This is a genomic window from Geodermatophilus sp. SYSU D00814, assembly GCF_054050055.1.
The window spans coordinates 114834-218948 of record NZ_JBJGYP010000004.1 but is presented as its reverse complement, the minus strand read 5'-3'; the positions used below and the strand labels follow the sequence as shown (position 1 = coordinate 218948).

Here is a 104115-nt window from a genome sequence, read left to right as displayed (position 1 = left end):
TCTGGCGGGGGTGCCCACGGTCTACGTGCTGGTGGGGCTCATCCACTACTAGTTATTGCCCGCGTGCGCCTTAGCGGGGTGGGCCCGGACTCCTCTGGGTGGCGGGGCCCCCGGAGCGGCTACCCGCCCTCGCGCAGCCCCCAGGGGGAGCCGTAGTCGGTCAGCAGGTCGAGGAAGGGCACCGCGTCGAACGCCTCCGGGCCGAGCACCCCGCTGCCCCGCCACCGGCCCGTGGCCAGCAGCTCGAGGGCGACGACGGGGTTGACGGCGGTCTGCCAGACCACCGCCTGGGACCCGTACTCGGCCATCGACCAGGCGTTGTCCACCACGTGGTACAGGTACACCTGCCGCGGGCGCCCGTCGGTGCCCGTGCCCGACACCCAGAGGCCCGCGCAGGTCCGGCCGGTCATCAGCTCACCGAGCGTGGCGGGGTCGGGCAGGGCCGCGGCGACCAGGTCGCGCGGGGCGACCTCGACGTCGCCGACGCGGACCGGCGTCGTGGAGTCCAGGCCGGTGGTGTGCAGCGCCTTGAGGACGCCGATGAACTCGCTGCCGAGGCCGTACTTGAAGGTGACCCGGCGGGCGTCGACCCAGCGCGGCATGAGGAGCACCTCCTCGTGCTCCACGTTGACGCACTCCACCGGGCCGATGCCCTCGGGGAAGTCGAAGACCTCCGGCTCGCTGAAGGGCTCGGTGGTGTACCAGCCCCGGTCCCGCTCCCACACGACCGGCGGGTTGAGGCACTCCTCGATGGTGGTCCAGATGCTGAACGACGGCGCGAACGCGTGGCCCCGCACGGTCAGGTCCGCCCCGTCGCGCACCCCGAGCTCGTCGATCTCGGTGAACAGGTGGTCGGCGGCGTAGCGGGCGAACACGTCGGACAGCCCGGGCTCCACGCCCATGCCCACGAGGGCCAGCCGCCCGGCCGCCTCCCACTCGGCGGCGAGGGCGAACTGCTCGTCGCCGAGCTTGACCCCGGCCTGCTCGTACGGCCGCTCGGGGTGCGGGCGCGACAGCGACATCGCCATGTCCAGGTAGTCGACGCCGGCCGCGAGCGACGCGCGGAACAGCGGCATGACGAACCGCGGGTCGGTCGCGTTGAGCAGCACGTCGCAGCCGTGCTCGGCGAGCAGGGCCCGGACGGCGTCCTCGTCGGCGGCGTCGACCCGGGCGGCGGCGAGGCGGGGGTCCCCGGTCGCGGCCACCGCCTTCTCGGCGCGGGCCGGGTCGAAGTCGGCGACGACGAGGCGTTCCACGAACTCGCGGCGCGCCGCGATGGCCGTCACCGCGCTGCCGACACCGCCGGCGCCGACCAGCAGGATGCGCATGTCCACCTCCACGGGAGGCGGCCACCCTAGCGACGAGTTCCGCAGCGAGGACAGGTCTGCGAACGCCGAACCCTTGTCCAACGGGCCATCTGCTGCCATAACCGTCGCATGAAGCCGGATCCAGCCGAGCCCGCGGTCCGCCCGGGGGACGAGGCGACCCTCCGCCCGGGCGCCATCGGGTTCCTCGACGCCCTCGTGATCGGCCTGGCCTCCACCTCGCCGGCCTACTCGCTGGCGGCCATCATCGGCGCACTGGTGGCCCTCACCGGGGTGCACGCCCCCGGCGTGCTGCTGGCCTCCTTCGTGCCGATGCTGCTCATCGCCTCGGCCTTCGCCGCGCTCAACCGGGTCGACCCCGACTGCGGGACGACGTTCTCCTGGGTCACCCGGGCCATGGGGCCGTGGGCCGGGTGGATCGGCGGCTGGGCCATCACGATGACCGGCGTCCTGATCATCGGGTCGCTGGCCAACGTCGGCGTCGTCTTCACGCTCCGGACGCTGAACCTCGACTCGCTGGCCGAGAACACCGCCGTCGTCCTCGTGCTCACCGTCGCGCTGATCCTGCTGATGACCTGGATCTGCGTGCTCGGCACCGAGCTGTCGGCCCGGCTGCAGAACGCGCTGATCCTCGCCCAGACCGCCGCGCTGCTGGTGTTCGCCGCGGTCGCGATCTACCGCGGGGTGAGCGGCGACAGCCCGCTGGGCGGGCTGGACCCCAGCTGGGACTGGCTGAACCCCTTCGGCGCGGGCGGCGCGGCGCTCTCCGGCGGGCTGCTGCTCGGCGTGTTCGCCTACTGGGGCTGGGAGTCGGCGGTGAACCTCACCGAGGAGACCCGCGACTCCACCTCCACGCCCGGCCGCGCCGCGATCGTGTCCACCCTCGTCCTGCTGGTCACCTACGTCGCCGTCGCGATCGCGGTGCTCGCCTTCGCCGGCACCGACTACCTCGCCGACAACGCCGACGAGGAGGAGGCGATCTTCGCCCTGCTGTCCACCGAGGTCATGGGCGGCTGGGACTGGGTGGTCCTGCTGGCGGTGGCCACCGCGGCGATCGCGTCGACCCAGACGACGATCCTCCCGGCGTCGCGCACCGGTCTGTCCATGGCGCGGCGGCACGCGCTGCCCCGCCGGTTCGGGCACATCTCGCCGCGCCACCGCACCCCCGACGTCTCCACCTGGTGGGTCGGCGTCATCGCCAGCGTCTGGTTCGTCGTGGTGAGCCTGGTCAGCGAGAACGCGCTGTTCGACTCGATCACCGCGCTGTCGCTGCTGATCGCCTTCTACTACGCGCTCACCGGCATCGCCTGCGCCGTCTACCACCGCCGGCAGCTGACCCGCAGCGTGTCGGCGTTCCTGCTCATCGGGCTCGGCCCGCTGGTGGGGGCGGGGCTGCTCGTCTGGCTGCTGGTGCTGTCGATCCGCGATCTCGCCGACCCGGCGAACTCCTACACCGGCCAGGCGTGGCTGGGCGTGGGGCCGCCGCTGGTGATCGGCGTCGGGATCTTCCTCGTCGGTCTGGTGCTGATGCTCGTCTGGCGGACCCGGGACGGCCGGTACTGGCAGGAGCGGCCCGGGATCGCCGGGGAGCGCATCGACGTCGACGAGGACCTGCGGTGAGCATCGTGCTGGGCTACGACGAGTCGCCGGGGTCGCAGCCGGCGCTGGCCACGGCGATCTCGCTGGCCGCCCGCTTCGAGGAGCCGCTGGTCCTCGTGTACGGCGTCGAGCCGCCCGGGGGGATGGGGGAGGAGTTCCAGGCCCACCAGCGCGCGCTCACCGAGATCGGCCGCACCGCGGTCGCGCACGCCGTCGAGGAGGCGCGGGCGGCCGGCGTCGCGACGGTGGTCGAGGTGCTGTCCCAGAAGCCGGCCCAGGCGCTGGTGGAGGCCGCGCACCGGCACGACGGCCGGTTCATCGTCGTCGGCACCCGCGGGGAGAGCCCGCTGCGCGGCGCCTTCCTCGGGTCGGTGTCGCACAAGCTGCTGCACCTGTCCGACCGCCCGGTGCTCTGCGTGCCCGTGAGGGGAGACGCGGCATAGGAAGCTCTCCGCACGTCCTGGGCCCCGGGACGTGCGGAGAGCTTCCATTGCCTCGGCGATCAGAGCTTGGCCCAGGCCTCGGTGAGCACGCTGCGGAGGACCTGCTCCATCTCGTCGAACTCGGCCTGGCCGCAGATCAGCGGCGGCGCGAGCTGGACCACCGGGTCGCCGCGGTCGTCGGCGCGGCAGTACAGGCCCGCCTCGAACAGCGCGCCGGAGAGGAACCCGCGCAGCAGCCGCTCGGACTCCGCGGCGTCGAAGGTCTCCTTCGTCGCCTTGTCCTTGACCAGCTCGATGCCGTAGAAGTACCCGTCGCCGCGGACGTCGCCGACGATCGGCAGGTCCAGCAGCTTCTCGAGCGTGGCGCGGAAGGCACCCTCGGAGGCGAGCACCCGCTGCCCGAGCTGCTCCTCCTCCATCAGGTCGAGGTTGGCCAGGGCCACCGCGCAGCTGACCGGGTGCCCGCCGAAGGTGTAGCCGTGCGGGAGCGACGCGGTGTCGCGGAGGAAGGGCTCGACGACGCGGCCGGAGGCGATCATCGCGCCGATCGGGGAGTAGCCCGAGGTCATGCCCTTGGCGCAGGTGATCATGTCCGGCACGAAGCCGGCCTTCTCGCAGGCGAAGGTGGTACCGAGCCGGCCGAAGGCGCAGATCACCTCGTCGCTGACCAGCAGCACGTCGTGCCGGTCGCAGATCTCGCGGACCCGCGCGAAGTAGCCCGGCGGCGGCGGGAAGCAGCCGCCGGCGTTCTGCACCGGCTCGAGGAACACCGCCGCCACGGTGTCGGGGCCCTCGAGGAGGATCGCCTGCTCGATCTGGTCGGCCGCCCACCGCCCGAACGCCTCGGGGTCGTCGCCGAACAGCGGCGCCCGGTAGATGTTGGTGTTGGGCACCCGGATGCTGCCGGGGACCAGCGGCTCGAAGGGCGTCTTGAGCGCGGGGATGCCGGTGATGGACAGCGCCCCGTGCGTGGTCCCGTGGTAGGCGACCGCCCGGCTGACCACCTTGGTCTTCTGCGGCCGGCCGGTCAGCTTGAAGTACTGCTTGGCCACCTTCCACGCCGTCTCCACGGCCTCGCTGCCGCCGGTGGTGAAGAAGACCCGGTCCAGGTCGCCGGGGGCGGCGGCGGCCAGCCGCCGGGAGAGCTCGATCGCCGTCGGGTGGGCGTAGGACCACAGCGGGAAGAACGCCAGCTGCTCGGCCTGCCGCGCGGCGGCCTCGGCCAGCACCCGGCGCCCGTGGCCGGCCTGGACGACGAACAGCCCGGACAGCCCGTCGAGGTAGCTGCGGCCGCGGTCGTCGAAGATCCGGGCGCCCTCGCCGCGGACGATCACCGGCGGCGGGGTGTCGCGGTAGGCGCCCATGCGGGAGAAGTGCAGCCACAGGTGGGCGGTGTCGTCCGCGGCGGTGGGCCGTCCGGACGGGGTGAAGTCCTGCTCCGTGGTGGTCATGGCAACGGATCCCGTCGTCGGAGGACGTCCTGGGTGCCCGGATCGTAGCGGCGCACCCGGCCCGGCGGCACCGTCCCGGTGTGCCAGGACGGCGCCCTCGCGCCGCGGCGGTGGACGGATCGGCCGTCCCGGGACGGGGGAGTCGTCGGGCACGCTCGCAGCACCCGCTCCGTCCCCGAGGAGGACCCATGACCACCCCGTACTGGATCGCCGGGCGCCCCGCCCACGGCAGCGAGGTGCTCGAGGTCCGCTCGCCGCACGACGGGTCCGTGGCCGGCCGGACCACCACCGCCACCCCCGACGACGTCGAGACCGCGGTCGCCGAGGCCGCGCGGGTGCGCCGCGAGCTCGCCGCCACCCCCGCGCACGTGCGGGCCGCCGCCCTCGACACCGTCTCCCGCCGCCTCGCCGAGCGCGCCGAGGAGGTCGCCGCGCTGATCACCGCCGAGTCGGGCAAGCCGCTGAAGTGGGCGCGCCTGGAGGTCGCGCGGGCGGTGTCGACCTTCCGCTGGGGCGCCGAGGAGGCCCGCCGCTGGTCGGGCACGCTGCAGCGGCTGGACACCGACCCGGCCGCCACCGGCCGCATGGCCCTGGTGCGACGCGTGCCCCGCGGCCCGGTGCTCGGCATCGCGCCGTTCAACTTCCCGCTCAACCTGGTCGCCCACAAGGTCGCCCCGGCCATCGCCGTCGGCGCGCCGATCGTGCTCAAGCCCGCCCCGGCCACCCCGCTGACCGCGCTGCTGCTCGGGGAGCTGCTCGCCGAGACCGAGCTGCCCTCGGGCTCCTGGTCGGTGCTGCCGGTGCCCAACGAGGTCGCCGCCGACCTGGTGCGCGACCCGCGCCTGCCGGTCGTGTCCTTCACCGGCTCGGTGCCCGTGGGCTGGGCGATCCGCGAGTCCGCGCCGCGCAAGCACGTCACCCTCGAGCTGGGCGGCAACGCGGCCGCCGTCGTCGGCCCGGACCAGGACGACGAGAAGTCGCTGTCGTGGGCGGCGTCGCGGATCGCGACCTTCGCCATGTACCAGGGCGGGCAGTCCTGCATCTCCGTGCAGCGGGTGTTCGCCCACCGCGCGGTCGCCGAGGCGCTGACCACGCGGGTCGTGGAGGCGGTGCAGCGGCTGGCCACCGGCGACCCCACCGACCCGGCCACCGACGTCGGCCCGCTCATCGACGAGGCCGCCGCCCGCCGGGTGGAGAGCTGGGTCGACGAGGCCGTCGCCGCGGGCGCCCGGGTGCTCACCGGCGGCGCGCGCGAGGGCGCCACGTACGCGCCGACCGTGCTCAGCGACGTCCCGGCGACGGCGAAGCTGGCCTGCGAGGAGGTCTTCGGCCCGGTCGTCGTGATCGACGCCGTCGACTCCCTCGACGAGGCGTTCGACCGCGTGAACGACAGCCGCTTCGGGCTGCAGGCCGGCGTCTTCACCCGCGACCTGCAGGTCGCCTTCCGCGCCGCGCAGGTGCTCGACGTCGGCGGCGTCGTCGTCGGCGACGTGCCGAGCTTCCGCGCCGACCAGATGCCCTACGGCGGGGTGAAGGACTCCGGCACCGGGCGCGAGGGCGTGCACGCGGCCATGGAGGACCTCACCGAGGAGCGCGTGCTGGTGCTCACCGGCATCGACGTCTGACCCCCCGGACGCCCCGAGGCCCCGGTCCCCCTCGCGGGGGCCGGGGCCTCGTCGTGTCGCCTCCTCAGGCGGCGGCCGCGACCAGCCGGTGCAGCTCGCCGACCACCACGGTCAGCACCGGCACCACCGGGTCGGGTGCGGCCAGCGCGGCGTCGCGGACGGCGGCGAACCGGGCGACGGCGGCGGCGTGCCGCGCGGCGAAGACGGTGGCGTCGCCGCCCGCCGTCGTCACCGCCGCGCGGGTCAGCGCGACCCGGCAGGCGTCGAGCTGGTCGCGCAGGGCGCTCTTGGCCGACAGCACCCAGGAGGAGTCCGCGGGCTCGTCGACCACCCGGTCGCGCACCGCCGGCAGGCCGAGGAGCTCGCCCAGCCGCACGTGCGCGTCGGCCACCGCGGTCACGGGCCGGCCGGTGTCCCCGGCGAGCTCCACCAGCTCGAGGACGTCGCCGGCGCAGCGCAGCGCGGCCAGCCCCTCGGCCAGCTCGGTGGGTGCGCCGGCCGCGAGCAGGTCGTCCCGCAGCGCGCGGGCCCGCTCGGCCTCCGACCCGGGCCGGGCGAGCCAGCCCGCCGGGTCGAGCGCGGCGACCAGCCGGGTCAGCCGGGGGACGGCGGCCGACAGCTCCGCCGGTTCCGGCCGGCGCCGCAGCAGCCGGTCGGCGGCGTGCTCGGTGGCCCGCTGCAGCTCCGGCAGGGCCAGCCGCTCGACGGCCAGCGGCACGTCGGCGTCGACCAGCGCCCAGAGCCGGTCCAGGCCGAGGACGGCCTCGGCCGCGGCGAAGGCGCGCGCGGCCACCGCGGTCCCGACGCCGTGGCGCTCCTCCAGCCGCAGCAGGAAGCCCGGGCCGACCCGGTTGACCAGGACGTTGGCCAGCTGCGTGGCGGTGATCTCGCGGGCCAGCGGGTGCGCGGCGACGCGGTCGGGCCAGCGCTCGCGGACCGCACGCGGGAAGTAGGCGTGCAGCACCCCGGCCAGGGCCGGGTCGTCGGGCAGGTCGCCGGCCAGCAGCTCCTCGCGGACGAGGTTCTTGGAGTAGGCCAGCAGCACCGCGGCCTCCGGGCGGGTCAGCCCGCACCCGGCCTGCCGCAGCCGCTCGACCTCCGCCTCCGAGGGCAGCCGCTCCAGCTCCCGGTCCAGCCCCGCCTGCTCCTCCAGGTCGCGGATCAGCCGCGCGTGCCGGTCGAGGAGGAACGGCGCCTGGTCGGCGCAGACCGACAGGGCGCGGGCCTGCAGCGCGTTGTCGGCCAGCACGGCGTCGGCCACCTCGCCGGTGAGCTCCCGCAGCAGCGCGTCGCGCTCGGCGACGGTCAGCTCGCCGTCGCGGACGGCGCCGCGCAGCAGGATCTTGAGGTTGACCTCGCGGTCGGAGGTGTCCACGCCGGCGGAGTTGTCGATGAAGTCGGCGTTGACCCGGATGCCGGCCCGCGCGGCCTCGACCCGCGCCCGCTGGGTGAGCCCGAGGTTGCCGCCCTCGCCCACGACCCGGCAGCGCAGCTCCCCGGCGGTCACCCGCACCGCGTCGTTGGCGCGGTCGCCCACCTCGGCGTCGGTCTCGCCGTCGGCGCGCACGTACGTGCCGATCCCGCCGTTCCACAGCAGGTCCACCGGCGCCCGCAGCACCGCCCGCACCAGCTCGGCCGGGGGCAGCTCGGTCGCCGTCGTCCCGAGCCGCGCGCGGACCTGCGGGCTCAGCGGCACCGACTTGGCGTCGCGCCGGAACACGCCGCCGCCGGGGGAGAGGACGGCGGGCTCGTAGTCGGCCCAGGACGACCCGGGCAGCGCGGCCAGTCGCCGGCGCTCGGCGAACGAGGTCGCCGCGTCCGGATCGGGGTCGAGGAACACGTGCCGGTGGTCGAACGCGGCCACCAGCCGCAGCCGCTCCGACAGCAGCATCCCGTTGCCGAACACGTCGCCGGACATGTCGCCGACACCGACGACGGTCACCGGGTCGGTGTCGGGGTCGGTGCCCAGCTCGCGCAGGTGCCGGCGGACCGACACCCACGCGCCGCGGGCGGTGATGCCCATGGCCTTGTGGTCGTAGCCGGTCGACCCGCCCGAGGCGAACGCGTCACCGAGCCAGAAGCCGCGCCGCACCGCGATCTCGTTGGCCAGGTCGGAGAAGGCCGCCGTCCCCTTGTCGGCGGCCAGCACCAGGTAGGGGTCGGGCCCGTCGTGGACCACCGTCCGGGCGGGGTGGACCACGCCGTCCTCGGTCCGGTCGTCGGTGACGTCGAGCAGCCCCTCGACGAAGCAGCGGTAGGCCGCGGCCACCTCCCGGCCGACGGCGGCGCGGTCGAGGCCGCGCAGGTCGCGGCGGACGACGAAGGCGCCCTTGGCCCCGGCCGGCACGATGACGGCGTTCTTGACCAGCTGGGCCTTGAGCAGGCCGAGCACCTCGGTGCGGAAGTCCTCGGGGCGCTCGGACCACCGGACGCCGCCGCGGGCCACGGCGGCGCCGCGCAGGTGCAGGCCCTCCATGGTCGGGGAGCACACGAAGGTCTCCACCCACGGCCGCGGCGCCGGCAGGGAGCCCAGCCGCGACGAGTCGATCTTCAGCGCCAGTTGCGGCCGCGGCCGGCCGTCGGCGTCGCGCTGGAAGGCGTTGGTGCGCAGCACCGCGGCGAGGACGTCGCGCAGGCCGCGCAGGATGCGGTCCTGGTCGAGGCTGGTGGTCGCCGCCAGCAGCGCGTCGAGGTCGGCGGCCGCCCGCTGCTCGGCGGCGGGGTCGCGGGAGTCGGGGTCGTGCCGGGCGGTGAAGTGCCGCAGCAGCGCCCGGGCGACCTCCGGGGCGGCGAGCACGGTCTCCTCGACGTACCCGCGCGAGAGCCCCGTGCCGGCCTGGGCCAGGTAGCGGCAGGCGGCCCGCAGGACCGCGACGTCGCGCACCGGCACGCCGGCGAGGACGGTCAGCCGCGACAGCCCGTCGAGCTCGGTCTCCCCGGCCCAGGCCGCCGCCAGCGCCTGCTCCAGCGCCGGCAGCGCGGTGTCGGGGGAGGCGGACTCCGGCAGCACCAGCTCCAGCCGGGAGGGGGCGACGCCGTCGGCGCCGGGCAGCGCGACGGCGTCGGCGACCCGGACGCCGAGCCGCTCGAAGACGGGGACGACGTCGGCCAGCAGTGGGCGCTGCCCGGGCCACCCGGCCACGGCGACGACCCTGCCGCCGGACCCGGTGCCCGGGTCCGGCTGCAGGGTGACGCGCCGCGCCGGCCGCAGGGCGGTCGGCGCCGCCATCAGCCGGCGTGCGCGGCGAAGGCCGCGTCGAGGACGTCGAGGCCCTCGCCGAGCAGGTCCTGGCCGATGACCAGGGGCGGCAGGAAGCGCAGCACGTTGCCGAAGGTGCCGGCGGTCAGGACGACGACGCCCTCGGCGTGGCAGGCGCGGGCGACCCGGCCGGTCAGCTCGGGGTCGGGCTCGGTGGTGCCCGGCTTCACGATCTCGACGGCGATCATGGCGCCCCGGCCGCGGACGTCGCCGATGGCCGGCGTGCGCTCCTGCAGCGCGCGCAGGCGGGGGAGCATGGTGTCCCCGATGGCGCGCGCGGCGCCGGGCAGGTCCTGCGCGCGCATGGTCTCGATGGAGGCCAGCGCGGCGGCGCAGGCCACCGGGTTGCCGCCGTAGGTGCCCCCGAGCCCGCCGGTGTGCACGGCGTCCATGATCTCGGCGCGGCCGGTCACCGCGGCCAGCGGCAGGCCGCCGGCCATGCCCTTGGCGAGGGTCACCAGGTCGGGGACGACGCCCTCGTGCTCGGAGGCGAACCAGTCGCCGGTGCGGCAGAAGCCGGTCTGCACCTCGTCGGCGACGAACACCGCACCCGAGGCGCGGCACCAGTCGGCCAGCGCCGGCAGGAAGCCGGGGGCCGGGACGACGAAGCCGCCCTCGCCCTGGATCGGCTCGATGAGCACCGCGGCGACGTTGGCCGCGCCCACCTGCGCCTCGATCTGGGCGATGGCGCGGGCGGCGGCCTCGGCGCCGGTCAGGCCGGGCTCGTCACGGAACGGGTAGGACATGGGCACCCGGTAGACCTCGGGCGCGAACGGGCCGAAGCGGTGCTTGTACGGCATGTTCTTCGCCGTCAGCGCCATCGTGAGGTTGGTGCGGCCGTGGTAGGCGTGGTCGAAGACGACGACGGCCTGCCGGCCGGTGGCGTGCCGGGCGATCTTGACGGCGTTCTCGACGGCCTCGGAGCCGGTGTTGAACAGCGCCGAGCGCTTCTCGTGGTCGCCGGGGGTGACGCGGGCGAGCTCCTCGCAGACGGCGACGTAGCCCTCGTAGGGCGTGACCATGAAGCAGGTGTGGGTGAAGGCGGCCACCTGCTCCTGCACCGCCGCCACCACCCGCGGGGCGGCGTTGCCGACGTTGACCACGGCGATGCCCGAGCCGAGGTCGATGAGCGAGTTGCCGTCGACGTCGACGACCACGCCGCCGCCGGCGCGCTCGACGAAGACCGGCAGGGTGGTGCCGACGCCGGCCGAGACGGTGGCCGACCGGCGGGCCATGAGCTCCGCCGACCGGGGGCCGGGGACCGGGGTGACCAGCCGCCGCTCCTGGGGCAGCGTGGTGGTGGGCTCGAGCAGGTCGGTCACGGGTGCTCCTCGACGTCGCGGGCGGGCCGGTGCCTCCGGCGGGGGAGGCTCCCTGCTCGAGTGTGGGACGCCCGCCACACCGGCGGTACCGTCCAGACCGGCGCGTGGGCCACGCGCGGATGTCCACTTCGTCGCCGGGAGCTGCCGTGCCGGTCACCGTCGCCGACCTGGTCGCCGACCCGGCGCTCGGCCTGGTGCTGCACACCCCGGGCGGCGGGGTCGACCGGCCGGTGTCCTGGGTCCACGTCAGCGAGCTGGCCGACCCGACGCCGTTCCTCGAGGGCGGGGAGCTGCTGCTGACCACCGGCCTGGCGCTGCGCGGCGAGCCGGTGGAGGCGTACGTGTCGCGGCTGGCCGCGGCCGGCGTCGTCGGGCTGGGCCTGGGCACCGGGCTCGGGGTCGACGCCGTCCCGGCCGACCTGGTCGCCGCCGCCGAGCGCGCCGGGCTGGCGCTGCTGGAGGTGCCGCACCGGACGCCGTTCATCGCGCTGTCCCGCAGCGTGTCGGCCGCGCTGGCCGCCGACGAGTACGCCGCGGTGGCCCGGGCGGCGACCGCGCAGCAGGAGCTCACCCGCGCGGCGCTGGCCCCCGGCTCCCCGGCACCGCTGCTGCAGCGCCTCGCCCGGCAGGTGGGCGGCTGGGTGCTGCTGCTCGACACCGCCGGGACCGTGCTCGAGGCGGTGCCGGCGGCGGCCGCCGGCCGCGCGGAGGCGCTGCGGCCGGAGGTGGACCGGCTGCGGTCGGTGCGCGCGCCGGCGAGCGCGGCGCTGACCGGGCCGGGGGAGACGGTGCTGCTGCAGTCGCTGGGCAACGAGCGGCGCACCCGCGGTTTCCTCGCCGTCGGCCGGCCCGGCCCCGTCCACGCCGCCGACCGGCACGTGGTCAACGCCGCCGTCGGCCTGCTCACCCTGCGGCTGGAGCAGTCCCGCGGCCTCGACAGCGCCATGGCGGCGCTGCGCGCGGCGCTGCTGCGGATGCTGCTGGCCGGCGAGGAGGCCGCCGTCGGCGAGGCGGTCGCGGCGCTGGGGGAGCGGCTGCCGGCCGAGCCGCTGCGGGTGCACGTGGTCCTCGGCGAGGTCGGTCAGCGGGCGGCCGCCGTCGACGTCGCCGCCGACGCCGCGGCCGCGACCGGCTCGCCGTCGTTCTCCGCCGAGCTCGACGGCGACGCCCTGGTGCTGCTGGTCGCCTCCGACGGGCCGCTGCCGGAGCGGCTGGCGCGGCTGCCCGAGCGGGTGCCGCAGACGGCGGTCGGCGTGTCCGGTCCGGTGCCGTGGAGCCGGCTGGCCGACGGCGTGCGCCAGGCCCGGCAGGCGGCCGAGCACAGCCGGGCGCGCGGCGGCGGGGTGGCCACGTTCGCCGAGCTCGCCGGCCGCGGGCTGCCCGCCCTGCTCGACCCGGCGGCCACCCGCGCCTTCGCCGACGCGCTGCTCGCGCCGCTGGTCGCGGCCGACCGCGCCGGCGCCGGTGACCTGGTCGACTCGCTGCGGGCGTGGCTGGCCCACCACGGGCAGTGGGAGCCGGCCGCGGCGGCCCTCGGCGTCCACCGGCACACGCTGCGCAAGCGGATGACGCGGGCCGGGGACCTGCTCGGCCGCGACCTCGACGAGCCCGGCACCCGCGCCGAGCTGTGGCTGGCCCTGCACCCGCCCGCGTGAGCGCGCTCCTCCTGACCCGGACGGGTGGCGCGCCGGTGGGGGACGCCCCTCCCCGTCGCTAGGCTGCAGGCACAGCAGCGGCCGGGAGGGGGCGGTGGCGATCCGGGAGCGTGAGTTCGTCCTGGACGACGTCTCCAGGGCGATCATCGAGCAGCTCCAGCAGGACGGCCGGCGACCCTACGCCCGGGTCGCGCACGCCGTCGGGCTGTCCGAGGCCGCCGTCCGCCAGCGCGTGCAGCGGCTCCTCGACGCCGGGGTCATGCAGGTGGTGGCCGTGACCGACCCGCTGCAGGTGGGGTTCTCCCGCCAGGCGATGGTGACGGTGCGGACCGCCGGTGACCCCCGCGAGGTCGGCGACGCGATCGCCGCGCTGACCGAGGTCATCTACGTGGTGGTCACCGCCGGTCCCGCCGACCTGCTCGTCGAGGTGGTGGCCGAGGACGACGACCAGCTGCTCGGCACGGTGGCCCGCATCCGGGCGATCGAGGGCGTGACGTCCACCGAGACCCACCTCTACCTGGGCCTGCGCAAGCAGACCTACGCCTGGGGCACCCGCCGTCCCGACCTGCCGCCGACGGCCGCCGGGATCTGAGCCGGCACCTGCCTCGGCCGGGCGCGCAGCGGGACGTCGGTACCCACCGCCCAGCGCACCAGCCCCAGCGCGACCCCGAGGCCGGCCAGCAGCAGCAGCGCCGGCGGCGCCCACGCAGCCGGGTCCACCGCCGTGGCGGCGGGCCCGCCGTGGTGACCCGGACCGGCCAGGAGCAGGTGGGCCGGCATCAGCGCCGCCGCCGTGACGTGTCCCGCCCACGCCGCCGCGCCCGGGCGGCGCCACAGGTGCGCCGCGCACGCCAGGCAGGCCAGCGCGAGGGCCAGCGACAGCGCCCCGTGTCGGCCGGGCCCGAGCAGCGGCAGGTGCAGCAGCGCGGCCGCCGTCGCCACACCGGCCGCCGTGGCGGCCAGCAGCTGCGGACCCGCGGCGCGGGGCGCAGCTGCCGGCCACTCAGCAGCGGGGTCCTTCCTCAGTGGCAGTGCCCCGCGGTGGACGGCGGCACGTCCAGGGCCGGGTTGCGGTCGAAGAAGCCGACCGGCTTGAGCTCGAAGGACACCACGTCGACCGGCATGACCGGCCAGTCCTCGGGCCGCGGCACGTGGTGGATGCCGAACACGTGCCACAGCACCACGTCGGTGTCCTCCAGCGGGCGGTCGGCCTCCTGCCAGACCGGCAGCCCGGCGTCCCGGCGGCTCTGGTTGCAGAACTCGCCGGCCGGCCAGCGCTCCTCCTCGTCGAAGCGGCTGACCCACACCGGGTGGTCGATGACCTGGGCCCGCTGCCGGAACGGCGCGCTGGGGTCGGCCAGGGCCGGCAGCGGCGAGTTGGCGTACAGCTTGTAGCCCGGGGCGGTCCCGAGCCGGTTGGGCCGGGTGCGGTTGACCACCTTGACCGACCGCTGGCTGGCGAAGTCGACGTCGACGCGGCCCTCGGCCTCCGAGCGCACCGGCCGGCTGCGGGTGACCACCGCCAGGCCGTAGGGGTTGTCGTCGGAGACCGGCAGCGCCTCGCTCTCGGTGACGACGACGGTGTTGTCCGGGCCGTCGACCTCCATGTCGAGCCGGGCGACGATGAAGTGCTGGTGGATCGGTGCGTAGGTGCGCTCGTCGACGACGGTGCCGTACGCCGGCGGGGTGCCCTCGTAGGCGCTGGTCACCATGATCCCGGTGGCGCGGACCTCGCACTGCACCGTGCCGTCCTGGTAGAAGCGCCAGTAGGTCAGGTACTCGTAGTTGGCCACCGTCGCGTGGAACGAGACGACCATCCGCCGCGAGCGCCGCACCTCCGACCCCGCCTGCTCGTCGACGTGCTTCCACAGCACGCCGTCGTCCTCCTCGTGCAGGCAGATGGCGTTCTCGATGGTGTAGGGCTCGCCGCGGCTGTCGCTGAGGACGGCGTCGACGTAGGTGATCTCGCCGAGGCAGTCGCAGCCGAGCTTCAGCGACGTGGTCATGTAGCCCAGGCCCCACTCGCCGATGTCGAAGGCGGTGCGCCGGTGGTGGTCGGGGCTGGGGTCGCGGTAGGGCACGACCATCTCGGCGAAGGACATCCGGTGCGCGATCGGGCGGCCGTCGTAGGCGACCCGGTGGATCACCAGGCCCTCGCGGTGGTTGAAGCCCAGCCGCATCGACCACTTCTGCCAGCGCAGCTCGGAGCCGTCGAGCGCGAAGGAGACGCCCTCGGGCTGGGTGATCTCCAGCGGCCGGACGTCGGTGCGCTGCTGCAGGCCGGGCACCAGCGCGGGCAGGTACTCGCCCATGACGGCGGGCTGCGCCGGCGGCGGGGTGTCCTCGATCTGCAGCAGCTCCATCGTGTTGAGGTCGACGACGAAGTGCAGCCCCATCACCGGGTTGGCGTAGGGGTTGGCGTCCGGGGCCGAGCGCCGCCACACGTCGGTCCAGCCGACCCGGCGGTCCTGCAGCCCCTGCGGGATGAGCGAGTGGCCGTAGGCCCAGGTGTCGATGAGCACCAGGTCGAGGTCGGTGATGCCGCGCTTGGCCAGCGCCGCCACGACGTCGGGGTGCCGGATGAGCACCTCGTGCGCCTCGTGCCACTCGTCGAGGGTCATGTTGGCCTGCTGGCCGGGCACCGCCTCCCACGAGACGACGGCGTCGTCGGTGAGCGAGACGACGGCCTTGTACGGCGTCCCCTCATCGCGGCTCCACACGGTGACACGGGCCTCGCGCCGGACCGGGTCGCCGGGGGTGAACGCGCGGACGACGTCCTTGGCCGGCTCCCTGAGCTCGATCGAGGCGAACCGCCAGCGCTCGTCGACCCCCTTGTCGCGGCGGAGGACGGCCGCGGCCGCGCGGAACTCGTCGGTGGTCAGCGGGTCGAGCGGGTGAGCGGTCATGCCTGGGTCTCCGGGGTCGGGTCGGGGCGGTCGGCGAGGAGGGGGAGGGCGGGGTCCCAGCGGGTGCCGTCGCGGGCGTCGCGGCGGCGGCGGGCGATGGCCGAGAGGGCCTCGAGCACCACCCGGTTGGCGAGGGCGGCGGTGACGTCGGCGTGGTCGTAGGGCGGGCTGACCTCGACGACGTCGACCCCGACCACCGGCAGCTCGAGGCAGAGCCGGCGGACGGCGTCGAGCAGTTGCCGCGCGGTCAGCCCGCCGGGCTCGGGGGTGCCGGTGCCCGGCGCGTGCCCGGGGTCGCAGACGTCGATGTCGACGGAGAGGAAGACGCCGTCGCACTCGTCGGTGGCGATGGCGGAGGCCTCGGTGAGGCACGCGTCCAGCCCGCGGTGCCCGATCTCGGTCATCTCGTAGGAGCGCATCCGCCGCTGCGCCATCCAGTCGAGGGTCTCCGGCGGCGGCCAGTAACCGCGCAGCCCGACCTGCAGGAACCGGTCGCCGCGCAGCGCGCCGGACTCGATCAGCCGGCGCATGGGCTGGCCGTGGCCCCACAGCGAGCCGAACTCGATGTCGCCGGTGTCGGCGTGCGCGTCGAAGTGGATCATCGAGACCCGGCCGTGGCCGAGGACGTTGGCGACGCCCTTGGCGTCGGCGAAGGCGATCGAGTGGTCCCCGCCGAGCACGACCGGGATCGCGCCGGCGCGGGCGACCCTCTCGACGGCGGCCTCCAGCGCCGGCAGGGCCGTCTCGATGTCGCCGGAGTACATCTCGACGTCGCCGGCGTCGAGCACCCGCAGGTCGCGCAGGCCGTCGGTGCGCAGCGCCAGGCTGGGCCGGGAGCCGTCGTGCGGCAGGTAGTCGGTCATCCGGATGGCCTGCGGGCCGAAGCGGGTGCCGGGCCGGTGCGACGTCCCCCCGTCGAAGGGCGCCCCGAGGACGACGACGTCGGCGCCGTCGTACGTGGCGGGGTCGTCGAGATCACACCGCTCGACGCCGAGGTAGGTGATGTCGGGCCCGTACTGGGCGCCATAGCGCGTCATCGCGTCGAGTCCGATCCTTCGTGCGGCCGGTGTGCCCGCAGGGTACGGGTCCATCCTGACGACGGGATCCGCGCTGTCAAGGGCCCCGGACGACGGAATCCGGAATCTGGCGCTCGCCCGGCCGCTCGTTGCCGCGGTCGGGCGGGGGGTCGCGGCCGTCGGGCCGGATCGCCGCGGAAAGCGTGCGTCCGGCGTTCGGAGGCGCGCGAAACGGTGGCCGGGCGCGCCTCCGACGCGGGGATCCGCGGGACGGGAGGCGCCGGACTGTCGACGCACCGCCCCGCCGGTGTACGGGGCGGAGTCTTCCGCTCCCGCGACGGCCGCCTGATCGTCTCCGCTGTGACCCGCCGCACACGCCGGGTCTGCCTGTGCGCCGGCTCGGCGCGACGAGGAGGACGTGCATGACTCTGGACCAGCGGTCGGCGACCGGGCCGGCGGACCTGAGGGCCAAGGGCCTGTCGAAGAACTCGGTCGGCCTGCTCGCCAGCGTCGTCCTCGGCATCTCCAGCATCGCGCCGGTCTACGCGCTCACCGCGACGCTGGGCCCGACGGTGACCGAGGTCGGCCTGCAGATGCCGGCCGTCTTCCTCGTCGGCTTCATCCCCATGCTGCTGGTGGCCTACGGCTACCGGGAGCTCAACCGGGTCGCGCCGGACTGCGGCACCTCGTTCACCTGGGCCACCAAGGCGTTCAACCCCTACGTCGGCTGGCTGGCCGGCTGGGGGGCGCTGCTGGCGACGGTCATCGTGCTGTCCAACCTCGCCGGGGTCGCCGTCTCCTTCTTCTACCTGCTGCTCGGTGAGATCACCGGCTCCGAGAGCGTCGGCGCGCTCGGTGACAACCGGCTGGTCAACGTGGTGACCTGCGTGGTGTTCGTGGCGCTGGCCACCTGGATCACCTACCGCGGGGTCGAGGCGACCAAGCGGCTGCAGTACACGCTGGTCGGCTTCCAGATGGCCGTGCTGCTGCTGTTCGTGGTGCTGGCGCTGGTCAAGTCCGGCTCGGCGCCGGGCGGCATCCCGTTCGAGTTCTCCTGGCTGGACCCGACCGCGGTCTCCTCGTTCAGCGCCTTCACCGCGGGGCTGTCGCTGTCGCTGTTCATCTACTGGGGCTGGGACACCTGCCTGACGGTCAACGAGGAGACGACCGGCTCGGCGCGCACGCCCGGGCGGGCGGCGCTGCTGACCATCGTCGTCATCGTGCTCACGTACCTGACCGCGGCCATCGCGGTGCAGATGTACGCCGGCATCGGCACCGAGGGCACGGGGCTGGGCAACCCCGACACCGGTGACAACGTCTTCGCCGCCCTCGCCGGTCCGGTGCTCGGCCCGGGGCTGGCGTTCCTGCTCTTCCTCGCGGTGGTGGCGAGCTCGGCGTCGTCGCTGCAGACCACGTTCCTCCCGCCGACGCGCACCCTGCTGGCGATGGCCACCTACGGCGCGCTGCCCAAGGGCCTGGCCGAGGTGCACCCGCGCTACCGGGGCCCGTCGACGGCCACGCTGGTCGCCGGCGTCGCGACCGCGCTGTTCTACGTGGGGATGACGCTCATCAGCGAGAACGTGCTCATCGACACGATCTACGCGCTCGGGCTGATGATCTGCTTCTACTACGGGCTGACCGCCTACGCCTGCGTCTGGTACTTCCGCCACGAGCTGCGGCGCAGCGTGAAGGACCTGTGGATCAAGGGCATCGTGCCCCTGCTCGGGGCCCTGATGCTGACGGCGGTGTTCGTCCAGACCGCGATCGACACCCTCGACCCCGCCTACGGCAGCGGCTCGTCGGTGTTCGGGCTGGGCAGCGTGTTCGTCATCGGCATCGGCCTGCTCGTGCTCGGCGCGGTGCTCATGCTGGTGTGGCGCTCGCGGCACCCGGAGTTCTTCCGCGGCCAGACGCTGCAGCAGGACACCCCGTCGCTCGTCTTCGACGACTGAGGTAGGCCCGTCCTCTGGTTGATCATCGGACGTGTGCACGGTCGCGCGGCGTGTCGTCGCGTGTCCCGTGCACACGTCCGATGGTCACGAGGGGACCGCGCCCGGGCGCCACCCGCGGCCGAGCAGGGCCGCACGCGACCGCTCGACGACGACGGCCGGTCCGCCCAGGTGACGGGCCGCGAAGCGCAGCACCAGCCACCCGCCGGCGCCCATGAGCGAGTAGCGGTCGACGTCGCGGCCGAACTGCCCGGCCTCGGCGTGCTGGCGACCCTCGTACTCGACCGCGATGCGATGGCGCTCCCAGCCCAGGTCGGCGTGGGCCACGACCCGCCCCGTCCGGTCGGTGATCGGCAGCTGCACCTGCGGTGCGGGCAGGTCGCTCGTCGCGAGCCAGTAGCGCAGCAGGCTCTCCGGGCGGGACATCGCGCGGGCGTCGAGCAGGTCCGCGCAGGCGCGGGCGCGGACCACGCCCCGGACGCGGTCGGCGCGAGCGAGGCGGGCGCGCAGTGACGCATCGGTGAGGTGTCCGGCGCGGAGCATCGCGTCACCCACCGCGACGAGCTCGGCCGGCGGCAGCCGGGGGGCCAGGTCGAGGAGGGTCTGCGCGCCCGAGGTGACGCGTAGACCCTCGTGCACCACCACGTCGTCCCCGGTCAGCCGGCGGACCGCGACGGCGAGGCCGCGCCGCTGCGGCAGCACCGGACGTGGACGCAGGACCACCTGGACCTCAGGTGGAGGGTCAGTGTGCGCGCCGAGCAGGGTGGCGCCGGTCTCCAGCCCGAAGGCTGCGTCGGACGGGAGCAGTCGCACCCAGGCCCGGCAGCGCACGGCCAGCGAGGACGGTTCCGCGCGGGACAGGTACAGGCTCCGCGTGAGCAGCTCGCCGCCTTCGGCGATCTGTCGTCGCGTGGCCCCTCGCCGCCGCGCGTCCGTCCACGTCCAGCTCGACCCGAGGTCCAGGTTCTCCATGCGGCCACCGTCGGGCCGCGGCGGCGTCCGACGGGTGCCGTGCGGCCGGCTGTGGACGGGCTCCCCGGCTGTGCACGACGGCGCCTCCGGCAGTGATCACCGGATGCGTGCACGGCGGTGCGGCGTGTCCCGCGCGGTGTCGTGCACGCACCCGATGATCAACGCGCACGCAGCAGGGCGCTCAGCCGTCCAGGCGGGCCAGCTGCTCGGGGGTGAGCCGCAGGTCGGCGGCGGCCGCGGAGTCGCGGATCGACGACGCCCGCGACGCCCCCGGGATGGGCACCACGACGTCGGCCTGCGCGAGGTGCCAGGCCAGCGTCACCCGGTACACCGACACGCCCAGCTCCTCGGCGACCTCGGCGAACTGCGGCGCCGCCGACCCCAGCGACCCCGCCGACGACACGCCGCCGAACGGGCTCCACGGGATGAACGCCAGCCCGTGCCCGGCGCAGTGCGCGATCTCGCCGGCCGAGTGCCGCCACCCCGGCGAGAACTGGTTCTGCACCGCCACCAGCGCCGGGCCCACGATCGAGCGGGCGACGTCGATCTGGGCGACGTCGGCGTTGGAGATGCCCACCATCTGCACCAGGCCGTCGTCGGCGAGCTGGCGCAGCCCGCCCATCGACTCCTCCCACGGCGTCGCGGGGTCGGGCCGGTGGAACTGGTAGAGCCCGATCGCCTCGACGCCGAGCCGCCGCAGCGACGCCTCGCACGCCCGCCGCAGGTAGCCCGGGGACCCGTCGAGCTCCCAGTCGGTGCCGCGGCGGGTGTGCCCGCCCTTGGTGGCCACGAGCACGTCGTCCGCGCCCGGGCCGTAGGAGGCCAGGGCCTCGGCCACGAGGGACTCGTTGTGCCCGAACTCCGACTCGTCGAGGGCGTAGGCGTCGGCGGTGTCGACCAGCGTCACGCCCGCGTCGAGCGCGGCGTGCACGGTGGCGACGGCGTCCTCGCGGGAGGGGCGGTCGGTCCGGGTGGACAGGGGCATCGCCCCGAGCCCGACGGCGCTGACGGTGCGGTCTCCGATGTGTCGCTGCTGCACGGGGCTGTCGTGCCCCGCGGGTAGCGTCACTACCCGTGACGTCGCTGTTCGACGAGCCGGCGGAGGAGAGCGGCGCCCCCGACCCCGGTGCGCCGCTGGCGGTGCGCATGCGGCCGCGCTCGCTCGACGAGGTCGTCGGCCAGTCGCACCTGCTCGGCCCGCGCGCGCCGCTGCGGCGGCTGGTGGAGGCCGACGAGCCCATGTCGCTGGTCCTCTACGGCCCGCCGGGCACCGGCAAGACCACCCTGGCGCACGTCATCTCCCTGGCCACCAAGCGCCAGTTCGTGCAGCTGTCGGCCCTCGACGCCGGCGTCAAGGAGGTCCGCGCGGTCATCTCCGGCGCCAAGCGGGAGCTCACCTACGCCGGCCGGCGCACCGTGCTGTTCATCGACGAGGTGCACCGCTTCTCCAAGACCCAGCAGGACTCCCTGCTCTCGGCGGTCGAGGACCGCATCGTCAGCCTGATCGCGGCCACCACGGAGAACCCGTTCTTCTCGGTCGTCAGCCCGCTCCTGTCCCGCAGCCTCGTGCTCGCCCTGCAGCCGCTGTCCGACGACGACGTCCGCGCGCTGCTGCACCGCGCCCTCACCAGCGAGCGCGGGCTGGGCGGCGCGGTGACGCTGAGCGCCGAGGCCGAGGAGCACCTGGTCCGCGTCGCGGGCGGCGACGGGCGCAAGGCGCTCACCGCGCTGGAGTCCGGGGCCGGCGCCGCGCGGTCGGCGGGCGCGAGCGAGATCGACCTCGCCACGCTGGAGACCGCCGTCGCGCAGGCCGCCGTCCGCTACGACCGGCAGGGCGACGCGCACTACGACGTCGCCAGCGCGCTGATCAAGTCCATCCGTGGCAGCGACGTCGACGCCGCCCTGCACTACCTGGCGCGCATGGTCGTGGCGGGGGAGGACCCGCGGTTCATCGCCCGCCGGCTGGTCATCGCCGCCAGCGAGGACATCGGCATGGCCGACCCGACGGCGCTGCAGACCGCCGTCGCCGCGGCCGAGGCGGTCGCCTTCATCGGCATGCCCGAGGGCCACTTCCCGCTCGCGCACGCCGTCGTCCACCTGGCCACCGCGCCGAAGTCCAACGCGGTCACCGTGGCCATCGGCGAGTCGGTCGCCGACGTGCGGGCGGGGCTGGCCGGGCCGGTGCCCCCCGGGCTGCGCGACGCGCACTACGCCGGCGCGAAGCAGCTCGGCCACGGGAAGACCTACGTCTACCCGCACGACGCGCCCGAGGGCATCGTGCCGCAGCAGTACCCGCCCGACGCGCTGGTCGGGCGCGACTACTACCGGCCCACCAGCCGCGGCGCGGAGAGCGCCATCGGCGCGCGGCTGGCCAAGCTCCGGGCCATCCTCCGGCGTACCCGCTGACCGCCGGGGGCCGCGACTACTGTGGCCACGCCGGGCGTTGCCGACCACGCCGGCCGCCGACGCGAGAAGAGGAGACGCCGCGTGTCCGCAGGAGAGTGGGCCGGACTGATCGCCGCCCTGGCGCTGGTGCTGCTGGTGGCGTTGCTCGCCGTCCCGCTGCTCAAGCTCGGGCGCACGCTGGACGAGACGACGCTGACCATCCGCCAGGTGCGCGAGCAGAGCCAGCCGATCCTCGGCCAGGCCCAGACCACCATCGCCCAGGTCAACAGCAACCTCGAGCGGGTCGACGACATCACCGGCAACGCGGCCAACGTGTCGAGCAACGTCGCCGCGCTGACCAGCGTCGTCGCCGCCACCGTCGGCAGCCCGCTGATCAAGGTCGCCGCGTTCAGCTACGGCGTGCGCAGCGCCACCCGCAAGCGCCGGGAGGGCCAGGCGATCGCCGAGGCCGCCGCCCGCGACAAGGCCGACCGCCGCGCGCGGCGCGCCGCCCGGCGGGCCGCCTGATGCGCCGGCTGTTCTGGCTCGCGATGGGCGTCACGATCGGCGCCCTCGTCGTCCGCAAGCTCTCCCGCGCGGCCGAGAAGCTCACGCCCCAGGGCGTGGCCGGGGCCCTGGCCGAGAGCCTGCGCGAGCTCGCCGAGGCCATCGGCGACTTCGGCGCCGACGTGCGCGCCGCGGCCGCCGCGCGCGAGGAGGAGCTGCGCGCCGGCACCGGCCTCGACGCGCCGCTGCCCGACCGCGACCAGGCCCAGCTGCCCACGCTGCCGGCGCGGCGCGGCGCACACGCGGCCGACCGCTGAGCAGCTCCCACCCCGCGGGGGACGTCCCCGCCGCCACACCCCTGTCGCCAGAGACCGAGTAGGCCATGCAGACCGCCGAGATCCGCCGCCGCTTCCTGCACCACTTCGAGCAGCGCGGCCACACCGTCGTCCCCAGCGCCTCGCTGGTGTCGCCCGACCCCTCGCTGCTGTTCACCGTCGCCGGCATGGTGCCGTTCATCCCGTACCTGACCGGCCGGGAGCCCGCGCCGTTCCCGCGGGCCACCAGCGTGCAGAAGTGCGTGCGCACCCTCGACATCGAGGAGGTGGGCAAGACCACCCGCCACGGCACGTTCTTCCAGATGAACGGCAACTTCTCCTTCGGCGACTACTTCAAGGAGGGCGCCGTCCAGCACGCCTGGGACCTGGTCACCGGGCGGGTCGAGGACGGCGGGCTCGGCTTCGACCCCGACCGCATCTGGGTCACCGTCTACCTCGACGACGACGAGGCCGCCGACGCCTGGCACCGCATCGCCGGGCTGCCGCTCGAGCGCATCCAGCGGCTGGGCAAGAAGGACAACTACTGGCACACCGGTGCCGACGGCCCCGGTGGCCCGTGCTCGGAGATCTACTTCGACCGCGGTCCGGAGTACGGCCCGGACGGCGGCCCGCTGGTCGACACCGCCGGCGACCGGTTCCTGGAGATCTGGAACCTCGTCTTCATGCAGTACGAGCTCACCGACGTCCGGAGCAAGGAGGACTTCCGGGTCCTCGGCGAGCTGCCGAAGAAGAACATCGACACCGGCATGGGCCTGGAGCGGGTGGCCTACCTGCTGCAGGGCGTCGACAACATGTACGAGATCGACGAGGTCGCGCCGGTGCTGCGCCGCGCCGCCGACCTCGCCGGGGTCACCTACGGCAAGGACCACGACGCCGACGTGCGGCTGCGGGTGGTCGCCGACCACGTCCGCAGCGGGCTGATGCTCATCGGCGACGGGGTCACGCCGGGCAACGAGGGCCGCGGCTACATCCTGCGCCGGCTGCTGCGCCGCGCCGTGCGCTCGATGCGGCTGCTCGGCGTCGACGCCGCCACCCTGCCCGAGCTGCTGCCGGTCTCCCGCGACGCGATGGGCGCGAGCTACCCGGAGGTCGTCGCCGACTTCGACCGGATCAGCGCCGTCGCCTACGCCGAGGAGGAGGCGTTCCGGCGCACCCTCACCTCCGGCACCGCGCTGTTCGACACCGCCGTGGCGCAGGCCAAGGCCGCCGGCACGCCGTCGCTGTCGGGGGAGCAGGCGTTCTCGCTGCACGACACCTACGGCTTCCCGATCGACGTCACCCTCGAGATGGCCGCCGAGCAGGGCGTGACCGTCGACGAGGCGGGCTTCCGCGCGCTCATGCAGCAGCAGCGCGACCGGGCCCGCGCCGACGCCCGCGCCAAGCGCACCGGCTCGGTCGACGTCCTCGCCTACCGCCGGCTGCTCGCCGAGCACGGCCCCACCGACTGGCGGGCCTACGACACCCTGCGCACCGACTCGCGCGTCCTCGGCGTGGTCGGCGACCTGGGCGAGGACGACGCGCCCGCCGCGCCGGCCGGGCCGGGGGAGGTCACCCGCGTCGTCCTGGACCGCACACCCTTCTACGCCGAGTCCGGCGGCCAGGTGGCCGACGCCGGCACCCTGAGCTGGGACGGCGGCCGCGCCGAGGTGCTCGACGTGCAGCGCCCGGTCAAGGGCCTGGTCGTGCACCAGGTGCGGGTGCTCGAGGGCCAGCTCGCCGAGGGCGCCGAGCTGACCGCCGAGGTCGACCGCGAGTGGCGGCTGTCGGCCTGCCAGGCGCACTCGGGCACGCACGTGGTGCACGCCGCGCTGCGCCAGGTGCTCGGCCCGCAGGCGCTGCAGTCCGGGTCCTACAACCGCCCCGGCTACCTGCGGCTGGACTTCGCCTGGCAGGGGGCGCTCACCCTGCAGCAGCGGCACGACATCGAGGACGTCGCCAACGCCGCCGTGCGCGCCGACCACCGGGTGCGCGCCGAGTACATGACGCTGCCCGAGGCCCAGGCCATCGGCGCGCTGGCGCTGTTCGGCGAGACCTACGGCGAGCAGGTGCGCGTCGTGGAGATCGGCGGGCCCTGGTCGCGCGAGCTCTGCGGTGGCACGCACGTCACCGGCAGCGCGCAGATCGGCACGCTGGCGCTGACCGGCGAGTCCTCGGTCGGGTCGGGCGCGCGCCGCGTCGAGGCCGTCGTCGGCCTCGAGGGCTTCCGCTACCTCGCCCGCGAGCGCGACCTCGTCCGCCAGCTCGGCGAGCTGCTCAAGGCGCCCACCGACGGCCTCACCGACCGGGTCGGCGGCATCCTGGCGCGGCTGCGCGACGCCGAGCGGGAGATCGCCGAGCTGCGCGCCCAGCAGAACCGGGCCGCGGCCGGGCAGTTGGCCGCCGACGCGCGCGACGTCGGCGGGGTCGCCGTCGTCACCGCCGCGCCGGCCGGGCTCTCCGGCGGCGACCTGCGCACGCTGGCGCTCGACGTCCGCGCGCGCCTCGGGGAGCGCCCGGGTGTCGTCTTGCTCGCCTCGGAGGCCGGGGGCAAGGTGGCTCTCGTCGCCGCGCTCACCCCGGCCGCGCAGGAGCGCGGCCTGTCGGCCAACGACGTGCTGCGCGCCGCGGCGGCCCCGGTCGGAGGCCGGGGTGGCGGGAAGGCCGACGTCGCCCAGGGGGGCGGCACGGACCCGGGCGGCATCCCCGCCGCCCTCCAGGCCGGCGAACAGGCGGTCGAGACCGCCGCAGGGAGGTGACCGGAGTGCCCCAGCAGCGCCCCGACGAGACCGGCGACGTGGGGGAGCGGCGCGTCCAGGGCCGCCCGGCGGTGCCGCCGTCGCGGCCCCGGCAGGCGCCACCCCGACAGCAGCCGCCGCAGCCGGTGCACCACCGCACCGAGCAGATCGACCTGCGCGCCGGGTTCCCGCCGGTCCGCAACGAGACCACCGAGATCGACCTGTCGCAGGGGCTGCCGCTGCCCCCGCGCCGTCCCCGGCAGGGCCGCCGGCTCGGTCTCGACGTCGGCACGGTGCGGGTCGGCGTCGCGCTGTCGGACCCCACCGGCACGCTGGCCAGCCCGCTGGAGACCGTCGAGCGCCGCCGGGACGGGGGCGACCTGGACCGGATCGCCGCGCTGGTCGCCGAACACGAGGTGACAGAGGTGATCGTGGGGGAGCCGAGGCACCTGTCGGGTGCGTCGGGCGCCTCCGCGCGGGAAGCGCGTGCCTACTCTCGGTCACTCGCCGGGCGCATCGGCAGCGTGCCCGTGCACCTCGTCGACGAGAGGCTCTCCACCGTGACCGCAGCCAGTTCCCTGCGGGCGAACGGGCTCGACAGCCGCGCCCAGCGCCCCGTGATCGACCAGGCCGCCGCCGTGGTCATCCTCCAGGCCTATCTCGACTCCCAGCGGGAGCGCTCGTGACGGGTCCGGTCCCGCCGTACGGGGGGCGGGGCCGGCACGCGGGACCCGACGTCCTCCCCTCGGGCACCTGGCAGGGCAACCGGCCGGTCGACCTGCCCCGGACCGCGCAGCTGCCGGTGGGCCCGGTCCCGACCGGACCCGGCGCCGCCGGCTCCCGGTGGGCCGGGCCGGTGCTCAGCGGCCGGCACTCCGACCCCGGCGACGACGACCGCGACGACGACCGCACCGGGCCGCTGCCCGGCGGTGCGCCCGAGCCGCCCGCGACCGGCCTGCCGCCGCGCCCCAAGAGCGCCTGGTCGCGGATGGCCGACCGGGACGGTGCCGACGGGGGCGTCACCGACCCCGACGCCACCGTGGCCGCCTACCGCACCGACCCCGACCCGCACGAGGACGACGAGGCCACCGGCGGCCTGGAGGTCCTCGGCGCCGGCGGCCGCGACCCCGGTCGCCGGGGACGCCGCGGCCGGCGCGCCGCCGCGGAGGACGAGCACCACGACGACGTCCACACCGATCTGCACCACCACGACGACGACCACACCGACGAGCACCCCGTCCTCGGCTCGGGCCGCGCGACCCGCTCGGGGAGGCGCCGCCGCAGCCCGCTGGCCAACCTGCTCGCGCTGCTGGTCCTCGCCGGCCTCGTGGCCGGCATCGTCTTCGGCGGCCGCGCCCTCATCGGGCTGGTCAACCCCGAGGCCGAGGACTACACCGGCGCCGGCACCGGGACCGTGCAGGTCCGCGTCGGGGAGGGCGACACCCTCAGCGACATCGCCCGCACGCTCGTCGACGCCGGCGTCATCGCCTCCGGCGAGCCGTTCGTCGACGCCGCCGAGGGCCAGCCCGCGGCCACCGGCATCCAGCCCGGCGTCTACAGCATGCGCGAGCAGATGAGCGGCGCGGCCGCCCTCGACCTGCTGCTCGACCCCGCCACCCGCCAGGTCTCGCGGGTCACCGTGCCCGAGGGCTTCACCGTCGAGGCCACCCTGCAGCGCATCGCCGAGACCACCGGCCTGCCCATCGAGGACCTGCGCGCCGCCGCGGCCGACCCCGCCGCGCTGGGCCTTCCGGCCTACGCCAACGGCCAGCTCGAGGGCTTCCTGTTCCCGGCCACCTACGACGTCGAGCCCGACGCCACCGCCGCCGACGTGCTGGGGTCGATGGTCTCGCGCTTCACCGAGATGGCCGCGGACCTGCAGCTCGAGCAGCGGGCCGCCGCGGCCGGCCGCTCGGTGTACGACGTCGTCGTCGTCGCCTCGATGGTGCAGTCGGAGACCCTCCTCGACGAGGAGCGCCCGAACGTGGCGCAGGTGGTCTACAACCGGCTCACCGAGGGGATGCCGCTCGGCATCGACGCCACCCTCGCCTACGGCCTGCAGAAGAACGGCAACGAGCTCACCGTCACCGACCTGCAGACCGACAGCCCGTACAACACCCGCACGCGGGCGGGGCTGCCGCCGACGCCGATCAGCGCGCCCGGGGAGGCCTCGCTGGAGGCGGCGCTCGCGCCGACCACCGGCGACCTCCTGTACTACGTCCTGGAGTCCCAGGACGGCCGGCACTTCTTCACCGCCAGCTACGACGAGTTCGTGGCCGCCCGGCAGCGCTGCGCCGACGCCGGCCTCGGGTGCGGTGGCTGACGCGCCGGTGCCCGGAGCGGGTCCCGCCGGCCGGGCGGCCGTCCTCGGCCGCCCGGTCGGGCACTCCCTCTCGCCGCTGCTGCACCGCGCGGCCTACGCCGCGCTCGGCCTGACCGGCTGGACCTACGACGCGCTCGACCTCGGCCCCGAGGACCTGCCGGTCCTGCTGGCCGGGCTCGGGCCCGAGTGGCGCGGGTTCTCGGTGACCATGCCCTGCAAGCAGGCCGCCGTCGCGGTCGCCGACGACGTCGAGCCGCTGCCGCGCCTGCTCGGGGCGGCCAACACGCTGGTGCACACCGACACCGGCTGGCGGGCGGAGAACACCGACGTCCACGGCGTCGGGATGGCGCTGCAGGTCGGCGGCGTGGAGCGGGTCGCGCACGCCGCGATCGTCGGCGCCGGGGGGACGGCGGCCGCCGCGGCCGTGGCGCTCGCCGAGCTCGGCGCGGAGTCCGTCGACCTCCTCGTCCGCGAGCCGTCCCGGGCCGCCGACGTCGAACGGGTGCTGGGCGCGCTCGGCGTCGAGGCCGTCGTCCGGCGGATCGCGGACGGCCCGGTCGAGGCGCCGGTCGTCGTCAGCACCGTCCCGGTCGGCGCGCACCCCGACCTCGCCGGCCTGCAGTGGCGCGGCGGGCAGACCCTGCTCGACGTCCTCTACGCGCCCTGGCCCACCCCGCTGGCCGCGCGGGCGGAGGCGGCGGGCGCCACCGTGCTCGGCGGCCTGGAGGTGCTGTTCTGGCAGGCCACCGTCCAGGTGGAGCTGATGACCGGGCAGCCCGCACCGCTGGGCGCCATGCGCGCCGCCCTGGACGCCCGCTGACCGGGTGGACGACGTGCTCCCGCGCGAGCTCTTGCTCGCGCTCGCGCTGCTGACCGCCGCCGTCGCCGGCCCGCTGCTGGCCCGCACCGCCGTCCGGCTGGCCGCCGGCGACCCCGCCGCCGGCGCCACGCCGGCCCGCGCGCTCGCCTCGGCCGCCGTCCTCGCCGTCCTGCTCTGCGGCGCGGTGCTGCTCACCGGCGCCCGGCCGGCCACCGTCGGGCTCGCCTGGGCCGCCGGCGCCGCCGTCGTCCTCGCGCAGGTCGACCTCGCGGTGCACCGGCTGCCCGACCGGGTCACCTACCCGGCCGCCGGGGTCGCCGTCGCGGCCCTGCTCGCCGACGCCGCGCTGCTGGGCACCTGGCCGGCGCTGCTGCGGGCGCTGCTGGCCGCCGCCGCGGCCGGGGGCGTCGCGCTGCTCGCCGCGCTGGCCGGCCCGGCGGGCCTCGGGCTCGGCGACGTCAAGCTGCTCGCGCTGCTGGGCCTGCTGCTCGGCTGGGCCGGGTGGGGTGTGCTGCTGGCGGGGGTGTTCCTCGGCCTGCTCGCCGGCGCCGCGGTCTCGCTGCTGCTGGTGGCCACCGGGCGTGCGGGCTGGCGCACCGCGCTGCCGTTCGGCCCGCCGCTGCTGCTGGGTGCGGTGCTCGCCCTGCTGCTGGAGGGCCCGGTCGGCTGAGCGGGGCCCTGCGTGCGCCACGATGAGGGTCCCTGATCCCCGGGCGTCCTCCCGCACGGTGGGACGTGCGGGAGGACGCCCCACGATCAGGTCACCTGATCGTGCACCCCCTCACACCAGGAGCTGGGCGGAGGCGAGCTCGCGGTAGAGCGGGCTGTTCTCCACCAGCTCGTCGTGGGTGCCGCGCGCGACCACGCGGCCGCCGTCGAGCACCACGATCTGGTCGCTGTCGAGCACGGTCGACAGCCGGTGGGCGACCACCAGCAGCGCCCGGTCGGCGGCCGCGGCGGCGAGCGTCTCGCGCAGCAGCCCCTCGTTGCGGGCGTCGAGGCTGGCGGTCGGCTCGTCGAGCAGCAGCAGCGCCGGGCGGGCCAGCAGCGACCGGGCGATGGCCAGCCGCTGCCGCTCGCCGCCGGACAGCAGCACGCCCTCGTCGCCGACCGGCACGTCCAGGCCGCGCGGGGAGCGCTGCACCACACCGGTCAGGCCGACGTCGGCGAGCACCGCCCACAGCTCGTCGTCGGCGGCGTGCGGCGCGGCCAGCAGCAGGTTCTCCCGCACCGTGCCGGCCAGCACCGGCGCCTCCTGCTCGACGTAGCCCAGCTGCGCGCGCAGCGCCGCCCGCGGCAGCTCGCGGACGTCCGTGCCGGCCCACCGGATCGCGCCACCGGTCAGCGGGTAGAAGCCCTCGACCAGCGCCAGCACCGTCGACTTGCCGGCGCCCGAGGGCCCGACCAGCGCGACCCGGCTGCCCGCCGGCACGGTGAGGGAGACCCCGTCGAGCACCCGGGTGCCGTCGGGGTAGCTGAACGAGACGCCGTCGAGCTCGAGCAGCGGGACCCCGGTCGCCGGCACCCGGGGCGCCGTCGTGGCCGCGCCGCCGGCCTCGGGGACGTCGTCGCGCTCGGGCTCGAGGACGAGCACCTCCTGGATGCGGGCCAGCGCGCCCAGCCCGGTCTGCAGCTGCGTCCACGCCGAGACCGCCTGGCCCAGCGGCATCACCAGCAGGAACAGGTAGAGGATGAACGCCACCAGGTCGGCGACGGCGATCGAGCCGGTGGCCACCCGGTAGCCGCCCAGCCCCAGCACGGCGAGGAACGCGCCCTGGACGGCGATCGAGCCCGCGGGCTGCACGAGCGCCTGCACCCGGGCCACCGCCACGCCGGCGCGGTAGGCCCGCTGCGCGCTGACCCCGACGGCGTCGACCTCCCGCGCGGTCGCGCCGCTGGCGCGGATGGTGCGCACCGCCGACAGCGCGCGCTCCACGGCCGCCGTCATCGCGCCGACCTCGTCCTGCGCCCGGCGCGACAGCGCGCGCACCCGCCGGCTGCTGGCCACCACGACGGTCATGCCGACGGCGACGGCGGTGACGGTCACCAGCAGCAGCCAGACGTCGACCAGGGCCATCGCCACCAGCGCGCCGACGGCGACCACCGCCGAGCCGGCCACCTCGATGACGCCGGAGGTGACCGTGGCCCGCAGCAGCGTGGTGTCCGCGCCGACCCGGGACATCAGGTCGCCGGTGCGGCGGCGGTCGTACTCGGCCACCGGCAGCCGCAGCAGCCGGTCGGCGACCGTCCGGCGGGTGGAGAGGACGACGCCCTCCCCCGTGCGCTGCAGCAGGTAGGACTGGACCGCGCTGAGCACCGCCCCGGCGACGAGCACCAGCAGGAGCAGCGAGACGACGGGCAGGAGCGGGTCACCGGCACCGACGGCGGAGATGACCCGGCCGGTGAGCGCCGGCTGGGCCAGCGCCGCCGCCGCGCCCACCAGGGACAGCCCCGCCGCCAGCAGCAGCGGCCGGCGGTGCGGGCGGACCAGCGGCAGCAGCTCGCGCAGCCCCGCGGCCGGCGCCTGCTCGGCAGCGGTCCCGGGAGTGGTCACGGAGCGATCAGAAGACGCCGGCGAGCGCGGCCACCATCGCGCCCAGCAGCCGGGCGTGGTGCTCGATGAGCTCGGGACGCTGGCCGTCGGGGCGGACGGCGGCGAGGTGGCCGGCCGCGGTCCAGAACTCGTCGCCGTCGTCGCTGCCCATCAGCAGGCCGCGCACCGTCGCGTCCTCGACCAGCCGCCGCACGCCCGGGCCGTCCTCCGCGGCCAGCAGCACCCACCGGGCGTCGAAGGCGGGGTCGCCGCTCGGGACGTGCAGCAGGCCGCCGGTGCGGTGCCGCCAGAACCGGGCCGGCGAGAGGCGCAGCGGGGGCAGCGGCAGCAGCACCGGCGCCGCGGTGACCGCGTACTCGGGCACCGTCGTCCGCTTGTCGACGAAGACGACGTCGAACGCGACGAGCTCGAGGGTGCCGGCGCGGCCGCGCATCACCCCGGCGGGGCGGTGGTCCCGGGTCGCCCGCACCGGGGCGGTGGCCACCAGCTCGGCGAGGACGGCGTCCTGCGGTGCGGTCCCGTCGGAGATCTCCCAGCCCTGCTGCAGCGCCCAGCCCTGCGCGCCGACGGGGTCGCCCTGGTAGCGGAACACCTGCTCGACGACGCCGGGGGTGCGCGGGCGGCGGGCGGGCGGCGCCCAGGTCACCGGTCCCGGGCCGGCGGCCGGCTCGCGCTCACCGTCCCGCGGGCCGCCGGGCTCGCCGTCGCCGAGGTGGGCCGGCTCCTGCCAGCCGCCGCGGTCGCGGGGGTCGTCGTCGCGGGAGTCGTCGTCGCGGGGGTCGTCGTCGTGCGGCCGGTCGTCGCGCGGGCTGCTCATCGGGGCACCGTCCTCATCCGTACGTGTCGCGGGGGCCCCGTCCGCGGACCGACCGCGGGCCCTTCTTCCAGCTCGGGGCCGTCGGTCCGACAACGCGCAACCGGGTCACCACGTCCCCGCCGACCGAGGCGCGCAGCCGGGCCAGGATCGTGGGGGCGAGCAGCCGCAGCTGGGTGGCCCACGCCGTGGACTCGGCGACGACGAGCAACTCGCCCTCGGTGAGGGTCTCGGGCCGGCAGTGCGCCGCGATGTCGGGGCCGACCAGCGCCGACCAGCGGCCGAACACCGCGCCGACGCGGGTGTTCTCGGTCCAGTCCTGCGCGCTGACCAACGAGTCGACCAGCCGGGCCAGCGGCTGCGGGTCGTCGTCGCCCGGGCGCGGGCCGGTCCAGTTCCGCCGCGGGCCGGCCACCCGGCGGCGGGTGGGCGCCGGGCGCGCCGCCGAGGCCGCGCGGGCCGCCTCCAGCGCGGCGCGGGCGATGTCGCTGGGCCGTGCGGGCCGCTCGTCGCTCACTCGGGTCCCTCCTCGTCGGCCACCAGGACGGCCGTGCCCGCGCCGACCTCCACCCGCGCGCCGCGCAGCTCCCCGGGCACGTCGTCGAGGACCGCGGCGGTGATGAGGGTCTGCTCGGCGGAGCGGGCGACGTCGGCCAGGGCGGCCCGCCGGCCGGCGTCGAGGGTGGCGAAGACGTCGTCGAGGACGAGCACCGGCTCCTCGCCGTCGGCGCGCAGCAGCGCGAAGCAGCCGAGCTTGAGGGCCAGCGCCAGCGACCACGACTCGCCGTGGCTGGCGAACCCCTTGGCCGGCGCGGGCCCCAGGTGCAGCACGAGGTCGTCGCGGTGCGGGCCGACCAGCGTCATGCCGCGGTCGACCTCCTCGCGGCGCCGCTCGGCGATCCGCTCGCGCAGCGCCGCCGACAGCTCGGCCGCCCGCGGCGTCGGCTCCCCGGCGGCCAGCGGGGCGCCGTCGCCGGCCAGCGGCACGGTGCTCGCGTAGCCGAGGCCGGCGGCCGCGGCACCCGGCCCGGCGACGGCGGCGTAGGACCGGGCGACGTGCGGGGCCAGGTCGGCCACCAGCGCCAGGCGGGCGGCCAGCAGCTGCCCGCCGAGCTCGACCAGGTGGGCGTCCCAGACGTCGAGCGTGGCCAGCGCGTCACCGCGGGCCAGCCGCGCGGTCTTGAGCAGGGCGTTGCGCTGCCGCAGCACCCGGTCGTAGTCGCTGCGCACCCCGGCCAGCCGCGGCGTGCGGCTGACCAGCAGGTCGTCGAGGAACCGCCGCCGCTCGGCCGGGTCGCCGCGGACCAGCGCGAGGTCCTCGGGTGCGAACAGCACGCTCTTGACCAGGCCGAGCAGCTCGCGCGGCCGCGGCAGCGGGGAGCGGTTGACCCGGACGCGGTTGGCCCGGCCCGGGTTGACCTCCACCTCCACCAGCAGCTCGCGGTCCTCGCGGCGCAGCGCCGCCCGCACCACCGCCTGGCCCGCGCCGTGCCGGACCAGCGGCGCGTCGCCGGACACCCGGTGGCTGCCCAGGGTCGCGAGGTAGCCGACCGCCTCGACGAGGTTGGTCTTGCCCTCGCCGTTGCGGCCGACGAACACGGTGGGACCGGGCCGCAGGGCGAGGTCGACCTTCTCCCAGCTGCGGAAGTCGACGAGCTGCAGGTGCCGGACGTACACCTCAGCCCCCGAGTGGTGAGGTGCTGGAACGGCCCCCCTGCAGGGTCCCGCCGCGAGCCTGCGAGGGGCGGGGGGCAGGGGGGTCCTTCCTCATGCGGGGCGCTCGACCTCCTGCGACTGGACCGCGTGGACGGCGTGCCCGCCGAACTGCTGGCGCAGCGCGGCGACGGCCTTCATGGTCGGCGAGTCCTCCTGGCGGGAGACGAACCGCGCGAACAGCGACGCGGCGATCGTCGGCATGGGGACGGCGTGGTCGATGGCCTCCTGGACCGTCCAGCGGCCCTCGCCGGAGTCGTTGGCGTACCCGGTGATCTTCTCCAGACCGGGATCCTCCTGCAGCGCGCGGACCAGCAGGTCCAGCAGCCAGGACCGGATCACGGTGCCCTGCGTCCACGAGGCGACGACGCCGGGGACGTCCTCGATCAGGTCGACGGCGGCCAGCAGCTCGTAGCCCTCGCCGTAGGCCTGCATGAGCGCGTACTCGATGCCGTTGTGGACCATCTTCGCGTAGTGGCCGGCGCCCACCGGGCCGGCGTGCACGAAGCCCGCGCCGGGCATCTCCTGGCCCGACTCGTCGGTCGGTGACGGCGGCCGCAGCGCGTCGAAGACCGGCTGCACCTTGGCGACGTCCTCCGTCGACCCGCCGACCATGAGCGCGTAGCCGTTCTCCAGGCCCCACACCCCGCCGGAGACGCCGCAGTCGACGTAGCCGACGCCCTTCTCCCCGAGCATCTGCGCGTGCACCTTGTCGTCGGTGAACTTCGAGTTCCCGCCGTCGACGACGACGTCGCCGGGCTCCAGCAGCTCACCGAGCTGGCGCACCGTCTCCCGGGTCGGGTCCCCCGCCGGGACCATCACCCACACCACCCGCGGCGCCGACAGCGCGCCGACGAGCGCCTCGAGGCTGTCGACGTCGCGCTTCTCCGGGTGGTGGTCGAAGCCGACCACCTCGTGACCCGCGCGGCGCAGCCGCGTGGCCATGTTGCCGCCCATCTTGCCCAGCCCGATCAGCCCCAGCTGCACGGCTCCGTCCTTCCCTCGCAGGTCGTCATGGCGCGGGCGCACGCGACGGTGCGGTGCCCGCGGGCTGTGCGGTGCCCGCGTCGGCTGCCGGGGACACCTCGCGCCGCCGCTAGCCGGGCAGGCGCACCGGCATGATCAGGTAGCGGTAGCTGCCGGGCCGCTCGGCCGGGCGGCCGCCGTCGGCGTCGTCGGCGGCCGGCTCCTCCACGCCGGAGAGCACGGCCGGCTTGAGCGGGCTGGTGAAGTCCATCCGCGCCCGGCCGGTGTGCACCGCGGCGAGCCCGTCGAGCAGGAACGTCGGGTTGAAGCCGATGGTCAGCGGGTCGCCGTCGAACTCGACGTCGCAGCGCTCCTCGGCCTGGCCCTCGTCGTCGCTGCCGCCGGCGCGCAGGGTGACCTGGCCGGGGGTGAACTCGCAGCGCAGCGGCGTGCCCCGCTCGGCGACCAGCGCCACGCGCTTGGCGGCGTCGGTGAACTGCACGACCGGCAGGGTCGCGCTCGCGCTGGACTCCGACGGCATGATCGCGCGGTACTTGACGAACTCGGCGTCGAGCAGCCGGGTGGTGGTCTGCCGGTCCTTGCCCGACAGGCCCAGGATGCCCTCGCCCGAGCCGCCCGAGGACAGCGAGACGGTGATCTCCGGGCCGCTGGTCAGCGTGCGCGCGGCGTCGGCCAGCGTGCGCGCCGGCACCAGCACCGCGGCCGAGATCCCGGGGGTCTCGGGCCGCCAGGCGAACTCGCGCACCGCCAGCCGGTAGCGGTCGGTGGCCGCCAGCGTCACCCGGTCGTCCTCGATCTCCAGGCGCACGCCGGTGAGCATGGGCAGGGTGTCGTCGCGCCCGGCGGCGACGGCGACCTGGCCGACCGCCTCGGCGAAGACGTCGCTGTCGACGACGCCGGCCGACGACGGCATGGCCGGCAGCGACGGGTAGTCCTCGGCCGGCAGCGTCGGCAGGCTGAACCGCGCGTTGCCGCAGGTGATCGACAGCCGGGGGCCCTCGGCGCGGATGTCGACCGGGTGCGGCGGCAGCGCGCGGGTGATCTCGGCCAACAGCCGCCCCGGGACGAGCACCCGCCCGCTCTCGGCGGCCTGCACGTCGACCTCCGCGCGGGCGGAGACCTCGTAGTCGAAGCCGGACACCGACAGCTGGCTGCCGTCGACCTCCAGCAGGATGCCGGCCAGCACCGGCACGGACGGGCGCGGCGGCAGGCTGCGCGCCGTCCACGCGACGGCATCGGCGAGCACCTCGCGTGTCACCCGGAACTCCATGACCGACCCACCCCAGCTCTGCACGGTCCACTGCTGTCGTCTGCGCACCCGCGGTCCCCGGCGTCCGTGCGGGCCGGGGGTGGTGCTCTGCCGCTTCCTGCGGGGTCATCGTGCCCGTCGGGGCCGACAGGGGGGAAGCCGGGACCCGATCAGGCGTTCCCTCCCGTCCCTCCAGCCTGCTCCTCTCCCGTGCCGTCGTCGTCCCTGCTGCCGCTCCCCCGGGCCCCCGGGCCGGAGCGTCCCCAGCCCTACTGGGGTTCAAGGACTCCCCGAGATACATCCCTCATCTCCGTCATCACTGGTGTTGAAGCTGGGGATCGAGGCCCTTCGTGCAGGTCAGCGCCCGAGTCGACATGTTGGCTCGGTGTGGGCAACCGGCGTTCCGCTGTTGTCGACACGTGGACATCTCGACGGCCGTGCACAGCCACCCCCCGTCGTCCACGCGCTGTCCCCGGCCCTCCCCCGGGATGTCCCCAGTCCGTGCCCACCCCGGGCCGCGTGCCCGCTCCGGACGGCCGCGAGGCGGCCCCGGGACCCTGCCCGGGGGTGGGGACGGCGGCGCGGCGGGAGTCCGAACGCGCAGGTCGGGGCCGTGTTCCGGCTGGGTTCACACGCTGGGGAGTGACCTGGGGACGACACGGCGTGACGCGGCGGGACCGGCACCCGCGGTCACACCCTGATCACGATCTCCCCAGGGTGTGCACATCCCTGGGGACAACTCCTCGACGTGTCGACAGCCGCGAGGCAGGTGACCGGCCGCGAAACCGCGGTCCGCCGCGGCACGGCGACCCGTCCACACCGCCGTCGGCTTGTGGACAGCCGACGGCCGCCGTCCACCGCGGGGTGCGCGGGGACGGCGGCCGGAGGAGCGGGAGGCGAGGACGCCGGGCGACGGCGGGGCGCCGGCGCTACTGGCGGGCGCGGCTCTTGATGCGGGCGGTCAGCTCGGTGACCTGCGTGTACGTCGCCCGGCGCTCGCTCATCAGGTTGGTGATCTTCTTGACGGCGTGCATGACCGTGGTGTGGTCCTTGCCGCCGAAGGAGGCGCCGATGCGCGGCAGCGACAGCTCGGTCAGCTCCCGGCACAGGTACATCGCGATCTGGCGGGCGTTGACCAGCGTGCGGCTGCGGTTGGAGCCCTGCAGCTCCTCCATCGTCACGGAGAAGTACTCCGCGGTCGCCGCCATGATGATCGCCGCGGTGATCTGCGGGCCCTGCTCGTCGCTGATGAGGTCCTTGAGCACCAGCTCGGCCAGCGGCAGGTCGACCTGCTGCTTGTTGAGGCTGGCGAAGGCGGTCACCCGGATGAGGGCGCCCTCGAGCTCGCGGATGTTGGTCTGCACCTTGCTGGCGATGAACTCCAGCACCGGGTCGGGCACCTGCAGGCGCTCGCCGTAGGCCTTCTTCCGGAGGATGGCGATGCGGGTCTCCAGGTCCGGGGCCTGGACGTCGGTGATCAGACCCCACTCGAACCGCGTGCGCAGCCGGTCCTCCAGCGTCGTCAGCTTCTTCGGCGCCCGGTCGGAGGTGATGACGATCTGCTTGCTGGCGTTGTGGAGCGTGTTGAAGGTGTGGAAGAACTCCTCCTGCGTCCGCTCGGCGCGCTCCAGGAACTGGATGTCGTCGATGAGCAGGAAGTCGATGTCCCGGTAACGCCGGCGGAAGTCCTCGGCCCGCCCGGAGTGCACCAGGTTGATGAACTCGTTGGTGAACTCCTCGGTGCTGACGTAGCGCACCCGCACGTTGGGGAACATCCGCGCCGCGTAGTGGCCGATGGCGTGCAGCAGGTGGGTCTTGCCCAGCCCGGAGTCGCCGTAGACGAACAGCGGGTTGTAGGCCCGTGCCGGGGCCTCGGCCACCGCCACCGCCGCCGCGTGGGCGAACCGGTTGCTGTTGCCGATGACGAAACTGTCGAAGACGTACTTGGGGTTGAGCCCCGGGTCCTGACCGACCGGCGGGCGGCGGTCGCCGAACAGCGGCACCGCCCCGCCGCCGCGGGTGCCCGGGCGGCGCGGGGCCGCCTCGGCCTCGTCGGGTGCGGTGTCCGCGCCGTCGTCGCCGAGGTCGAAGGGCAGCACCTCGGCGCCCTCGCCCGGGCGCACGCCGCGCCGCCGGCCGGAGCCGCGCGGGCGGACCGCGGGGCTCCAGTCGCTGCCGCCCCACTCCCCCGCGCCGTCGGCGGGCTCCCCGCCGGGTGCGGCGACCGGCGGGTACGGCTCGAACGGCGCCTCGGGCGAGGGCCGGCCGTCGGCCCGCGCCGGCTCGTAGCGGCCGCCGTAGGGGTCCCCGGTCCGGGGGGCGCCGTAGGGCTCCTCGCCGTACCGCTCGCCGTCGCGCCCCCCGCGCGGGGCGTCGGCGGGGTCGAACGCGGGGCCGTCGAACGGGGAGCGCTCCAGCGGGCGGGCGTCGCTGCGCACCCCGAAGGCGCTGCGGCCGTCGTCCTCGCGCTCGCGGTCCTCGTCGGTGAGCTCGTCGGCCGGCGGCGTCCACGGCCGGCGGGTGGGGGGCGGGGGCTCCTGGCCGGCGTCGGCCGGGCTGTCCTCCAGCTGGATCGCGACGCCGATGTCGCGGCCGAGCTGCTCGGACAGCGCCTCGGCCAGCACCCGGCGCATGCGGGACTCCAGCACGGTCTGGGTGAACTCGTTGGGGGCGGCGAGCACCGCGGTGCCCCCCACCAGACCCACCGGCCGGGTGAGGTTGAGCATCGCGTTCTGCTGCCGGGTCAGGCTGGTCGACAGCCGTCCGCGGACCGAGTCCCAGACCTCCGCCAGGTCAACCGTGGCATCGGCCATGACCGTGTCCTCCCCAAGCTGTTCTCGTCCCCGGAACCGACCTCCGCGCGCCCCCGGGTCCCGGCGCCGCGGCTGCCCGGTTGTGGACATCCGGACACACGGGTTCCACACGAGTGTCCACAGGCTGTGCACGACCGGCGACACGGCGCCTTGTCGACTCGCGGGTGCGGGTCGGTACCGGCGTCGTCGCTGGTCGGGAGGGAGGTCGGGAGACGGCTCGGGGCGGACGGCGGTCGGTCGACCGGATGGTCGGCTCGCGGACCGGACAGGGCTGCCCGGTCCAGAGCGGGGGCGACGCTAACAGCCCCGTCCACAGCCCGGCAACGACGCCGGGGTGCCGGTGGGGCGCGCGGTGCGCGTGTCGTTCGGCGTGTCGTCCCTCGACCGTCGGCGCGCCGACACCATCCGTCCGCCCGGCCGGTGCAGCCTGGCGGGTCGGCCCGGCCGGGGCGGCTCCGCGGGGTGCCCGTGGGGATCCGGCCCGCGCCGGCGGCGGGATCGGCCCGGCCCCTGGTTATGATGGGCGGAGTCCGTGCGCCCGTCCTCCCGTGGAGGGCGGAGCCGCGCGGAGCCCGCCACCGGGGCCCGGTACGCGGATCGCGCCGATCCGACCGTGCCCCGCCGCGTGCCTGCCCCCCGGCGGGCCCGCACCGCCGACGTCCTGCCGTAGGAGTACCCCGTGAGCAAGCGCACCTTCCAGCCGAACAACCGCCGCCGGTCGAAGACCCACGGCTTCCGGCTGCGGATGCGCACCCGCGCGGGCCGCGCGATCCTCGCCGGCCGTCGCCGCAAGGGTCGCGAGAAGCTCTCCGCCTGAGGTGCTGCCCGCGCAGGCCCGCCTGCGCCGGCGTCCGGAGTTCACCGCGGTCGTCCGGTCGGGCCGGCGTGCCGGTCGGCCGACCATGGTGCTCCACTACCTCCCCGTCCGACCCCCGGTCTCCCCGGCCGGGGGTCTCGACGTGTCCGGGGACGCCGCCGCAGCGGTCGGGACGGCCGCACCCGGGCCCCGCGCCGGGTTCGTGGTCGGCCGGGCGGTCGGCAACTCCGTGGTCCGCCACCGCGTGACCCGGCGGCTGCGCGCGGCTGTCCGCGAGGAGCTGCCCCGGCTGCCGGCCACCGCCGACCTGGTGGTCCGCGCCCGGCCCGAGGCCGGGACGGCCTCGTGGCAGACGCTGCGCCGCGACCTCGCCGCAGGCCTGGACCGGCTGCTCGCCGAGCGGACCCGGTCGTGAGCGCCCGCCCGCCGGAGGGGCCCGTGCGCCGGGGCCCGCTCGCCCGCGCGCTGCTGGCCTCCATCGGCTTCTACTCCCGGGCGATCAGCCCGGCCCTGCCACCGCGCTGCCGCTTCGCACCCACCTGCAGCGCCTACGCCGCCGAGGCGGTCGCCGTGCACGGCGCCGGCCGCGGGTCCTGGCTGGCGCTGCGGCGGCTGCTCAAGTGCGCGCCCTGGCACCCCGGGGGCTTCGACCCCGTCCCGGCGCCCCGACCCGGGCGCACCACCCCCGGAACCGGCGGCGACGGCCGCACGTCGATGACAGCGGCACCCTCCTCGGGAGCCGCCGCCGACGTCGCGCGTCGTCCCGCCCCCGAGACCCCGCCGGCTGACCGCCGGTCCCCGCAGCAGGAGGCTGGCGTTGCTTGACTGGCTGTACACCGCGATCGCCTTCGTCATGAAGACGTGGCACTCGGTGTTCTCGACGTTCCTCGACCCGGCCGGCGGCCTCACCTGGGCGCTGTCGATCGTGTTCCTCGTCGTCACCGTGCGCCTGATCCTGTTCCCGCTGTTCGTCAAGCAGATCAAGAGCCAGCGGGCGATGCAGGAGATCCAGCCGGAGATCCAGAAGCTGCGCAAGCAGTACGGGGCCGACCGGCAGGGCTTCAGCCAGGCGATGATGCAGCTGCAGAAGGAGCGCGGGGTCAACCCGCTGGCCGGCTGCCTGCCGATCCTGCCGCAGATCCCGGTCTTCCTCTCGCTGTTCCACGTGCTGCGCCGCCTGCAGCCCGGCGCCCAGGGGCTCTACAGCTGGAGCTACGAGCTCACCCAGCAGGCGGCCTCGGCCAAGCTGTTCGGGGTCGCCCCCATCTCCGCGTCGTTCACCATGACCGGGGACAAGGCCGACGCCGTCCTCGCCATCCCCGGGGTCACCCAGGGCGGCATCCGCGCCGTCGCGCTGACCCTCATGGTGATCATGTGCGTGACCACCTACGTCACGCAGAAGCAGATCATGAAGCGCTCCGGCCCGGTCGAGGGCCAGGCCGCCATGGTGCAGAAGCTGCTGCTCTACGGCATGCCGGTCAGCCTCTTCGTCACCGGCTTCTTCTTCCCGATCGGCGTCCTGCTCTACTGGATGACCAACAACCTGTGGACCCTCGGTCAGCAGTTCTTCATCCTGCGCAGGATGCCCCCGCCCGGCTCCCCCGCCGCCCAGGCCAAGGCCGCCGCCGAGAAGCCCGTCGTCGACCCGAAGACCCTGGCTCCGAAGCCCGGCGCCAAGCCGGTCCGCACTCCCAAGGGCGGCCGCCCGGCCACCCCGGGGGTCGCCCTCACCAAGGGCGGTGACGGCACCCCGGCCGTGGACGGCGGCGGGAACGGCGCGGACGGTGCCACCGTGGAGCCGACCACCGCGGGACCGGCCGACGCTCCCCCGGCCGACGGCACCCCCGGCAGCGGCTCCCCCGGCGGCGGTGCGACCGCCGCGGGCAGCACCGCGGCCGGTGCCAAGGGCGCACGCGGCGCCGGCAAGGGCCCCCGCCCGGCTCCCCGCGCGCCGCACGGCCGCCCCGCCGGCACCGGCGGCAAGCGCAAGCGCCGCTGAGCCCGCGTCCGGCGGCCCCGCCCCGGACGCCCCCGCCGGCCCGTGCCCGCCGTTCCCCGACGGCGCCGGCCGGCTCCCCGACCACCGGGTCCGCCCGGCTGCCCCCACCGACTGGAGGTTCCTCCGTGAGCGTTCCGCACTCCCCCGCCACCGACACCGCCGCGACCGCCGAGGCCACCTCCGGCGCGGTCCTCAGCCCCGCGACCGGCGTGCCGGACGGGCCCGCCGACCTCCCCGACACCGACGAGACCGGCGCCGACGCGACCCTCGAGCCGGCTGACGAGGTGGCCGTCACGGGCGGCCGCAGCGGCGGCACCGAGCTGCTGGTCCGCGAGGGCGACGTGGCCGGCGACTACCTCGAGCGCCTGCTCGACATCCTCGACGTCGACGGCGACATCGACCTCGACGTGGAGGGCGACCGGGCCTCGGTGGCCATCGTCGGCGGCGAGCTCGACGACCTCGTGGGCTCCGACGGCGCGGTGCTCGAGGCGCTGCAGGAGCTCACCCGGCTGGCCGTGGCGCAGTCCACCGGCGTGCGCAGCCGGTTGATGCTCGACATCGGCGGCTACCGCGCCCGCCGCCGCGCCTCCCTGACCGCCATGGCCGCCGAGGCCGCCGAGCGGGTGGCCGAGAGCGGGCAGGCCGAGCGGCTGGCGCCGATGAACCCGTTCGAGCGCAAGGTCGTCCACGACGTCATCGCCGGTGTCGCCGGCGTCCGCAGCGAGTCGGAGGGCGAGGAGCCCAACCGGCGCATCGTGGTCCTGCCGGAGCGGTGAGCGACGCACCCGTCCCGCCCGTCCCACCCGACCCGGAGGTCGCGGCCGCGGTGTTCGGGGCGGCGCTGCCCGACGCCGAGCGCTACGTCGCCCGCCTGGCCTCCGACGGCGTCACCCGCGGGCTCATCGGCCCGCGGGAGGTGCCGCGGCTGTGGGAGCGGCACGTGCTCAACAGCGCCGCGGTGGCCGAGGCGGTCCCGGCCGACGCCCGGGTGGTCGACGTCGGCAGCGGCGCCGGCCTGCCCGGGATACCGCTGGCGCTGGCCCGGCCCGACCTGCGGCTGACGCTGGTCGAGCCGATGGCCCGCCGCGTGGAGTTCCTCGAGGAGGTCGTCGCCGAGCTCGGCGTCGGCTGGCGGGTCGTGCGCGGCCGCGCCGAGGAGCGCTCGGTCGTCACCGCCGTCGGGCCGGTCGACGTCGTCACGGCACGGGCGGTGGCCGCCCTCCCCCGGCTGGTCGGCTGGTGCCGCGGCCTGCTGAGGCCCGGGGCCCGGCTGGTCGCCCTGGTCGGGGCCCGCGCCGTCGAGGAGCTGCCCGCGATGCTCCCGGAGCTGCACGCGGCGGGGATGCGGGACGTACACGCCCGGGCTGTCGGCGCCGACCTCGGGGAGGCTGCCACTACCGTGGTGGTGATGACGCGTGGCCCGCGCTGAGGCTGCGGAGCAGGCGGGACCCGTTCCACGGCACGTCGTTCCACGTGGAACCCGAGCACGACTACCCGACCCGTTCCACGTGAAACGGGTCGGCAGGGAGGACCTGCGATGACCGACCCGGGCCAGCGGCTGCGCAGCAGCCTCGCCGCCGACTCGGCAGCCGGCGCCGCACCGGAGTTCGACAGTCCCATCGCCATGGAGGCGCTGCGGGCCACCCGGGTGCTGCACGCCGCCGACCAGGAGCCCTTCCCCGCACCCGGCCGGATCCGGGTCATCACCGTCGCCAACCAGAAGGGCGGCGTCGGCAAGACCACCTCGACGGTCAACCTCGGCGTCGCGCTCGCCCTCTACGGCCTGCGGGCCCTGGTCATCGACCTCGACCCGCAGGGCAACACGAGCACCGCCCTCGGGGTCGAGCACACGGTCGGGACGCCGTCGATCTACGACGCCCTCGTCGGCGACAGCTCCCTGGCCGACGTCGTCCACCCGACGACGGCGAGCCCCAACCTGCGGTGCGTCCCGGCGACGATCGACCTGGCCGGCGCGGAGATCGAGCTGGTCTCCGTCGTCGCCCGCGAGTACCGGCTGCGCCGCGCGATCGAGGGCTACATCCACGCCCTGCCCGAGGAGCAGCGGCCGCACTACGTGCTCATCGACTGCCCGCCGTCGCTGGGCCTGCTCACCCTCAACGCGCTGGTGGCCGGCGACGAGGTGCTCATCCCGATCCAGTGCGAGTACTACGCGCTGGAGGGGCTGGGCCAGCTGCTCAACAACATCGAGCTGGTGCGCGCGCACCTCAACCCGGGGATCGCCGTGCGCACCATCCTGCTGACGATGTACGACGCCCGGACCAAGCTCGCCGACCAGGTCGCCGAGGAGGTCCGCAGCCACTTCGGTGACCTGGTGCTGGCCACGGTGATCCCGCGCAACGTCCGGGTGTCGGAGGCGCCGGGGTACGGCCAGTCCGTGCTCACCTACGACCCCGGCTCGCGGGGCTCGACCAGCTACGTGGAGGCCGCCCGGGAGCTCGCCGAGCGGGGCGTGCACCTGGTGCCGGAGTCCGACCCTCGGCCGATGAGGACTCCGCCTCCCCCGCCGCCGGCGACCGCGCCGATGCCGGTGGTCCGGCCTGCCACCGGGCCGGTGCCGCGGGCCGTCCCCGGCGCCGACGCCGCCGTCGTGCCCGTTCCCACCTCCGTCGACGAGGAGACCCGATGAGCAAGCGTGGCGGCCTCGGCCGGGGTCTGGCTGCGCTCATCCCCACCAGCGCCCCGCCGGTGGAGCAGCCGCCCCTGCCCGAGACCGACGCACCGGTCGCCGCGCCCGAGACGCCCGAGGCCGCTGAGACGGGCGGGACGCCCGCCCCGGTGACGCTGCTGCCCCCGGCCGCGCAGGCCGCCGCCACGGTCGCCGCGCAGGCCGTGTCGTCCGGTGCGGCGGCCGTCGGCGTCCCCGGGGCGCAGCTGCGCGAGGTGGCGGTGGGCGACGTCGTCCCCAACCCCCGCCAGCCCCGGCAGGTGTTCGACGACGAGGCGCTCGAGGAGCTCACCCACTCGGTGCGCGAGTTCGGGCTGCTGCAGCCGGTCGTCGTCCGCGAGGGCGCGGAGGGCCGCTACGAGCTCATCATGGGCGAGCGGCGGCTGCGGGCCGCCCGGGCCGCGGGGCTGGAGACCGTGCCGGCGATCGTCCGCGAGACCGAGGACGACGCCCTGCTGCGCGACGCCCTGCTGGAGAACATCCACCGGGTCCAGCTCAACCCGCTGGAGGAGGCCGCGGCCTACCAGCAGCTGCTCGAGGAGTTCGGCGCCACCCACGAGGAGCTGGCGCAGCGGATCGGCCGCAGCCGCTCGCAGGTCACCAACACGATCCGGCTGCTCAAGCTGCCGGTGAAGGTGCAGACGCGGGTCGCCGCCGGGGTCATCTCCGCCGGTCACGCGCGAGCGCTGCTGGGGCTCGACGACGCCGAGGCCCAGGATGCGCTGGCCACCCGGATCGTCGCCGAGGGGCTGTCGGTCCGGGCCACCGAGGAGGCGGTCGCGCTCGCCGCGGCCGAGCAGCCGGCCTCCCGCCGCCGCGCCCGCCGGATCAGCGCGCCGGGGGTCGAGGACCTCGCCGGCCGGCTCTCCGACGTCTTCGAGACGAAGGTCAAGATCCAGATCGGCCGGGCCAAGGGCCGCATCGTGGTCGAGTTCGGCTCCGTCGACGACCTGCAGCGCATCATCGGCCAGATGGCCCCCGACGTGGCCGGACGCCGCGAGGAGTCCTGACCCGCCGTAGTCGGCAGAACACGACAGAGGCCCGGTTTCCGTCACAGCGGAAACCGGGCCTCCGGCGTCGTTCAGCGGGGAGTGCCCGCCCGGCGGGTGAGCAGCTCGGAGAGGACCTCGCCGAGGTCGTGCCCGGCGGCCTCGACGGCCATCGGGAACATCGACGTCTCGGTCAGCCCCGGGGAGACGTTCACCTCCAGGAAGTGCACCTCGCCGTCCGGGGCGACGATCGCGTCGGTGCGGGAGAGGTCGGCCAGGCCCAGCGCCTCGTGCACCCGCACCGCGAGGTCGGCCGCACGGGCGGCGACGTCGTCGGCCAGCCGGGCCGGCGCGTGGTACTCGGTGAGCCCGGGGGTGTAGCGGGCGGTGTAGTCGAAGACGCCGGACTCCGGCGCGATCTCCACCGCCGGCAGCGCCCGGGGGCCCTCGCCGAGGTCGACCACCGACAGCGCCACCTCGACGCCGTCGACGAACCGCTCCACGAGCACCGTGTCGCCGTAGGCGAAGCAGCTGACCATCGCGGCGGGCAGGTCCTCGACCCGGGTGACCTTCTGCGCGCCCAGCGCGGAGCCACCGGAGGCCGGCTTGACCATCAGCGGCAGCCCGAGGCGGGCCACGATGAGGTCGAGCACCGCGCCGGCGCCCAGCTCGCGGAAGGTGCTGTGCGGCAGCGCCACCCAGTCCGGCGTCGGCAGGCCGGCGCCGCGCACGACCGACTTGGCGGCCGGCTTGTCCCAGGCCAGCCGGCAGGCCGCGGCCGGGGAGCCGACGTAGGGGACGCCGGCCAGGTCGAGGACCGCGCGCAGGGCGCCGTCCTCCCCGGTGGCGCCGTGCAGGGCGATGAAGACGGCGTCGGCGGGGGCGGCGGCCAGGCCCGGCAGCAGCTCGGCGTCGGCGTCGCGCAGCTCGGCCTCCACCCCGACGCGGGCCAGCTCCTCGACCACCTGGGTGCCCGAGGACAGGCTGACCTCGCGCTCGAAGGTCAGGCCACCGGCCAGGACGACGGCGCGCAGGGGGGTCTCCTCGGAGGTCGCGGTCGGGACGGCGGGAGCGGCGGGCTCGGTCACGGGTGCGTGTCCTCGATCCGGTCGCTGCTGGCGGGCCCGACGATGGTGCCGGGAGCGGTCCCGGGTCGGCCGACGGCGCGGAAGGTCCCGGTGTCGACGGCGTCGAAGGTGGAGTGCAGGTCCAGCTCGGCCTCGATGACCCGGGCCAGCCGGCGCACGCCCTCGCGGATCTGGTCGGGCTCGGGGTAGCAGTAGGACAACCGCATGAACTCGCGGCCCGAGCCGTCGGCGTAGAAGCCGATGCCGGGGACGTAGGCGACGTGCGCGCCCACCGCCCGGGGCTGCATGAGCTTGCTGTCCAGGCCGTGCGGCAGCTTCAGCCACACGTAGAAGCCGCCGTCGGGGCGGGTCCAGGTGGTGCCCGGGGGCATGAGCGCGTCCAGCGACTCCAGCGTGGCGTCGCGGCGCTCGCGGTAGAGCTCGGTGAACAGCTTGATCTGCTCGCGCCAGGGCTGGGTGTCGAGGTAGCGGGCGACGGCGTACTGCGTCAGCGACGGCGGGCAGAGCACCTGCGCCTCGGTGGCCAGCACCAGCTTCTCGCGAACGGCGAGCGGCGCGAGGACCCAGCCGACCCGCAGGCCCGGGGAGAAGGTCTTGGAGAACGAGCCGAGGTAGACGACCCGCTGGGCGTTGCGGGCGCGCAGCGCGCGGTGCGGCTCGTGGTCGAAGCCGAGCAGGCCGTAGGGGTTGTCCTCGATGACCAGCAGGTCGTAGCGGTCGGCGATGTCGACGATCGCCTGGCGCCGCGGCTCGGACAGCGTGACGCCGGCCGGGTTGTGGTAGTTGGGCACCGTGTAGAGGAACTTCACCCGGTCGCCGTTGGCGCGGCACTCCAGCAGCGCCTGCTCCAGCGCCTCGGGGATCAGCCCGTCGTCGTCCATGGGCACGTGCCGCACCCGGGCCTCGGCGGCCTGGAAGACGCCGAGCGCGCCGACGTAGGACGGACCCTCGGCGAGGACGACGTCGCCGGGGTCGACGAACACGCGGGTGACCAGGTCCAGACCCTGCTGGGAGCCGACGGTGACCACGACGTCGCTGGGCGAGGCGTCGGTGATGCCCTCGAGCGCCATGACGTCGCAGATCCGCTCCCGCAGCCGGGGGTCGCCCTGGCCGGAGCCGTACTGCAGGGTCTGCGCGCCCATGCCGCTGACCAGCTCGCCGATCATCGAGCCGACGGCGTCGAGCGGGAGTGCGGTGACCGCGGGCATGCCGCCGGCCAGCGACACCACCTCGGGCCGGCTGACGACGGAGAAGAGGGCACGGATCTCCGAGCTCTTCATGCCGTGCGTGCGGGCTGCGTACCGGTCGGCCAGCGGGTCCAGCCGCGGGTGGCGGGGGATCACGTGCCCGTGCTGCTGCGGCGGGGTGCGGTGCGGCTGGCCGTGCGACGGCGGGGTGGAGGCCACGGACCGAGTGTAGGGAGGCGCCTGCCGGGGGCCGGTCGACACGGCCGGTGAGACGGACCCGTCCGCCCCTCGCCGTCCCACCCACCCCACGGGCACCGCCGTCGGGGCCGGCTGCCGTCCTCCCTTCCCGCAGCGCGTCCTCCCGCACGTCCCACCGTCGGGTAGGACGCGCCACGATCAGGTCACCTGATCGTGGCGGACCCCGCTACGCCCGCTGGGGCAGCACGAACGTGCCGGTCGGCGGGTCGGCGTCGGCGGGCAGGACGAGCCGCTGGACGGCGGCCAGGACGGCGGAGGCCACCGTGCCGCGCAGCCGGGCGTCGAGCAGCAGCAGCCGGTCGACGGGGTGGGACAGGTAGCCGCAGTCGAGCCGGACGGCGGGCATGCGGGTCCAGCGCAGCAGGTCCCAGGTCTTGGGGTGCCCGCCGAGGTCGAGCATGCCGGTGCGGGCCACGACCTCGCGGCGGGCGAGGTCGGCGAACCGCTCCCCCACCGTCGACGACGTCCCCGAGCCGGTGCCGTAGTAGTAGCTGGCCACCCCGCGGGCGTGCTCGGAGCCGTGCGCGTCCATGTGCAGCGAGATGAACAGATCGGCGCGGGCGTCGTTGGCGAACGCGGTCCGCTGCTCGGGCGTGGGGTCCTGGTCGCGGCCGCGGGTCAGGTAGACCGTGGCGCCGGCGGCGGCCAGCCGGCCCTCGATCCGGCGGGCCAGGTCGAGGACCAGGTCGGCCTCGGTGGTCTCCCCGGCGGTGAAGCCGGGGTCGGTGCCGCCGTGGCCGGGGTCGACGACGATCCGCCGGCCGATCAGGTGCGGGCCGCTGTCGACCAGGCTCGCGCTCTGCCGCAGCAGCTGGGGGCGCCCGCCGGTGACCTTGCGGCCGAGCTGGCGCAGCGCCCGCAGGGTCGCCGGGCCGCAGGTGCCGTCGGCGGACAGGCCGTAGTCGCGCTGGAACGCCCGCAGCCCCTCCTCGGTCTCGCGGCCGAAGATGCCGTCGGCGGGGCCGGCGTCGTAGCCGAGCTCGAGGAGGCGCTCCTGCAGGCCCGTGACGTCGTCGCCGCGCACCGGCCGCTCGGGGTCGTGGTGCAGCAGCCGGTCGCCCAGCGACCAGCGCGCCTCCGACAGCGCGCGGTAGGTCTCCTCGCCCACCCGGCCGTCGACCGACAGCCCGCGGACCTGCTGGAAGTGGCGCACGGCGAGCTCGGTGGCCCGGTCGTAGACCTCGGGGCCGGCCGACGGGCCGGCACCGCCGGGCTCCAGCAGGCCGAGGCTGCGCAGGGCGGACTGGACGTCGGACACCGCAGGCCCGCTGCTGCCCGGACCCAGCGGCTGCATGCTGCTCTCGCTACCCATCGTGCGCACGATTGTCCCGTGCGCGACACCGTCCGGCCCGGCGGGGTCCCCGCGCGCGTGCCGTGCGACGACGAGGGCCCGCTCCTCCGGGTGGAGGAACGGGCCCGGCGACGCACTGGAACGGCCCCTCCGCGGGGGCCGGTGTCAGCGGATGTAGTCGGCGAGGTCGGAGAGGATCGCGCCCTTGGGCTTGGCGCCGATGATGCTCTTGACCGGCTTGCCGCCCTGGAAGACGGTCATCGTCGGGATCGACATGACCTGGTAGTCGCGGGCGATCTGCGGGTTCTCGTCGATGTTGAGCTTGGCGATCGTGAGCTTCTCGCCGTGCTCCTTGGCGATCTCCTCCAGCACGGGGGCGACCATCTTGCACGGTCCGCACCACTCCGCCCAGAAGTCGACGAGGACGGGCTTGTCGCTGCCCAGCACCTCGTTGGCGAAGGTCGCGTCGGTGACCGTCACGGTGTTGCCTGCCATGGTCGTTCTCCCTCTCGGTCTGTCGAGGTCTGGGGTGGGCCTCCGGGGTGGAGAACCCCGGAGTGCCGTGGGGTATGCCCGGTTCAGCGCTCGTCGAAGGTCTCGGCCAGCCAGCGCTCGGCGTCGATGGCCGCCGAGGCGCCGGTGCCGGCCGAGGTGATCGCCTGGCGGTACACGTGGTCGACCACGTCACCGCAGGCGAAGACGCCGTCGATGTTGGTGCGGGTGGTGGGGTGCTCGACCTGGATGTAGCCCTCGTCGTCGAGCTTGAGCTGGCCGACGAACAGCTCGCTGCGCGGGTCGTGGCCGATGGCCACGAACACGCCGGACACCGGGACCTCCTCGGTGGTGCCGGTGGCCACGTCGGTGAGCTGCACGCCGGAGACGGTCTGCTCGCCCAGGACGTCGGTGACCTGCTTGCCGAGCTGCCACTGGATCTTGTCGTTGTCCTGCGCGCGCTTCTGCATGATCTTCGAGGCGCGCAGCTCCTGGCGGCGGTGGACGACGGTCACCGACTTGGCGAAGCGGGTGAGGAAGGTGGCCTCCTCCATCGCCGAGTCACCGCCGCCGACGACGACGATGTCCTGGTCGCGGAAGAAGAAGCCGTCACAGGTGGCACAGGCGGACACGCCGCGGCCGAGGAGGCGCTGCTCGTTGTCCAGGCCCAGGTACCGGTACTTCGACCCGGTGGCCACGATGACCGCGTGCGCCCGGTGCACCTCGTCGCCGACCTTCACGATCTTCGGGGTGGCGGTGAGGTCGACCTCGGTGACGTCGCGGGCCACGAGCTCGGCGCCGAAGCGCTCGGCCTGGGTGCGCATGTCGTCCATCAGCTGCGGGCCCTGGACGCCCTCGGGGAAGCCCGGGAAGTTCTCGACCTCGGTGGTCGTCATCAGGGCGCCGCCGAACTGGGAGCCCTCGAAGACCAGCGGGTGCAGGTTCGCGCGCGCGGCGTAGACCGCCGCGGTGTAACCGGCCGGGCCGGAGCCGATGATGATCAGGTCACGGACCCCGTCGTGCTCCGCCGGCGGGATCACCGGCGTGGTGATCTCGGTGGTGGTGGCGGGGCCGGGGGTCGGCTGGGGATCGGTCACGCGCGGCACAACGCCCGATCCTAGGGGCGCATTCCCGGATCGGGGCTGGTGAGGCGCCCGACACGTCAGCCCGCGGGGGTGACGGCGACCTCCGCGATCGACCCGGCGAAGCCGTCCTCGGCGGGCACCAGACCGGTCACCCACACCAGCACGAACTGCGTGGTGACCGGCTCCTCGAGGGCGAACTCGGCGGTGCCGTCGACGGTGCCGCCGGCCGCGACGGGGAAGGCGTCGAGGTCGCCGTCGGCGGACTCGCCGGTGCGGACCTCCACGGTGATGCCGGGGGTGGTCGTGGTCACGGTGACCCCGCCGACCGGCTGCGCCGAGCCGAGGTCGAGGACCAGCCCGACGCCGGGCTTGAGGTTGCCGAAGGCCGGCGAGCCCCGGTAGCTCAGCGTCGACCACGCGGTGGCCGGGTCCCCGTCGGTGGCCAGCGGCACGTCGCCGTCGTTCTCGGGCTCGCCGTCGCCGAAGGGGTCGAAGACCCGGCCGGAGGTGACGGCCAGCGGGGCGCCGGGGTCGGCCGCGGGCGCGGCGCTCTCCTCGGCGGGCGCGCTGCTGGACGCCGACGGCCGGGGCGCGGGCGCCCGGTCGACCGAGTCGGCCACCGAGAGCAGGTTGGTGCCCACCCACCAGGCCAGCAGCACCACGACGGCCAGCGCGACCAGCGGCAGGACGACCACCAGCAGCCGGCGGGAGCGGGCCGGGCGGTCGTCGGCGTCGTCGTCGGCCGTGCCGGTGAACACCGCGTCGTCACCCGCGCCGAGCACCCCGCCGTCCTCGGCCGGCGCCGGGGCGGGGCGGCCGGGGGGCACGGGCGGGAGGACGGCGGGGTCGAGGCGGTGCGGCCGCTCCTCGGCGCCGGGCGCGGGCGCGGGGGCGGGCGACGGCGGGACGAGCGTGCGGTCCTCGGCGGGGGTCTCCCCCTCGGTGTCGCGGTGCTCGCGCAGCCGGCGCAGCCAGCCGCTGTCGCTCTCGTCGCGGTCGCGGACGGGCACCGAGGCGTGCCCGCCGCGGGGCCGCTCGGCGAGCAGGGCGGCCATCGCCGCGGCGCTGGCCAGCCGGGCGCCCGGCTCGGTGGACCGCGCGCGGCGCACCAGGGCGGCCAGGTCCGGCTGGGGGATGACCGGGGGCGGCGAGGGCAGGCCGTCGGGCCCGGTGACACCGGTGCGGCGGCCGGTCAGGCAGTACTCGAGCAGGGCGCCGAGCGCGGCGATGTCCTCCTGGACGCTGCCGGTGGCGGCCGGCACGGCGCGCAGCCCGACCAGCCCGTTGGGGCGCAGCACGACCGTCTCCGGGCCCAGCCCGCCGACGGCGAGCCCGACCCGGTGCGCCTCGGCGACGCCCTCGGCCAGCCGGCGCAGCACGGTGCGCGCCTGCCGCTCGTCCATCGGCCCGTCGGCGAGCCGCTCGGCGAGGGTCTCCCCCTCGATCCACTCGTTGACGACGTAGGCGACGCCGCCCTCGCCCCCGGTGCCCTCGGAGGCGTCGTAGACCATCGCCAGGGCAGGCGTGGCCAGGCCGCCGGCGGTCAGCGCCCGGGCGATCCAGGCCCGCGCGGGCGGCCCGCCGGGGACGTGCACGCGGATGGCGACGTCGCGGTTGAGGACGCGGTCGCGGGCCCGCCAGCAGTGGATGACACCGGTCTCGGTGGACTCCTCGACGCCGACCTGGTCCAGCGGCCGGTAGCGGTCGGGGAGTCCGGTGATCGTGGCGGTCACGGACGCTTCCGTCCCCCTGTCCCTCTCCGGCCGGTGGCGCGCTGCCCCGGGGCCGGTGTCCCCGGGTGCCGGCCGGTCGGTGCTCATCCGCGCCCCAGCCGCCCGCGGACGGCGGCGAGGGGACCCCGGAGCTCCGGGACACGGGCGAGCACGAACCCGGCCAGGGCCGTGACACCGACGACCACGGTACCGATCACGAGGGTGGCGAGCGAGCCTCCCGTCGACGACCCGAACGCGTCCTCGGTCACCCCGGCCACGAGCCAGCCGAGCAGCCCGGCCACGACGGCGGCCAGGATCATCCGCAGCAGCGGCCCGAGGGTCTCGCGGGTGCGCAGGCCCCCGAGGGTGCGCTGCAGCGCGACGTGCCCGAACACCCAGCCGGCGACGTAGGTGACGCTGGTGACCAGCATCAGCCCGGCGACGACGTGCTCGGGCCCGACCACCACGGGCACGAGCAGCAGCAGCGGCACCCGGACCGCGACCATGCCCACCTGGATGAGGGTCGGCGTGCGGGCGTCCTTCATGGCGTAGAAGACCCGCAGCTGCAGGAGCGTGACCGCCATGGGCAGCAGGCCGAAGGCGCCGACGGCCAGCGCCGCGCCGATGCCCTGCGCCTCGGCCACCGAGGTGTTGCCGCGGGCGAACGCGACCGTGGCCAGCTCCGGGCCCAGCACGGTCAGCGCCGCCGACACCGGCAGCAGCCCCAGCGCCGACAGCCGGGTGCCCAGGGAGAGGTCCTGCACGACGCCGGGGACGTCGGAGCGGGCGGCGGCGCGGCTCATCCGCGGCACCAGGGCGGTCAGCAGCGCGACGCCGATGATCCCGTAGGGCATCTGGAACAGCAGGCTGGCGATGGCCAGCGCGCTGGACCCCAGGCCGCCCTCCCGGGTGGCGGCGTTGGCGATGCGGGTGGCCACCACCACGCCGACCTGGCTGACGGCGACGTAGCCGAGCACCCACAGGCCCAGGTTCCCGACCTCCCGCAGGCCGATCCCGCGCAGGTTCCACCGGGGCCGCAGCGGCACGCCGGCGCGGCGCAGCAGCGGGACGAGCACCAGCGCCTGCACCGCGATCCCGAGCAGCGTGCCGCCGCCGAGCAGCCAGACCTGGCCGGGGGTGATGGTCTGCGGCGTGAGCTCCCCGGGGCCGGCGGCCATGACGAACAGCACGCCGGTGGCGATGACGACGACGTTGTTGAGCACCGGCGCCCACGCCGGGGGCCCGAAGACGCCGCGGCTGTTGAGGATGGCCTGGGCCAGCGCGCCGATGCCGTAGAAGACGATCTCGAGGAGCAGGATCCGCGCCAGCCAGTTGGCCAGCCGCACCTGCTCGGGGTCGCCCTGGATGCCGTAGAGCGCCGTCAGCACCGGAGCGACGGCGACGGCGAGGGCGGTGACCACGACCAGCCCGGCGATGGCGACCGTGGACAGCCGCTGGGCGTAGGAGACGCCGCCGTCGCGGTCGCGCTCCTGGGCGTGCACTAGCAGCGGGACGATGACCGAGGTCAGCACGCCGCCGAGCAGCAGCTCGTAGACGATGTTGGGCAGGGTGTTGGCGGTGTTGTAGGCGTCGTTGACCAGGCCGACGCCCAGCGCCGCGGCCAGCACGACGGTGCGCAGCAGCCCGGTCACGCGGGAGACCAGCGTGGCCACCGCCATCGTGCCGGCGGCGCGCAGGATGCCCCGGCTGGCGCCGGGGGTGCCCTCGCGCTCGCGGGCCTCCTCCTCGGTCTCCCCCTCCGGCGGCCGCGGCACCGGCGGCAGCACCAGCATCGGGAGGACCTGGGTCTCCTCGGCCGGCAGGAAGCGGTGCCGCACCGGCGGCGGCACCGGCGGCAGCGGCCGGGCGGCGCGCCGCACCTCCCCGTTCAGGGGCGCGCCGGACTGCGGCGGCCCGGCGACGGGCCGGTCGGCCGCGGTGCGTTCCGGCGCGGCGCCGGGGCGCGGGCGGACCGGCGGCGGGACGGGCGGCACCGGCCGACGGGCCGGCGGGGACGGCAGCCGCGACTCCGGCGGCGGCGCGACCGGGTACGGCGGCGGGGGCAGCGGGGGCCGGGCGGAGCGCTCCCGGGCCGCGGAGGCCGGCGGCACCGGCGGCAGCGGCCGCTGCGCGGGAGCCTCCTCCTCGCTGCGCGGGTGGCCGGTCACACCGGGCTCCGGCTGGGCGGGTACGCCGTCCCGGCGGCGTCGGCGGCGTCGTGCTCGCCCCGGCTGCGGCGGCGCAGGAAGAGCACCCCGCGGCGGAGGAACAGCAGGCCGAGCAGCGCGGCCGCGCCGATGGTGATCGACAGCGAGATCGTCCCGTAGGCGGTGCTGCGCACCAGGATCTCCACGTCGTCGCCCAGCGGCCGGCCGCCCGGGGTGGTGAGGGTCGCGGTGACGGCGAACCGGCCGGACTGGGTCACCTGGGTGGGCACCTCCAGCAGCGCCCGCTCCCCGGGCGCCACCTCCTGCGGGCGGACCTCGCCGAAGGTCAGGCCCACGTTGCCGCGGGTGCGCACGACGGGGAGCACGCGCACCGCGAAGGGCAGGTCGTTCTGCACGGTGAGGGCCAGCGGGGCGTCCGTGGAGGCCAGGCTGTAGGTGCCGTCGGCCGGCGCGATCAGGGTGACCTCCTGGCGCAGGTCGTCGATCGTGGCGCGCAGGTCGGCCGCGGCGGCCCGGAAGGCGGCCGGCTCGTCGCGCCAGGACGCCGAGGCGGTGCGGGACAGGGCGGCGTCGTGGGGGGCGAGCTCGGTGGCCGGGTCCCCGGCGACGGCGCCGGCGAGGTCGTCGCGCAGCCGGGCCGCGGCGACGACGTCGACCAGGCCCTCGGGGTCGAGCACCGCGGCGTCGGCCGGCTCCAGCGGCGTGCCGGCGTCGACGGCCGGGCCGGCGGCCAGGTCGGCCAGCGAGACGGGGCGCAGACCCGGCAGCGCGGTGTCGGCGACCATCGCCGCGGCGGTCTCGGGGTCGGGGTCGACGTCGCGCGGCGGCGCGACGAGCACCGTCTGCCCGGCCGGGTCGGCCACCGGCTGGGAGGAGAGCAGCACCAGCTCGGCGAGGTACCGCTGCTCGGCCACCCGGGGCCCGCCGGCGGTGCTGCGCGTGGCGCCGGCCAGGGCGGACAGGCCACTGTCGGCCACCAGCGCCTCCACCGGCCCGTCGGCGCCGGGCACGGTGGTGCGGGCGGCGGCACCGCCGCCGGTGACGCCGAGGACGGCCTCGCCGGCCGACAGCGCGCTGGAGGCGACGACGACCCGCTCGACGCCGCCCTCCCGCAGCGTCCCGAGGGTCTCCGGGCGCAGCGAGCCGCCGACCGCCCAGGACAGGTCGGTGCGCGGGGCGACGCCGAGGACGTCCTCCAGCAGCGCCGCGCCGGCCGGGCCCGGGGACGCGGCGGAGACCGTGCCCTCGTCGGTGCCGTCGTCGGTGCCGTCGGGGGTGTCACCCGCGGTCCCGGCGGGGGCGGCCGCGGCGGGGAGGCTGCGGGTGAGCGCGGCCGGCAGGCCGGCCGCCTGCAGCGCATCAGCGTCGACGTCGCCGTAGGACAGCGCGACGACGGGGTGGTCGGCGGCCACCGCGCGCAGCCGCTCCAGCCAGGCCGCCGCGGCCTCGGTGCCGGTGCCGGCGTCCTCCTCGCCCGCGACGTCGTAGGACCCCTCGGCCATGACCGACAGCTCCTCGACGAGCGCGGGGTCGACGGCCACGGTGACCGGGGCGACGGGCACGGCGTCGAGCGCACCCGGGGCGAGGACGGTCGGCAGCCGCTCGAGCACCTGCAGCGCCCGGTCGAGGCGGCCGCCGTCGGAGACCAGGGCGGTGAGGTCGTCGTCGACGAAGTCGCCGGAGGCGTCGCGGTGGGTGCGCTCGACCAGCGGCCACAGCCAGGCCACCGCCGTGGCGGCGGGCGGCGCGGCGCTCTGCTGGATCACCGAGGTGGTCACCTCGCCCACCCGACGCTGGGTGCGGTCCTCGCCGGTGGCGTTGACGTTGAGCAGCACCGGGTAGACGCCGTCGCGGTCGACGGTCAGGTCGGCGGTGGGCACCGTGTAGCTGAAGTCCAGCGAGGCGCCGGGGCCGAGCTCGCCGGGCACCGGCACGAAGGGCGTGGAGGCGGCCGACAGCGCGTCGGGGTCGGCGTCGGTGGCGAGCAGCCCGGCCCGGGTGGTGACGACGTCGCCGCGCTGCAGGCGGACGCCGAGGTCGGTGAGCGTCTCCGCGCCGCCGTTGGTGAGCGTCCCGGCCAGCGTCACCGTGCCGCCGGGCGCGACCGTGCGCGGGTCGAGGCGGGTCAGCTCCACCGTCACCGGGCGCTCCGGGTCGACCGCCGGGGGCGGGGCCGGGGCGGGGGTGGCCGGCGCCGCGGGGAGCGGCAGCGGCGGCGCGGCGGAGGCGGCCGGCGCGGCCGTTCCGGGGCCGGTGAGCAGCGGGACGGCCAGCAGGGCCGTGGTCAGCACCCGGCGGACGGAGGCGCCGGGGCGCGTCCGGGCCCTCCCGCGCCGGCCGGCCCCGGGTGCGGGGGTGCTGTGCCTGGGACGGACCTCGCGCGCGCGGTCACGCACTGTCGGCGAGCAGCGCCGGCGCGCGCTCGACCAGCGCACGCTCGTCGGCGTAGGCGAGCCGGCCGCTCAGCTCGTCGAGGGGCACCCAGGCGACCTCGGTCACCTCGACGTCGGCGTCGGACAGGGCACCTCCGATGGCGCGCAGCAGGAAGTGGTGCACCGTCTTGTGGACGCGCCGGCCCTCGGCGACGAACCAGAAGTCGATGATCCCGAGCGGGGCGAGGACCTCGCCGATGATCCCGGTCTCCTCGGCGACCTCCCGCACGGCGGTGTCCTCCGGGGTCTCCCCCTCCTCGATGTGGCCCTTGGGCAGCGACCACAGCAGCCGGCCGCGGCGGTCGGTGCGACCGATGAGCGCGGCACGGGGACCGGAGATGCCGTCGTCGGCGACCACCAGTCCCCCGGCGGAGGTCTCGTCGACCCGGCGCAGTCGGCGGCCGGGGCGGCCTCGTCCACCGGTCCCTCCCATGCCAGGAGGGTAGCGCGAGAGACCGCACTACCCTGGCTCGTCGTGTCCGGTGTGCCCCCGGCGGTCCAGCAGACCGTGCGCGACCTCGTCGACGTCTCCCCCGTCCTGGGAGAGCTGGGCGAGCGGTTCGCCGCGGCGGGCTTCGAGGCCCACCTCGTGGGCGGATCGGTGCGCGACGCGCTGCTCGCCGCGGGGAGCGGGTCGGCGCTGCCGCCCGGTGACCTCGACGTCACCACCGACGCCCGCCCCGAGCAGGTGCTGCGGCTGCTGCGCGGCTGGGCGGGTTCCACGTGGAACCAGGGCATCGCCTTCGGCACGGTGGGCGCCGAGATCCGCGGCACCCGGGTGGAGATCACCACCTTCCGCGCCGACCGCTACGACCGGATCTCCCGCGACCCGGAGGTGGCCTGGGGGACGTCGCTGGTCGACGACCTCGCCCGCCGGGACTTCACGGTCAACGCCATGGCCGTCTCGCTCGGTCCCGACCGCACGGTGACCGACCCCTTCGGCGGCCTCGGCGACCTGCTGGCCCGCCGGCTGCGCACGCCCGGGGCGGCGTCGGACTCCTTCGCCGACGACCCGCTGCGGATGCTGCGCGCGGTGCGCTTCGTCGCCCAGCTCGGCCTCACCCCCGTCGACGAGGTGCTCGAGGCGCTCACCGCGATGTCCGGGGAGCTGGCCCGGATCACCCCGGAGCGGGTGCAGGCCGAGCTGAGCAGGACGCTGCTGCAGGACGCCCCCCGCGCGGCGCTGGAGCTGTTCGTCTCCACCGGCCTGGCCGACGTCGTCCTGCCGGAGCTGTCCGCGCTGCGGATGGAGATCGACGAGCACCACCAGCACAAGGACGTCTACAGCCACTCGCTGACCGTCCTGGACCGGGCGATCGCGCTGGAGGAGGCCGACCCGGAGGCGCCGTCGCCGGACCTGGTGCTGCGGCTGGCGGCGCTGCTGCACGACGTCGGCAAGCCCGCGACCCGCCGGCACGAGCCCCGCGGCCGGGTCTCCTTCCACCACCACGAGGTGGTCGGCGCCAAGCTGGTGCGCAAGCGGCTGACCGCGCTGCGCTACCCGAAGGACGTCGTCGAGGCGGTGGCCCGGCTGACCTTCCTGCACCTGCGCTTCCACGGCTACGGCCGGGGTGAGTGGACCGACTCCGCGGTGCGCCGCTACGTCACCGACGCCGGTGACCTGCTGCCGCGGCTGCACAAGCTGGTCCGCTCCGACTGCACCACCCGCAACCGGCGCCGGGCCGCGGCGCTGTCGGCCACCTACGACTCCCTGGAGCGGCGGATCGCCGAGCTGTCGGAGGCCGAGGACCTCGCTCGCGTCCGGCCCGACCTCGACGGCAACGCGATCATGGAGATCCTCGGCCTCCCTCCGGGCCGCGAGGTCGGCGAGGCGTGGCGCTTCCTCAAGGACCTCCGCCTCGAGCGCGGGCCGCTGGACCCCGACGAGGCCGAGGCGGAGCTGCGCGCCTGGTGGGCCGCCCGCTCGTAGCGCCCTCACCCGCCCGGGTGACACCTCCCCCGCGCGGTCTCCCCCGCCCCGCCCCGCGCCGGTAGGACCGACGGCCGGACCGGGAGGACGGGGGCGCGGGTGCACGGTCGACCGCACGGCCGCGTGCTCGGCGCGACAGCGCGCCGGCGCACCGTCACGGTCGCCTGCCTGGTGCTGGCGCTGCTGTCGTGGCCGGTCCGCGAGCCCTCGGCCGCCTGGCCTCACGACGTCGCGGCGCCCGCTCCGACCGGGTCCGGCAGCTGGGCGTTCCTGCACCACCAGGACGACGGCGTCACCCCGGTCGCCTACGACCCCTGCCGCGTCGTCCACTACGTGCTGCGCCCCGGCGACGCCCCGCCGGGCGCCGAGGAGCTGCTGGCCGGCGCCGTCGGGGAGATCGCCGCGGCGACCGGCCTGCGGTTCGCCTACGACGGCCGCACCGACGAGCGGGTCACCCGCGACCGCCCGGCGCGCCAGCCCGCCCGCTACGGCGACCGCTGGGCGCCGGTGCTGGTCTCCTTCGAGCCGCCGGCGGACACCCCCGACGTGGGCGGCGGCATCGCCGCGCGCGGCGGCAGCGACGCCGCCTCCGCGGGCGGGCCGGCGGTCTACGTCACCGGGAGCGTGCTCGTCGACGCCGACTGGGCCGCCGCCGCGGTGACGTCGGCGCCGGGCCGTGCCGCGCTGCGCGCCGTCCTGGTGCACGAGCTCGGCCACGTCGTCGGCCTGGCCCACGTGGACGACGCCGGCGAGCTGATGCACGCGGTCAACGACGGCCAGGTCGACCTGGGTCCCGGCGACCGCGCGGGCCTCGCCCGGCTCGGCCGGGGTCCCTGCGAGCCGCGCCTGTAGGGGCGGCTCCCCCTCTCGGAGGTGGCCGCCCGCCGGAGGACTCCACCCGGCCGGTCGGTGCGCCGAGGGGATCTGCGACCGGACCGCGGAGAGGAGCGCGCAGCGTGCACGGGGGACCGCAGGACCGTCCCGTCGGGGTGCCCACCTCGCCCACCGGCCGGGTGCCGCAGTGGGTGCTCGACGAGCTGACCGGCGGGACGACCGATCCGCCCGGCTGGCGGGCCTGGGCGCCGTCGCGCCCGCCCCGTCGGCGCCGGCCGGCGATCCGGGGGCTGCTGTCCCTCGTCGTCGTCCTGGCGCTGGGACTGGGGGCCGGCGTGCTCCTCGACGGGTCGCCGTGGCCGGGGCCGGCGTCCGGCGGAGGCGGAGCCGGGGACCGCCCGACCCCGGGGCGGGAGGCCGCCGCGGGGCCGCTGGGGCAGCCGGGTGCGGCCCCCGCGACCGGCAGCCACGCCTTCACCGCGGTCCAGGACGACGGCGTCACACCGGTCACCTACGACCCGTGCCGGCCGCTGCACCACGTCCTCGCCCCGGCCGGGGCCCCCGAGGGCGCCGAGGCGCTCGTCGCGGAGGCCGTCGCCCGGGTCTCCGCCGCGAGCGGCCTGCGGTTCGTCGACGACGGGACGACCGACGAGACGTGGTCGGACCAGCGGCCGGCGTACCAGCCCGACCGGTACGGGGACCGCTGGGCGCCGGTCCTGGTCAGCTGGGCGGCGCCGGAGCAGGTCCCCGCGCTCGCCGGCACCGTCGCCGGGATCGGCGGCAGCCAGGCCGTGTCGGCGGGCGGGCCGCTGGTCTACGTCACCGGCGCGGTCACCGTCGACGCCGGGTGGGCCACCGACGTCCTCGGTTCCCCCGGCGGCCGCGACGCCGTCCTGGCGGTGCTCGTGCACGAGCTCGGGCACGTGCTCGGCCTCGACCACGTCGCCGACCCCGCCGAGCTGATGTCGGCGACGAACGAGGGCCAGGTCGACCTGGGTCCCGGCGACCGTGCCGGCCTCGCCCGGCTCGGCCGGGGTCCCTGCGAGCCGCGCCTCTAGACCCGGTCGGAGGCGTGCGTACGGGTGGTGGCGGCGTAGCCGACGGCGGTGAGGGCGTAGACCGCGGCGACGACGAGCAACCCGGTCACCGACCGCCCCGACTCGGGCAGCAGCAGCGCGCCGGCCACCAGGGCGGCCACGTAGGCGACGTTGACCAGGGTGTCGTAGACGGAGAACACCCGGCCGCGGAAGTCGTCGTCGACCGAGCGCTGCAGCGTGGCGTCGACGCAGATCTTCACGCCCTGCGCGACGACGCCGAGCACCAGGCCGGCGGCCACCCACCCGGGCGCCGTGAAGGTCAGGCCGAGCACGAGCTGCAGGACGCCGCCGCCGGCCAGCAGCGCGACCACCCATCCCCGGGTGCCCAGCCGCCGCACCGCCGGCGGGGTGGCCACGGCGGCGATCAGGGTGCCGGCCGACCCGGCCGCGAGCACCACGCCCAGCCCGGCCAGCCCGCCCGGGAGCGGGCCGGTCCACTCCGTCAGCGTGTTCCGGTACAGCAGCAGGGTCATCAGCGTGAGCAGGCCGTAGCAGACCCGGTGCGCCGTGATGGCCGCCAGCGCCGCGGCGGCCGGCGGGTGCTGGGCCACGTGCCGGGCACCGGCGACCATCCCGCGCAGCACCGCCCGCGCCGGCAGGCGGGCCGAGCGGACGCCCGAGTCGGGGCCGAGGTACTCGCGGCCGAACCCGGCGGCGACGGCGGCCGACGCCAGGTAGGGCACCGTCGCGGACAGCGCCACCGCGGCGTAGGCGGCGTCCCCGGCCGTGCCCAGCTGCAGCAGGCCCAGGGCGAGGACGCCGCCGGTCACCGTGGCCACCGCCCCCGACGTCGTCGACAGCGCGTTGGCCGGCACCAGCGAGGCCGCGTCGGTGGTGTGCGGCAGCGCCGCGGACAGCGCCGCCAGCAGGAACCGGGTGACCGCGAAGACCGCGAGCCCGGCGGCGTAGAACGGCACGCCCGCCTGGCCGGCGAGCACGAGCGCGGCGAGGACGGCGACCAGCCCGGCGCGCAGCACGTTGGCGCGCACGAGCACCTGGCGGCGGCTCCACCGGTCCAGCCACACCCCGGCGAACGGCCCGACCACCGAGTACGGCAGCAGCAGGACGGCGAAGGCGGCGGCCACGTCGACCGGGTCGGCGGCGCGCTGCGGGTTGAACAGCACGGTCCCGGCGAGGGCGGCCTGCAGCACGCCGTCGCCGGACTGGGCGAGCAGGCGGGCGGCCAGCAGCCGGCGGAAGTCCCCCCGGGCGAGCAGGTGCCGGACGCTGGTGTCGGCCTGCTGCACCCGATCACCGTACGGCGCGGCCTCGTCCACCCTCGGCCGCCGGACTGTTGCACACTGGATCCGATGTCCTCGGTGCCCGCGTCACCCGACCCCGACTCCGGCCGCCCCGCCCGGGCGGCCCGGGGGCGACGTCGTCCGGCGGTCCCCACGCTGTCCACCGGCACGCTCGACGACGTCGGCCCGGGGTCCCTGCTGGTCGCGATGCCCGCGCTGAGCGACCCCAACTTCGCCGGCACCGTCGTCTACGTGCTCGACCACAACGACAGCGGCACCCTCGGCGTCGTGCTCGGGCGGCCCAGCCAGGTCGAGATCCGCGACGTGCTGCCCGGCTGGTGCGACCTCGCCGTCGAGCCGGGGGTCTTCCACGTCGGCGGTCCCTGCGAGACCGACACCGCGCTGTGCCTGGCCACCTGCCCCGGCCAGGGCGAGGAGCCGGCCGGCCTGCGCCGGGTGGCCGGCGACGTCTACCTCGTCGACCTCGACGCCGACCCGGACGCGCTCGACACCGGGGTCGCGGGCCTGCGGGTGTTCGCCGGGTACGCGGGCTGGTCCCGAGGTCAGCTGGCCGCCGAGATCGCCGAGGGCGCGTGGGCCTGCGTGCCGGGCACGCCGGGCGACGTCCTCAGCGGGCTGTCCGGCCCGGAGCTGTGGCGCGCGGTGCTGGCCCGCCAGACCGGCCGGCTGGCCGTGCTGTCGACGGCGCCGGCCGACCCGTCCGCGAACTGACCCACCCGCCCGGGGGAGTCCGGCGCCGCCGGACACGCCACGGTGCTGCGCGCGACCGCGGGGTCTGGTAGGAAAGAGCCCGGAGGGGGCGGTCTGGGGAAGAGGCCGCCCCCTCCCCCCATGTCCAGGGACCGTCACAGCCCCAGGACGGCGGCCACCTCCGGGTGCGCGAGCGCGTCGAGGGTCTGCCCGTCCTCCGGCAGCGCGATCGTCCGCGGCCCGTGGTCGGCCAGGGTCACCGTCACCTGGGTCCCCTGGCCGGGCAGCTCCGCCTCGAACTGCACCAGCAGGTCGCTGCTGTCGTCGACGGCCACCGACCAGCCCGCCTCCGACGCGTAGACCGACGCCAGCCGGCTGTCGATCGACCGCTGCCCCTCCCAGGTCGCCGTCCCGCCGAGGAACGCCGCCGCGTCGTCGGGCTCCTCGGCGCCGAGGTTGAGCACCACCTGCACCAGGACGTCGGTCAGCGGCACCGCGTCGGGCCCCGTGGCGAGCGGCCGGCGCACGAACGGCACGTCGGGCAGGCCGGCGGCGGCCAGCGCCTCGGGCAGACCCGGCACGTCGCCGAACCAGACCTGCTCGCGGGTGAAGAACAGCGTGCGGACGTCGTCGGGCCGCCCGTCCCCGTAGGAGGTCACCACCCGGGCGCGGCCGGCGGCCCCGGCCAGGTCGACCTCGCCGGTGAGGGTGAGCAGGCCCTCCTCGCCGAAGGGTGCCGTGGCGACGACGTCGGCGCCGCCGCCCTCCTCGACACCGCGCGCGAGGAGCCCGGCCAGCACCTCGGCCTGCGCGGCGGTCACCGGGTCACCCGGCTGCCGGTCGGCCTCGTCGTCCGAGCAGCCGGCCAGCCCCACCCCGAGCAGGACCAGCGCGGACGCGAGGAGGCGGCGCGGCATGGCGGCCAGCGTAAGCAGCGCCGCGGCCCCGTGCGGTCCCCGACAGGCCCGGAACGCACCGGGGCCCGCCCTCCGGGTCGGAGGACGGGCCCCGGTGCGGTCGGTGCGGCGCGATCAGCGCTCGACGTCGCCCCGGATGAAGGCCTCGACGGCGTCGCGGGCCTCGCTGTCGTCGTACTGCACCGGCGGGCTCTTCATGAAGTACGACGACGCCGACAGGATCGGGCCGCCGATGCCGCGGTCCTTGGCGATCTTCGCGGCGCGGACGGCGTCGATGATGATGCCGGCCGAGTTCGGGGAGTCCCAGACCTCGAGCTTGTACTCCAGGTTCAGCGGGACGTCGCCGAAGGCGCGACCCTCGAGCCGCACGTAGGCCCACTTGCGGTCCGACAGCCACGGCACGTGGTCCGACGGGCCGATGTGCACGTTGTCGGTGCCCATGTCGCGGTCGACCTGGCTGGTCACGGCCTGGGTCTTGGAGATCTTCTTGGACTCCAGGCGCTCGCGCTCGAGCATGTTCTTGAAGTCCATGTTGCCGCCGACGTTGAGCTGCATCGTGCGGTCGAGCTGCACGCCGCGGTCCTCGAACAGCTTGGCCAGCACCCGGTGGGTGATGGTGGCGCCGACCTGGCTCTTGATGTCGTCGCCGACGATCGGGACGCCGGCGGCGGTGAACCGGTCCGCCCACTCCTTCGTCCCGGCGATGAACACCGGCAGGGCGTTGACGAACGCGACGCCGGCGTCGAGCGCGGCCTGCGCGTAGAACTCGGCGGCCTGCTGCGAGCCGACCGGCAGGTAGCAGACGAGCACGTCGGCGCCGGACTCGCGCAGGGCGGCGACGACGTCGACCGGCTGCTCGTCGGACTCCTCGATCGTGGCCCGGTAGTACTTGCCCAGGCCGTCGAGGGTGGTGCCGCGCTGCACCGTCACGCCCAGCGGGGGCACGTCACAGATCTTGATCGTGTTGTTCTCGCTGGCGACGATCGCCTCGGAGAGGTCGCGGCCGACCTTCTTGGCGTCGACGTCGAAGGCGGCGACGAACTGCACGTCGGAGACGTGGTAGTCACCGAAGCGGACGTGCATGAGGCCCGGCACCGAGGTGGTCTCGTCGGCGTCCCGGTAGTAGTGCACGCCCTGCACCAGCGAGGCGGCGCAGTTGCCGACGCCCACGATGGCGACCTTGACAGCTCCCATGGTGTTCCCTTCTCCCTGGACCGGGTGGTCCGTGTCGCGGGACCGTTCCGGTCCTGGCGGTGGCTGCGGTGGCGGCGCAGCCGGTGGTGCCTGCAGTCGTGCCGTGGTCAGTCGTGCCGTGGTCGGTCCTCCCCGGTCCGGCTCGCCGGGTCCGGGTCCGGCTCGGGCCGGCGGCGCTCGCTGTCGATGAGCTCCGACAGCCAGCGCACCTCGCGGTCGACCGAGTCCAGGCCGTGGCGCTGCAGCTCCAGCGTGTAGCGGTCGAGCCGTTCCCGGGTCCGCGCCAGTGAGGACCGCAGGCCGTCCCGCTGCCGTTCGACCGTGCGGCGGCGCCCCTCGAGGATGCGCAGCCGCACGTCGGCGGCGGTGTGCCGGAAGAAGGCGAGGTGGACGCCGAACAGCCGGTCGTCGTCGTACGCCTCGGGGCCGGCCTGGCTGACCAGCTCCGCGAAGCGCTCCTTGCCCTCCGCGGTGATCGTGTAGACCACCTTCCCGCGCCGGCCGGTCAACGGCGGTGCGTCGGCCGGCAGCGGCGCCCGCCGGTCGGGCTCGTCGGTGGTGACGAGCCCGGCGGCGTGCAACCGCTTGAGCGCGGGGTACAGCGACCCGTAGGAGATGCTGCGCAGCCCGCCGAGGACCTCCGCGAGCCGCTTGCGCAGCTCGTAGCCGTGCATCGGGGACTGCTGCAGCAACCCGAGGATGGCGAACTCGAGCACCTCGCCCCCCATCGGTCCCTGCCGGTCGATGTATCGGGACGATACATCGGGAGGGGAACGGGAGGGCAACCGGAGGGAGGTCGCCCGATCGGGGACGGGCCGCCCGGAGGGCCGCGGGACGCCGCCGGAGAGGACCTGCCGACTGGTGCACCTGCGTACATTGGCGCCGTGCCCGGACGTCGCTCCGTCGTGGACTACTCGCTGCACCGGCGAGCGGTGCTGCGCGACGTCCAGGCCGGGCGCACCGGGCTCTCGGAGGTCTGCGACGCCAGTCCGTACCTGACCCGTGCGGCGCGGTACCACGGGGAGCAGACCGACCTCCCCTGCCCGGTCTGCCGCCGCGAGCGCCTCTCCCTGGTCAACTACGTCTACGGTGAAGGGCTGGGCCACGTGTCCGGCCAGGCCAAGACCGAGGCGGAGCTCGTCCGGATGGACGCCGCTCAGGAGGAGTTCTCCGTGTACACCGTCGAGGTGTGCCGCGGGTGCGGGTGGAACCACCTGGACTGCTCCTTCGTCCTCGGGGCCGAGCCCGACCCGGGCCGGCAGCCGCGCCGTCGTCGTCGCGCTGCCACGGACTAACTCCGCCGGTCCGGCGGTTGCCACACCGGCGGACCCGTCCGTCACACCCGCCCCGGGGGTGCGGCGCGCCTCGCGCGTCCTCCCCGGCGCACACAGCCGAGAACGCCACGCTGGGCCGGATCCCGTCCTGCCCACCGACTACCGAGGAGGGGCTCCCTGGTGCCTCCCCACGACGAGACCTCGCCGGTCGGCCCGTCCGGCGTGCCGCCCCGTCGCCCGCCGGCCGCCCGCGCGACCGGCGGAGCGGGCAGTGGGCGCAGCCGCCCGACCGCGGGGCGGCCGGGGGGGTCGCGCCCGGGCGGCTCCCGGCCCACCGGCTCCCGCCCGGCCGGCGGCAAGAAGGCGCGGACGAAGAAGCAGCGCCGCCGTCGCCGGCTGAAGATCGCCCTGGCGACCGTCGCCGGGCTGTTCGTGCTGCTCGGCGTCTTCGTCGGCGTCGTCTACGCCACCACCGAGGTGCCCGACCCCAGTTCGGTGCAGAACGCGCAGACGACGGTCGTCTACTACGCCGACGGCACCACCGAGATGGGCCGGCTCGGCGACACCAACCGCACCAACGTCGCCCTCGGCGAGGTCTCCGAGGGCGCCCGCCACGCCATCCTCGCCGCGGAGAACCGGGAGTTCTACTCCGACCCGGGCATCTCCCTGACCGGCATCGTCCGGGCCGCGTGGAACAACCTCACCGGCGGCTCGACGCAGGGCGGCTCGACGATCACCCAGCAGTACGTCAAGAACGCCTTCCTCACCCACGAGCAGACGTTCAGCCGCAAGTTCCAGGAGCTGTTCCTGGCCGTCAAGCTCGACAACCAGTACTCGAAGGACGAGATCCTCGAGAACTACCTGAACACCATCTACTTCGGCCGCGGCGCCTACGGCATCGAGGCCGCGGCGAACACCTTCTTCGGCGTGCCCGCCGCGCAGCTGACCCCGCAGCAGGGCGCCGTCCTCGCCGTCCTCGTCCGCAGCCCGAGCTCCTACGACCCCGAGGCCAACCCCGAGGGCGCCCAGGATCGCTGGGGCCTGGTCCTCGACGCCATGGTCGAGGAGGGCTGGATCACCCAGGGCGAGCGCGACGCGTCCGTCTACCCGCCGGTCCTGCCGCGGCCGGAGTCCTCGTCGCTGGGCATCCCCACCGGTCCCGAGGGCCTGGTGGTCTCGCAGGCGATCGCCGAGCTCGAGGCCCGCGGCTACTCCGAGGAGCAGATCCGCGCCGGCGGCCTGCGCATCACCACGACCGTGGACAAGGCCGCGCAGGACGCCGCGGTCGCCGCCGTCAACGACGTGATGGACGGCGAGCCCGACCCGCTGCGGGAGGCGCTGGTCGCCGTCGACCCCCGGACCGGCGCGGTGCGCGCCTACTACGGCGGTCCGGTCGGGTCCGGCGACGGGGCGATCGACTACGCCCAGGCGCGCCGGCAGCCCGGCTCGTCGGTGAAGCCCTACGTGCTGGCCACCGCGCTGGAGGAGGGCATCGGCGTCAACTCCCGCCGCGACGGCAGCTCGCCGCAGGAGTTCCCCGACCGCCCGGGCCTGCCGGTGCGCAACTCGGGCAACGCCCAGTGCGGCGCCTGCACCCTGGTCGAGGCCATGACGCGGTCGCTGAACACCACGTACTACGGCCTGGCCTACGAGGTCGGCCCGGACAACGTCCGCGACACCATCCTGCGCGCCACGGGCCTGCCCGAGACGTGGCCGGCCGTCACCGGCGGCACGCTCGACGACGCCCGGACGCTGTCGGACCCCGAGACCGGGGCCACCGGCGGGTCGATCGGCATCGGCCAGTACGAGATGCGCCCGATCGACCAGGCCGTCGGCTTCGCCACCCTCGCCAACGGCGGCGTCCACCGCCCGGCGCACTTCGTCGCCCGGGTCACCGACTCCGAGGGCACCGTGCTGCTGGAGAGCGGCGAGGGCCCGGGCGAGCAGGTCATCGACCCCGACGTCGCCAACGACACCACCTTCGCCCTCGAGGGCGTCGCGCAGTACTCCCGCCGGGCGCTCGACGGCGGCCGCGAGGTGGCCAGCAAGACCGGTACGCAGGGCCTCAACGGCTCGGAGAACTCCGACGCCTGGATGGTCGGCTACACGCCCTCGCTGTCGGCGGCGGTGTGGATCGGCAACGACTCGCCCACCGTCCCGATCGAGAACGCCGCCGGCCAGATCGTCTACGGCGCCGGCCTGCCCGGGGCCATCTGGCAGCAGTTCATGGACACCGCCCTCGCCGGCACGCCGGAGGAGGACCTGCCCGACTCGCCGAAGATCCGCGGGGACACCGGCGAGGGCGTCGCGGCGCCGACCACGCAGGCCCCGCCGACGCAGGCGCAGCCGACCGAGCCGTCCGCGCCCGCGACGACCGAGGCCCCGGCACCGACGACGGCACCGGCGCCCACCACGCCGCCGACCGCGCCGGACACCGGGTCCCCCGAGGAACCCACGGAGGTCGTGGAGCCGCCGGTCAGCGGCACCCTCGGCGGTGAGGACGGCACCGACGGCAACGGCTGGGCCAACGGCCAGCCCGCACCGGCCGCCCCGACGACGCAACCGGAACCGCAACCGACCGGCTGACCGCCCCGGGCACACTGACCCGGTGAGCTCCTCCCCGACGGGCCCGTCCGCTCCGGCACCCCAGCCGGCGGACGGGCCCGCGGCGTCTGCGGTGGCGCCCGCACCCGGTACCGACCGCCGCCCCGACCGGGTGGTGCCCACGTGGTCGGACCGGGTGGCCGCGCAGGCCAGCGAGGCCGTCGGCGGCCCGTGGGGCCGGCACGCGGTCACCGGCCGGGCGCTGTTCTGGACGCCGCTGCGGGTCTGCCTGCTCTACGCCACCGTCGTGCTGGCCGCCGCGTGGCTCAAGCAGGCGCCGTGCTCCGACGGCAACTGGGCGGGGTCGGTGCAGTACACGCACCTGTGCTACTCCGACACCGTCCCGCTGTTCGGCATCCACGGCCTCGGCGAGGGCGCGCTCCCCTACCTGGACGCGGCCGTGGAGTACCCGGTGCTCACCGGCGCGCTCATGGCGCTCGCGGCGGTCCTCGGCCGCGGCTACGAGGACCTGGCCGGCGCGGCCGGCCTGCTCCCGCAGGTCCCACCGGTGCAGGCCTACTACGCGGCCACCTGCCTGCTGCTGAGCCTGTGCGCGCTGGTCACCGTCCGGGCGGTGCTGGGCGCCTCCGGCCGCCGTCCGTGGGACGCGGCGATGGTCGGCCTCTCGCCGCTGCTGCTGGTGCACGCGTTCACCAACTGGGACCTGCTCGCCGTCGCCCTGGCCGCCTGCGGGCTGTGGGCGTGGGCGCGCGGGCGGCCGGTGCTGGCCGGCGTGCTGCTGGGCCTGGGCACCGCGGCCAAGCTGTTCCCCGCCCTGCTGCTCGGCGCGCTGTTCCTGCTGTGCCTGCGGGCCGGGCGGCTGCGGGTGTGGCTGCGCGCGGCGCTGGCCGCCGCCGTCGCCTGGCTGGCCGTCGACGTCCCGGTCGCGCTGCTGGCGCCGGAGAACTGGTCGCTGTTCTTCCGCCTCAACAGCACCCGCCCGGCCGATCCGGACACGCTGTGGAACATCGCGATCACCGCGGCCGGCGGCGACCTCCTCGACGGGCCGCTCGCCGAGGGCGAGACGCCGGTGGTGCTCAACGCGCTGGTGGCGGTCTGCGTGCTGCTGGTGGTGGCCGCCGTGGGCTGGCTGACCCTCACCGCGCCGGTGCGGCCGCGGGTGGCGCAGGTCGCCTTCCTGCTGGTGGCCGGGTTCCTGCTGGTCACCAAGGTGTGGAGCCCGCAGTACTCGCTGTGGCTGCTGCCGCTGGCGGTGCTGGCCCGGCCCAGGTGGCGGTCGCTGCTGCTCTGGCAGGCCACCGAGGCGGTGCTGTGGGTGGTGCGGATGCTCTGGTACCTCGGCACCGACGAGCGCGGCGTGGGCACCGAGTGGTTCTTCCTCGCGGTGACCGCCCGCGACGTCGCCGTCCTCGTGCTCGTGGGGCTGGTCGTGCGGGACGTGTGGCGCCCCGACGGCGACGTCGTGCGCACCTCCTGGCCGGCCGTCGACGACCCCGCCGGCGGTCCGCTGGACGGCGCGGAGGACCGCGTGGTGCTGCGCGGCCGGCGCCGCTGGGATCAGGTGACCTGATCGTGGGGCGTCCTCCCGCACGTCCGGCCACGAGGGAGGACGCCGCGGGCTGAGGAGGACGGCCGTACGGGCGGTCGGCTACCCGAGCGCCTCGCGCACGAGGGCGACCTCCTCGGCGTGCGACGCGGCGTCGCCGGGGGTCTCCAGGACGACGGGGCAGTCGGCGGCGCGGGCGAGGCCGAGCAGCAGGTCCAGCGGGATCTCGCCCGCGGTGAGCGGCGCGTGCCGGTCGCGGCCCGATCCCTGCGGGTCGCGGCTGTTGTTCAGGTGCACCAGGTCGACCCGGCCGGTGATCGCCCGGACGTCGTCGACGGCGGTGGCGAGGTCCCAGCCGGCCGCCCAGGCGTGACAGGTGTCGAGCACGAACCCCGCGCCGAACTCGCCGACGGCGTCCCACAGCCGCGCCACCGCACCCAGCTCGCGCACCATCGCGTTCTCGCCGCCGGCGGTGTTCTCGATGAGCAGCGGCAGCGGGAAGCCGCCGTCCTCGGCCTGCCGCGCGAAGGTCTTGCGCCAGTTGTCGAAGCCGGCCGCCGGGTCGTCCTTGGCCAGCACGTGCCCACCGTGCACGACCATCCCGCGGGCGCCGATCGCCGCCGAGGCCCGCGCGTGCACCGCCAGGTTCTTGCGGCTGGGGATGCGGATGCGGTTGTTCGTCGAGGCCACGTTGAGCACGTAGGGCGCGTGCACGAACACCGCGACGTCGCCGGCGAGCAGCGCCTCGGCGTCCGGGCGCGGCGGCGGGCTCTTCCAGCCCTGCGGGTCGCCGAGGAACACCTGCACGGCGTCGGCGTCCATCTCCGCCGCCCGGGCCAGCGGGCCCCCGGCGTCGAGCTCGTTGTCCTCGGTCAGTCCGGGTCCGACGTGGACGCCGATCGGGTGCCTGCTCACCCCGGCGACGGTAGTCAGGTCCGGTGACGGCGGCCGGGGCTCCCGGCCGCGCTGGTAGCCTGGAGGTGCGCGTCCGTCCGCCGTCCCCGGCGGGACCGGGCGCGCGACGCGTGTACGACCCTCCTGCTGCAGACCGACTGCAGCCGCCCAGACCAGAGGAGGTGGGGTTCTCCGTGCGTCACTACGAACTGATGGTCATCCTCGACCCCGACCTGGAGGAGCGCACCATCGCTCCCTCCCTCGACCGGTTCCTGACCGTCGTCACCAACTCCGGTGGCACCGTCAAGACCGAGATCTGGGGCCGGCGCCGCCTGGCCTACGAGATCAAGAAGCACGTCGAGGGCATTTACGCGGTCGTCGACATCCAGGCCGAGCCGGCCGCCGTCGCCGAGCTCGACCGCCAGCTCAACCTCAACGAGTCGGTGCTGCGCACCAAGCTGATGCGGCCCGAGGTCCACTGAGCATGGCCGGCGAGACCGTCATCACCGTCATCGGCAACCTGACCTCCGACCCGGAGCTGCGGTTCACGCCGTCGGGTGCCGCGGTCGCCAACTTCACGGTCGCCTCGACGCCGCGCACCTTCGACCGGCAGTCGCAGGAGTGGAAGGACGGCGAGGCGCTGTTCCTCCGCTGCAACGTCTGGCGGCAGGCGGCCGAGAACGTGGCCGAGTCCCTCACCCGCGGCTCGCGGGTCATCGTCTCGGGGCGCCTCAAGCAGCGCTCGTTCGAGACCAAGGAGGGCGAGAAGCGCACCGTCATCGAGCTCGAGGTCGACGAGATCGGCCCCTCGCTGCGCTACGCCACCGCGAAGGTCACCCGCGCCTCCCGTGGTGAGGGCGGCGGTGGTGGCGGCTTCGGCGGCGGCGGCAGCGGTGGCGGTGGCTTCGGCGGCGGTGGTGGCGGCGGCGCGAGCGACCCGTGGTCGACGCCCGCCGGCCCGTCCGACGAGCCGCCCTTCTGAGAAAGGACCCCCTCGCCCCCCACGCCACGCTCCGCGCGGCGCGGGTCCCTGCGAGAGGGCCGTTCCATCTACCCCCCTAGCCGTACCTGGAGAACCCAGTGCCCAAGCCCCCCGTGCGCAAGCCCAAGAAGAAGGTCTGCCAGTTCTGCAAGGACAAGGCGACCTACATCGACTACAAGGACACGACCCTGCTGCGGAAGTTCATCTCCGACCGCGGCAAGATCCGTGCCCGCCGCGTGAGCGGCAACTGCAGCCAGCACCAGCGGGACGTCGCCACGGCCGTCAAGAACAGCCGTGAGATGGCCCTGCTGCCCTACACCTCGACGGCGCGCTGACCATGAGCACCCAGAAGCTGATCCTGACGCAGGAGGTCACCGGTCTCGGGTCCTCCGGTGACACCGTGGAGGTCAAGGGCGGGTACGCCCGCAACTACCTCCTGCCCCGCGGTCTGGCCATCGTCGCCACCCGCGGTGCCGAGAAGCAGGTCGAGTCGCTGCGCCGGGCGCGTGCCGCCCGCGAGGTGCGCTCGCTCGAGGAGGCCCAGTCCGTGGCCGGGCGCCTGTCCGGCCTGACCGTCCGGGTGCCCGCCCGTGCCGGTGACGGGGGCCGCCTCTTCGGCCGGGTCACCACCGCCGACGTCGCCGCGGCCGTCACCGCCGCCGGCGGCCCGGAGCTCGACCGCCGCCGCATCGAGCTGCCGAGCAGCATCAAGACCACCGGCCAGCACACCGTCACCGTGCGGGTGCACCCGGAGGTCACCACCCGGCTGGCGATCGAGGTCGTCGCCGGCTGACGCACCGCACTGCCCGCGAGGGGCGCCGGACGTCGTCCGGCGCCCCTCGCGTCGTCTCGGGCCTCGCCCGGCGGGGCAGGCCTGCTGTGGTCGGACGGGGCGCGGAGGACCGTCCACGGCCCGCTGACGCCTCCCGGGCCGTCCCTGCGGCCGGGGCACCCGGAGGCGGCGTGGCCGGCCTGCCTGCGTCCTCGCCCCGGCGAGGCGCCGGCCACGGGGTGACGGCGTCCCCGCCGGTGGGTCGTCGCGCGCCGTCACCGCCGGTGCTGTGACGGCTGCGCCGGGCGGGACGACACGACACGCCCGGGCGTCCGGCGCGCCGAGAAACTCGTGTCCACAGCCGGTGGGCGGACCCGGCGCAGGTGACACCCGCAGGACCGCTGGATGTCCGGCCGGTGTCCCGCCCGTCTCCACATGTCGACTCGGGCTGTCCACCGACTTGTCCACAAGTTGTGCAGAACGCGGTGCACACGGGGTGTTGGACGGACCCGCCGTCGCTTCCTACCGTCTCTCCGGCGCCGGGAACTGCGAGAACTGTCAGTGGCTCCCGGTACCACGGTCCTCGAACGGGCGTTCGAGTGCAGGCGACGCGCGTCCTGGTGCTTCCCCCACCGGGCCCCGGCCGGACAGGCCGGGGCTGGTCAGCGTGCGCGTGAGCGGAGGGAGGTACCCAGGTGGCGGTGGCCGACGACTTCAGCCGGCCGCAGGCGACGGCGCCGGAGTACGACCGGCAGCCCCCGCAGGACGTCGCGGCCGAGCAGTCGGTGCTCGGCGGCATGCTGATGAGCAAGGACGCGATCGCCGACGTCGTGGAGCAGCTGACCGGCAACGACTTCTACCGGCCGGCGCACCAGGTCATCTACGACACGATCCTCGACCTCTACGGCCGGGGAGAGCCGGCCGACGCCATCACCGTCGCCGCAGAGCTCAACCGCACCGACCAGCTGTCGAAGATGGGCGGCGCGGTCTACCTGCACACGCTCATCGCCTCGACGCCCACGGCGGCCAATGCCGGCTACTACGCCCAGATCGTCGCCGAGCAGGCCACCCTCCGGCGGCTCGTGGAGGCCGGCACCCGCGTGGTGCAGCTCGGCTACGGAGCGGCCGGCGGGCGGGGCGACGTCGACGACATCGTCGACCGCGCGCAGCAGGAGATCTACGAGGTCACCGAGAAGCGGATGAGCGAGGACTACTCGCGCCTCGAGGACATCCTGCAGCCGACGATGGACGAGCTCGACGCCATCGCCTCCCGCGGCGGCACCGCCCGCGGCGTGCCCACCGGGATCCGCGATCTGGACGAACTGACGAATGGTCTCCAGGCCGGGCAGATGGTCGTCATCGCCGCCCGTCCCGGTGTGGGCAAGGCGCTGGCCCTCGACACCCCGATCCCCACGCCCACGGGCTGGACCACGATGGGCGAGATCGCCGTCGGCGACCGGGTGCTGGGTGCCGACGGCCGCCCGACGACGGTCGTGGCCGCCACCGGCGTCATGACCGACCGGCCCTGCTACGAGGTGCACTTCTCCGACGGCACCGTGGTCGTCGCCGACGCCCGGCACCAGTGGGTGACCACCGACCGCGCCGCCCGCCGACTCGGCGCGCGTGGGCAGGCCCGCGTCCGTACCACGGAGGAGCTGGCCCGCACGGTCCGCTGCGCCACCGCCGACCGGCGGCTCAACCACGCCGTCGTCAACGCCGCCCCGCTCGACCTGCCCACCGCCGACCTCCCGGTGCCGCCGTACGCCCTCGGCGTCTGGCTGGGCGACGGCACGTCGGCCGCCGCGCAGTACACCAGCGCCGACCCCGAGATCGCCGTCCACATCGAGGCCGAGGGGCTGGTCGTCGTCCCCACGGGCGCCGACCGGCGGTACTCCCTGCGCCTGCCGGCCCGTCCCGGCCCCGAGGCGCGGCCGTGCCCGATGTGCGGCGAGCCCTTCGTGCCGAAGACCTCCCAGGTGCAGACCTGCGGGAAGACCTGCGGCGGTGCGCTGCGGGCCCGCGGCGGAGCCGGCCGCGCGGCGACCTGCCCCGACTGCGGCGGCCCCTCGAGCGGCCTGGCGCAGTGCCAGGACTGCCGGGACGACCACGGCACCGTGCACGCCCTCCTGCGCGGCCTGGGCGTGCTCGGGGACAAGCACATCCCGACCGCCTACCTGCGCGCGTCGGTGACCCAGCGGCGGGCGCTGCTGGCCGGCCTGCTCGACACCGACGGCACCGTGACGGGAGGCGGTGCGGTGCAGTTCGCCGTCACCAGCCGTCGGCTGGCCGAGGACGCCCGTGAGCTGATCGCGGGCCTGGGCCACCGCGTCCGGATGAGCACCAAGCGGGTCCGCGGCCGGAGCGAGGCCTCGTCCACCTGCTACACGCTCACCTTCAGCACCGACGACGAGGTGTTCCGCCTGGAACGCAAGCGGCTGCTGCACAAGGAGCGGGGTGCGCGCACGTTCACCGCCCGCGGCGTCCGTTTCGTCACCGACGTCCGGCCGGTCCAGAGCGTGCCCGTGCGGTGCATCCAGGTCGACGCCGCCGACTCCCTCTTCCTCGCCGGCCGCAGCTTCGTCCCGACGCACAACTCGACACTCGGGCTGGACATCGCTCGGTCGGCCGCGGTGAAGAACCACCTGGCCACGTGCATCTTCTCGCTCGAGATGAGCAAGCACGAGATCACCATGCGTCTGCTGTCGGCCGAGGCGAAGGTGCCGCTGCACCACATGCGCGCCGGCACGCTGTCCGACGAGGACTGGTCGAAACTGGCCCGCCGCATGGGTGAGGTGGCCGACGCGCCGCTCTACATCGACGACTCACCGAACATGACGATGATGGAGATCCGGGCCAAGGCGCGGCGCCTCAAGCAGCGCAACGACCTCAAGCTCGTGGTCATCGACTACCTCCAGCTCATGACGTCGGGAAAGCGCGTCGAGAGCCGCCAGCAGGAGGTCTCGGAGTTCTCCCGTGCGCTCAAGCTCTTGGCCAAGGAGCTCGAGGTCCCCGTCATCGCGATGTCACAGCTCAACCGTGGGTCCGAGCAGCGGCAGGACAAGAAGCCGATGCTGTCGGACCTCCGCGAGTCGGGGTGTCTGCCCGCGGAGACCCGCGTCCTCCGGGCCGACACGGGCGCCGAGACGACGATGGGTGAGCTGTTCACGGCCGGTGCCACCGACGTCCCGGTGTGGGCGCTCGACGACAACCTCCGCTACGTGCGCCGTCACCTGACGCACGTCTTCTCCACCGGCCGCAAGCCCGTGCTGCAGCTGACCACCGCATCGGGCAAGACGGTGCGCGCCACGGCCAACCACCCGTTCCTCACCTACGACGGGTTCCGGCCGCTCGGGGAGCTGGTGCCCGGTGATCGCATCGCCGTGCCGCGGCACGTGCCCGCGCCGGACCGGATGACGGTGTGGGAGGACGAGCGGGTCGTCCTGCTCGCCCACCTCATCGGCGACGGCAGCTTCGTCCGGCGCCAGCCTCTCCGCTATGCCTCGATCGACGAGGAGAACCTGCGGGCGGTCACGGCGGCGGTGCTGCACTTCGGTGTCGTGGCGGTGCGAGACGGGTACGCCGCGGCCCGCTGCACCACCCTGCGGCTGCGGTCGCCGTTCCCGCTGACCCACGGCCGTCGCAACCCGATCGCGGCGTGGCTCGACGAGCTGGGGCTGTTCGGCCTTCGCAGCCACGAGAAGTTCGTGCCCGAGCCGGTGTTCTCCCTGCCGAAGAAGCAGATCGCGACGTTCCTGCGACACCTGTGGGCCACCGACGGATCCGTCACGGTGAACAAGGACGGCCGGGGTGGGCGCGTGTACTACGCCTCGACCAGCCGCCGGCTCGTCGACGACGTCTCCCGACTGCTCCTGCGGTTCGGCATCTCCTGCCGCATCCGCCGGGTCCGGAAGGCCGGATACCGGGACGGCTGGACGCTCGACGTCAGCGGCTGCGACGACCAGCGGCGATTCCTCGGCGAGATCGGCGTCCACGGAGCCCGCGGCGCAGCCGCCGAGCGCCTGCTGGGGATCGTCCGGGAGACGTCGGGCAACCCGGACATCGACACGGTGCCGGTGCACGTCTGGGAGCGGGTGCGGGCGGTCCTGGAGGAGAAGGGCATGAGCCACCGCGCCTTCGCCGCCGCGATGGACTCGGCCTTCTGTGGCAGCGCCATGTGGAAGCGCGCACCCAGCCGCGAGCGGCTCGGGCGCATCGCGGCCGTCCTGGACGACGCCGATCTGGAGATCCAGGCGGTCAACGACCTGCTGTGGGACGAGATCGTCTCTGTCGAGCAGGGCCCCGAGGAGGAGGTCTACGACGCCACGGTGCTGGGTGGGCACAACTTCATCGCCGAGGGCATCGCCGTCCACAACAGCATCGAGCAGGACGCCGACATGGTCATGATGATCCACCGCGAGGACATGTACGAGAAGGAGAGCCCGCGGGCCGGCGAGGCCGACATCATGCTGGTCAAGCACCGGAACGGCCCGACCGCGAACGTCACCGTCGCCTTCCAGGGCCACTACAGCCGTTTCGTCGACATGGCGAACTGAGCGCGACGCACGCGAACACGAGGGCCCGGGACCGCCACGTCCCGGGCCCTGCCGGGTCACGAGGACGGCCCCGTACCGGTGGCAGGCGGGGTGTTCCACGTGGATCACCGGCGGACGGGCGGGAGGACCGCGCCCGTCGTGTGACCCGATGTGAGCGATCGGATGCGGATTTGTGATCCGGATCTCCGTCGACTAGGAAGGGGCGTCCTCCCTCAACCTGGAGAAGCCTGTGCAGCAACGACGCTGGCACCGGGCGACCTCGTCGCTCCTCGGTGCACTGACCCTGACCGCCGCCGTGACGGTCTCCGCCACCCCCGCCCTGGCCGCCCCGGACAAGCCCGAGCCGCTCTCGGTCTTCCCCACCGACTCGCTGACCGTCCGCGACCCCGCGCAGCTGACCGGACGCCGGGTCGCGCTGCCCACGGACGGGTGCGGCGCCCCGATCGCCTGCGGCCTGGTGCAGCAGCTCAACCAGCTCGACGGGTTCGACCTCGACCCGCGGATCGCGGTGCGCTTCAGCGGGCCCGTGGACCCGGCCGCGACCGCCGCCCGCATCACCCTGCAGCCGGCCGGCACCGACGCCCGCATCGGCGTCGACCGCGTCGTCTGGGACCCCGCGACCAACACGCTCTACGCCCACCCGGCCGAGCAGCTGGCGCCGTCGACCACCTACCGGCTGCGCGTCCAGGGCGGCCCGGCCAACAAGGCCACCCACGACACGTTCACCACGATGAGCGCCACCGACGGCCTGCTGGACATCCAGCGGCAGATCGACAGCGGGGACGCCTTCGCCGCCGCCAGGATCGACGACCCGGCCCTGCAGGTGCAGGGCGCCTTCCCGGCCCGGGGGACGACGGTCGCGTGGGCCACCGACCGCGGCGCCACGGACCCCGCGCCGACGCCCACGCCCGTCCCGACGGCCGCCCTCGGCGGCACGATCGTCTTCGGCTCGTTCCAGGCGCCGTCCTGGCTCACGTCCGACGTCACCATCCTCCAGACGCCGACCGGGGACGCCGGCCCGCGCCCGGTCGGGGCCGAGCAGCTGCCCTTCGTCGCGGTGCTGCCCCCCGGCACCCCGCCCCCCGGCGGCTGGCCGGTGGCCGTGTTCGGCCACGGGTTCACCAGCTCGACCAACGCCGTCTTCCTCGCCGCGGTCGAGAACGCGAAGAACGGCATCGCCACGATCGGCACCAACGTCGTCGGCCACGGGTACGGGCCCGAGAGCGGCTGGGTCGTCACCAGCGGGGGCACGACGACGACCATCCCGGCCTACGGGCGCGGGACCGACCAGAACGGCGACGGCGCCATCGACTCCACCGAGGGGTCCTCGGCCACCGGCGCGGCCGCGGCGCAGTCCTCCCGTGACGCGCTGCGGCAGACCGCGGCCGACAACATGACGCTGATCCGCTCGCTGGGCGGCACCGACGTCGATGGCGACGGGACGCCCGACCTCTCCGGCGAGGACGTGACCTACTTCGGGCAGAGCTTCGGCGGCATCTACGGCACGCTGCTGACCGGCACCGACCCGGCGGTCTCCCGTTCGGTGCTCAACGTGCCCGGCGGGCCGGTCAGCGAGATCGCCCGGTTGTCGCCGTCCTTCCGCCCGCTCACCGCGGCGGCCCTGGACGCGGCGGGCCTGCTCAACAGCACCGACCCGACCCGCAACTTCTTCCAGGAGCAGCTGCCGCTGCGCGGGGAGGGCCCGGTGACGGCGACCGTGCCCGGCGCGGTGCAGATCCAGGAGTACCTGGCCCGGTCGACCTGGCTGTCGCGCCCGGGCAGCCCGGAGACCTTCGCCCCGCTCACCGAGCCGGAGCGGGTGCTGGTGCAGGTGGCCTTCGGGGACCAGACGGTGCCCAACCCGACGTCGTACACGCTGGTCGACGCCGGGGACCTGTGGTCGCGGACCAGCCTCTACCGCAACGACCGGGCGACGCCGCCGCTGCCCAACCCGCACTCGTTCCTGCTGGTGCTGACCCACCCCTCGGCTCTGCAGGGGCAGGCCCAGGTGGCGGCCTTCCTCGGCCGCGGCGAGGTGATCGACCCCGACGGGGCCGGGAGGGTGTGGGAGGTGCCGGCCGAGGACCCGTCGGTGCTGCTCGCGCTCAACTTCCCGCAGCCGGCGCTGCGGCCCTGACCGGCCGCTGACCGCAGGGCGCACGCGAGGGGCCCGGGACGATCCGTCGTCCCGGGCCCCTCCTGCGTGTCCGGCGGTCAGGCCGGCGCCAGCGACCCGGGGTCGAAGTGGTCGAGGAACTCCCCGACCGGCCGGCCGAACCAGCGGTGCGCGCCCTGCACGGCCACCTGCGGCCAGTCCCACCACGCGACGCGCAGCAGGCGGTCGACGACGTCGTCGGCGAAGCGCCGGCGGATCACCCGGGCCGGCACCCCGCCGACCACGGAGTACGGCGGCACGTCGGCGTTGACCAGCGCCCGGGCGCCCACGATCGAGCCGGTGCCCACGGTGACGTCGCCGAGCAGCGTGGCGCCGTAGCCGATCCAGACGTCGTCGCCGACCACCAGCCGCTCACCGGTGACACCCGGCGGCGGCTCGTCGTAGGGCTCGTCGGGCACCAGGATCCCGATGGGGAAGGTGGAGGCGGTCTCGGGGCGGTGCAGGCCGCGCTGGTCGAGCGCGAGCTCCTCGCCGGTCTCGTCGTGCACCCGGCCGCCGGGCAGCACGATGCGCACGTCGTCGGCGATCGAGCAGTAACCGCCGAGCTCCACCCGGTCCAGCGGCGTGAAGGTCTGCACGAGGGTGCGCTGGCCGGCGTAGGTGCCCGGACCGGCGACGACGCCGGGGCTGCTGCCGAAGGGCCGGCGCACGCGCTCGCGCAGGCTGCCCGCGCCGGCGCAGGGGGTGACCGGGACGCCCTCGGCCAGCGCGCGGCGCACGAGGCGGGGCACGGGGTCGGCCGCCTCGGCGTCGTCCCCGGGGGCGGCCCAGCGCCGCGGCAGCCCGGCCGGGGCGGCGACGTGCGGTGCGGGGTCCCCGGGGGCGGCGACGGCGACCCCGCCGTCACGGGCGGCCGCCTCGGCCAGGGCGGTGACCGCCGTCGGCACCGCGCAGCCCTCGGTGCCGCCGGCCCACACGACGTCGCCGTCGGCCCGGTCCAGGCCCAGCAGCAGGGCGGTGGCGCGGTCGGCGCCGGGGGCGCGCACCACCTCCGCGCCCTCGACGAGGCGCAGGAAGTCGGCGACGTCGAAGCGGCCGGAGCTGTCGACGACCACGGTCTGGACCGCGTGCCCGGCGGCCTCGGCGGTGCCCACGGCGGCGACCAGCGCCTCCAGCGACGCCTCGACGGCGGAGACCCGGGTGTCGGCCACGAGGACGATGCTCACCAGCACGGGGCGACGGTAGGTGCCGTCCGGGCCGGCGCCGGCCGCGACACGGCCGGACGCGCGAGAGGGCGGGGTGCCGGGCACCCCGCCCTCTCGCGGTGGGTCGGTCCGCTACGCGGCAGCGGCCATGGCGGCCTGCTCCCGGATCAGCAGGCGGCGGACCCGCGGCTTGCCGGTGGTCATCTTCCACAGCTTGGCCACCTGGGTGGGCAGGTTCCGGGCCGTGGTGTTCTGCAGCCAGCCGTTGGGCAGCGACAGCCGGATGATCTTGTGCCAGGCGGAGCCGACCTGCCGGTGCAGCGGCGCGGTGTGGTAGTTCAGGCCGTAGCGGTCGAACAGGTCGCGGATCTTCGGCGCGATCTCGGCGTACCGGTTGCTCGGCAGGTCCGGGAACAGGTGGTGCTCGATCTGGTGCGACAGGTTACCGGTCATGACGTGCATGGCCTTCGAGCCGGAGATGTTGGCCGAGCCCAGCATCTGGCGCAGGTACCACTCGCCGCGGGTCTCGCCGTCGATCGACTTCTTCTCGAAGGTCTCGACGCCCTCGGGGAAGTGGCCGCACAGGATGACGGAGTTGGTCCACAGGTTGCGCACCGTGTTGGCGGTGACGTTCGCGGCCAGCGTGGCCAGGAAGTTCGGGCCCGACAGCAGCGGGTGGATCAGGTAGTCCTTGCGCACCTGGCGGCCGATCTTGACCAGCACCTGCTTCGCCCGACGGCGGAACTCGGGGTCGCCGGTCTGCTTCTTGGCGATGACGGCGCCGAGCTCGAGGTCGTAGGCGGCGATCCCGTACTCGAAGAAGCAGGCGTTGACGAAGCTCCACAGCGGCTGGCCGAGGTACATCGGCGTCCACGGCTGGTCCTCGTCGACGCGCATGATGCCGTAGCCGAGGTCGTTGTCCTTGCCGATCACGTTCGTGTACGTGTGGTGCAGCTCGTTGTGCGAGTGCTTCCACTGCTCGGCCGGACTGGCCATGTCCCACTCCCACGTCGTGGAGTGGATCTTCGGGTCGCGCATCCAGTCCCACTGGCCGTGCAGGATGTTGTGCCCGATCTCCATGTTCTCGAGGATCTTGGCGATCGACAGGCCGATCGTGCCGACGATCCAGGCCGGCGGGAAGCCGGAGGCGAGCAGGACGGCGCGGCTGCCCAGCTCGATCTTGCGGTGCACGTCGATGACCGTGCGGATGTAGCGGGCGTCGGCCTCGCCACGGCTGTCCACCACGCCCTGGCGGATCTCGTCGAGCTCCTTGCCGATGAGCTCGACGTCCTCGGGGGTGAGGTGCTCGATGGGGTTGACGTCCTTCTTCTGCAGCGCGGTCATGCGGTGCGGCTCCTCCGGGGTTCTCGGGTCAGTGGTCGATGTCGCAGGCGCCGGCGGCGGCGCTGACGCAGGTCTGGACGAGGACGCCGTCGCCGGGGGCGGCGGTGGTGACCTCGCCGGTGCGCAGGTCGCGGACGGCGCCCTCGCGCAGCGGGAGCACGCAGCCGTAGCAGATGCCCATCCGGCAGCCGCTGGGCATGAGGACGCCGGCCTCCTCGGCGGCGTCGAGGATCGGGGTGGCGCCGTCGGCCTCCACCGTCGTCCCGTTCCGCGTGAAGGAGACGGTGCCGCCCTCGCCGGTGACCAGCACCGTGGGCCGGAACCGCTCGGTGTACAGACGGTCGGCGAGGCCGGCGGCGGCCCAGTGCTCCTCGAGCGCCTCGAGCATCCCGACCGGGCCGCAGGCCCAGGTGGCGCGCTCGGCGAGGTCGGGCACCAGCGCGGCGATCGCGGCGGCGTCGAGCATGCCGGCGGTGTCGGTGTGCTGCTCGACCAGCCGGATCCGGCCGTCGGCGGCCAGCTGCCGCAGCTCGGCGCCGAAGACGACGTCGTCGGCGGTGGGCGCGGAGTGCACCAGGACGACGTCGTCGAGCTCGGGGTGGTTGCGCAGGATGCCCATGACCGGCGTGATGCCGGAGCCGGCGGTGACGAACAGCGCCTTGGCCGGCCGCTGCTCGGGCAGGCAGAACTCGCCGGTGGCCTGGTCGAGCTGCACGATCGTGCCCGGCCGCGCCCGGCGGACCAGGTGGTTGCTGACCTTGCCGTCGGGGATGGCCTTGACGGTGACGGTGAAGCAGCCGTCGGCGCGGCCGAGGTCGGAGGTGACCGAGTAGGCCCGCCACAGGCGGACGCCGTCGACGTCGATGCCGAGGCGCACGTACTGGCCGGGGCGGTGCGGCCGCCAGTCGGCACCCGGGCGGATGACCAGGGTGGCGGCGTCGCGGGTCTCCGGCAGCACGGCCTCGATGCGCCCGCGCAGGGCCGCACCGGAGCGCAGCGGGTCGATGAGGTCGAGGTAGTCGGCGGGCAGCAGCGGCGTGGTCACGAGCTCGGCGAGACGGAGCGCGCGGTCGCGCAGCGCCCGCAGGCCCGGCCGGGCCGGGGAAGGGCGCGGAACGGTCGCGGTCATGCCTCCACAGTTCCCTGCCGAACGTCTAACTACCTGTGCCCTGGACGTGAACGTCGCGCCGGATACTGTTCCCAGCGCACAACCGAGGTCACGGGGAGGTCACGGTGACACCCGAGCAGGGGATGTTCGCGCCGGAGATCGCGGCGGCGATGGTCGGCGAGCTGCCGTCGGTGGCCGAGCGCACGGTCGCGGCGATCGTGGTCGAGGTGCCCAGCTACGCCGAGGCGTTCCGCGGCCCGATGGGGCGCAAGATCGAGAACGCCGTCCAGCTCGCGCTCGCGGGCTTCCTGGAACTGGCGACGTCGGCCGGGGGCGCCGACGCCAGCCGGCCGGTCGACCCGGCCATCGAGGGTGCCTACTCCCTGGGCCGCGGGGAGGCCCGCACCGGGCGGCCGATGGACGCGCTGCTGGCGGCCTACCGGGTGGGTGCCCGCGTGGCGTGGCGGCACCTGAGCGAGACGGCGGTGGCCGCCGGCATGCCCGCCGGGTCGCTGGCCCGCTTCGCCGAGCTCGTGTTCGCCTACATCGACCGGCTGTCGGCGGCCAGCGCGTCCGGCCACGCCGACCACCTGGCCGCCAGCGGCCGCGAGCGGCGCCGGCACCTCGAGCGGCTGGCGGCGCTGCTGGTCACCGGGGCGCCGCCCTACGAGCTGCACGCCGCCGCGGAGCGGGCGGACTGGACGCCGCCGCGGACGCTCACCGCAGTCCTGCTGCCCGAGGCCGACGCGCGCGGGGCGATGGGCGCGCTGGACGCGCGGACGCTGCAGGCCGGCGAGGACCTGCCCGGCGCCGAGCCGTCGACCGAGCGGTCCGTGCTGCTGGTGCCCGACGCCGAGGGCCACGCGCGGGCAGCGCTGCTGACCTCGCTCACCGGGCACGGCGCCGTCGTCGGACCCCCGCGGCCGTGGCAGGACGCGCGGTCGTCCTACACGCGGGCGCTGCGGGCGCTGCAGCTGCAGCTGCTGCCCGACGGCGACGCCCCGGTCGACACCGAGCTCCGGCTGGCCGACCTGGTGCTGCGTGCCGACGCCGAGGCGCTGACCGACCTGCGCGCGCAGGTGCTCGCGCCGCTGGAGGGCCTGGGCCCCGGTCCGCGGGAGAAGCTGCTGGAGACGCTGCGCTCGTGGCTGCTGCACCACGGCCGGCGCGAGCAGGTGGCCGCCGAGCTGTTCGTCCACCCGCAGACGGTGCGCTACCGGATGGGGCAGCTGCGCGACCTCTACGGCAAGCGCCTCGACGACCCGCAGACGGTCCTCGAGCTGACCCTCGCCCTCGGCGCCCGCTGAGCCCGGCCGCGGCCGGGTCGGTGCCGTCCCCCGCCATCGCCCGCCGGCGCCGCCGCACTGCGGGCGTTCCGCTCGCTCTGCGGGTACTGCAGCGCCCTCGGTGCGCGAGGAAGACCGGCACTGCGGGCGGCACGGGCGAGACACGGCAGCCGCCGGTCCTCGGGTCACCCGGGGCGCAGCACCGCGACGAGGAAGTCCGACTCCGCGGTGAACGGGTGCAGGTGCCAGCTCGACAGGAGCAGGTCGGGCTCCAGTCCCGCGGCGCGGGCGTCGGCGAGGAAGACGGCGAAGTCGTAGTCGCGCCCGGCACCGAAGCCGACGACGGCCCGCCCGCCCTCGGCCAGGTGCCCGCGGAACCGGCGCAGCACCTCACCGCGGGTGGACGGCGCCAGGAAGGTCACCACGTTGCCGGCGCAGACGATCGCGTCGAACCGGTCGGGCAGGTCGAGCTCGGCGAGGTCGCCGACGAGCCAGCGCGGCCCGGGGTGGTCCTGCTCGGCCGCCGCGATGAGCACCGGGTCGACGTCGACCCCGACCACCGTGTGCCCCACGGACGCCAGGTGCCCGCCGACGCGGCCCGGGCCGCAGCCGGCGTCGAGCACCCGCGAGCCGCGGGGCAGCATCGCGTCGACGAGCCGGGCCTCGCCGACGAGGTCCATCCCGCCCGCGGCCAGGTCCCGGAACCGCTGCACGTACGCGGCCGAGTGGCCGGGATCGGCCTGCGTCATCCGCACCCAGGCGCTCGGTTCGGTCATGCCCCCATCGTCGTCGGGCGCCAGTCCGGCGGGTCGCCCGGGTGCAGCGCGGGGTCGTCGGCGGCCAGCGTGCGCACCGGCCCCGGCGGGGTGAGCGGTCCCTCGAACCGGACGGTCACCCGACCAAGGCCGCGGCCCCACACCCACCCCGCGCCCAGCTCGTCGTGGACCACGTCCTGCCCCGGCCACCAGCGCCGGTCGGCCGGCGGCTCGGGCACGGCCGGGCCCTCGTCGGCGGCGTCCTCGACCTCCTCGGCGGCGTCGTCGCCGGAGAACAGGTCGCCCTGCGCGTACTGCGACAGCCCCGAGACGCCGACGCCGAGCAGCCGCAGGCCGCCGCCCGTGCCGGCCTCGGCGAGCAGCCGGCGGGCGATCGCGGCGACCTGCCGGGCGTCGTCGGTGGGCTGCGGCAGCGTCTGCGAGCGCGTCATGGTGGTGAAGTCGTAGCGGCGCAGCTTGACCGTCACCGTCCGCCCCGACAGCGCCGAGGCGCGCAGCCGGCTGCCCACCCGGCCGGCCATCGCGTCGACGAGCCGGTTGAGCTGGGCCAGGTCGGTCAGGTCGCGCTCGAAGGTCTCCTCCTGCGAGACCGACTTCGCCTCCCGCTCGGCCACCACCGGCCGGTCGTCCTCCGCGCGCGCCAGCTGGTACAGCCCGCCGCCGTGCGCCCGACCGGCCAGCGCGACCAGGTCCGGCAGCGACTTGGCCGCCAGCTGCGCCACCGTGCCGACGCCGACCTGCCGCAGCCGCTCCGCCGTGGCCGGGCCCACCCCGCCCAGCCGGGTCACCGGCAGCGGGTGCAGCACGTCGAGCTCGGTGCCCGGCGCGACGACGACGAGGCCGTCGGGCTTGTCCAGGTCGGAGGCGATCTTGGCCATGAGCTTGGAGCTGCCGATGCCCACCGAGCCGGTGACCCCGCCGGTGGCCGCGGCGATGCGCGCCTTGAGGTCGCGGGCCAGCGCGGTGACGCCGTCGACGGACAGGTCGCAGCCCTCGCCGGCCGCCAGGTCGACGTAGGCCTCGTCGATGGACACCTGCTCCACCAGCGGCGACAGCTCGCGCAGCAGGCCCATGACCACCTCCGACGTCCGCCGGTAGGCGCCGAACCGGCCGCCGAGGAACGCCGTCCCTGGGGGGCAGCGGCGCCGCGCCTCCGCCGTCGACATGGCCGAGCGCGCCCCGTAGGCGCGCGCCTCGTAGGACGCGGTGGCGACGACGCCGCGCCCGCCGGTGCCGCCGACGACGACCGGCCGGCCGCGCAGCGAGGGCTTGTCGCGCTGCTCGACGGCGGCGAAGAACGCGTCGAGGTCGAGGTGCAGCACACTCGCCTCCCGCCGCACGCCCCCATCGTCCTACGCGGGGGCGACGGGACCGCCGCGACCGCGCCGGGCACCGTCCGGGTGAACCGGCACCGCGCCGTGCCAGAACCCGTTGATCACCACCGCGCCGGATGTGAGGCTGCGGGCCCAGGACGACGACCGGAGGAGGCCCGTGGACCCCGTCGCCACCGCGTTCCTCCTCGTCGGCGGGCTCGGGGTCGCCCTGCTGCTGCTCTCCCTGGTCGTCGGCGAGATCGGCCACCTCGGGGGCGCCGACGCCGACGGTCCCGTCTCGCTGGAGGTCGTGGCCGCACTCCTCGGCGGGATCGGTTTCGGCGGGGCCGCGGCCACGGTCCTGCTGCCCGCGGACCTGTCGACGTCGCTCACCGTGCTCCTGGCCCTGCTGGTCGGCGTGGTCGCCGCCGCGCCGCTGGCCTGGGGCGCGGCCCGCCTCTCGCGCGCGCTGCGTGACATGCCCACCGCCGAGACCCTGACCCGCCACCACCTGGCCGGCGCGCAGGGCGTCGTCGTCTCCGCGGTGCCGGCCGGCGGGTTCGGCGAGGTCCGGCTGTCCCTGGCCGGGCAGGGCCTGAAGTTCGCCGCCCGCAGCGACATCCCGCTGCCGGCCGGCACCCCCGTCTACGTCGTCGAGGCGCTCAGCGAGACCGCCGTCCACGTCGTGTCCACCGCACCCGAGCCGCTCCCCGGCTCCCTCCCAGACCCCGGAGGCCCCGCATGACCCTGTTGCTCGCCGTGGGCGGCATCGTCGTCCTCGTCGTCGTGCTGGTGCTGTTCGTGCTCAGCCGGATCAAGGTGGCCGGGCCCAACCAGGCCTTCATCGTCACCGGCCGGCAGGGCCGCCAGGTCACCGACGGGGCCGGCGTCGTCTCGCGCGACAGCTCCGGCCAGAAGGTGGTCATGGGCGCCAGCGTCTTCGTCCTCCCCGTGGTGCAGAAGCTGCACACGATGGACCTGTCGAGCCGGCGGATCCCGGTCGGCATCCGGGGCGCGGTGTCCAAGCAGGGCGTCAAGTGCGACCTCGAGGGCGTGGCGATCGTCAAGGTCGGCGGCACCGAGGGCGCCATCCGGGCGGCCGCGCAGCGGTTCCTCAACCAGCAGCAGGGGATCGACACCTTCACCTCGGAGGTGCTGGCCGGTGCGCTGCGCTCGATCGTGGGCCGGCTGACGATCGAGGAGATCATCCGCGACCGCGCCGCGTTCGCCTCCGCCGTCGCCGAGGAGGCCGAGTCCTCGCTGACGGGTCAGGGGCTGGTGCTCGACACCTTCCAGCTGCAGGACATCCAGGCCGAGGGCACCTACCTCGCCGACCTCGGCCGCCCCGAGGCCGCCCGCGTGCTGAAGGAGGCCTCCATCGCCGAGGCCCGCGCCCGCCAGGCCGCCCAGCAGGAGCAGCTGCTCGCCGACGAGGCGATCGCGGTGGCCCAGCGGCAGCTGGCGCTGCGGCAGGCCGAGATCAGCGCCGAGACCGACGCGGCCAAGGCCCGGGCCGCAGCGGCCGGGCCGCTGGCGCAGGCGGCGCAGGACCAGGCGATCCTCAGCGAGCAGGAGAAGGTCGCCGTGCGCACCGCCGCCCTGACCGAGCGGCAGCTCGACACCCAGGTGCGCCGGCCCGCCGACGCGCAGCGCTACAAGGTCGAGCAGGAGGCCGAGGGCCGCAAGAACGCCGCCATCCTCGCCGCCGACGCCGACCGGCAGGCCACCATCGCCAAGGCCCAGGCCGCCGCCGAGCAGGCGCGGCTCTCCGGCGAGGGCGAGCGGGCGCGCCGCTCGGCGCTGGCCGACGCCGAGGCGATCGAGGGCGCCAAGCGCGGTGAGGCCGAGAAGACCCGCCGGCAGGCCGTCGCCGACGCCGTCGAGCGCGAGGGTGCCGCCGAGGCCGCCGCGATCCTCGCCCGGGGGCAGGCGGAGGCGACCGCGATGGACGCCCGCGCCGAGGCCTTCGAGCGCTACGGCGAGGCGGCGATCCTGGACCTGCTGGTCAAGGTGCTGCCCGACGTCGTCGGCGCGGCGTCGGCCCCGCTGTCGGCGGTGGACAAGATGACCGTGATCTCCGCCGACGGCGCCAACGCGCTGAGCCGGTCGGTCGCGAGCAACGTCGCGCAGGGGCTGCAGCTGTCGGGGGACCTGACCGGCCTCGACGTCGCCGCGCTGCTGCGCCGCCTGTCCGGCACGACCGGCGGCGACGGCGTCACCCGCATCCCGGTGACCTCCGCCGACGGCGAGGGCAACCACGACGGGCACGCGCCGCGCACCCGCTGACGCCCTGCCCGAGCGTGTGCGCTCGCGCCGCGGTCCGGGCCGTGGAGTGCGGCGCCGGCGCACACGCTCGGCCCCGGTGCCCGGGCGTCAGGCGTCGGTGAGCGCGGCGGGCGGCAGCCAGTCGGCGTCGAGGAGGTCGGCGATCTCCCGCAGCGAGGAGGTGTCCGCGCCGGCCGTCGACCCGCTGACCGCGAGCCGCTCGACCATCACCCGGGCCACCTGCTCCTCGACGGTGCCCTCGGCGAAGGCCACCCGCCACGGCGAGACCTGCCCGTCGCGGTGGGTGCGGCCGGTGACCTGCCGGGCCTGGATGCCGGAGAAGCGCGGCTGGTGGAACAGCCCCACCCGCGGCGTGGTCGACGCCGTCGCCCCGGAGGGCAGCAGCTCGCCGGCGTGCAGGCTGATCGACGCGGTCACGGTGAACACGCACACCGGCGCGGCGCCGGTCTGGAACCGCAGCCGCTCGGCCTCGACGTCGAACCGGTCCCGGCCGTAGATCGCGGCGACGGCGACGCCGGAGTCCAGCAGCGCCTCGCGGATCGGGTCGGCCGCCGTCTCGACGAACTCCACCGACACCGCCACCTGCCGCTCGGCGTCGACCTGCGCGCGCACCCAGTCGACCGTGGCCTGCGCGCGGATCAGCCCGGCCTTCTGCCGGAACCGCAGCAGCGCCGCCCGCCCGCGGGCGCTCTGCCGGGCCCGGCGGGCCAGCTGCATCTCCGCGCGGAACTCCTGCCACTCCGACTCGTAGGCGCTCCGCTCGGCCGGGGTCAGCGCCACCGGCGTCCCGGTCACCGACACCGGGCCCCACGGCGCCGGGCGGTGCAGCGTCGCCGGCGGGTCGGCGTCGGTCAGCCAGGCCTGCAGGCGGCCCAGGTCGGCGCGCCGGGCGTCGGCGTCCTCGGTCCACGCCCAGCCGTACCGCCCCCGTTCCACGTGGAACCCGTGCTCGGCCAGCCTCGCCGGCAGGTCGGCCCAGGCGCGCAGCGGCTCACCGTGCCGCTGGGCGAACTGCGGCGCGAGGTAGGGCAGCTCCATCGGCGTGTGCGCCGGGGTGGCGGTGGCGGCGATGACGAAGGGGGCGTCCTTCGCGCGGCCGCCGCCCGACACCGCCTTCCAGTGCCTCCACCGCTGCGTCGTCGTGTGCCGGACCATGTGCGCCTCGTCGGCGACGACGACGTCGAAGGGGAGCTTCGACACCTTCGCGAGCCGGTCCCAGGTGGTCACGCACCACCGCAGGCCGCCGTCGCCGAAGCCGGCGATCGACCGGGTCCAGTGCGGGACCGTGATCGCCGCCGGGCGGTCGGCGACGACGAGCACCCGCTCACCGCCGCGCAGCTCGCAGATCTCCCGGGCGGCCATGACGGCGGTGCCGGTCTTGCCGACGCCGGGGTCGTCGCCGAGCAGGAACACCCGGTGCCCGGCGGCGGCCGCGGCGACGACGGCCTCGGCGCCGGTGCACTGCTCCTCGCGCGGCACCAGCGCCCGGGCCCCGGGCAGCGGACGGGGCGTGTCGTTGAGCTCGTCCTCGAGGAAGCGCTCGAACGTGTACGGCGGCGGGTCGTAGGGCGCCAGGGCCGGCGGGAGCTCCCGGCCGACCCACACGTGCGCCTGCAGGCCGGCGTGCCAGACCGCGCCCGGTGCCGGGGCGCGGAACGGGACGGCGAGCACCCACACCCGCTCCCCCGGGCCCGCGGTGGGCAGGTCAGGGACCGGTGGCCGGCGGGCCGTCGTCCGCCGCTTCGCCGTCCGGCGCCGGGTGGTGGGAGCGGCGCGACGCCGTCCGGGCACGGGGGCCTCCTCTCGTCCCGGGCACGGTAGGTGGCCGGGGCCCGCGGATCTGGTGGAATCGCCGGGTGACTGCCGAGGCGCCCTCCGACGAGCGGCTGGCGGCCCGCACCGTCGGCGCGGCCGGGCCGCGGGTGGTGTTCGTGCACGGCCTGTTCGGCCAGGGCAAGAACTGGACGACGGCGGCGAAGGGGCTCGCCGACGGCCACCGGGTGACGCTGCTCGACCTGCCCAACCACGGGCACTCGCCGTGGACCGACCGGGTCGACTACGTGGACATGGCCGCGCTGGTCGCCGCGGAGCTCGAGACCCTCGGCGAGCCGGTGACGCTGGTCGGGCACTCGATGGGCGGCAAGGTGGCGATGCAGCTGGCGCTGCGGCGGCCGGAGCTGCTGCGCGCGCTGGTCGTCGTCGACATCGCGCCCGTGGAGTACCCGGTCTCCGGCGGGCGGACCGACGACCCCGACGAGGAGGCCTCGCCGTTCGACGCCTTCCTCACGGCGATGCGGGCGGTCGACCTGGGTGCGCTGCGCACCCGCGAGGACGCCGACCGGGCGCTGCGCGAGGCGGTGCCGAGCACGATGGTGCGCTCGTTCCTGCTGCAGAGCCTGGTCCGCGAGGGGATCGGCTCGGGCCGCTGGCGGTGGCGGCTGAACCTGGAGACCCTGCAGCGCGACCTCGGGGAGCTGCGCGGCTTCCCCGACCCGCCGCCCGGCGCGACCTTCGACGGCCCGGTGCTCTGGATCGCCGGCGCGAAGAGCCACTACGTGCTGCCCGAGGACCGCGCCCGCATGGAGGAGCTGTTCCCGCACACCCGGCTGGTGAAGGTCAAGCACGCCGGCCACTGGGTGCACTCCGAGCAGCCCGAGGTCTTCCTCCAGACGCTGCAGGCGTTCCTGGCCGTGGTGGAGGACTGACCAGCTGCATGCGTTGCGCATGTGCTCGCGTGTGGACTGCACGTACGACCACAGCCGTGCCCCGGATGCTGCAGGTCCGCAACGTGCCGGACGACCTGCACGCCGAGCTGCGTGCACGGGCGGCGAGGAGCGGGCTGGGCCTCTCCGAGTACGTGCTCCGCGAGTTGCAGGCCGTCGCCGCACGTCCCAGCAAGACCGACGTCCTGGCTCGCGCTGCGCGCCGCGGAGGACGCATGTCGTTCGACGAGGCCGTGGCCGCGGTGTCGGCAGGGCGGCCGGACGAGGCGTGGTCGTCGTCGACGCGTCGGTCCTGGTGACCGCCCTCGTCGACGACGCAGGGCCCGGGGCCCTGGCCCGCGAGCGGGTGCTCGGCTCGGACGTCCACGTCCCGGCCCTGGCCGACGTCGAGGTCCTCTCCGCCGTACGACGCGCCGTCCTGGCCGGTCGGCTCCCCGTCCGGCGGGGCGCCGAGGCCCTGCAGGACTGGACCGAGCTGGCGGTCGAGCGGTACCCGCACCTCCCGCTGCTCCCCCGGGTCTCGGAGCTGCGCGACGCGGTGAGCGCCCACGACGCCCAGTACGTCGCACTCGCCGAGCTCCTCGACGTCCCACTCGTCACCGCCGACGGACGGCTGGCCCGGGCGCCGGGACTGCGGTGCGCCGTCGACCTGCTGCGCTGAGGGCCGGGGTCGGGTCCGGGCACTTCCGCGGACGTGCACGGACGGGTGCCTGGAGGACGGCTCCCGCCGGTGCCATCCTGGGCTGGTGACCAGCCAGTTCGTGTCGCAGCGGCCGCACCCGGCGCTGCGTGGGCTGGTCACCGGCGCCGTCGGCTACTGGCAGGAGGGCCTGGCGCCGGGCACCCACCGCGGGCTGCCCTCCCCCGCACTGACGCTGGTCGTCACCCTCGACGACCCGCTCGACGTCGCCGCCCACCCCGACCCCGCGCAGGCACCCGGCCGCTACGACGCCCTCCTCGGCGGACTGCACACGACCCCGGCGCTCATCCGCCACCCCGGCCGGCAGGCCGGCCTGCAGCTGGCGCTCTCCCCGCTGGCCGCCCGCCGGCTGCTGGGCGTGCCCGCCGGGGAGCTCGCCGCGCTCGACGTCGACCTCGCCGAGGTCCTGGGCGCCACCGGGCTGGTCGACCGCGTCCGGGAGGCGGCGAGCTGGCCGGCCCGGTTCGCCGCCGCCGAGGACGTGCTCCGCCGGGTCGCCGGCCGCGGCGCGCCGCCCCCCGAGGTCGCCGAGGCCTGGCGGCTCACCGTGGCCGGCGGCGGGCGGCTGCGGGTCGCCGAGATCGCCCGCCGGGTCGGCTGGTCCGAGCGGCACCTCACCGCCCGGTTCCGCGCCGAGACGGGCCTGGGCCCGAAGGAGGCCGCCCGGGTGGTCCGCTTCGACCGGGCCCGTCGCGCCCTGGCCGCCCGCCCGCGCCCCGACCTCGCCGCGCTGGCCGTGGCCGCCGGCTACGCCGACCAGGCGCACCTGACCCGCGAGTGGCGCGCGTTCACCGGGCTGTCCCCGCTGCGCTGGCTGGCCGCGGAGTTCGGATTCGTCCAAGACGGCGGCGCGCGGGACGCGGCAGGGTCGGCGGCATGAGCACCCCACCGCCCACCGTGTGGCCCGCCTTCCGCGCCGCCGACGCCCCGGCCCTGATCCGCTGGCTGGTCGACGTCCTCGGCTTCACCGAGACCCTCGTCGTCCGCGACGGCGACCTGGTCGCGCACGCCGAGCTCGCCTGGCCGCCCGGCGGCGGCGTGATGCTCGGCTCCGCCCGCGACGACGGCGGCTGGCCGGTCCGCCCCGGCGGCAGCGGCGCCTACCTCGTCACCGACGACGTCGCCGCCGTCTGGGCGCGGGTCCAGGCCGCCGGCGCGCAGGTGCTGCGGCCGCTCACCGAGCCCGGGCACGGCGGGAAGGAGTTCTCCGTGCGCGACCCCGAGGGCAACAGCTGGAGCGTCGGCGACTACCCCGGAGCGCCCCGCGCGTGACCGAGCTCGCGAGGTCGCGCAGGTGTGCAGCGTGACGGAGGACGACGTCCGCGCCCTCGCCCTGGCCCTCCCGGAGGTCACCGAGGCCGACCACCACGGCCGCCCGTCGTTCCGGCTGGGCACCGCCGTGCTCGCCACGCTGTGGGCACCCGGCATCCTCAACGTTATGGTCGGGGAGTCGGAGGCGCGGGCGGCCGAGGGCGGCGCGGTCGCGCTGCTGTGGTGGGGGCAGCGGCTCTCGGGCGTGCGGGTCGACCTCGCCCGGGCCGAGGAGGCCACCGTCGCCGACCTGCTCGACGACGCCTGGACCCGCCGCGCCCCGGCCCGGCTGCGGCGGGCCCGCCCGTGACCTTCCCGCGGCCGGTCCCGCTCGTCGGCGACGCCACCTCCGCCGCCCAGCGCGCCGGCGACCCCGCCGGGTGGGCCATGCCCGACGACGCCGGGGGCCTCTACGCCGTCGTCGCCGCCCGCCGCGACGTGCGCCGGTTCCGGCCCGACCCGGTGCCCGGCGACGTCCTCCGGCGGGTGCTCGCCGCCGGGCACGCCGCGCCGTCGGTCGGGCACAGCCAGCCGTGGCGCTTCGTCGTCGTCCGCGACGCGGGCGTCCGCGACCGCGCCGCCGTCCTCACCGACCGCGAGCGGCTGCGGCAGGCCGCCCGGCTCGAGCCCGACGCCGCCCGCCGGCTGCTGGACCTGCAGCTGGAGGGCGTCCGCGAGGCACCGCTGGGGATCGTCGTGTGCTGCGACCGGCGCACCCCGGCCGCCGGGGTCCTCGGCCGCGCCACCTTCCCCGACGCCGACCTGTGGAGCTGCGCGGCGGCCATCCAGAACCTGTGGCTGGCCGCCCGCGCCGAGGGCCTGGGCATGGGCTGGGTGACGCTGTTCCGCCCCGAGGAGCTCGCCGGCCTCGTCGGCCTGCCCGACGGCGTGGCCACGCTCGGCTGGCTGTGCCTGGGCTGGCCCGACGAGCGCCCGCCCGCGCCGGGCCTGGAGCGGGCCGGCTGGTCGCGGCGGCTGCCGCTGGACGCCGTCGTCGTCGAGGACCGGTGGCCGGCCGACGACGGCGGGCCGGCCGCTCCCCCCTCGCACCTGCGCGCCCCCGGCCGCGAGGCGGTGGTCGGCGCCCGCGACGACGCCGACCGGCTGCTGACCACCCCCGGCTCGCTGGGCGTGCTCGACCGCGCCGTCGACCGGGTCGTGGCGCTCGGCCGCGGCGACGTCACCGGCGGCACGCTGCTGCTCGCCGCCGCCGACCACCCGGTGGCCGTGCTCGGGGTGTCGGCCTACCCGGCGACCGTCACCCGCGACGTGGCCCGGGCCGCGCTGGCCGGCACCGCCGTGGGCGCCACCGCCGCGGCCGCCGCCGGGCTGGCCACCGTGGTCGTCGACGCCGGGGTGTCCGGCGACCCGCTGCCCGGGGCGGTCGACGCCCGTCCGGCCGGCCCCCGCGGCGACCTCGCCTCCGCGCCGGCGATGACGCCCGCCGACGTCGAGCGGCTGCTGGCCGCCGGGCGGGACCTCAGCGCCCGCGACGGCCTGCTGGCCCTCGGCGAGGTCGGCGTCGGCAACACCACCGTCGCCGCCGCGCTCGCCGCCGGGCTGCTCGGCGCCGGCCCGGACGAGGTCACCGGCCTCGGGGCGGGCGCCGACAGCGCCGTGCTCGACCGCAAGCGCGCGGTGGTCGCCGCCGCGCTCGCCCGGGCGGGCACCGGCCTGGGGCCAGAGCGGGCGCTGGCCGAGCTCGGCGGTCCCGAGCTCGTGGTGCTCACCGGCGCGGTGCTCGGCGCTGCCCGGGCCCGCGCCGCCGTCGTCCTCGACGGGTTCGCCGTCTCGGTCGCCGCGCTGGCCGCCGTGCAGCTCGAGCCCGGCGCGCAGGCGTGCCTGGTGGCCGGGCAGCGCAGCCGCGAGCGCGGCCACGACCTCGTGCTGCAGGCGCTCGGGCTCGAGCCGCTGCTGGACCTGCGGCTGCGGGCCGGTGAGGGCGCCGGCGCGGCGCTGGCCGCCGGCCTGCTGTTCGACGGCCTCCGCATCCGCCGGGGGACCGCCCGGGTCGGCTGAGCGGGATCGTCACCCGACCGGCTCGGGCACGTGGCGGACGTTGCAGGCCCCCGTGGCGGCGATCATGGCTCCGGGACGGCGACACGCCGACGCCCGGCGTGTCACGACCGTGGCGCCGTGATCGCGGGCAGGTGTGCGCGCCGGAGGAGCGCCTGACCAGGGCCCGCGCCGGTGCCCCCGGTCGCCGCCGGGGCACCGGCAGGGCCAGGATCGACGCCGTGACCGATCCCCGCGCCGGCCAGCCCGCCTCCCCCGCCGACCTGGTCGACGTCGCCTCGCTGGTGACCGCCTACTACACGCTGGTGCCCGACCCGGCGGAGCCGGCGCAGCGGGTGGCCTTCGGCACCTCCGGGCACCGGGGGTCCTCGTTCGACACCGCGTTCAACGAGGCGCACATCCTGGCCACCACCCAGGCGATCTGCGAGTACCGCGCCCAGCAGGGGGTCGACGGGCCGCTGTTCCTCGGCCGCGACACCCACGCGCTGTCCGAGCCGGCCTGGGCCAGCGCGCTGGAGGTGCTGGCCGCCAACGACGTGACGGTGCTGGTCGACGCCGCCGGCCGCTACACCCCGACGCCGGCGGTCAGCCACGCCATCCTCACCGCCAACCGCGGGCGCACCGGCGGCCTCGCCGACGGCATCGTGGTCACCCCGTCGCACAACCCGCCCCGCGACGGCGGCTTCAAGTACAACCCGCCCAACGGCGGCCCGGCCGACACCGACGCCACGACGGTCATCGCCGCCCGCGCCAACGAGCTGCTCGCCGCCGGCCTCGACGGCGTCCGGCGGATCCCGTTCACCCGCGCGCACGCGGCCGCGCAGCGGCACGACTTCCTCGGCGCCTACGTCGACGACCTGCCCTCCGTGCTCGACCTCGACGCCGTCCGCGACGCCGGCGTGCACGTCGGCGCCGACCCGCTCGGCGGCGCCAGCGTCGACTACTGGGGGGCCATCGCCGAGCGGCACCGCCTCGACCTCACCGTCGTCAACCCGCTGGTCGACCCCACGTGGCGGTTCATGACGCTGGACTGGGACGGCAAGATCCGCATGGACTGCTCCTCGCCGTCGGCGATGGCCTCGCTCATCGGCAAGCGCGCCGAGTACGCCATCGCCACCGGCAACGACGCCGACGCCGACCGGCACGGGATCGTCACCCCCGACGCCGGGCTGATGAACCCCAACCACTTCCTCGCCGTCGCCATCGCCTACCTGTTCGCGCACCGCCCGGAGTGGGCCGACGACGTCGCCGTCGGCAAGACGCTGGTGTCCTCGTCGCTGATCGACCGGGTCGTGGCGGGGCTCGGCCGGCGGCTGGTCGAGGTGCCGGTCGGGTTCAAGTGGTTCGTGCCCGGCCTGCTCGACGGCACCGTCGGCTTCGGCGGCGAGGAGTCGGCCGGCGCGTCGTTCCTGCGCCGCGACGGGCGGGTGTGGACCACCGACAAGGACGGCATCCTGCTGGCGCTCCTGGCCAGCGAGATCCAGGCGGTGACCGGCAGCTCGCCGTCGCAGCTGCACGCCGGGCTGGTCGAGCGGTACGGCGAGTCGGCCTACGCCCGGGTCGACGCCCCGGCCACCCGCGAGGAGAAGGCGGCGCTGGGGAAGCTGTCGCCGTCCGCGGTCACCGCCACCGAGCTGGCCGGCGAGCCGATCATCGCCAAGCTCACCGAGGCGCCCGGCAACGGCGCGTCCATCGGCGGGCTGAAGGTGGCCACGGAGAACGCCTGGTTCGCCGCCCGGCCCTCGGGCACCGAGGACGTCTACAAGGTGTACGCGGAGAGCTTCCGGGGCGCCGACCACCTCGCCCGGGTGCAGGAGGAGGCGCGGGCCGTCGTCGGCGCCGCCCTCGGCGCCTGACCCCCGAGGGCGAGGGGTCCGCGCCGGACCTGGGTCCTGGCGGGCGCGGGCCCCAGACTGGGCGCATGACCGGTCAGCCGTACGAGCAGGAGTGGGACGCCGTCCCGCCCGGGTCCGCCGCGCCGCCGTACGCGGCACCGCCTCCCCCGGCGTACGGCCCGCCGGCCCCCTACGGACCCCCGCCCGGGTACGCCCCCGCCCACGGCCAGGGCCCCGGCTACGCCCCGTACCCCGGGTACGGGCCGCCACCCGGCTACGGCTGGGGCGTCCCGCCGGCCTGGCCCGCCGGTCCCGGGCGTCCCGGCGTGGCCACCGCCGCGGGGGTGCTCGGCATCGTGGCCGGGAGCCTCAGCGGGCTGGTGGCGCTGGTCCTCACCGCCGCCGTCCTCAGCGGGGACGACGACGCCGTGAGCATCGTGCTCGTCCTCGGCCTGCCGTGCGGTGCCGCGCTGGTCACCGGGGGGATCCGGCTGCTCACCCGGCACTCCCCCGCGCCGCTGTTCGTCTCTGCGCTGGCCGCCGTCGCGGTGCTGTTCCTCGCGCTGGCCGTCGGGGCCGGCACGCTCGGCGCCGACGGCCTCGTCGGGTTCACCGCGTTCCTCGTCTTCGCCTTGCCCCTGCCGGTGCTCACCGCCGTCTTCGCGCGGCTCCCGGCCACCGTCGGCTGGGCCGCCGGCCGCTGACCGGGGGTCAGGAGCGGCGGCGGGCCTTGTCGGCGTACATCGCCGCGTCGGCCTCGCGGACCACCGTGTCCTGCGCCTGCTCCGGGTCGGTGCCGCCGTCGACCGACCCGATGCCGATGCTCAGCCCCACCTGCACCGTCGTGGGACCCACGGTCAGGGTGCCCGGCAGCGCCTCGCGCAGCCGCGCGGCCAGGTGCTCGGCGTCGGTGCGCTCGGTGTTCTCGCAGACGACGGCGAACTCGTCCCCGCCCAGCCGCGCGGCCGTGTCGCTGGCCCGCAGCACCGAGGTCAGCCGGCCCGCGACCGCGACGAGGACGGCATCGCCGGTGGGGTGGCCGAACTGGTCGTTGACCGCCTTGAACCCGTCGAGGTCGAGGACCAGCACGCAGGTCGGTGTGTTCTCGCGGTGACCGCGCTCGAGGGCGTGGCGCAGCCGGTCGCGGAACAGCAGCCGGTTCGGCAGGCCGGTGAGCGGGTCGTGGGCCGACAGGTGCAGCAGGCGGGCCTCGAGCTCCTTGCGGTCGGTGACGTCCTCGACCACCGTCACCAGGTGCGAGGGGGTGCCGTCGGGCGAGCCCGCCACCCACGACGTCGTCACCTGCACCGGGACCTCGGTGCCGTCGGGGCGGAGGAACCGGCACTCCAGCCGGGTGTGGCCGTGGCTGCGCTGCAGCCCCTGCAGCAGGGCCGTCGCCGCGGCGACGTCGTCGGGGTGGGTGACGTCGGACAGGGTGGTCCCGGCCAGCCGCTCCGGCGGCCTCCCCAGCAGGTCACCCAGTGCGCGGTTGGCCGCGATCAGCTCGCCGTCCGGTGTGCACAGCGCCACGCCCATGGGTGAGTTGGTGAAGGCGCTGCCCGGATCGGGCTGCCTCACCGTGCCCACGGCCTCGGCGTCGTCCACGGACCACCTCCTGTTCCTCCCCCCGAGTGCTGCGGTGTGACCAGGGTGTTCCCTCCCCAGTTCCACGTGGAACCTGCCACGCGGGCAGGATGGGCCCTGGAACCCGTGCGGACCAGGAGGACGATCATGACGGCGGACTTCGACCTCGTGCTGCCCCCCACGGTCGACGTCCGCGAGGTGGGCATGCGCGACGGCCTGCAGCTGGAGGCGCCGGTCCCCCTCGAGGGCAAGCTGGCGATGCTCGAGGCGCTGGTGGCCACCGGCGTGCGCCGCATCGAGGTCACCTCGTTCGTCTCGCCGAAGGCCGTCCCCGCGCTGGCCGACGCCGACCAGGTCGCCGCCGAGCTCTCCCGCTGGCCCGACGTGCACTGGTCGGCGCTGGTGGCCAACCCGCGGGGGGCGGTGCGCGCCGTCGACGCCGGCCTCGCCCACCTCGAGCTCGTCGTCTCCGCCTCCGACGGGCACAGCCGCGCCAACGCCGGCCGCTCCACCGCCGAGGCGCTCGCCGGGGTCGCCGAGGTCGCCGGGCTGGCGCACGGCGCGGGCGGGTCGCTCGAGGTCGTCGTCGCCACCGCGTGGGACTGCCCGTTCGACGGCCGGACGCCGATCGCGCGCACCGTCGACGTCTGCCGCGCCGCGGTCACCGCCGGCGCCGACGCGCTGTGCCTGGGCGACACCATCGGGACGACGACGCCGGCGCGGGTGGTCCGCCTCCTCGACGCCGTCCGCCGCGCCTGCCCCGGGACGCCGGTGGCGGTGCACTTCCACGACACCCGCGGCACCGGCCAGGCCAACGCGCTGGCCGCCGTGCAGGCCGGGGTGACCCAGCTCGACGCCTCCGTCGGCGGGCTCGGCGGCTGCCCGTTCGCGCCGGGCGCCAGCGGCAACATCGCGACCGAGGAGCTCGTCTACTGGCTCGAGGAGTCCGACGTGCGCACCGGCATCGACCTCGACGCGATGCTGGCCGCGGCGCGGGTCACCGAGGGCGCGGTCGGCCACGAGCTGCCCAGCTCGCTGTACCGGGCCGGCGGGCGGTCGGTGCCGCGGGCGGCCGCGGCCACCCTCGCCTGAGGCCGGCGTGGAGGTCATCGACCCGCGCGTCATGCGCGACGTCCTGGGGCACTTCGCCTCCGGCGTGACCGTGGTGACCTCCCACAGCGACGCGGGCCCGATCGGCTTCACCTGCCAGTCGTTCAGCTCGCTGTCGCTGGACCCCCCGCTGGTCGCCCTCGCCCCGGCCCGCACGTCGACGACGTGGCCGCGGCTGCGCGACATCGGCCGCTTCTGCGTCAACGTGCTCGCCGAGGACCAGTCGGGCCTGTCGGCGGCGTTCGCCCGCTCCGGCGTCGACAAGTTCGCCGGGGTGCGGTGGCGGCCGAGCCCGCACGGCTCCCCCGTGCTCGACGGCGTCGTCGCGTGGATCGACTGCACACTGTGGGCCGAGTACGACGGCGGCGACCACACCATCGTGGCCGCGCGCGTGCTCGACCTCGGCGCCGACCCCGGCCGCCGCCCGCTGCTGTTCCACCGCGGCGGCTACGGCCGCCCCGAGCCCCGAGACACCGAGGCAGAGGACACGGCATAGGAAGCGATCCGCACGTCGACGCGTGCCGGACGTGCGGAGAGCTTCCTATGCCTCGTCGGGTGCCCCGTCGAAGCGGACGGCGATGAGGGCGACGTCGTCGCGGCCGTCCAGGGTGCCGCTGACGGCGGCGTCGCACAGCTCCTGCGGGGAGGCCGCCACCGGCGCCGCCGCCAGCCGCCCCAGCAGCGCCTCGATGCCCTGGTCGAGGTCGGAGCCCGGCGTCTCCACCAGGCCGTCGGTGTAGCCGAGAAGCACCGACCCCGGGGGCAGCTCCACGGTGCGCACCGTCCGCCGCGCCGCGACGTCGACGCCCACGAGCAGGCCCGGGACGCCGTCGAGGAGCTCCACCGCGCCGTCGGGCGAGCGCAGCACCAGCGGCGGGTGGCCGGCGTTGACCACCTGCGCGGTCCAGGGCCCGCCGGGGCGCGCCGGGGGGATCGCGCGGACGTAGGCCATGGTCGCCATCGACGCCACGCGCAGGCCCTGCACCAGCCGGTCGACGCGGGTCAGCACGGCCGCCGGGTGCGGGTCGGGCGCCTCCCACAGGCAGGCCCGGATCAGCCCCCGGAGCTGCCCCATCGCGGCGGCCGCGGCGACGTCGTGGCCGACGACGTCGCCGACCACCATCCCCACCGAGCCGTCGGGCAGCTGCAGCAGGTCGTAGAAGTCCCCGCCGACGTCGGCGGCGGTGGAGGCGCTGACGTAGTGCGCCGCGACCCGCAGCCCCGGGACGTCCGGCAGCTCGGGCAGCAGGGACCGCTGCAGCGTGTCGGCGACGGCGTGCTCCTGCTGGTAGAGCCGCACGTTGTCCATGACCAGCGCCGCCCGCCGCGCGAGGTCCTCGACCAGGCTGACGTCGTCGGGGGTGAACGGACGCTCGGGTGCGCTGCGCACCAGCGCGATCGCGCCCCGGGTGCGGCGGCGGGCCACCAGCGGCACGCTCAGCGCCGTCGCCGCGCCCAGCCGCCCGGCGATCTCCTGGGCCACCGGTGAGGCGGTGTCCTCGCCCAGCTGCGGTGGCAGCCGCTCGACGAGCACGGTCCGGGACGAGGTGATGCTGCGCTGGCTGGGCGAGCCGGACGGCAGCCGCAGCCCGTGCCCGGCGTCGTGGCGGCGGAGCTCGGTGCGGGCGCGCTCGCGGTCGCGCGACACCATCGCGCGCACCTCGCCGTCGTCGTCGACGAGCGTGATGACGACCCAGTCGGCCAGCCGGGGCACGCACAGGGCCGCGAGCCGGTCGAGCAGGTCGCCGACGTCGAGGGTGGCGATCAGCGAGCTGGTGGCCTCGGCCATCAGCGTGAGCCGGGCCTGCGCCCCCTCGGCGTCGCGCTGTGCCCGCTCGGCGTCCGAGCGCGCCTGCTCGGCCACGGCGCGGGCCAGCTCGGCCTCCTGCCGGGCGGCCTGCTCCGCGGCGAAGGCGGCCTCGCGCTCGGCCTCTCCCCGCACCCGCTCGGTGACGTCGGTCTGCACGCCGACGAAGCTGACCAGCTCGCCCTCGCCGTCGAAGACCGGGCTGATGGCCAGCTGGTTCCAGAAGGCGGTGCCGTCGCGGCGGTGGTTGAGCAGCGTGACGGTGACCGGCTCCTGCGCCGCGAGCGCGTCGCGGATCTGCTGCACGGTCGCCGGGTCGGTGTTCGGGCCCTGCAGGAAACGGCAGTTGCGGCCCACCGACTCCCCGTAGGCGTAGCCGGTGATCCGGCTGAAGGAGGGGTTGACCCAGACCAGCGGGTTGTCCGGCTGGCGGGGGTCGGTGATGGTGAAGGCGATGTCGGTGGCGACGACGGCCCGTTCGCGCAGCGCCTGCAGCTCGGACTCGGCGTCGGCGGTGCCGGTGGCCCCCGCGACCTCGAGCAGCACGACCAGCGACAGCTGCTGGCCGGTGCCGGGCTGGGTCAGCGGGAAGCCGGTCACCCACAGCAGCCGGTCGCCGCCGCCGTCGTCCTCGCGTACCCGCGCGACGTCGGTGCTGCGGCCGGGCGTCAGGCGCACCGCCTCGCCGGTGACCGGCTGCCCCTGGGCCACCAGTGACAGCGGGCCGCTGGTGCGGGCCAGCGGGGCGCCACCGAGGTCGGTGAGGCCGGCCGAGGCGCCCCACGTGTCGATGTCGACCGGGAGCCGCACGTTGCCGGCCATCTCGACGGCGGCGGTGTTGGCGTAGGTGACCGCCCCGGACTCGCGGTCGATGAGCAGGACGGCCACCGGGACGTCGGCCAGGACGGCGGGCAGGGCCGCAGCCGCCGACCCGCCGTCGCCCTGCTCGGTGACCACCGCGTGGGCGGCGGTGACGATGCGGGACTGGCGGCCGCCGGCACCGCGGCCGTCGACGGCCGCCTCCGCCACGGCCGCCCGGGCCTCGGGGCCGATGCCGTCGCCGGGCACGGGCCGGCCCTCCGGTCGGTCGCCTGTCGGTGGCACGCAACGAATCTAACCGGCACCGCAGGTCGGGTGCCCGCGCGCACGGCGGCCGGCCACCCGCAGGTGTGCCGCCCGCCCGGGCGGGCACCCCTCTGCGAGCCACGCAGGAGGGAGACCAGCCATGGGACTGCTCGACCGGCTCCTCGGCCGTCGCCGCAAGCCCGAGCCCGCGCCGTACGGCGGGTACGACGGGTACGCCGCGCCGCCGCCACCGCAGGCCCCGCCCGCCCGGCCGCAGTCCGGGCAGCGCGCCCCGCTCACCGACCAGCAGGCCGTCGAGCGCTACCGCTACCTGCTGCGGACCGCGCCCCCGGACCAGATCGAGCAGGCGCACGCCGAGGCCTTCGCCCAGCTCACCCCGCAGCAGCGGCAGGAGGTGCTGACCCAGCTCGCCGCCGCCGTGCCGGCCTCCGAGCGGCCGCGCACCGACGACGCGCAGACCCTCGCCCGGGTGGCCACCCGCGCCGAGCTGCGCCAGCCGGGCATCCTCGAGCGCACCTTCGGCGGCGGCTACGGCCCGGGCTACGGCCCGGGGTACGCCCCCGGCCCCGGGTACGGCGGTGGGGGCTACGGCGGCTACGGCGGGGGCTACGGGCCGCGCATGGGCGGCTTCGGCGGCTCGCTGGGCGGCAGCCTGCTCGGCACCATCGGCGGTCTCGTGGTGGGCACCGCGGTCGCCGACGCGCTCTTCGACACCGGCCTCGGCGACGGCGGCCTGTTCGGCGGCGGGGACGAGGAGGCCTACGCCGAGGGCTACCAGGACGGCGCCGAGGGCGGCGGGGACGGCGGCGGCGATGGCGGTGGCGACTACGCCGCGGGCGACGGCGGCTACGACGGCGGCTACGGCGGTGACCCCGGTGCCGACTTCGCCGGCGGGGCCGACAACGGCTACGACGGCGGTGGGGACTTCGGCGGCGGTGACTTCGGGGGCGGTGACTTCGGGGGCGACTTCGGGGGCGGGGACTTCTGACCGCTCAGCGCCCGGGACCCTCCGGCGTCCCGGGCGCCGGGGTGCCCGGCGCCGGCGTGCGGGCCTGGTGG

Annotated in this window: 89 protein-coding genes (1 of these 89 cut by a window edge); 50 read left to right on the top strand and 39 right to left on the bottom strand. The window is 75.8% G+C overall.

Features of this window, described 5'->3' with window-relative positions:
- Nucleotides 1-119: 119 nt before the first annotated feature.
- The gene (locus ACI780_RS04830; RefSeq protein ID WP_457001146.1) at nt 120-1328 is read right to left on the bottom strand and encodes a saccharopine dehydrogenase family protein; all 1209 of its coding nucleotides are present in this window, start codon (nt 1326-1328) and stop codon (nt 120-122) included.
- 108 nt (nt 1329-1436) lie between these two features.
- On the opposite strand from ACI780_RS04830, the gene ACI780_RS04825 reads away from it, so the two are divergent.
- Both ACI780_RS04825 and ACI780_RS04820 read left to right on the top strand, forming a co-directional pair.
- The gene (locus ACI780_RS04825) at nt 1437-2945 is read left to right on the top strand and encodes an APC family permease (RefSeq protein ID WP_457001144.1); all 1509 of its coding nucleotides are present in this window, start codon (nt 1437-1439) and stop codon (nt 2943-2945) included.
- Nucleotides 2942-3367 (top strand): universal stress protein, encoded by a 426-nt coding sequence (locus ACI780_RS04820; RefSeq protein WP_457001142.1) that lies wholly within the window; start codon nt 2942-2944, stop codon nt 3365-3367. The genes ACI780_RS04825 and ACI780_RS04820 overlap by 4 nt, the downstream gene beginning before the upstream one ends.
- A gap of 59 nt (nt 3368-3426) precedes the next feature.
- Here the strand turns inward: ACI780_RS04820 and ACI780_RS04815 are convergent, their stop codons facing one another.
- Nucleotides 3427-4818: an aspartate aminotransferase family protein gene (locus ACI780_RS04815; RefSeq protein ID WP_457001140.1), complete on the bottom strand. Its 1392-nt coding sequence runs from the start codon at nt 4816-4818 to the stop codon at nt 3427-3429.
- Between the two features lie 188 nt (nt 4819-5006).
- Between ACI780_RS04815 and ACI780_RS04810 the strand changes: the two genes are divergently transcribed.
- The gene (locus tag ACI780_RS04810; protein ID WP_457001138.1) at nt 5007-6443 is read left to right on the top strand and encodes an aldehyde dehydrogenase family protein; all 1437 of its coding nucleotides are present in this window, start codon (nt 5007-5009) and stop codon (nt 6441-6443) included.
- A 64-nt stretch (nt 6444-6507) separates the two neighbouring features.
- Here the strand turns inward: ACI780_RS04810 and ACI780_RS04805 are convergent, their stop codons facing one another.
- Together ACI780_RS04805 and gabT are read right to left on the bottom strand one after the other, a co-directional pair.
- Nucleotides 6508-9585 (bottom strand): NAD-glutamate dehydrogenase domain-containing protein, encoded by a 3078-nt coding sequence (locus tag ACI780_RS04805; protein WP_457001136.1) that lies wholly within the window; start codon nt 9583-9585, stop codon nt 6508-6510.
- Nucleotides 9586-9671: 86 nt separating this feature from the next.
- Nucleotides 9672-11024 (bottom strand): 4-aminobutyrate--2-oxoglutarate transaminase, encoded by a 1353-nt coding sequence (gene gabT / locus ACI780_RS04800; protein ID WP_457001134.1) that lies wholly within the window; start codon nt 11022-11024, stop codon nt 9672-9674.
- Nucleotides 11025-11170: 146 nt separating this feature from the next.
- Here gabT and ACI780_RS04795 point away from each other — a divergent pair, with 146 nt between their 5' ends.
- Together ACI780_RS04795 and ACI780_RS04790 are read left to right on the top strand one after the other, a co-directional pair.
- Complete coding sequence (locus ACI780_RS04795) at nt 11171-12679, top strand: PucR family transcriptional regulator (protein WP_457001132.1); 1509 nt, start codon at nt 11171-11173, stop codon at nt 12677-12679.
- Nucleotides 12680-12773: 94 nt separating this feature from the next.
- Nucleotides 12774-13271 (top strand): Lrp/AsnC family transcriptional regulator, encoded by a 498-nt coding sequence (locus tag ACI780_RS04790; RefSeq protein WP_457001130.1) that lies wholly within the window; start codon nt 12774-12776, stop codon nt 13269-13271.
- Here ACI780_RS04790 and ACI780_RS04785 read toward each other — a convergent pair.
- The 3 genes from ACI780_RS04785 to speB all read right to left on the bottom strand — a co-directional run bounded on the left by ACI780_RS04785 (nt 13217) and on the right by speB (nt 16622).
- Nucleotides 13217-13621 carry a hypothetical protein gene (locus tag ACI780_RS04785; protein WP_457001128.1) on the bottom strand — a complete coding sequence of 135 codons (405 nt, stop codon included), beginning with the start codon at nt 13619-13621 and terminating at the stop codon, nt 13217-13219. The genes ACI780_RS04790 and ACI780_RS04785 overlap by 55 nt on opposite strands.
- Before the next feature lie 80 nt (nt 13622-13701).
- Entirely contained in the window at nt 13702-15585 is a 1884-nt protein-coding gene (locus tag ACI780_RS04780; protein ID WP_457001126.1) for a primary-amine oxidase, read from the bottom strand.
- Nucleotides 15582-16622: an agmatinase gene (gene speB, locus ACI780_RS04775; RefSeq protein WP_456871485.1), complete on the bottom strand. Its 1041-nt coding sequence runs from the start codon at nt 16620-16622 to the stop codon at nt 15582-15584. Before speB ends, ACI780_RS04780 begins: the two co-directional genes overlap by 4 nt.
- A gap of 401 nt (nt 16623-17023) precedes the next feature.
- Between speB and ACI780_RS04770 the strand changes: the two genes are divergently transcribed.
- Complete coding sequence (locus tag ACI780_RS04770; RefSeq protein WP_456871486.1) at nt 17024-18553, top strand: APC family permease; 1530 nt, start codon at nt 17024-17026, stop codon at nt 18551-18553.
- A gap of 84 nt (nt 18554-18637) precedes the next feature.
- Here the strand turns inward: ACI780_RS04770 and ACI780_RS04765 are convergent, their stop codons facing one another.
- Both ACI780_RS04765 and ACI780_RS04760 read right to left on the bottom strand, forming a co-directional pair.
- Nucleotides 18638-19522, bottom strand: coding sequence for an endonuclease domain-containing protein (locus ACI780_RS04765; protein ID WP_457001124.1), 885 nt, complete (start codon nt 19520-19522; stop codon nt 18638-18640).
- A 181-nt stretch (nt 19523-19703) separates the two neighbouring features.
- Nucleotides 19704-20561 (bottom strand): aldo/keto reductase, encoded by an 858-nt coding sequence (locus tag ACI780_RS04760; RefSeq protein ID WP_457001122.1) that lies wholly within the window; start codon nt 20559-20561, stop codon nt 19704-19706.
- 35 nt (nt 20562-20596) lie between these two features.
- Here ACI780_RS04760 and ACI780_RS04755 point away from each other — a divergent pair, with 35 nt between their 5' ends.
- From ACI780_RS04755 to ACI780_RS04720, 8 genes are all read left to right on the top strand, one after another.
- Nucleotides 20597-21928: a replication-associated recombination protein A gene (locus ACI780_RS04755; protein ID WP_456871489.1), complete on the top strand. Its 1332-nt coding sequence runs from the start codon at nt 20597-20599 to the stop codon at nt 21926-21928.
- 81 nt (nt 21929-22009) lie between these two features.
- On the top strand, nt 22010-22435 hold the full coding sequence (locus tag ACI780_RS04750; RefSeq protein WP_089404861.1) for a DUF948 domain-containing protein: 426 nt from the start codon (nt 22010-22012) through the stop codon (nt 22433-22435).
- Nucleotides 22435-22731, top strand: coding sequence for a hypothetical protein (locus tag ACI780_RS04745; RefSeq protein WP_456871490.1), 297 nt, complete (start codon nt 22435-22437; stop codon nt 22729-22731). The genes ACI780_RS04750 and ACI780_RS04745 overlap by 1 nt, the downstream gene beginning before the upstream one ends.
- 65 nt (nt 22732-22796) lie before the next feature.
- Complete coding sequence (alaS, locus tag ACI780_RS04740; RefSeq protein WP_457001119.1) at nt 22797-25484, top strand: alanine--tRNA ligase; 2688 nt, start codon at nt 22797-22799, stop codon at nt 25482-25484.
- A gap of 5 nt (nt 25485-25489) precedes the next feature.
- Complete coding sequence (gene ruvX, locus ACI780_RS04735; RefSeq protein ID WP_457001117.1) at nt 25490-26149, top strand: Holliday junction resolvase RuvX; 660 nt, start codon at nt 25490-25492, stop codon at nt 26147-26149.
- Nucleotides 26146-27786: an endolytic transglycosylase MltG gene (gene mltG / locus ACI780_RS04730; RefSeq protein WP_456871493.1), complete on the top strand. Its 1641-nt coding sequence runs from the start codon at nt 26146-26148 to the stop codon at nt 27784-27786. Before ruvX ends, mltG begins: the two co-directional genes overlap by 4 nt.
- Complete coding sequence (locus tag ACI780_RS04725) at nt 27779-28606, top strand: shikimate dehydrogenase (RefSeq protein ID WP_456871494.1); 828 nt, start codon at nt 27779-27781, stop codon at nt 28604-28606. The genes mltG and ACI780_RS04725 overlap by 8 nt, the downstream gene beginning before the upstream one ends.
- A gap of 4 nt (nt 28607-28610) precedes the next feature.
- Nucleotides 28611-29276: a prepilin peptidase gene (locus ACI780_RS04720; protein WP_457001114.1), complete on the top strand. Its 666-nt coding sequence runs from the start codon at nt 28611-28613 to the stop codon at nt 29274-29276.
- 111 nt (nt 29277-29387) lie between these two features.
- Here the strand turns inward: ACI780_RS04720 and ACI780_RS04715 are convergent, their stop codons facing one another.
- The 7 genes from ACI780_RS04715 to dnaA all read right to left on the bottom strand — a co-directional run bounded on the left by ACI780_RS04715 (nt 29388) and on the right by dnaA (nt 38736).
- The gene (locus ACI780_RS04715) at nt 29388-31160 is read right to left on the bottom strand and encodes an ABC transporter ATP-binding protein (protein WP_457001112.1); all 1773 of its coding nucleotides are present in this window, start codon (nt 31158-31160) and stop codon (nt 29388-29390) included.
- 7 nt (nt 31161-31167) lie between these two features.
- The gene (locus ACI780_RS04710) at nt 31168-31977 is read right to left on the bottom strand and encodes a hypothetical protein (RefSeq protein WP_457001110.1); all 810 of its coding nucleotides are present in this window, start codon (nt 31975-31977) and stop codon (nt 31168-31170) included.
- Between the two features lie 13 nt (nt 31978-31990).
- Nucleotides 31991-32491 carry a DUF721 domain-containing protein gene (locus tag ACI780_RS04705; protein ID WP_089405451.1) on the bottom strand — a complete coding sequence of 167 codons (501 nt, stop codon included), beginning with the start codon at nt 32489-32491 and terminating at the stop codon, nt 31991-31993.
- Complete coding sequence (gene recF, locus ACI780_RS04700; protein WP_457001108.1) at nt 32488-33651, bottom strand: DNA replication/repair protein RecF; 1164 nt, start codon at nt 33649-33651, stop codon at nt 32488-32490. Before recF ends, ACI780_RS04705 begins: the two co-directional genes overlap by 4 nt.
- Nucleotides 33652-33741: 90 nt before the next feature.
- The gene (gnd, locus tag ACI780_RS04695) at nt 33742-34674 is read right to left on the bottom strand and encodes a phosphogluconate dehydrogenase (NAD(+)-dependent, decarboxylating) (RefSeq protein ID WP_457001106.1); all 933 of its coding nucleotides are present in this window, start codon (nt 34672-34674) and stop codon (nt 33742-33744) included.
- A gap of 109 nt (nt 34675-34783) precedes the next feature.
- On the bottom strand, nt 34784-35968 hold the full coding sequence (gene dnaN / locus ACI780_RS04690; protein WP_456871181.1) for a DNA polymerase III subunit beta: 1185 nt from the start codon (nt 35966-35968) through the stop codon (nt 34784-34786).
- A gap of 884 nt (nt 35969-36852) precedes the next feature.
- Entirely contained in the window at nt 36853-38736 is a 1884-nt protein-coding gene (gene dnaA / locus ACI780_RS04685; RefSeq protein WP_456871182.1) for a chromosomal replication initiator protein DnaA, read from the bottom strand.
- 679 nt (nt 38737-39415) lie between these two features.
- Between dnaA and rpmH the strand changes: the two genes are divergently transcribed.
- The 8 genes from rpmH (at nt 39416) to ACI780_RS04645 (ending at nt 45248) form a co-directional block, all read left to right on the top strand.
- A complete protein-coding gene (gene rpmH, locus ACI780_RS04680; RefSeq protein WP_040338882.1) occupies nt 39416-39553 on the top strand; it encodes a 50S ribosomal protein L34 in 138 nt (45 codons plus the stop codon).
- Nucleotide 39554: 1 nt separating this feature from the next.
- Nucleotides 39555-39968, top strand: coding sequence for a ribonuclease P protein component (rnpA, locus tag ACI780_RS04675; RefSeq protein ID WP_456871183.1), 414 nt, complete (start codon nt 39555-39557; stop codon nt 39966-39968).
- Nucleotides 39969-39991: 23 nt separating this feature from the next.
- Nucleotides 39992-40378, top strand: coding sequence for a membrane protein insertion efficiency factor YidD (gene yidD, locus ACI780_RS04670; protein WP_456871184.1), 387 nt, complete (start codon nt 39992-39994; stop codon nt 40376-40378).
- Nucleotides 40371-41552 carry a membrane protein insertase YidC gene (gene yidC, locus ACI780_RS04665; protein ID WP_457001102.1) on the top strand — a complete coding sequence of 394 codons (1182 nt, stop codon included), beginning with the start codon at nt 40371-40373 and terminating at the stop codon, nt 41550-41552. The genes yidD and yidC overlap by 8 nt, the downstream gene beginning before the upstream one ends.
- Nucleotides 41553-41677: 125 nt before the next feature.
- Nucleotides 41678-42328, top strand: a complete 651-nt coding sequence (locus ACI780_RS04660) for a Jag family protein (RefSeq protein ID WP_457001100.1) — start codon at nt 41678-41680, stop codon at nt 42326-42328.
- Nucleotides 42325-42981, top strand: a complete 657-nt coding sequence (gene rsmG, locus ACI780_RS04655) for a 16S rRNA (guanine(527)-N(7))-methyltransferase RsmG (RefSeq protein ID WP_457001098.1) — start codon at nt 42325-42327, stop codon at nt 42979-42981. Before ACI780_RS04660 ends, rsmG begins: the two co-directional genes overlap by 4 nt.
- A 108-nt stretch (nt 42982-43089) precedes the next feature.
- Nucleotides 43090-44199, top strand: coding sequence for a ParA family protein (locus ACI780_RS04650; RefSeq protein ID WP_457001096.1), 1110 nt, complete (start codon nt 43090-43092; stop codon nt 44197-44199).
- Nucleotides 44196-45248, top strand: coding sequence for a ParB/RepB/Spo0J family partition protein (locus tag ACI780_RS04645; protein WP_456871189.1), 1053 nt, complete (start codon nt 44196-44198; stop codon nt 45246-45248). Before ACI780_RS04650 ends, ACI780_RS04645 begins: the two co-directional genes overlap by 4 nt.
- A gap of 71 nt (nt 45249-45319) precedes the next feature.
- Here the strand turns inward: ACI780_RS04645 and ACI780_RS04640 are convergent, their stop codons facing one another.
- From ACI780_RS04640 to ACI780_RS04600, 9 genes are all read right to left on the bottom strand, one after another.
- A complete protein-coding gene (locus ACI780_RS04640; RefSeq protein WP_456871190.1) occupies nt 45320-46315 on the bottom strand; it encodes a D-alanine--D-alanine ligase family protein in 996 nt (331 codons plus the stop codon).
- The gene (locus tag ACI780_RS04635) at nt 46312-47721 is read right to left on the bottom strand and encodes an aminotransferase-like domain-containing protein (protein ID WP_456871191.1); all 1410 of its coding nucleotides are present in this window, start codon (nt 47719-47721) and stop codon (nt 46312-46314) included. The genes ACI780_RS04640 and ACI780_RS04635 overlap by 4 nt, the downstream gene beginning before the upstream one ends.
- Nucleotides 47722-47926: 205 nt before the next feature.
- A complete protein-coding gene (locus ACI780_RS04630) occupies nt 47927-49072 on the bottom strand; it encodes an N-acetylmuramoyl-L-alanine amidase (protein ID WP_456871192.1) in 1146 nt (381 codons plus the stop codon).
- Nucleotides 49073-49216: 144 nt separating this feature from the next.
- Nucleotides 49217-49546, bottom strand: a complete 330-nt coding sequence (trxA, locus tag ACI780_RS04625) for a thioredoxin (protein WP_089405465.1) — start codon at nt 49544-49546, stop codon at nt 49217-49219.
- A gap of 83 nt (nt 49547-49629) precedes the next feature.
- Nucleotides 49630-50640: a thioredoxin-disulfide reductase gene (gene trxB / locus ACI780_RS04620; protein WP_456871193.1), complete on the bottom strand. Its 1011-nt coding sequence runs from the start codon at nt 50638-50640 to the stop codon at nt 49630-49632.
- Nucleotides 50641-50705: 65 nt separating this feature from the next.
- On the bottom strand, nt 50706-52361 hold the full coding sequence (locus ACI780_RS04615) for a hypothetical protein (RefSeq protein ID WP_457001092.1): 1656 nt from the start codon (nt 52359-52361) through the stop codon (nt 50706-50708).
- 83 nt (nt 52362-52444) lie between these two features.
- On the bottom strand, nt 52445-54508 hold the full coding sequence (gene murJ, locus ACI780_RS04610) for a murein biosynthesis integral membrane protein MurJ (protein WP_457001090.1): 2064 nt from the start codon (nt 54506-54508) through the stop codon (nt 52445-52447).
- Nucleotides 54505-56799 (bottom strand): DUF6049 family protein, encoded by a 2295-nt coding sequence (locus tag ACI780_RS04605; RefSeq protein ID WP_457001088.1) that lies wholly within the window; start codon nt 56797-56799, stop codon nt 54505-54507. The genes murJ and ACI780_RS04605 overlap by 4 nt, the downstream gene beginning before the upstream one ends.
- Nucleotides 56800-56896: 97 nt before the next feature.
- Nucleotides 56897-57373 (bottom strand): NUDIX hydrolase, encoded by a 477-nt coding sequence (locus ACI780_RS04600; protein ID WP_456871197.1) that lies wholly within the window; start codon nt 57371-57373, stop codon nt 56897-56899.
- A 42-nt stretch (nt 57374-57415) separates the two neighbouring features.
- Between ACI780_RS04600 and ACI780_RS04595 the strand changes: the two genes are divergently transcribed.
- The 3 genes from ACI780_RS04595 (at nt 57416) to ACI780_RS04585 (ending at nt 60762) form a co-directional block, all read left to right on the top strand.
- On the top strand, nt 57416-58870 hold the full coding sequence (locus ACI780_RS04595; protein ID WP_457001086.1) for a CCA tRNA nucleotidyltransferase: 1455 nt from the start codon (nt 57416-57418) through the stop codon (nt 58868-58870).
- 99 nt (nt 58871-58969) lie between these two features.
- Nucleotides 58970-59722 (top strand): matrixin family metalloprotease, encoded by a 753-nt coding sequence (locus ACI780_RS04590; protein WP_457001084.1) that lies wholly within the window; start codon nt 58970-58972, stop codon nt 59720-59722.
- A gap of 137 nt (nt 59723-59859) precedes the next feature.
- Nucleotides 59860-60762 carry a matrixin family metalloprotease gene (locus ACI780_RS04585; protein WP_457001082.1) on the top strand — a complete coding sequence of 301 codons (903 nt, stop codon included), beginning with the start codon at nt 59860-59862 and terminating at the stop codon, nt 60760-60762.
- Here the strand turns inward: ACI780_RS04585 and ACI780_RS04580 are convergent.
- Entirely contained in the window at nt 60759-62048 is a 1290-nt protein-coding gene (locus tag ACI780_RS04580; RefSeq protein ID WP_457001080.1) for an MFS transporter, read from the bottom strand. The two genes, ACI780_RS04585 and ACI780_RS04580, sit on opposite strands and share 4 nt — an antisense overlap.
- 63 nt (nt 62049-62111) lie before the next feature.
- Between ACI780_RS04580 and ACI780_RS04575 the strand changes: the two genes are divergently transcribed.
- Entirely contained in the window at nt 62112-62774 is a 663-nt protein-coding gene (locus ACI780_RS04575) for a YqgE/AlgH family protein (RefSeq protein ID WP_456871201.1), read from the top strand.
- 134 nt (nt 62775-62908) lie between these two features.
- Here the strand turns inward: ACI780_RS04575 and ACI780_RS04570 are convergent, their stop codons facing one another.
- The 3 genes from ACI780_RS04570 to ACI780_RS04560 all read right to left on the bottom strand — a co-directional run bounded on the left by ACI780_RS04570 (nt 62909) and on the right by ACI780_RS04560 (nt 65592).
- Nucleotides 62909-63670, bottom strand: a complete 762-nt coding sequence (locus ACI780_RS04570) for a hypothetical protein (RefSeq protein WP_457001078.1) — start codon at nt 63668-63670, stop codon at nt 62909-62911.
- A 114-nt stretch (nt 63671-63784) separates the two neighbouring features.
- On the bottom strand, nt 63785-64864 hold the full coding sequence (locus ACI780_RS04565; RefSeq protein WP_456871203.1) for an inositol-3-phosphate synthase: 1080 nt from the start codon (nt 64862-64864) through the stop codon (nt 63785-63787).
- 107 nt (nt 64865-64971) lie between these two features.
- On the bottom strand, nt 64972-65592 hold the full coding sequence (locus tag ACI780_RS04560; RefSeq protein ID WP_456871204.1) for a PadR family transcriptional regulator: 621 nt from the start codon (nt 65590-65592) through the stop codon (nt 64972-64974).
- Nucleotides 65593-65748: 156 nt separating this feature from the next.
- Between ACI780_RS04560 and ACI780_RS04555 the strand changes: the two genes are divergently transcribed.
- From ACI780_RS04555 to ACI780_RS04545, 3 genes are all read left to right on the top strand, one after another.
- The gene (locus tag ACI780_RS04555) at nt 65749-66159 is read left to right on the top strand and encodes a DUF5318 family protein (RefSeq protein ID WP_456871205.1); all 411 of its coding nucleotides are present in this window, start codon (nt 65749-65751) and stop codon (nt 66157-66159) included.
- 159 nt (nt 66160-66318) lie between these two features.
- Nucleotides 66319-68724: a transglycosylase domain-containing protein gene (locus ACI780_RS04550; RefSeq protein WP_457001075.1), complete on the top strand. Its 2406-nt coding sequence runs from the start codon at nt 66319-66321 to the stop codon at nt 68722-68724.
- A 91-nt stretch (nt 68725-68815) separates the two neighbouring features.
- A complete protein-coding gene (locus ACI780_RS04545) occupies nt 68816-70273 on the top strand; it encodes a glycosyltransferase family 87 protein (protein WP_457001073.1) in 1458 nt (485 codons plus the stop codon).
- Between the two features lie 78 nt (nt 70274-70351).
- Here ACI780_RS04545 and ACI780_RS04540 read toward each other — a convergent pair whose 3' ends face one another.
- Complete coding sequence (locus tag ACI780_RS04540) at nt 70352-71164, bottom strand: deoxyribonuclease IV (RefSeq protein ID WP_457001071.1); 813 nt, start codon at nt 71162-71164, stop codon at nt 70352-70354.
- 173 nt (nt 71165-71337) lie between these two features.
- On the opposite strand from ACI780_RS04540, the gene rpsF reads away from it, so the two are divergent.
- From rpsF to ACI780_RS04510, 6 genes are all read left to right on the top strand, one after another.
- Nucleotides 71338-71625, top strand: a complete 288-nt coding sequence (rpsF, locus tag ACI780_RS04535) for a 30S ribosomal protein S6 (RefSeq protein ID WP_456871209.1) — start codon at nt 71338-71340, stop codon at nt 71623-71625.
- 2 nt (nt 71626-71627) lie between these two features.
- Nucleotides 71628-72125 (top strand): single-stranded DNA-binding protein, encoded by a 498-nt coding sequence (locus ACI780_RS04530; protein ID WP_457001068.1) that lies wholly within the window; start codon nt 71628-71630, stop codon nt 72123-72125.
- A gap of 98 nt (nt 72126-72223) precedes the next feature.
- Nucleotides 72224-72460 carry a 30S ribosomal protein S18 gene (rpsR, locus tag ACI780_RS04525; RefSeq protein ID WP_073422051.1) on the top strand — a complete coding sequence of 79 codons (237 nt, stop codon included), beginning with the start codon at nt 72224-72226 and terminating at the stop codon, nt 72458-72460.
- A gap of 2 nt (nt 72461-72462) precedes the next feature.
- On the top strand, nt 72463-72918 hold the full coding sequence (gene rplI, locus ACI780_RS04520) for a 50S ribosomal protein L9 (protein ID WP_456871211.1): 456 nt from the start codon (nt 72463-72465) through the stop codon (nt 72916-72918).
- Nucleotides 72919-73598: 680 nt separating this feature from the next.
- Nucleotides 73599-77450 (top strand): replicative DNA helicase, encoded by a 3852-nt coding sequence (locus ACI780_RS04515; RefSeq protein ID WP_457001066.1) that lies wholly within the window; start codon nt 73599-73601, stop codon nt 77448-77450.
- A gap of 295 nt (nt 77451-77745) precedes the next feature.
- Complete coding sequence (locus tag ACI780_RS04510; protein WP_457001064.1) at nt 77746-79587, top strand: Ig-like domain-containing protein; 1842 nt, start codon at nt 77746-77748, stop codon at nt 79585-79587.
- 77 nt (nt 79588-79664) lie between these two features.
- Here ACI780_RS04510 and ACI780_RS04505 read toward each other — a convergent pair whose 3' ends face one another.
- The 3 genes from ACI780_RS04505 to ACI780_RS04495 all read right to left on the bottom strand — a co-directional run bounded on the left by ACI780_RS04505 (nt 79665) and on the right by ACI780_RS04495 (nt 83244).
- The gene (locus tag ACI780_RS04505) at nt 79665-80798 is read right to left on the bottom strand and encodes a hypothetical protein (protein ID WP_457001062.1); all 1134 of its coding nucleotides are present in this window, start codon (nt 80796-80798) and stop codon (nt 79665-79667) included.
- Between the two features lie 105 nt (nt 80799-80903).
- Nucleotides 80904-82115 (bottom strand): fatty acid desaturase family protein, encoded by a 1212-nt coding sequence (locus ACI780_RS04500; protein WP_456871215.1) that lies wholly within the window; start codon nt 82113-82115, stop codon nt 80904-80906.
- A 28-nt stretch (nt 82116-82143) separates the two neighbouring features.
- Entirely contained in the window at nt 82144-83244 is a 1101-nt protein-coding gene (locus ACI780_RS04495; protein ID WP_456871216.1) for a ferredoxin reductase, read from the bottom strand.
- A gap of 104 nt (nt 83245-83348) precedes the next feature.
- Here ACI780_RS04495 and ACI780_RS04490 point away from each other — a divergent pair, with 104 nt between their 5' ends.
- Complete coding sequence (locus ACI780_RS04490) at nt 83349-84530, top strand: PucR family transcriptional regulator (protein ID WP_456871217.1); 1182 nt, start codon at nt 83349-83351, stop codon at nt 84528-84530.
- Between the two features lie 164 nt (nt 84531-84694).
- On the opposite strand, the gene ACI780_RS04485 is transcribed toward ACI780_RS04490, so the two are convergent.
- Both ACI780_RS04485 and ACI780_RS04480 read right to left on the bottom strand, forming a co-directional pair.
- Nucleotides 84695-85285: a class I SAM-dependent methyltransferase gene (locus ACI780_RS04485; RefSeq protein ID WP_456871218.1), complete on the bottom strand. Its 591-nt coding sequence runs from the start codon at nt 85283-85285 to the stop codon at nt 84695-84697.
- On the bottom strand, nt 85282-86625 hold the full coding sequence (locus ACI780_RS04480; RefSeq protein ID WP_457001059.1) for a DNA polymerase IV: 1344 nt from the start codon (nt 86623-86625) through the stop codon (nt 85282-85284). Before ACI780_RS04480 ends, ACI780_RS04485 begins: the two co-directional genes overlap by 4 nt.
- Before the next feature lie 151 nt (nt 86626-86776).
- Here ACI780_RS04480 and ACI780_RS04475 point away from each other — a divergent pair, with 151 nt between their 5' ends.
- Nucleotides 86777-87343 carry a hypothetical protein gene (locus ACI780_RS04475; RefSeq protein WP_456871220.1) on the top strand — a complete coding sequence of 189 codons (567 nt, stop codon included), beginning with the start codon at nt 86777-86779 and terminating at the stop codon, nt 87341-87343.
- On the top strand, nt 87340-88884 hold the full coding sequence (locus ACI780_RS04470; protein WP_456871221.1) for a flotillin family protein: 1545 nt from the start codon (nt 87340-87342) through the stop codon (nt 88882-88884). The genes ACI780_RS04475 and ACI780_RS04470 overlap by 4 nt, the downstream gene beginning before the upstream one ends.
- Before the next feature lie 87 nt (nt 88885-88971).
- Here the strand turns inward: ACI780_RS04470 and ACI780_RS04465 are convergent, their stop codons facing one another.
- A complete protein-coding gene (locus ACI780_RS04465) occupies nt 88972-90675 on the bottom strand; it encodes a helicase (protein ID WP_457001056.1) in 1704 nt (567 codons plus the stop codon).
- A gap of 65 nt (nt 90676-90740) precedes the next feature.
- Between ACI780_RS04465 and ACI780_RS04460 the strand changes: the two genes are divergently transcribed.
- The 9 genes from ACI780_RS04460 to ACI780_RS04420 all read left to right on the top strand — a co-directional run bounded on the left by ACI780_RS04460 (nt 90741) and on the right by ACI780_RS04420 (nt 98173).
- Nucleotides 90741-91589 carry an alpha/beta fold hydrolase gene (locus tag ACI780_RS04460; RefSeq protein ID WP_456871223.1) on the top strand — a complete coding sequence of 283 codons (849 nt, stop codon included), beginning with the start codon at nt 90741-90743 and terminating at the stop codon, nt 91587-91589.
- A 65-nt stretch (nt 91590-91654) separates the two neighbouring features.
- On the top strand, nt 91655-91906 hold the full coding sequence (locus ACI780_RS04455; RefSeq protein WP_457001150.1) for a FitA-like ribbon-helix-helix domain-containing protein: 252 nt from the start codon (nt 91655-91657) through the stop codon (nt 91904-91906).
- Complete coding sequence (locus ACI780_RS04450) at nt 91876-92268, top strand: type II toxin-antitoxin system VapC family toxin (protein WP_457001054.1); 393 nt, start codon at nt 91876-91878, stop codon at nt 92266-92268. The genes ACI780_RS04455 and ACI780_RS04450 overlap by 31 nt, the downstream gene beginning before the upstream one ends.
- A gap of 85 nt (nt 92269-92353) precedes the next feature.
- Nucleotides 92354-93187 (top strand): helix-turn-helix domain-containing protein, encoded by an 834-nt coding sequence (locus ACI780_RS04445; protein WP_457001052.1) that lies wholly within the window; start codon nt 92354-92356, stop codon nt 93185-93187.
- A complete protein-coding gene (locus tag ACI780_RS04440; protein WP_457001049.1) occupies nt 93184-93579 on the top strand; it encodes a VOC family protein in 396 nt (131 codons plus the stop codon). The genes ACI780_RS04445 and ACI780_RS04440 overlap by 4 nt, the downstream gene beginning before the upstream one ends.
- A gap of 31 nt (nt 93580-93610) precedes the next feature.
- Nucleotides 93611-93928, top strand: a complete 318-nt coding sequence (locus ACI780_RS04435; RefSeq protein ID WP_456871227.1) for a hypothetical protein — start codon at nt 93611-93613, stop codon at nt 93926-93928.
- Nucleotides 93925-95637: a 5,6-dimethylbenzimidazole synthase gene (gene bluB / locus ACI780_RS04430; RefSeq protein WP_457001047.1), complete on the top strand. Its 1713-nt coding sequence runs from the start codon at nt 93925-93927 to the stop codon at nt 95635-95637. The genes ACI780_RS04435 and bluB overlap by 4 nt, the downstream gene beginning before the upstream one ends.
- A gap of 218 nt (nt 95638-95855) precedes the next feature.
- Nucleotides 95856-97490, top strand: coding sequence for a phosphoglucomutase (alpha-D-glucose-1,6-bisphosphate-dependent) (gene pgm, locus ACI780_RS04425; RefSeq protein ID WP_457001045.1), 1635 nt, complete (start codon nt 95856-95858; stop codon nt 97488-97490).
- Nucleotides 97491-97555: 65 nt separating this feature from the next.
- Nucleotides 97556-98173, top strand: coding sequence for a hypothetical protein (locus ACI780_RS04420; protein WP_456871230.1), 618 nt, complete (start codon nt 97556-97558; stop codon nt 98171-98173).
- A 7-nt stretch (nt 98174-98180) separates the two neighbouring features.
- Here ACI780_RS04420 and ACI780_RS04415 read toward each other — a convergent pair whose 3' ends face one another.
- Nucleotides 98181-99074, bottom strand: a complete 894-nt coding sequence (locus ACI780_RS04415) for a diguanylate cyclase domain-containing protein (RefSeq protein WP_456871231.1) — start codon at nt 99072-99074, stop codon at nt 98181-98183.
- Between the two features lie 126 nt (nt 99075-99200).
- Here ACI780_RS04415 and ACI780_RS04410 point away from each other — a divergent pair, with 126 nt between their 5' ends.
- On the top strand, nt 99201-100145 hold the full coding sequence (locus ACI780_RS04410; RefSeq protein WP_457001042.1) for a hydroxymethylglutaryl-CoA lyase: 945 nt from the start codon (nt 99201-99203) through the stop codon (nt 100143-100145).
- A gap of 7 nt (nt 100146-100152) precedes the next feature.
- Complete coding sequence (locus ACI780_RS04405) at nt 100153-100659, top strand: flavin reductase family protein (protein WP_457001040.1); 507 nt, start codon at nt 100153-100155, stop codon at nt 100657-100659.
- Nucleotides 100660-100704: 45 nt separating this feature from the next.
- On the opposite strand, the gene ACI780_RS04400 is transcribed toward ACI780_RS04405, so the two are convergent.
- Nucleotides 100705-103074: a SpoIIE family protein phosphatase gene (locus ACI780_RS04400; RefSeq protein ID WP_457001038.1), complete on the bottom strand. Its 2370-nt coding sequence runs from the start codon at nt 103072-103074 to the stop codon at nt 100705-100707.
- 121 nt (nt 103075-103195) lie between these two features.
- On the opposite strand from ACI780_RS04400, the gene ACI780_RS04395 reads away from it, so the two are divergent.
- Nucleotides 103196-104044 (top strand): hypothetical protein, encoded by an 849-nt coding sequence (locus tag ACI780_RS04395; RefSeq protein ID WP_457001036.1) that lies wholly within the window; start codon nt 103196-103198, stop codon nt 104042-104044.
- A gap of 4 nt (nt 104045-104048) precedes the next feature.
- Here ACI780_RS04395 and ACI780_RS04390 read toward each other — a convergent pair whose 3' ends face one another.
- On the bottom strand, nt 104049-104115 hold the final stretch of the coding sequence (locus tag ACI780_RS04390) for a hypothetical protein (RefSeq protein ID WP_457001034.1). 380 nt of this gene lie beyond the right edge of the window; only the last 67 of its 447 coding nucleotides appear in the window; its start codon lies off the right edge, out of view; its stop codon occupies nt 104049-104051.

What these genes read in the sequence shown, in the direction of transcription:
- ACI780_RS04830 (WP_457001146.1), bottom strand. Translation starts at nt 1,328, where the DNA reads ATGCGCATCCTGCTGGTCGGCGCCGGCGGTGTCGGCAGCGCGGTGACG.
- ACI780_RS04825 (WP_457001144.1), top strand. Translation starts at nt 1,437, where the DNA reads ATGAAGCCGGATCCAGCCGAGCCCGCGGTCCGCCCGGGGGACGAGGCG.
- ACI780_RS04815 (WP_457001140.1), bottom strand. Translation starts at nt 4,818, where the DNA reads ATGACCACCACGGAGCAGGACTTCACCCCGTCCGGACGGCCCACCGCC.
- ACI780_RS04810 (WP_457001138.1), top strand. Translation starts at nt 5,007, where the DNA reads ATGACCACCCCGTACTGGATCGCCGGGCGCCCCGCCCACGGCAGCGAG.
- ACI780_RS04780 (WP_457001126.1), bottom strand. Translation starts at nt 15,585, where the DNA reads ATGACCGCTCACCCGCTCGACCCGCTGACCACCGACGAGTTCCGCGCG.
- speB (WP_456871485.1), bottom strand. Translation starts at nt 16,622, where the DNA reads ATGACGCGCTATGGCGCCCAGTACGGGCCCGACATCACCTACCTCGGC.
- ACI780_RS04770 (WP_456871486.1), top strand. Translation starts at nt 17,024, where the DNA reads ATGACTCTGGACCAGCGGTCGGCGACCGGGCCGGCGGACCTGAGGGCC.
- ACI780_RS04765 (WP_457001124.1), bottom strand. Translation starts at nt 19,522, where the DNA reads ATGGAGAACCTGGACCTCGGGTCGAGCTGGACGTGGACGGACGCGCGG.
- ACI780_RS04745 (WP_456871490.1), top strand. Translation starts at nt 22,435, where the DNA reads ATGCGCCGGCTGTTCTGGCTCGCGATGGGCGTCACGATCGGCGCCCTC.
- alaS (WP_457001119.1), top strand. Translation starts at nt 22,797, where the DNA reads ATGCAGACCGCCGAGATCCGCCGCCGCTTCCTGCACCACTTCGAGCAG.
- ACI780_RS04710 (WP_457001110.1), bottom strand. Translation starts at nt 31,977, where the DNA reads ATGAGCAGCCCGCGCGACGACCGGCCGCACGACGACGACCCCCGCGAC.
- dnaA (WP_456871182.1), bottom strand. Translation starts at nt 38,736, where the DNA reads ATGGCCGATGCCACGGTTGACCTGGCGGAGGTCTGGGACTCGGTCCGC.
- ACI780_RS04650 (WP_457001096.1), top strand. Translation starts at nt 43,090, where the DNA reads ATGACCGACCCGGGCCAGCGGCTGCGCAGCAGCCTCGCCGCCGACTCG.
- ACI780_RS04645 (WP_456871189.1), top strand. Translation starts at nt 44,196, where the DNA reads ATGAGCAAGCGTGGCGGCCTCGGCCGGGGTCTGGCTGCGCTCATCCCC.
- ACI780_RS04630 (WP_456871192.1), bottom strand. Translation starts at nt 49,072, where the DNA reads ATGGGTAGCGAGAGCAGCATGCAGCCGCTGGGTCCGGGCAGCAGCGGG.
- trxA (WP_089405465.1), bottom strand. Translation starts at nt 49,546, where the DNA reads ATGGCAGGCAACACCGTGACGGTCACCGACGCGACCTTCGCCAACGAG.
- ACI780_RS04600 (WP_456871197.1), bottom strand. Translation starts at nt 57,373, where the DNA reads ATGGGAGGGACCGGTGGACGAGGCCGCCCCGGCCGCCGACTGCGCCGG.
- ACI780_RS04575 (WP_456871201.1), top strand. Translation starts at nt 62,112, where the DNA reads ATGTCCTCGGTGCCCGCGTCACCCGACCCCGACTCCGGCCGCCCCGCC.
- ACI780_RS04570 (WP_457001078.1), bottom strand. Translation starts at nt 63,670, where the DNA reads ATGCCGCGCCGCCTCCTCGCGTCCGCGCTGGTCCTGCTCGGGGTGGGG.
- ACI780_RS04565 (WP_456871203.1), bottom strand. Translation starts at nt 64,864, where the DNA reads ATGGGAGCTGTCAAGGTCGCCATCGTGGGCGTCGGCAACTGCGCCGCC.
- ACI780_RS04560 (WP_456871204.1), bottom strand. Translation starts at nt 65,592, where the DNA reads ATGGGGGGCGAGGTGCTCGAGTTCGCCATCCTCGGGTTGCTGCAGCAG.
- ACI780_RS04530 (WP_457001068.1), top strand. Translation starts at nt 71,628, where the DNA reads ATGGCCGGCGAGACCGTCATCACCGTCATCGGCAACCTGACCTCCGAC.
- rplI (WP_456871211.1), top strand. Translation starts at nt 72,463, where the DNA reads ATGAGCACCCAGAAGCTGATCCTGACGCAGGAGGTCACCGGTCTCGGG.
- ACI780_RS04500 (WP_456871215.1), bottom strand. Translation starts at nt 82,115, where the DNA reads ATGACCGCGCTGCAGAAGAAGGACGTCAACCCCATCGAGCACCTCACC.
- ACI780_RS04495 (WP_456871216.1), bottom strand. Translation starts at nt 83,244, where the DNA reads ATGACCGCGACCGTTCCGCGCCCTTCCCCGGCCCGGCCGGGCCTGCGG.
- ACI780_RS04485 (WP_456871218.1), bottom strand. Translation starts at nt 85,285, where the DNA reads ATGACCGAACCGAGCGCCTGGGTGCGGATGACGCAGGCCGATCCCGGC.
- ACI780_RS04470 (WP_456871221.1), top strand. Translation starts at nt 87,340, where the DNA reads ATGACCCTGTTGCTCGCCGTGGGCGGCATCGTCGTCCTCGTCGTCGTG.
- ACI780_RS04455 (WP_457001150.1), top strand. Translation starts at nt 91,655, where the DNA reads ATGCTGCAGGTCCGCAACGTGCCGGACGACCTGCACGCCGAGCTGCGT.
- ACI780_RS04440 (WP_457001049.1), top strand. Translation starts at nt 93,184, where the DNA reads ATGAGCACCCCACCGCCCACCGTGTGGCCCGCCTTCCGCGCCGCCGAC.
- ACI780_RS04420 (WP_456871230.1), top strand. Translation starts at nt 97,556, where the DNA reads ATGACCGGTCAGCCGTACGAGCAGGAGTGGGACGCCGTCCCGCCCGGG.
- ACI780_RS04410 (WP_457001042.1), top strand. Translation starts at nt 99,201, where the DNA reads ATGACGGCGGACTTCGACCTCGTGCTGCCCCCCACGGTCGACGTCCGC.
- ACI780_RS04395 (WP_457001036.1), top strand. Translation starts at nt 103,196, where the DNA reads ATGGGACTGCTCGACCGGCTCCTCGGCCGTCGCCGCAAGCCCGAGCCC.